Here is a 115343-nt window from a genome sequence, read left to right as displayed (position 1 = left end):
CGATCGAACAATTCCCCGTAATCCCTCAGTCGAAATAATTGCCCCAGACGACCAACGAACGAGGGTCTACGAACGGGTCGGAATGGGAAGCGTCATTAGGCTTCGCGGCATGACGAGGCTTGTGGACAACACTCTGCTCTTGCGTTGCCGCGTCAGCTCCAGCCCCAGGTGTGTCCGGTTGTGCGTTCGATGCATACGGATTGGCGGCATCGTTGGCATAGTACGGACGGCCTGGCAGCTGACGAGTATGGGCCTGAACGTCGTGACGCCAGCGACGGGCCTGACGCGAGCGCTGGACCTCGGTAATGTCGCCATCGGAATCGGCCGCAAAAATACTGGAACCGCGCGGACGTTCGAGACGCCTCACCTCGCGCCGCAACTGGCGGTTCTCTTCCTGCAGGTCGAGAATCCGCGAGATGCCAGCGAGGTTGATGCCATCTTCCTGGCTCATCCGCTGGGCTTCGGCGAGCTTGTGTACGTCACGCAGGGAGTAGCGGCGCGCGCCGCCTTCCGTACGCTGCGGAACGATCAAGCCCTGACGGTCGTATTGACGTAGTGTTTGGGGATGGATGTTTGCCAAATTCGCAGCACGACCCACGCTGAAAACCGGCAGGTCGATATCGAAACCGACGTCGTCGGCACCGTCCAAATCCGCCCGCTGCTCGACCAGCGCAACCGCGCACAGTCCGTACAGCGCCTGTACCTCACGAGAAATTCGAGCCATCATTCACCTCCGCTCGTCATTGTCTGTCACTTTATTCATAACGTATTGCATTGACCCCTTTATCTGTCAACGTAATACATATTGCCTATCTTACCTAAAACTGCTTGATTGGCCTATTCGCAAAGTTCTTACCCGATTGCAAATAGACCAATCAACTCACACGATTCACTCGCGCTCTTTGGCAACCTCGTCGACGAACTCGCCGGAATTCTTGTCGAATTCCTTGGCATCGTGCTTCTGCGCCATGCTGGGCCTGCTCGGCACGCGAATCTCAACACGTCCGACCAAGTCACCATCACGACCAGGAACACCCTTGCCGCCAACACGGACCTCGGCTCCACTCGACGTGCCGGCCGGCACGCGGAACGTGACCTCATTACCGTCGAAGTCGAGTGCCTTGACGCGCGCGCCCGCAACGGCCTCACCGATGGTGACCGGCAGCGGCATCACGATGTTGTTGCCATCGAGACTGAACTTCGTGTCGTTCTTCACGTGGATCTGCAGGTACATATCGCCTGCACGACCGCCGTTGGAACCAAGCTTGCCCTTGCCGGGAAGCCGAATCTTCTGCCCGTCCTTCACGCCGGCGGGGATGTGGGTCTTGAACTTGCGCCCGCCTGCCTTGAGCGAAACGGTCGCGCCCTTCACGGCCTGACGGAACGTCAGCGTGATCTTCGAGTTACGGTCCTCGCCACGCACAGGCTCCTGCGGTTCACGGTAGGTGCTCGACCCGCCGCCGAAACCGGAACCATAGGGAGAACCTGAGCCCGCACCTGCGTAGCCACCGGCGCCTTGGCCAGCCGCATTGCCGAACATCGAGAAGATGTCGTTCAGGTTGGTCGGACCGCCGCCGGAGGTCGAGAAGCGAACCCCGCTGGGGCCACCCGCACCGCCACCGAACATCGAACCGAAGATGTCGGAGAAGTCGGAGGCTCCCCCGCCGAACCCGCCTTGTCCGGAACCGCCGGCGAACCTCGCGCCGCCGCCCGCGAACTGGCGAATCGCGTCGTACTTGCGGCGCTGATCCTCGTTGTTGAGCACATCGTAGGCCTCCGAGATGTCCTTGAACTTCTCCTCGGCCTCTTTGGTCTTGTTGAGATCGGGATGGTACTTACGCGCGAGCTTGCGGTAAGCCTTGGTGATCTCTGCGCTCGTCGCGTCCTTGGAGACGCCGAGCACCTTGTAAAAATCTTTATCTAGCCATTCATTCTCAGCCATATCACTGCCCTCCTTCTCGGGCTAAGCCAATACATTCCCTGCAACGACTTTACAAACGATAAGTGCGACCCTCCGGCTACGCGGGGAATCGCACTCTACGTATTACGTCATTGCGGAAACCCGCTAGGCCTTCGGGGAAGCCACCACCACACGAGCGGCTCGGATCACCCGGTCGCCGATGCGATAGCCCGCCTCTACGACGGTGTCCACAGTCTCTTCGGTCGCGTTGGCATCTGGTTTGTGAAGTATCGCCTCGTGCTTGGTCGGATCGAAGGTTTCGCCCTTCTTGCCGAACTTCTCCACGCCGAACTTCTCGAACGCCTTGTCGATCTTGTTGGCCACAGCAGCGAACGAATCGTCGAGGTCGCTGTGCTCACGGATACGGTCGATGTCATCGAGAGCCGGGAGCAACGCCGTGAGCACATCGATGATGCCGTGCTGGCGGAAGATCTCCTGCTCTTTCTTCGCGCGGTTGCGGAAGTTGACGAACTCGGCACGCTCACGCTGGAGCGCATCAAGATAGTCCGCGGCTTCCTTTTTCGCCTGACCGAGCGGTGTCAGCGTATTCTCGCCGTCCTTGCCATCGGCAGCATCAGTAGCACCGGCCTTGTCTGCGTCGCCGGTTGCCTTGTCGCTGTTGGTATTAGCGACGGCAGCTGCAGCACCAGTAGCGTTGGCTTGACTATTGTCAGCACCAGCCTGGCCAGCATTCGTTTGCGCGGAACCGTTGCCTGCGTTCACATTCGTATTGTCGTTGTTGTTGGCGTCTGTTGCGGCGGCACCCTGTGGGTTCTGCTTCGCCTCGTCGTCGGCCTTGTTATTCGACTGTTCGGAGCTCATTGTTTCACCCGCCTTTTCGCCGGTTGCGCCGGCGTTAGTCTGCTCGGGTTCGGCAGAATCAGCCCCATCGGGGGACCCGCAGAATCCTGCACCCGGCGCATTGAACCCAGCCATGGAGTTGAGCCATGCGTCGTCGGGATCCGGCAGATCCTTCAGATAGTCGTCCTTATCGAACCCGGACATAATTACTTGTTGTCCTTCTTATCGTCATCGTCGTCAACGACTTCGGCGTCAACCACGTCGTCGTCATCGGACGAGGACGAGCTGGAGCCTGCGCCTGCCGCGCCGGCAGCACCGGCACCCGCGGCGCCAGCAGCACCTTCGGCACCCTGCTGCGCATAAAGCGCCTGACCGATCTTCTGCGAGGAAGTGGTCAGCTTCTCCTGGGCGGACTTAATCTTGTCGATGTCGTCGCCCTTCAGGGCTTCCTTCAAGTCGTTGACATCACCCGTGACTTCCTTGACGACATCATCGGAGAGCTTGTCCTTGTTGTCATTGACCATCTTCTCCATCTGATAGGCGAAGGATTCGGCGGTGTTGCGGGTCTCGGCGTCTTCCTTACGCTTCTTGTCGTCGGCCTCGTGAGCTTCGGCTTCCTTGACCATGCGATCGATCTCGTCCTTCGGCAGAGCGGATCCGCCGGTGATGGTCATGGACTGTTCCTTGCCGGTGCCCTTGTCCTTGGCGGAAACGTGCACAATGCCGTTCGCGTCGATGTCGAAGGTGACCTCGATCTGCGGGACGCCACGCGGAGCCGGAGCGATGCCGGTCAGTTCGAAGGTGCCCAGCGGCTTGTTGTCGCGGGCGAACTCACGCTCACCCTGATAGACCTGAATCAACACGGAAGGCTGGTTGTCTTCAGCGGTCGAGAAGACCTCGCTGCGCTTGGTCGGGATAGCGGTGTTGCGGTCGATGAGCTTGGTCATGATGCCGCCCTTGGTCTCGATACCGAGGGAAAGCGGGGTGACGTCGATGAGCAAGACATCCTTACGGTCGCCCTTGATGACGCCGGACTGCACCGCGGCGCCGATCGCCACAACCTCATCCGGGTTGACGGACTGGTTCGCGGCCTTGCCACCGGTGAGTTCCTTGACGAGCTCCTTGACGGCCGGCATACGGGTCGAGCCGCCGACGAGGACCACGTGGTCGATCTGCGAAACCGAGATGTTCGCGTCGTGCAGCACGTTGTTGAACGGCGTGCGGCAACGGCCGAGCAGATCGGAAGTCATTTCCTCGAAGTGGGCGCGAGTCAGCGTCTCGTCGAGGTGGACAGGCGTTCCGTCAGGGGTCATGGCCAGATACTGCATCGAGATGTTGGTCTCGGTGGAGCTGGAGAGCTCCTTCTTGGCCTGTTCCGCGGCTTCCTTCAAGCGCTGCAGAGCGATCTTGTCCTTGGACAGATCGACGCCGTACTTGTTCTTGACTTCGCTGACGAGCCAATCGATGATCTTCTGATCCCAATCGTCGCCGCCGAGCTTGTTGTCGCCGTTCGTGGCCTGCACCTGAATGGTGGAGAAGCCGTCGTCGTCCTTGCCGATCTCCAGCAGGGACACATCGAAGGTGCCGCCGCCGAGGTCGAAGACCAGGATGCGTTCGTCTTCCTTGCCCTTTTCAAGGCCATAAGCCAGTGCCGCAGCCGTCGGCTCGTTGATGATACGCAGCACGTTCAAGCCTGCAATCTTGCCGGCGTCCTTGGTCGCCTGACGCTGTGCGTCGTTGAAGTATGCAGGGCAGGTGATGACCGCGTCGGTCACCGGCTCGCCCAGGTACGCCTCGGCGTCCCTCTTCAACTTCATCAAAATCTGTGCGGAAATCTCCTGCGGAGTCCACTTCTTGCCGTCGATATCCACCGACCAGTCAGTGCCCATGTGGCGCTTGACCGAGCTGATGGTGCGGTCGACGTTGGTCACGGCCTGACGCTTGGCGACCTCGCCGACGAGAATCTCGCCGGACTTGCTGAACGCAACCACCGACGGGGTGGTGCGAGCGCCCTCGGCGTTCACGATGACCGTGGGTTCGCCGCCTTCGAGCGTTGCGATGCAAGAGTTTGTGGTACCCAAATCAATACCTACTGCACGTCCCATATTCGTTTCTCCTTATTCGTTACGTTTCACATCTGTTCGCTCGGGTCCGGAAGCCGTGCCGAGACTTTCGTTTCTCGTTCGCGGTCCGCATCCAGGTTCGCACCTGATTGATGTTCCAAAACCTGAGCCTACTTCACTCAACTTTGTATTGTCAAATTATATTCCCGAATTTCCGAAAAAACTTGAGTCTTTTTGGCTCAAGTTTTTGGAATTAGGGATTTATTCGTCATGAAACGTTGGAATCCCAAGGATTTAACATATAAATCAAGAAAAGAAAAAATAACAGAAATCTGAAACACTCGCTGAGACCGCAAATCCCAAATCTGATTTGGCCTGGAAGTATCGGATACTTTATATTGAAGTCTGCAAGGCCCTCCTGAAAGTCATTCATGCGAAAAATCATGAAACTCCGGGGTCAATCTCATACGTAAAAACACGATATACATTGAAATCTGCTATAGGGGCAAAACTAGAGTTTAATAAACAAAGCTGCGTCTTATCTATCAAGATGGTAGCCTTGCGCGTTAAAGACTATTTTCCAAAATAAGTTATTGTATAAGCCTATACAAACGATATGTCCTCCAGCTCTAGTCTTTATTCCTTTGTTGTTTGAAAAGACCACGTTGCGGACAAATTCGTTCATCCATGAGTTGAGTAAAGTAACTAAACGTAATCCAACCAGCAATCACATTGAGAACCATCTTGGAGACTTCGTGATCATTGCCTTCCACGCTTACAAGTGCAGCTACGCTAAAGGCAAGAACAAGAATTATTGGAGCGTAATAAAAAGTGCGCACAAACCAATTTTCGACGAATTTTTCTGAAGTTTTGCCGAGATTAAGTATCTTCCAAATACCTCTTTCGTTCTGACTGGAATGGCATACATCCGTGTAGAATAATAACAAAACGAGTAGTTCTACTGCATCAGCAACAATAGCTATAGCGATAAACGGCGCGGATTTTGCAATCTGCGCTACCTCTCGGTGGTGCTCTATCGGACCTAAAATCGATGTAGAATCCTCAAAAGAATATTTCGTCGCCCATATAGTGAATAAAACAGCTCCAAGTATAACTGAGGCAACGGAATGGAAAATTAGTACAAAATCAGTAAACCATTTACGCCGTTGCCAAGACCTACAAGCACAATAAAGCGGTACTCCAATAAAAAACAAAACGAGGGCCAAGGAAATCAAAAGTGAAACGTACGGCTTTAGCCCAATAACCATACTCTTAGCCACTTCATAACTTATCCAGATTAAAATCATAACCAGGATAATGGTTTTAACGATCTGCCAAACACATTCTGCATAGTGCTTTCCCTTCCAGTTTTCTCTCAGCTCAGAAACCCATTTAAGGTTGCTCATTTTCATATTCATACATCAAATTTTAACTGCTAATAAATATGAACAAATCAGAAGTACACATCCAGCTAAATGTAAGCGCTATTCCGACATTTATAATCTCATGAAAACTGAGACTTAAATCGTCCAAAACATTTGAGTTTATAAGTATATATGCATTATCCCGTGTCTTTTCATATCCACTTATTTTTATATCAAACTGACACCTCGCACGAAGCACCGATTGGCACATCCTGCTTGCCCAAAGTCATATTTGTCAACGGGCCTTTTGGCAAGGCATCCGGAAGCACAACGCCGTTGGGCTGCGTGCGAAGATAGGCGATAAAACTATCAATCGTCGCGTCGCCGTTCTCCCACTCACCCTTATCGGACAAGTCAGCAGCGCCCTTTGGCACCAACTCGACCTGGGTAAAGGAAATGGGAACGATGCTATTCCCGGATTTTACAAAGACATTAGCATTACCGCCGGTAGCGCGGACTCGTTCAAGCAAGAAATAAAGGTTCTCCGCACCGAGGGCAGTCACTATCGGGCATTCGCCGTGCACGTCACGGACCGGCATGAGCTCATCGAAAAGACCTTCAGCCATATAGTCGTCAAAAAGCATGTCGAATTCGTTCAACGCATCATAATATTTGTAGACATTACGCTTCTGCACACTCTCGTACTGTCCGCTCAACGACTGCCGTAATATGGCGTTCATCCCAATCACCTCCAGTTGTTTTCGTCGCGGAAGCACACAGCCATACACGCAATTCAAGTAATCAATCGCCACCGCAACGTTCAAAAGCTACCCAATAATCTTTCTACGTTGAAAATAAACCCCACAAATCCCGCAGGATTGTGAGGAAATATAATTTAAATTTCTCTTACCCAAGACATTATTGTCAAACCGAAAAATATGGGTTATAGGCCAAAACCAAGTCCAGAAATATTGCCTTTGTAACTTTGAATTCTAAAAAACGAACAGCAGTAATGTTATTTTTATAAATCAGAAACTGAAACTTGTTCAAACATAATGCTATCGCTTAAACCATTGCAATATATAATGTTTAGTTTACGAACCATACGATTTTCATAAACGCTATTTATCAATTTGCATAAGTTCTATTAGTCAATCTGCATAAGTTTTCTTGTTAGCTGTAACAAGTCAGACGAGCTACATCCAGGCAATATCGTTGAAAATCAGGATGCCCGCATAAAGAACAAGGACGATAACCGAAGCGATTTTGGGAAGAATGTCATTGCAGTGAGTGCGGTCGATTTTTTGACCGGTCGAATACTGCACGAGCTCGCGGAACGTCTTCACATCGACGTTCTTCTCTAATTTTCCGAGATGCTCCGAAGCGGCGAACCCCAACAACCCAGTCCAACATCCTAAAGAACCAAGCCATCCTATCGGGCTCTCGCCATTGCCATGAGTCAAAATCGCGAAAGCAGAATACGTAACTACCGATATGCCGATCAAGACCCAAGACACCGCAAACCAAAGAAGCATTTGCTCGCGGTTGCGTTTGATTTCGTTGTTCATCTCTTCGACGTCTCCTTTGACCAGTTCGTCCAGTGTGATGCCGAAAAGTTTGGCCAGCAGCAAGAGATTTTGGACGTCGGGATAGGTACGGCCGTTCTCCCAATTCGAAACCGTCTGACGGGAGACGAAGATCTTGCTTGCGAGGTCGTCCTGCGACAAGCTCATAGCCTCACGATGCTCACGAATCTGACCACCCAACCGCATCTGCACCGCCATCGTCGCGCCCTTCCGTTTTCCTGTCCTACAAACCCTTTGCTGACATGCGCTCATTCAAGAGTACTTCAAATCGCTCCTGCTTCTTGCAATATCGAACGAATAATCTTGCTTGAGCTGCCGACAACCGTTCCGGCAATTTCAACGTAACTCAACACGTCCAAACACTCCAAGCCAGAACACGAAAATCCTCTGCAAAAAGTCTTTGACATGGCGGAATTCCAACGATTTCAAGATACCCTTCTTACAAGCAGTCGTCGCCAACCGACAGATTGCATAATCTCAAACCGTCAATTTACATAAAACGAAACCGACAACTTACATAAGCCCAAGTTGACAATTTACATAATTTGAATTTTACAATCTGCATAATCTGAATTTTACAACCATCATAACTTCTACTGATAGATTTACATAACACGAAATGACTGATTATCCTAAAATCAAACGCCGAATCAGCATCATTCCTATCAGACTTCCAGCAACCCGAGCTCATTCCTACTAGAAATCACGAAATACTAGTTTACAATTTACATAATTTGAATTTTACAACTTGCATAAATTCAATTTTACAACTATCATAAAATTTAATAATTATTCTGTCGAGTTACGGAAATGGATATACCATGCTCATCCCCCGCGAATTGACCCCACACGCCAAACAGATGGCGACATGGTTCCCGATAGTTTCCGTCATGGGGCCGCGCCAGAGCGGCAAATCGACCATGCTGCAATCGGCATTTCCAGACTTCACTTATCTCAACCTCGAAAACTCGGAACTTAGAAGCCTCGCCAACAATGATCCCACTGGATTCATGCACAGCCAACCTGTTCACTCGTTCATCGACGAAGCACAGTATGCGCCCGGACTGTTCCCTGAAATACAGGTCGTCGCGGACGAACGCCATGAGATGGGACAATACGCCATATCGGGATCACAAAATTTCCTGCTCAACAAAAATATCAAGGAATCGCTGGCGGGAAGAGTAGGGATTCTTGAATTACTGCCATTGAGCTACCACGAAGTGTCACACTCAATCCCGGATTTCCCCGTTGACCGATTCATGTTTCGAGGAGGATATCCACATATCTATGAAGCCGATATTCCCGAACATATTTATTTTCGCAGTTACCTTGATACCTATCTTCAACGCGACATCTCAGACCTGCTTGAAATCCGGAATTATCGAAGCTTTGAGAATTTCCTCCGCTTATGCGCTCAAAATTCAGGAGAGTTGCTCAATACCTCAAAATTAGCTCGCGATACGGAACTCAGCCGGCCAACAATCAATAGCTGGCTGACCACGTTATCGGCCAGCTATATCGTGTTCCTGTTATCACCTTATTTCTCGAACCCGCGCAAACGACTTACCAAAACGCCAAAACTTTATTTCTATGACACGGGTTTGCTGTGTTATCTGCTCGGCATCCGCAGCGTCGACGAACTGCTCCGACATCCGAAGCGCGGAGCCGTGTTTGAGAACCTCATCATCGAGGAGACGCTCAAACGCGGATTCAACGCCAACAGCGAATCCCGGCTCTATTTCTACCGTGATTCCAACGGCGTGGAAGTCGATCTGATGGACATGACCAACTCCCTTTCGCCTCAACTCATCGAAATCAAGTCCGGCATCACGCCACGCGACGACTTCTTCCGTCACCTGAAAACCGTCGGCCGCGACCTCGATATCCCCATCGAGCAACGACAAGTCGTCTATCGCGGCAAGTCAAGTTTCCGCACCCCTAATGGGCGCTTCGTATCAGCTAAGGATTATCTGCTGAAATAAAACCGCCATTTACCAGATACGCAATCAGGCCATACCACCAGCGGCAAAGCAAGTCATGGCATCATCGGTATTCATATCGAACGGGATCTTCTTCTGTGGGTCGCCTGTGCCGTTCATTGCGTCCTTGAGTTTCTTGGCAGTGAATTTACCATCAGCAATTTTGTGCCTGTGCAGGCAGTGAACCGTGGCCTCATAATCGTCGGCAAGCAATTCCGGATTCGATTGCTGCGTGACATAGAGATATTCGATGTTCTTGCTCACGCCTTCTGCACACTGGCTATCGACCTTCTGCATCTTCTCCGATTCAGCCGCATCCTTTGGCACCGGATCAGTGCCATCGTTAATATAAAAACCGCCAGGCCCCATGTGCTCAAGCGTTTTCCAACCTTTGGCGGCCAGACATGAAGTCTCTTTAGTATGCGCAGCTTGGTAATCCTCGCTACTAATCTTGCCGTTTTCCTTCGCGCGAGTGAGCACTTCACGCTCATAATTGCTCAAAGACTTTTTGGCGAGATACTGGTCAAATAGCGCCGTGAGATTCGGTGCCAACTTCTTGTCACTAGCTTGATTACCGACTTGTGATTGTGCGGAGCCTGAATCTGGCTGCCCTTGCGCATCGTGTTTCCATGGGGCGGAGCACGCGGTCAGCGACGCAAGAAGACCGACGCACGACAGAGCGGCCAGCAGACGGCGGGATGCGCTTTTGCGATGATTTTTTATTTTCCTACCGCTACAATCAGCGGATTCATTTTTCTCCGACAGATTTCGATGCAGGGAATCGAACAACACTGTTTTCCACATCAGCAATCGCCTCCTCAGTGAGTCATTATTCAGTGACAGATACAACACCATTACGTCGTATTGATTATATCCGAAAGTAATGTCTGATAATTCTGTAAAAAATATTAGACAAACTTTAGAAGATAACGAGCAGCCAGCTCACACTAATCCATAATTATCAAAAGCAACCATGGAAATTCGTACAGCATCCTTTGATAACTATGGGTTTGCGCGAGCTGATTTTTACAACAACACGAAAAAGCCCCGCCAAAAACTTTGGCAGGGCTGGATTTCAGGAAGTTCGAGACGCAGACAGTTACGTTAGACAGCCAACCGGCCCGAACAACTCACCGCACTCAGTGCTCGAGCGTGGTGGAGAGTTCCTTTTGACGCACGAAGAAGAAGACGATCACGGCGAGGATCATGAACGGCACCATCCACAGGAAGATGGGCAGCAGGGCGCTGTTGTAGGCGTCGATGATCGGGGTGCGCAGCATGCCGGGCAGTGCGTTGACGCCGCTCGGGGTGAGGCTGCTGGCGCTCAGATGCATGGCACCGTTCATCGCGGCCGTACCCCTGTGGCCCATCACCGCACCGCTGGAAGCCATCTGCGACATCACGGCGGCCAGATTGTCGTGCACGAAACCGGTCAGACGCGAGGTGAAGATGCTGCCGACGACGGCCGAGCCAATGGTGGCACCGACCTGCTTGAAGTAGTTGAACGAAGCGGTGGCGGTGCCGACGATCGAGGTGGGGAACGCATCCTGGACGATAAGTGTCAGGATCTGCTGGCCCAGGCCCAGGCCGATGCCGAAGACCATCGTGTAGACGCAGAGCAGCCAGACCGGCGAATCGGCCTTCAGGGTGGAGGTCAGCGCGAGGCCGACGGCCATGATGGTGGTGCCGACGATCGGGTAGATCTTGTATTTGCCGGTCTTGGAGACAAGGTTGCCGGAGATGATCGAGGTGACGAGCACGGAGGCCATCATCGGCACCATCAAGAGACCCGCCTGGGTCGCGGTGACGCCGGTGGTCATCTGGATATAGGTCGGCAGGTAGCTCAGCACGCCGAACATGGCGACGCCGATGAGCAGAGCGCCGATGGTGGCAACGTCGAAGTTGGAGTTGCGGAAGAGGGTCATAGGCATGACCGGTTCCTTGACCTTGAGTTCGACGAAGACGAACAGGGCGATCAGCACGGCGAGAGCCACGATGACTTCGGCCCAGTTCCAGGTGTGGGGCTTGCTTGCGTTGGTGCAGACCAGCACGATGATGACGGTGATGGCGGCAATCAGCGCCATGCCGAAGTAATCGATGTGGGAACGGTTTTCCTTGCTCGGCTTGGGCAGGTGCAGGAAAACGGTCACAGCCGCGAGCGCCAAGATGCTCAGCGGGATGTTCATCCAGAAGGCCCAACGCCAGCCCGGGCCGGAGGTGAGCCAGCCGCCGATCAGCGGGCCGGCCACGGAGGAGACGGCGAAGACGGCGCCCATGACGCCCATGTACTTGCCGCGTTCGCGGGCAGGCACGACGTCGGCGATGGCCGACTGGGAGAGGATCATCAGACCGCCGCCGCCAAGGCCCTGAATGACACGGGCGGTGACCAGCAGGTTCATGTTGCCGGCCAGCGCGCCGACAATAGAGCCGGACATGAACAGCACGATAGCGATCAGTAGCAGAGGTTTACGGCCAAAGATATCGCTGATGCGTCCGTAGACCGGCATCATGACGGTCATCGCCAGCGCGTAGCCGGTGACGACCCAGGTCATACGGTCGACGCCGCCGAGATCGCCGACGATGGTCGGCATGGCGGTGGAGAGAACGGTCTGGCTCAGCGAGGACATGAGCATGGTGACCATCAGGCCGATGAAGACGAACATGACGTCGCGCTTCGACGGGCCTTGGTGCCGCGTGCGCATGGTTTCGGACGCAGCGTCTGTTGCTTCAATAGCAGTCGTTGACATAGCACTCCTTCACAAATTGGTTGGGTTGGCCGTCTCTTTCCGATCCATTCATTACACGAGACATAAAAAAGCCGGTGTCGCGCAACGCGAACGAATCGCCATTGACACGACACCGGCCAGAGATTTCACGACGGCCGGAATTTCTTTTCCGTAGCAGACTATCGGCTGGAAATTCAGGGTGCAAGCTCGTTTAATGTGATGATTGCCATACGACATTTATTAGTGATTCCAATTACATTTGTTGCATTTTATTAGTTAATGCCTTATATACGCCCAATATCAACGAAACTGAACAGTGTTAGGTAATACAATTATGACTATCGGTTGTTCTGGCAGCGAATTGTTCGCGCTCACCGTTACCTCAAAGCGAAACGTCAGGAATCAGCCTGCAGCATAGAACCGAACAATTCATCTGATATCCGGATACTAATTTCGTAAATTTTTGCGACGATTATTATATAAAATGTCTTTAAAATTCTTGGCATCGTGGACTCAACTAATATAGAAAGCCACCAGCGGACGAAACACCTTTGCTCGAGTAACAAGGAAAAAGCCGAGGTAAAAGATGGATGTAAAACTTGCGGCACCTTCCCGCAATCGAATCATTCGACTCGACCTATAGGAAGATGCCGCAAGCTACTTTATCCGTATTATTCGCGCAATATCTTGCGCATCACCGAACGAATCTGCGCCGCAAGGTGACCGCAGCCGCGAGCGCAAGGGACAGAATGCCAGCCATCGCGACAACGGCAATCATGGCGCTGACATCCGCTCCCGTTTCGCTCAGGCTCGCACCATTAGTACCTGCGACGCCCTTGCCCGCACCGGAGCCCATTACCGACGACCCTCCGGGCAGTCGCGATACGGAACCGGAACCTCCGGAAGGCGGCACGGGAGTTTGCCCGCTGCCGGACTGTGACTGCTCATAGTCGCGTAGCGATTGCACGCTGATGCGAAGCAGACCGGACAACCCCGGAACCTGCTGGCTCGTGGCCGTTACCTCATATTCGGCGGTTTCGGCGTTGGCGGGAATGGTCAGCGTCCCGGATTGGTCGATGGTCGGCTCGCCCGGCGACGGCGTCTCGTCCTGCGTCGAAACCGATTCCGAAGCCGGAGCCACGCCAACACGCGTCAGCGACCAGTGCACAGCCTTAGTCCAATCATCGGCCTGAGTATATGGTGCTTTCCCGGTCACATTCAGCGCAATCCGCACCGAAGCCTGCTTGCCGGCGACAATCGGCCCGGAAGAACCAGCTGGCAACGCCAGCTTGATATTCGCCGGAATCGGATGCGTGCGCACCTCCTGCCGAGGCTTAAGGCCCTCGGGGTTCGAGACGCCAAGCGGCAGCATCAGCGAACCCGGGAAATGATAGGTTCCGGGTGCGCTCTGGTCGGTGTAGTTGCTCGGGTCATCGTCCCAGCCGGGGATGGTGAGTGTGACCTGCCCGCCGCTGGCAAGATGCGCGACGATGGTACCCGGCATGCCCAGCTGTTCGCGGCTCAGCCCCACCGGCTTGTCGAGCGTAGGCAGCGGGTCGAGCGAGGTGATGGCGTCGGACTTGACATGAATCGTCGCAGCCACCGGCCTGCCAATCTGCGGCACATCCGCGCTGACCGTGAAATCGCCGTCGGTGGTGAAACTACCGGCATCAAACGTCGGCCATGTCACGGGCACGTCCATATTCCTGCCGTCGGAATAGGCGACGTGCACCTTGTCCGGCAGCGTCGGCACCTGGCCGGGTTTGATGCTGGCTTCGACCGGAGTGACCGAGGAAATATAGGAGTCGGAGAGGAGCAGCTTCGGCGCCAGTGCGTCGGCGGTCATGGTGAAACCACTCATGGAGGCAGGCAGCCTGAACGTCCCGACCGCATGGTCGATGAACGCCTGCCGTGCTCCCTGCGTAGAGAAAGCCTCGAACCCGGCGTTGTCGCGGTTGAAGTTGGCGGTATTGCTCATGGGTATATCCACCAAGAAGCTCACCGGCTTCATCGAGCCAAGGCCTCGCAGATACTGCGTCACATCGATGTCCAACGCGTATTGGTTGTCGATGATCTCGCCGTTGGTCACCGCCCGGCTGCCCGCCGGCTTAAGCGTGCCGTAAGTAGGGATATTTTCGCCGGAACCCAACGGCTGATGGTTGGCCGCAGTGACGTCGGCATTGCCGGGGCCGTTGTTCCACGTCACGGTGTTCGCATCCCAGCTCGTGTCGGTGGCGTAGGCATCCACACGGAATGCGGTGTTGCGCAGCTGCTCATCCGGCGTCGCGCCGGCACTGTTGTTGATGTTGAACTGGTTGACGTACACCCGCAGCTTCGCGTTCTTGATCTCGTCCGGCCTGCCCGCGTAGGCGGACGGATCGAACTTGACATAGAATCGCCGGTTGTAGTTGGGCGAAGCGGAATTCTTCAATCGCAGGATCAGGTTGTTCGAATAATTCATACCGAACGGCGACTTGGGGTCGCTGGACACCGTTCCACTGCCGGTTTGCGCTCCCATAGCAGTGTCTGCGCTGCCACGTTGCACGGTGGCATCGGCCGTGTCGGTGAATGAACGTTGCACATTGGCACCGGCTCCCAGCTCTCCGGTCACCGTCACCGTGGCCTTCGCTTTGACGGCGGTAATCCCGTCAATCGCGCCGGAAACCGTAATGGTACCAGCGTTCTTATAGTCGTCCTGCTTGATGTAATCCCACTTGACCGCATGGCTTTCCGTGCGCTGCGTGGTGCTGCCATCGACCGTTTCCTTGACGGTGACATCGATGGACTGCGGCAGCGTCGGATAAACTCCGGCCGGCGTGGTCACATTGACGGCCTGGGGTGTGTAATCCGTGCGGATCTCATGGTCCGAGACCTGGTGGGCACCGATGTCGATGGCGCGGTTGAGCGTGCTGTCGCCGAAGAGATCCTCGCTCGGCGTACCTTCCTGCTTTTGGCCTTTGGCCACGGCGGGGCTGTCAGCTGCGATCTTGAACAGGGACGCGCGCTGGCGCAAGCGCTCCTTCGGGTTGCCCCACGGCAGGCTGGTTGCCGGGTTGTCGAGCACCGAGTTGATCTGGCCGTCCAGCTCTCCTACGCCATTGGCCGTCGTTTCGATGGCGAGCTTCGGGTCGGCGAAAACATTGCCCGCGGCCTGCAGACCGGCCTTGGTGGTTCCGCTGGCCGCGCTGGCAATGCTGTCAGTCGAGAAGAGGTTATGGTTCAGATAGGATGCGGCGTTGTCGTGCAACCTATGTTCCGTGGGAGCGCTGCCGTCCGGCGGATAGTTCGAAAGGAACTTGACCTTACCCGTGCCTGCCTTGGCCACCACGTTGTTGTTGAAATGAGCGATGACGCCGCTGTTGTCGCTGCTATTGCCTTCGCCGAACAGGGATGTGGTCACGCCGTCGCCGACGTAGAACGTATTGTTGTAGATGTCGGGCATGGCGGCGCCGTCATCCTGAATCCAGTAATGGAAGAGGCTCTGTTCCTTGTAGGTGTAGGGATAACCACCTGCACCCGGTCCGTCGGCATTCGTGCCGGCGTTGCCGCCGCCGTCGTTGGCCGAGATGTTGTAGCGCACCGTCGAATTGGCCTGGTCGCTCATCAGCAGCATGAATCCGCCGCCGTTGCCGTGGCTGTAATTGTATTGGTAAGTCACGTTGCTCGACTGCATATCGATGTCGAACGCCTCGCCGTCGTTGTAGCCGTATTTGTTGCCGTAGACCTCGTTGTATTGTGCGAGCACATTATGGCTGGCCATCACCCACAGCGCCGCATAATTTTGCGTACCGTAGTCGGCCGCGCAGGCGTGAACGACAACGTTGCCTTCAATCAGGCCGTTGTCGCCGACCTCAGACATCACGATGGCATCGCCAGCGACGTCTTCAAGATAGTTGTTCTTGATCGTCACGTCGGTAAAGAGCTTCGGGTAGGAACCGGTATCGCTTTCGGCCTTGGTGCGCAGGCCTTCGAGACCGACACGTTGGACAATGTTGTTCTGCATGGTCAGATGGCTGAAACCGGTGTCGGCCACACGGTTGGCGCTGTTGACGGCATTGCCATCAGGGTTGACCCAGTAGCCGAGTGCGATGATGCCGCCAGCGTGCTTGAGCTTCATCGGCAGCCCGTCATGCTGCGCCTTGAGATAGTACTCGGATTGCACGTCGTGCACGTAATCGTTCTCCACGGTCACACCGTTGAGGTTGCGGTTAAGACCGTAGCCCAGCAGCAGAATGCCCGCACGCTGCTTGTCTCCGGGCTTCTTGTAGCCGTTCGGATTGGTCAGTTCGGGCGTATTGGTCACCTCGAGATTGCGGATAGACCAGTATTCCTGATTGGTCAGCTGCACGGCTCCGGAAATGTAGCGCTTGAAGGTGCCCAGAACATTCTCGGTCCCGTTGCCGTTGATCACCGGCCGCTTCGCGGCGGTATAGGTGGCTGCACCACTTTCGTTGCGAGTATAAAGATCGATAACGATGGGCTTACCGCTCGCACCATTGCCTTTGGGCATGAGCGTCTGACCGTTCCACGTGCTGCCAGATTCCAGGAGGATGTGGTCGCCCGGCGCATAGGTTTGCGCCGATACCTTGCTGAGGTTCTTCCATGCGTGGTCGGCACTCTTGCCGTCGTTGGCGTCATTGCCATTGGCGCTGTCGACATAATAGGTCATGCCGTCGGCGGACGGGCCTGCCGAAACGAACGTGGAACCGCTTCCGCGCGTGCTGACACCTTGCGATGACAGGGTTTTCGCTGAAGCGCTTTTACCTTTGCCTTCGTTCGCGGGCGTTGCCATCGCCATCGACGGACTTACCAGCACCATCGAAAGCAATGTGGCCGCCGCGGCAACAACCGCCACCAGCTTCCCTTTTCTGCGACGTATCTTTTCGGGCCCATAGTTATCAGTATTTCGTATCACTCTCATAAACCACCTCATTCGTCGGTTCACGACCTCGGCCACTTCGCCAAAATCATAAAGAGCGTAATTTACGCTTCCGATAATTATAATCGAAATACGATAACCCCGACAGGCTTTGCCGTTATTTGCCGCCATCGGTCAATCACTGGAACGAAGACGACAATGATGACTCAAAATCAGCGCAATGCGCACGGCTGGTTTGGCAAAGTTAGATGAATACGAACGCCCGATTACGAATACAAAAAGCCCTGCCAAAATCTCTGGCAGGGCGGATTTCCGACGATTACAAAATAATGAAACCGTAATTGTGCAAAGGCTACTCGACCTGATCACGCTTGGCGGCGCGGGCGACCCAGATCGAGGCGATGAGGCCGATAGTTAGCAGGACAATGGCGGCGACCAGTGTCCACTGGCTGGCGCGGGTGAAGGCCGAGGTCATTGCGTCGACCACCTGCGGGCCGAGAGCGCCGAGCTTGCCGTGGGCGCCTTGGGCACGAATGCCGACGATAGCCGAGCCTGCCGAAGCGTCGAGCGAGGTAGTAAGGCCCGAAACCAACTGCGAAGGCAGGCCGCGCACGTTTTGAAGCGAGGCAGGTGCAATATTGGTGACCATCACGGAAAGCACCAAGCCGGCCAGTGCTGCACCGATGCCGGTACCGAGCTGACGGATGGTCGATTGCGTCGCGGAGCCTTCTCCCGACTGGGCGACGGGCACTTCGGAAAGCACGAGACTGGTGAGCTGGGCGGCGGCGAAACCGAGACCGACACCGTACATGACGAACGGCACGAGCATCCAAGCCACCGACAGGCCCGGCCGCATCATCGCCATAAGGATGACAACGCTCAGAATCTCAATAACCAGGCCGAACTGCACGGTATGCGGGGCGCCGATTTTCGCGGTGACCGGGCGCGCGAGACCGCCGGAGACTATGGCACCGAGACCCATGGTCGCCAGCAGTGCGCCGGTCGGAATCATATTGAGGCCGCGCACATTAATAAGGTAGAGCGGCAAGACGAACATGATGACGAATTCGCCGGCCTGAATGGCTCCGGCGGCAATGTTGCCCATGGCAAAGGTCGGGATGCGGAACAACGTCAAATCGAGCATCACCGGACGCGAGCGGCGGGCGCGGCTGTTTTCGGTGTAAATGAAGAGCACAAAGAAAACGATGCCGAGCACAATACAAATCGGGATGACCGAAACCGGCCAGCTCGCGCCCCATTTGAAGCCGAAAATGCCGAAGTCACCCTTGGGTTTGAGCCAGCCGTAGGTCTGGCCTTCGATCAGGCCGAAGAGCAGGAACGCGGAACCCAACGCGGAAAGCACGATGCCCAACGGGTCGAAGCCGTCGGGCTTGGCAGCCAAGTTGGCGGCGTCTGCCGCGGCGAGCTTCTGCGCGGCAGCACCCAGTGCCTTGGCTCCGGCCTTGCCACCTGTCTTCGGCACGAAGAAGATGGCGGAGACGAAGACGATGATGCCGATCGGCAGGTTCACCAGGAAGATCCAGCGCCAGCCGATGGTCTGGGTGAAGAGACCTCCAAGGAACGGACCGATGGCCGCGGCCGCACTCATCACCGAACCCCATACACCGAACGCGATAGCGCGGTTCTTGCCACGGAACGAAGCGGAAACGATAGAAAGCGTCGACGGCATCGCCAACGCCCCACCGACGGCCTGCACCGCACGGGCGCTCAACAGCAGCGTGGCACCGTTGGAGGAGGCGGCGAGAACGGAACCGGCGACGAAAACGACCACGCCTACCTGCAGGGTCAGCTTGCGGCCTTTGAGATCGCCGAGCTTGCCGAACGGCAGCAGCAAGGCGGCCAAAATGATGTTGTAGAGTGAGGTGACCCACTGCGCGTCAGTCAGGTTGAGGCCGATCTCGCGGATCATCACCGGGATGGAAACGTTGACGATGGAGCTGTCGAGGACGATCATCGCGAGCGCGAGCGCCAAAACCCACAGTGCGTTCCACGGCGGCTTCACAGCGGAATCCGTTTCTTTGTGCCCTTGGACGACTTGGCCGTTTTGTTGTTGAACCATCGGTAATCTTTCGTAGTGACGGCAACACGCATCAAGCCCTTATAAGGCAAACCGTCAATAAATGCATATTTTCGCGACAGCTGGTCGCAAACTTCAGAGACTATACGCCACAATCGTAAGACACGCAAATCCGCGCGACCGTCAGATTAAAATTTCCGCAAAAGGCGAAGGATTGTAAAAGTCAGAAACAATAAAAATTATCACAGTTGCCGATAAACCACGAAATGGCCCATATTATGGGCGAGAACGCACGCGGCACAATTCCGGAAGTCTACACAATGGGCAGGAACGGAATATGGGCAGGCAGTGCAGATAATATGGTATATACGAGTAACCGATAACCGTGCCGCGAAACACGAGAGGGACGATATGCCACGCATCAATGAGGCCAATCTTGAGGAACATCGCCGTCACACGATGAACGCGCTGCTCGATTCGGCGGAAAAGATCATGCGCGAGCAAGGCGGCGAAGCACTCACCCCCGCCAATGTCAGCAAAGGTGCCGGCATCGCACGCAACTCAATCTATCGTTACGTCAAGGATATGAAGGACCTGCGCCGCCAACTGATGGCGCGGCACATGCCGCAGTGGGTCGAGGCGCTCGAAAAGGGCCTGGGCGGGGTCACCGATCCGGCGGAAATCATCGTGCAGTGGGTCAAGATCAATCTCGAACAGTCCATTCTGCAGGGCCACGATTGGATGACGCAGATACCGCTGAGCGACGCGCAGAGCTATCGCGACGACAAAGGCCTTTGGCCGAAGGCTGGCAACGGGGCCAACGGCAATAATAAGGACGATAACAGCAGTAACAACAAGGGCGACAACGAACGGACGCCGAACGACCAGCCGCTCGAACCGACACAACCGAGTCTGCACGAACGTATCAATGCCCCCATCGTCAGGGCCTGGGGCCAGCTGAGCCCGCAAAATCCGCAAGTCGGTATCGCGGTGACTGAAGGACTCGTCTCCAGCGGGATGAAGTTGCTGAGCGGAAAAGAGCAGACCGAGGAACTGCGAGCCGCCGAAATCAGCGACATCGAACGCGCCATCCGCGCCATCGTCAAGGAATTGCGCGAAGACCAGTAACACCTCGCAAGCTTCAGCGATTACCTAGATACTACGTAGATTTTTACGCGTCAATAATTACATAACTATTCCCTAGACCTTCAGGCTGCGGCATACCCGTTTCCGGAAACCGGAATCAACACATCAGACCATTCTCGCTATCGCGCCAATTTCTTATGAGCACAGTTGCACATCCACATTAGGGCCATGTTGGATTCAATGTTAATCACAAAAGATAATTATCATTATTCTATAGTATTATTGAGTCGTTTATACATGGAGATGAACCAATGCCATATTCCGATACGATTCGCAGCAGAATCGCTGGCCTCGACCGCAGGGGGGCCGAACTCAGCGCCGAGCGGGCAAGAATGCAACGCAGACTTGCAGGCCTGAGGGAACTTCATGCCCATGTAGCCGATCAATTCAGGGAATTCGAAAGCCAACATGCCAGCCGGCAACTCGCGTTACAGAACCTCGGGCAATCGATGCTGGAAAGCCGATCCGTGCAACGCTACCTAGACATGATGAACGCCCAAATGAACAACGGAAACCACGCAAACGCCGTGGATGCCTTCAAGCAATCATTGCACCGGCTCGAGATACAAATCGAAGAGGCCGAAGAACAGATACGGGATTACGGAAATGCCATGAACAACGTCGCGGAAGAGCGCCAATACCAGCAGCGACAACTCAATAGAGTCGTCGCCGAAGAACAATGGGAACAGCAACAAGAGCGCCTCCACGAAGAAGCACGGAGAAGGGGGAATGGTAATGAGCAGCGATCCGAATCTGATTATCAGTGACGAATACACCAACGAAGTCGGCAACACATGCCGGGGCTACGGAAACACCCTCGACGATGCCATGAAAAGCTATCTGTCGTTACTCGATCAGGTCACTTCCGAAGCGATTCCTTCCGGGGCGCAACACGACGCTTTGGTCGCTTTTACGAACGTCGTAAAACAACTTTACGGCGGAAAAACCGGCACGCTTGAAGAGACATCAAGCACATTGCAAACGACTTGCGAGGATTTCATCGCGCAAGTGGACTCCGATGACCAATTCCGGTCTTTGAATGGGGCATGATATGGCAGAAATAAATGTCAATAAAAAGAAACTTGACAAACTTATCAAGCAAATAAGGGACCTCAGCACCGACGAATTCGGTGCAGGCGAGGTGATGGGAACCACTGATATGCAGGGTGCGCAAGGCGCTTCGATGACTGCCTTGCATCAGACCGAGGAAGAATACCCCGCGATTGCGGCCTCGATGCGAACCTTGTTCAGCAACACTGCGGACTTTCTGGAACAAGCCGGCAAACTGATGGAATTCAACGACATGCTATCAGCCCAGCAATTTAACGCCTAGCTCCCCGACAAGGCAACGAACGAAAGGGCAACGATGCAAGAACTCAGAGATTTCACGGATCACACCAAGCAGCAGTTTCTCCAATGGGCCAAGGAAGCTGAACCGACAAACGACTGGGAACGATTCTGGGACCCAATCAAAAACGGATACATCGCCAGCGAACTTTCCCAGCAAGAAACAACCAATCTACAGGTGGGCACCGAACTCGCATCAGGTTACGAACGCGACGTCATCGACATGAACAATATGTCCATTCAGCAGGTCAACCAGATCTGGGATAAGGTCAACGATGACGCCAGCAAGGCATTGTCGCAATTCGTTGCCACCCGGAGCGACCTTGAAGGATTCCTGCAGCAACTCAACGTACTGGCAGACACCATGTCCAACGGGGCAGGAAGCGGAACACTCGACATCAACTACATCAATGGCGGTCTCAGCGCAAGCATCGCTTCTTATAACAAGCTCGATAAAATTTACAAGGATATTGAGGGCAAGGGGCTGACCGAGGCTGAGGCAGCGAAAAACCCTGACGTGATGGCCGAAGTGCTGAAGACCATGGGTGCCAACATCATCCAACTGGAGCCTGAGCTCGCGGCAAACGGAAAATTCGAAGTCGGTCTCGGGCCCGGACTCGTGATGACCCTGTCGCTATCGACCGAAAGCCAACACCGGGGCGGGCTGAAAATCACCATTCCGGATTCCGTTATCAAGGGCGAAAGAACCGAGCTGAGGGACCTCATCTCTTTCGACCCAGAGGGGCTTGTTGTGAGCGCCGAGGGACAACCCGTCAATAACCCGCACCTGAAGGACCAAGGGTACAGCGATTGGGAAGGAGGGCAACCGATTCCCGATCTAAAAGGTGGCTTCACACAAACTTGGACTCGTGAACATGATGGCAAAACACAAAAATACTCAAGAGCCTACAACATACCAGAAAATTCCCTTGAAATATCTACTGGAGTCTCCCAACACGTAGAGGGAGGCTCTATTTCCACCGACCTAGCACTTAAATCCACGAGAGATTCCCATTGGCCCCCCTTTCGTCAGCCCGAACCGGTCAGAGACCCAATCAGAGTACCCGAGCTGCATTGGCCTGATTGGAAACGGGAACCTACGCGCGAGCCGGTACCCGGTCGCGCGCCGGAACCGTCTCCAGCCCCAATCCCAATTCCTCCCCTAATCCCCGCATTCTGAAAGAACCTACGAATGGCACAATCTCAGTTACGACAGAAAACCAGCCTGCGGACAGCAACCACACTGCTGCTCGCCGTCCTCATTATGCTCTTCGCCACCGCATGCGGGGCCCACACGCAGCAAGCCAGCAAGCCAACGCAGCCCAAGACCGAAAAAATCGTATACCCCGCCCAATTCATCCATGCTTTCGTCTTTAGCGACGGCATACGAGGATCTCGCAAAGCAGCCAAGCAATTTAAAGACTCGGGCGATTTCACCGATGCATATGCCAGAAAAAACGGAGACGTCGTCGTCATCGCCACCGAGAAACAACGACAAAAACGAATCAATGATTACGACGCCAGAATCACACAAGGAGAAAACGACTTCCAAAAAGGCGGAAAAGACTACAAATGCCAAATTAACGAAGACGGCAAAACCATGACCGTATGGACCGACAAGCACCTCACCCCCGACCCCAGCTTCGGTATTTTTGCACTGGTACCAGCCGCCTACGGAGGTAAGTACTACCTGGAACGTCATACCGGCGCGTGGGATATGGCCATCACCATACGCAACTGCCACACCAACCAGCAAGTCGGCCAATTCAACGCCTCACAAGGCTTCACCCTCAACCCCGCCACCTTCGGCGACTAACACGGGAAACTTTTGCGGAACGGATGAACATTTTCAAGTAAGGAGCAAAGATGAAAGAAGAGAGCGTTTTCGACGGAGCAGTAACGCTTACGATTCCCGATAGCTACGAACGTTGGAACGGGGACACGCAGCAATCTGGCGAAACCGCAGAAAACGCGGTGCAGCAGACCGGCGCCGACGACGACCCATACAATGCCCAGTTCATCCAGAACCTCGCGCCGAATGGCTTGTTCAAGGCACGCACCGACACATACGTCACCGGAACGAAAAGCGAAAATCCTTGGCAACCCGACAAACTCAGCGAGCGCCTTAACGACTATTACCAAACCGTCGTACGCAGCCTGCCGATGGTGCGCAATGCCGAAATCGGAACCCACCCCGCCCCGTACGGCGAGGAAACACAGGAAATCGGCATGCTCCACTACACGTTCGCGACCCCGACCTGCGACTGGTTCGCCTGCACAGTCCTGCTGCCCGTCGCCTCCAACGAAGCCACAATCACCATGCTGTGCACGCTCGACCACGCCGTCTTAGGAGCCATGGAATTCATGTCCATCGCCGACTCGATCACGCTCAACCAGCTTTCGCCGGCGCAAGAATAACGGTTATCTCGATACTTATAATCAACCAATCTGGAATCCGGGAAAACGGCAATTTATCCACCGAAATATCCAGATTTTTCCACATCAATCCACTTGTCTATTTTCTCTTGCCAGCGTGTATTGTGAAATAAAACACACTATACGTAATACGTAATTTGCGCCCTTATTCCGACACCCCTTGTGCCATCTGCCTTTAGAAGCCATAAGCACTATATCTAGTGGTTGGTAAACCGACACGCTACTAGAAGTTGGGGTTCAGTTTGGAACTACAACCATGTAACCTGAGTTCTTGAAAGCTTACAAGACATCGATTCGGAGGTTACGATGACCGTTACCGTTTTCACCAAACCACGCTGCCCACAGTGCGAGGCGACCAAGCGCCAGCTTACGCGAGCCAACATCGCGTTCGAAGCGGTGGATCTGACTGAAAACCCCTCCACTCTCGAACAGCTCACGCAGGCCGGCTTCCGCCAGGCGCCCGTCGTCATCACGCCCGACGCCTCCTGGAGCGGTTACCGTCCGGACCTCATCAAGCAGCTTGCGACCAACGCCGTCAAGACTTCTGCTGACGCCAAGGCTTCGCAGTCCGTTCTCGCCTGACCTGACGATGAACCAGACGAAGCAAACCAACCAGACGAATCTCGGAGAGAAGGCGACGATGGCGAACGCGAATATCGATAACGCCACCACCACAGGTGCCGAGCCGTACGACGACGAGTGCGTGACACCAAGCGAGCCAGAGGCAAAAGCTAAAGGCGAGCACATCGGCGCCGTGGTCTACTTCTCCTCGGTTTCCAACAACACCGCACGCTTCATCGAAAGCTGCGGTTTCCCCGACGAGGGCATCAACGTCTACCGCATCCCGCTGCGTCCGAAAGAGGCGCCGTTGCAGGTGCGCGAACCATACGTGCTCATCGTACCGACCTACGGCGGCGGCAACATCGCCAAAGCGCTGCTCCCTCAGATTCGCAAATTCCTGAACGGACACAAGAACCGCAGCTTCATCCGCGGCGTCATTTCCTCGGGCAATAGGAACTTCGCCACTGCGTTTTGTGCGGCGGGCGACATTATTTCCAAGAAGTGCCACGTCCCGTTCATGTATAATTTCGAACTCTTGGGCACGCCGGACGACCAACGCCAGGTGCGCGAAGGCGTAAGGGACTTCTTTCTCGAGGCCCGTCAGAATGATGCGAAACATCGTTCGTTATGAATTTTACGCACACCCAAAAGGGGGTATTTAAAAACCGTTCGGCGGAATTCCGCCCTTTTTATTTTAAATGCCCCGCTTTGGGTGTGTACCTTTTAATCATCACCAGCAAATTCCTGAAAGGAACCAACAAATGGCTCTCAACGACACAGCGCTGAGCATGGATAACACCGTCGAAGACACCGGTTTCGACCCGGAGCACGACTACCATTCGCTCAACGCGATGCTCAACCTCTACGACGAGGACGGCAAGATCCAGTTCGACAAGGACAAGGAGGCCGAGCGCGCCTACATCAATGGCCACGTCGCGGAGAACACGATGAAGTTCGGCTCCACCGCCGAACGCATCAAGTACTTGGAAGACAACCTCTACTACGAAAAGGCCGTTTTCGACCAGTACACCCCCGAGTTCCTGGATTCCTTCTACAAGCATGTCGAGGACTTCGGCTTCGAGTTCGAGACCTTCCTCGGCGCCTTCAAGTTCTACCGTTCCTACGCTCTGAAGACCTTCGACGGTAAGCAGTACCTCGAGGACTTCCCGCAGCGCAGCGCCGCCGTGGCGCTCGAGCTGGCGGCCGGCGACGAAAAGCTCGCCGTCAAGTACGTCGACGAAATTCTCTCCGGTCGCTTCCAGCCCGCGACCCCGACCTTCCTCAACTTGGGCAAGGCACAGCGCGGCGAGCCCGTCTCCTGCTTCCTCGTGCGCATCGAGGACAACATGGAGTCCATCTCCCGCGGCATCAACTCCGCCCTGCAGCTGAGCAAGCGCGGCGGCGGCGTGGCACTGCTGCTCACCAACCTGCGTGAGCAGGGCGCACCAATCAAGCACATCGAGCACCAGTCCAGCGGCGTCGTACCGGTGATGAAGCTCCTTGAGGACTCGTTCTCCTACGCCAACCAGCTCGGCGCACGCCAGGGCGCAGGTGCCGTCTACTTGAACGCTCACCACCCCGACATCCTCCGCTTCCTCGACACCAAGCGCGAGAACGCCGACGAGAAGACCCGTATCAAGTCGCTGTCCCTCGGCGTCGTCATCCCCGACATCACCTTCGAGCTGGCCAAGCGCAAGGAGAAGATGGCCCTCTTCTCCCCCTACGACGTCGAGCGCGTCTACGGCAAGCCGTTCGCCGACATCTCGGTGACTGAGAAGTACGACGAGATGCTGCACGATGACCGCATCCACAAGACCTACATCGATGCCCGTGAGTTCTTCATGACCCTCGGCGAGGTGCAGTTCGAGTCCGGCTACCCCTACATCCTCTTCGAGGACACCGTCAATCGCGCCAACCCGATCGACGGCCGCGTCACGATGTCGAACCTCTGCTCCGAGATTCTGCAGGTGCAGGAGCCCTCCACCTACAACGCCGACCTGAGCTACGACCACGTCGGTAAGGACATCTCCTGCAACCTCGGCTCCCTGAACATCGCGAAGGCGATGGACGGCGGCCTGGCCGATCCGGTGGAGACTGCAATCCGCGCGCTGACTTCCGTCTCCGAGCAGACCCACATCGATTCCGTGCCGTCCATCAAGCGCGGCAACGAAGAGGGCCACTCCATCGGTCTGGGCCAGATGAACCTCCACGGCTTCCTTGCCCGCGAGCACATGTATTATGGCTCGGAAGAAGCGCTGGACTTCACCGACATGTACTTCATGACCGTGGCCTACCACGCCTACAAGGCCTCGCACAAGCTGGCCGTCGAGCGCGGCCACGCCTTCGCGACCTTCGACACCTCCGATTACGCCAAGCCGGCCGGCCAGGGCAACTACTTCGACAAGTACACCGACGGCCGCCGTTCCCTCGAGCCGAAGACCCAAACGGTCAAAGATCTCTTCGAGCGCTTCGGCATCCACATCCCCACCGTCTCCGACTGGGAGACGCTACGCGACGAGATCCTGAAGGACGGCATTTACAACGAGTACCTGCAGGCCGTGCCGCCGACCGGTTCGATCTCCTACATCAACCACTCCACCTCCTCCATCCACCCGATCGCCTCGAAGATCGAGATCCGTAAGGAAGGCAAGGTCGGCCGCGTCTACTACCCGGCGCCGTACATGACCAACGACAACCTCGAGTACTTCCAGGACGCCTACGAGATCGGCTGGAAGAAGATCGTGGACACCTACGCCGAGGCCACCCAGCACGTCGATCAGGGCCTTTCGCTGACCCTCTTCTTCCCCGCCGGCGTCACCACGCGTGAGCTCAACAAGGCGCAAATCTACGCCTGGCGCAAGGGCATCAAGACCCTCTACTACATCCGCATCCGCCAGCAGGCGCTTGAGGGCACCGAGGTCGAGGGCTGTGTCAGCTGCATGCTGTAAATTCAGCGCTCAAGCCTCGAGCTGAAAATCGATAGTGCCCGCCAGATATCCGTTGATACTGGCGGGCACTTGCATAAGTCACCTCACACGGGATTAAGCGGCTGTGCAATACTGATAAGTAATCACATACTTTACAAAGGAATATTTATGACTTTCACCGCGATGAACTGGAATCTTGACGGCGCAGACGCCGATACAAGCCGCGATGCCTTCAACACCATGACCACGCAACTCTGGACGCCCGAACAGGTTTCACTGGCGGATGACGCCCAAGACATTCATAGGCTCAGCTGCTCCGAACGGACTGCACTGAGCCGGATTTTCGCAGGACTTTCCGTTGTCGAATCCTTGCAGGCCAGCAACGCGACCAAAGCTTTGAGCAGCGATGCCGAGCGGGATAATGCCGGAATCAGTCAGGCGGTTTTGACTGCCATCGCATTCGCCGAGTCGATGCACACGAAAGCCTATTCGGCGCTGATCGCTGCACTCGGTTCCGACGAAGCAAACGACACGCGCAATGCCGACACCAACCTGTCTGCAAATTCAACGGATTCAAATACTTCCGCCAATATCGACAAGGCCAATGAATCAGCACAATCACCATTTGCCTGGGCACAGCAGAACGAATCGATGCAGGAAAAACTGCGGCTGCTCAACGACGTGTACGCTGCTGTTTTCAATGTCTCGGGTATCACCGTCTCTGACGCGGCCAATCAATCAGGCCAGAACGCAGATACGTCTACAAATTTGTCAAGTATCACTTCACCGACCGAAATCGCCGCCTCAAACGCTTCTAATTCTGATTCCGAGACAAGCAGCTTTCCCGACCTCGGTGCGCTGAAGCGGCTCGTGGCGGCGGTGCTTGCACAAGCACTGCTAGTGGAATCCGGTTTCTACCTGCCGATGTGGCTTTCCAGCCGCGGAACGATGACGAAATCCGCCGATATCATTCGCCTGATCAATCGCGATATCGTCACTTCCAGCTCGTACCTCGGTTCCGTCTACCAGCAAAAGCTCGAACAGCTCGACGACGAAACCCGCGAAACCATGCGCCAGTATGTCTACGACCTTGCCAACAACCTCTATTTCGCCGAAGAGGATTACAACTATACGCTGCCTTACGCCAACCTCGGCCTTGACGATGACATCGAAAAGTTCCTGAGCTACAACGCCAACAAAGCCCTCTCATACTTGGGATACCCGGCCCTGTTCCCCACCGAGATCAGCCAGCCGAACCCGGCCGTCATCGACGAGCTCAACGATATGGAATCGCTGGCGTCGGCTCTCAAACCCGCCAGCCTGTTCGGCGGCTCCGGCATCAATTTCACCTCAGCCAATTCCGCGAGCGCAACCGCCGGAACTTCGGCATCCTCGCCCGCAACTTCAACCGGCGCGACCGCCGCCAACAAGGCCGAGGAAACCAGCGACGACGACTGGGATTTCTGATTGGCTGAAATAGACGCATCAAAACGTCAAATCCGGTTAAGTCGGTTAGTCGTTCACTCCATCAGCCAATCGACGGCATTGACAATCTCGATGCCGTCAACAGCTCCAAGCCCAACGGTGTCATACGTTAGGACCATTCGCCTCAAACCTTCGTTGGCGGCTTGAGGCATAAGCTGCTGCAGCGGAGCCAACTCTCGCTGACGGGTCTTTTCATCCAGCATGGTGGCGGTGACCTGAATCGCCAGTTTCGTCTCGCCTTTCGTTGCGATGAAATCGACCTCGATAGTGCCGATTTTGCCGACACGGACATGGAAGCCCCTGGTCCTCAACTCGTTATAGACCAAGTTTTCCAGCGCGAAGCCGAAATCTCCAGCCGGAAAATCCAATAGCATATTGCGAATGCCCAGATCAGCGGGATAATATTTATCGCCACCTTGCAGATAGGCCCCACCCTTCAAATCGTAGCGTTGAGCCCGCGAGAACAAAAACGCATCCACCAGACCCTGCACGTAACGCTCGACTGTGCCACCAGCCGTCTTACGATGGGCACTGGCCAGCCGATGCTCGATGTTCGTGATGGCCACGCTCGAACCGGTGGTATCGGCAAGAAAACGCGCGACGTCGCCGAACACTGCCATATTCCGGATCTGAACATGTTGCGCGACGTCCTTGACCACCACGGTGTTGTATATCCCCGAAAGCATCGTTTCGGCCAGCTGCCGGTCATCGCCTTGATCCACAACTGGCGGCAATCCCCCAAATCGCAGATAACGTTCGAGTCCAAGCCGGCGGTCGGAAAGACCGGCATAATCCATGAACTCCTTGAATGAAAGCGGATAAACATTGATCTCCTCATAACGCCCGGAAAGTAGCGTAGCCAGTTGTGAGGAAAGCAGGTAGGCATTCGATCCGGTCAGGTAAATATCCACGTCGGCATCCACACGCAGCGCGTTGATGGCACGTTCCCAATGCTCCACCAGCTGCACTTCGTCGAGCAGCACATAGTAATGGCCAGATTCATTCATGCGTTTATGCAACCACACCGTCAAGCTGCGATAATCAGTCACGTCGAAAAACTCGGAGGACTCGAAATTCGCCATCACGATATGGTTTCGCGGGGTCCCTTTTTCCTGCAAGTATCTTGCGAGCAGGATAAGCAGACTCGATTTCCCGCAGCGGCGCATGCCGGAGACGACCTTGATGGCACCATTATCAAGAAATTTGACCAAAGTAGCGAGATAATCCGGGCGCGGTTTCAGCTCCAACGATGCACTGTCAAGCAGAGCAGCCTTGCCGACTTTGCTCCCCAATACTTCGGTATCGTTGTCCTTGATATTTTTATCTCGCATCATCACAACGCCAACTTTTCTACTTATACTATGAAAAGTATATCAAATAATCAAACTTTTCATAGTATAACTGGAAAAGTTATAAACACAGCGAACTTTTCTCCGCATAAAGACAATGCTTACCCTCATCGGAACACCTTGGGGCTTCCTTTCCTCGAAACCTTCTCTAATCTGGGTTATCATCGAATAAAGGAAATTTATAGGTACGGAACCACTTTCGGAAAGGTTGAACCATGGCTGATCGACTTGACATTTCGAATCTGCGCGAAACCAACCAGATCGAGGCCAAACTCGCGAAACACGGGCTTCCGCATAGCATTTGGGAGACCTATTCCTCCTTCGCCAACAGCGAGGGCGGGAAAATCCTGCTGGGCGTCGCCGAAGACAAAGCAACCCGCAAACTGTCCGTCTCCGGCGTGGCCGACACCGAAAAACTCATCAGGGACTTCTGGAACACCCTCAACGACCGAACGAAAGTCAACATCAATATTCTCACCGACGAGGACATAAGCGTCCAGTCCGAAGACGGCAAGGATATCATCGTCATCAACGTTCCTGCAGCCCGGCGTGAGAACAAGCCCGTTTATCTCGGCCCCAATCCGCTCACCGGCGCCTACCGCCGTAACGCCGACGGCGACTACCATTGCACGGCCGACGAAAGCCGGGCCATGCTGCGCGACAGCAGCCTCACGCCTCTCGACCGTAAAATCGTCGACGAAGTGGGCCTCGAGGCCATCAGTAAAGACACACTCGATACCTACCGCAAGAACCTTGCGTTCCGCCGACCCGATCACCCGTGGAACAACCTTCCGGACAAGGATTTCCTCCTAAAACTCAACGCCGTGGATTTCGCGAAGGACGCCACATTGCACCCAACCCGCGCCGGCCTGCTGATGTTCTGCGACAATCAGGCGATTACGCGGGAATTCCCTGACTATTTCCTCGACTATCACGAAAAACTCGGACAGAACCGATGGGACGACCGCATCATTTCGACCGAGGGGACATGGAGCGGCAACCTGTACGACTTCTGGCTGAAGGTCACCACAAAACTCATCGCCACCATTCCACATCCCTTCCGGCTCGCCCCGAACATGCAACGAATCGATGAAGGCCCGATGGACAAGGCTGTGCGCGAGGCCCTGACCAACACCCTCGTCCACGCGGATTACTACGGACGGCGCGGAACTGTTGTTATACGCAAGCTCGACTGCCTCGAATTCACCAACCCCGGCGGGCTCAGACTCACCAAAGACGAAGTATTGCAAGGCGGCATATCCGACTCGCGTAATCCCACACTGCTTGCCATGTTCAACCTCGTAGGTGGAGGCGAACGCATGGGCAGCGGCTTCGATGTCATGCGCCAGGGCGCAGCCGACATCGGCGCCGAAGAGCCCACCCTCACCACGACCCAGTCGTTCCCGAACCGCACGACGTTAAACGTGCCGATAAAGAACGTTAAAAAAAGGACAACAAGTAGCCAGACACCGACCAAGCCGCCAACGCATTCAACGTTTTCGGATGGCGAAAACCGTGTACTCTCGCTACTAACAAAATCAAAACAGCCAATGAAAACAAGCGAAATCGCGCAGAAGCTCGGCATAAGCGTTTCATGGGCTAGTAAACAGTTGAAGTCCCTTAACGCAAAAGGTATGGTCAACCGCGATGGCACCACACGGGGTACACACTATACCGTTCGTAAGTAAGTAACTAAGCTAGCCACTGAGTACGAGGCCCGCCATTTTTATTTGGCGGGCCTCGTACTATCTCGTACTATCTCGTACTATCTCGTACTATCTCGTACTATCTCGTACTATCTCGTACTATCTCGTACTATCTCGTACTATCTCGTACTATCTCGTACTATCTCGTACTATCTCGTACTATCTCGTACTATCTCGTACTATCTCGTACTATCTCGTACTATCTCGTACTATCTCGTACTATCTCGTACTATCTCGTACTATCTCGTACTATCTCGTACTATCTCGTACTATCTCGTACTATCTCGTACTATCTCGCGTATTTTCCCGCGTATTCGCGTACATTCACGTAAACTTTTTGCGTTATCTCGCGTTATCTCGCGTTATCTCGTACAATTCTGCCGGACTAATCATCCTTGACAAAACGAACCTTCACGCGCGACCGGACCACTTCGGGTTGATGCTCATCGTTTGGAAACGCTGCTGCATCACGGCGTTGTTGAAATGCTCGCCGAAGAAACGGGCAACGGGGGAAGTCTGCGGCAAGCCGGCAATGCGGCCGTACCAGCAATCGAACGCCATCAGTGTGACCGCAATGTCGATGAGCATGAACACCAGCGCGACGGCGGTCAGCGCGTAACGCCACTTCCACGGGATGAGATTGATGAATTTCAGCAGACGCGGCAACAGCTCACGCAACCAAATCAGGCCTGCCAACCCCCAGAAAACCATGTATTTGCCACAAGTCTTCCCGCCGAAAAGCGGCAGCCAGTCGTTCGAATAATTCCACGCTATGATGCCAAACGCAATCTGCATAAACCATGCCACGAACGCTTCAAAGCAACCACCGATAATCGCGCTGGCGAAGAAAATCAGGATGGCGTTGGCGTGCCAAAGCCGGTTCAGGCACATCGTCAGCACCACAACGCCGAAGCCATAAATCGGCGAGAACGGGCCCCAAATCAGCCCTGCGCGGTCCTGCCACTCGTTGAAGAATATAAGGTGATAGATTTCCTCGACAATCAGCCCGCCGACGCAACCGACCACAAAAAGCCAGAACACGTTGAAAACGTTGAGCTCGACGTAGCCTTTACCGCTCGGATCGCGGCCGAGCATCCCGGCGCCTTTGGCCTCGATGTATTCGTCGTGCTCGTCCATCCGCTTGAGTTTGCGCTGCACTGCACGTTCGCCGATCAGCGCCGGGTCGAGCGCAATGGCGAGCGCCACGAGAATCGCAATCTGAATCAGGGAGAGCCCGACGCCAAGCCCGAGCCCCTGCAATGCCAACGAAAGCATGCCCTGAGCCACGGTCACCGCCATCAGTACGTACGCCCATCGCGCCGCATGCTTGCGCATGTCACGCAACAACGTGACGCCGAAAACAATCAATGTCGCGGCGTTGACGAACGAAACAACCGTCTGCGCACAAGTAAGCAAAAATGTCAGGTCAAGAAGATCGGGGCGAAGCCGGCCGGTCAAAAAATTGTGGATGCCGTCGAGAATCGCGTAACCGACATACGGCACGCCGACGAGTCCCACGAACAGGACCAGAACGCCGTAAATGCGGCCGATGATAGTGAGATGCCGAGAGGCATGATTCGCAAGATTACGGGAAGCATCACCAACGTCTTGCGCGGCCCGGGCGGCTGAATGTGCCACTGCGTCAGCGGCTGAGCTCGCGGCCTTACCGAGCGCGTTCGCCGACGATTTTGCAGAGCCGAGTGAAGCCTCGCCAAGCTTTTCATCCAGCGATTTCGAATTTTCGTCATTAAGACCATGAGGAGCAGTCTCCATAACCCACTCCCCTTCATCCAGCATCTTCAGCAATCTTTTTAAGGGTACCAAGCGCGATGGCTGGGTTCAAATCCTGAGTCAAAGAAGTTGTATAAATTCATCAATCTATTATCGTTTGTCTTATAAAGCCGATACGTTGGCATTGGGGATATTTCATATATCACACCGAAGATGGCGTGACGTCATCGCGCATAAGAAAACATGCGATCATTGGAATTGCAAACTACGCGAATAAACGAAAATCAAAAATCAAAATTAGACACCTGCATATGATTAACCGACTATCCGAATAACCGATTACCAGGAACTATCAAATGAAGACACGAAACGTAATAGCCACTGCGGCCACTTCCCTGGCCACTCTCGCCCTTGCCATAGTGCCACAAACCGCAATGGCCGGCGAGCATCAGCCATCATCCGAGAGCACCGAGCAGACACCAACCGCTCAAGCCTACTGCGATGCCAGCAAACGCTCGTTTGGCACCGATGCTTACTGGCAATTGAGTTCGGATTGCTCACAACTGCATCTTGGCAGCAGATATGATCGTATCGGCACCTTGCCCAACACCCGCCCGTGGTATTCCGTGAGGTATTCGATCAAGTCGGTGACGGTGGATACGCCGCTCAAGGCCCACGTCGACTCCTCCCAGATGTTTTATGACATGCCGTATCTGACCAGCATCGATTTAACGGGCTTGGACACCAGCGACGCTACCAACATGAGGTATATGTTCTACAAGAACCCCTCGCTCGGCAGCATAACCTTTGGCGATAAATTCGACACCAGCAATGTGACCGATATGAGCTATATGTTTACGTCGGATTCTACGCTTCAAAACCTTGATTTAGGGCAAAAATTCGACACGACAAACGTCACGAACATGAATCATATGTTCGGTGGAATGAAAAGTTTGAAGTCCATCAACATGGGTTCCTCGTTCTCGACAGCCAATGTCTTCACCATGGCTTCGATGTTCCAAGGCGACTCCTCGCTGACGCGTCTCGACCTTTCCGGCTTTGATACCGCCAAAATCAGCGGCGACGACAGGATCGACAATATGTTCGATGGATGCACGAGCCTGCGCTTTGTCCGTGTCGGCGCAAACGCGACTTTCAGAAATGCCGCCAACACGCCTTCCGCAAGTTGGAAGAGTCAGGACGGTAATTGGACAGGCGATCCAGCGCTTGGATTCGGGCAGGATTCGCCGAGTACCACTTGGTACGGAAGACCAGAGGTTTCGGTAGGTTTCAACGCTAACGGTGCGCAAGGCGCTGCTCCAGCGACCATGACACGCGACGCCTGGCCAGACGCGCCAGCCGAATTCGAGATGCCTGGTCAAGGTGAGATGAGTAAGAAGGACCACACGTTGGCCGGTTGGGCGCACACCGACGACGCTGCGGAACCCCATTATCAAACCGGTTCCGTTCTCACTTTGGACAATGACGACGACGCCGACAATGACATCACGATGCACGCGATCTGGCAGCGCAGCAATCTCGGAGACGGAACAGAACCCGGCGAAGGCAGCGAAGGCGAAACAGAACCGGGCGAAGGTGAAGAAAGCGACGCCGACGCCGGCGAGACCGACACGGAAGAAGGCGAAATCGAGCCAGAAGACGAGGAAACGGAACCAATCGTCGCCGGACCCGTGTTACCTGGCACCCCCGGCCACCCGTCCCTGACCAAACCGGAACACGTTCCATCGCTCGCAGCTTTCGGGCAAGACTCAGAAAATGCCGCTTCCGCAGAGCTGGAGGCAGTCAACGGACAGCACGACGAACTTGCGCGCACCGGTTCATCGGCCCTGAACCTCGCCATCGCCGCCGTCACCATGGCACTCACCGCTCTGTCCATAATCTTGCGCCGGTTCTCGCCCGGCTGTAAAACAATGTAAATAAAATCATCCCAATCGAATACTCGCCCACCACACGGCGGGAATAGAGTCATCACAGCTCCATTCCCGTCGTTTCCATGTTTTTTGCCTCGCAGGCCGAGGAGACGTCACCCAGCCCAGCAAAACCAGCAAATATATTCGCTTTGAACAGAAGATTTAGGGTTTCAAATAGGGTGATACAACGGGGATAATAGTAAATACAAGCGGGAACCGACAGGTTGAGTCGACTGTTTCCATTGCATCCGACAATTCAGTCACTTGAAGGAGCTCCATGAGCAATGTGATGGCTATCGTGCGACGTGATATCGTGCGGCTGCTGAGCGTACCGGCGGCGTGGGTCGTCCTCTTCGGTCTCGTCTTCATCCCGCCGCTTTACGCGTGGTTCAATATTGCAGGTTTCTGGAATCCGTATGGCAACACCAACGGCATCGAAGTGATCGTCGTCAACAATGACCGCGGCACCGATGCGAAACCCATCGGCAAGATGAATATGGGCGACCAAATCGTGCGCCAGCTCAAGGGCAACAGCCAACTGGGCTGGAAATTCGCCGACCAGCACGAGGCCATGCAGCGCGTGGAATCGGGGGAAAGTTACGCTGCCATTATCATCCCGAAGAATTTCAGCGACCGCGTGACCGGGGTCATCGAGGGGCACAGCACACGTCCGACGCTGGAATATTACGTCAACGAAAAGGCGAACGCACTGGCAAGCCGCATAACCGATACCGGCGCTTCCACCGTCGACAGCCAGGTCAACGAGACGTTCGTTTCCACGGTGAGCAAGGTCGTTTCCGGCGTCGTCAACAAAACCGATACCGACATCAACGCCAAAGCCGATACCGCCACGGCCGACACCCTCGCCGACCTTAACAAAGCACAACAATCCGTCGCCGACATCCGCAACGACATCACCGATCTCACCGCGACTCTCAACGGCATTCCCGACAAGACCAAAGAGGCTCGGAGCACGCTCGATAAAACGCAAAAGGCCGGAGCACAGACATCAAAACAGCTCGGCAACGCCTCATCCGCGATTACGAACACGCAAAACACCCTCAACGACTTCACCAACAGCGCCGGCAGCAGCCTCGACCAAAGTTCGAACCTGCTTTCTCAAGCCAGTTCTCAATCGAACGTCGCCATCAATTCCATCGCAGCAGGACTCACGAAAGCCAACGGCGACGTGGGATCGGCGCTTTCCTCGGCCCAGCAGATCAATACCGACACCGGAAGCCTTATCAGCCGCTTGGAAGCAGCGGGGGTGCCCGGCAGTTCCAGCGCCATCGCCGATCTCAAAGCGCAGAACCAGCGTCTCGGGGATTCGATTACGGCCTTGAACGACCTTAATTCCAGCAAGAACCTCGGTTCGACGGTCTCCAGCACCGTTTCTGCGGCCAACGGCATCAACACTTCCACGCAATCGGCTTTGAGCAACGCCGCAAACGCACGGAAATCCATCACCTCCGGAGCGTTGCCACAGCTTAACAACGGTCTGAACGGCCTTTCGACGGTCGCCGCAACATCTTCAGCCAACGTCGCTTCGCAAGGCTCCTTGATTACGCAATCCACGCTCGTGCTGGACCAGCTCGACCAAGCCGCTGCCGCTGCGGCCAAAGCGCTCGTCGGCACCGACAAAGGCTTGGCGAACCTGCAAGGCCATCTATCGACGCTTACCACCGACATCGCCGCACTTTCCAGCTCGTCAGCGCTCGGCAGCTCGGGTATTTTGGCAAAATCCGTAGGCAACGACGGCAAGCTGGACGCCGCCAAAATCGCTGATTTCATGCTCTCACCCACCGTCCTCGACACGAAAGTGGTCTATCCGGTGAGCACGTACGGTTCCGGCATGGCACCGTTGTTCACGAACCTGACGCTGTGGGTCGGCGCGTTCATGCTGGTCGTCTTGATGAAGCTGGAAGTCGACGACGACGGACTGGAGAACGAACCGACACCAGGTCAGCGCTACTGGGGACGCTGGATTCTCTTCGCTATGATCGCCTCAATACAGGCCGTAGTCACCGTACTCGGTGAGCTCATCATCGGCGTGCAATGTCACAACGTACCGATTTTCATCATTACCGCAATGCTTGCTTCGATGGTTTACGTCAGCATCACCTACGCACTTTCGGCCTCGTTCCTGCACGTCGGCAAGGCGCTGTGCGTGGCGCTGGTCATCATTCAGATTCCGGGTTCGTCTGGTATGTACCCCATCGAAATGATGCCGAAATTCTTCCGCGACCTGTATCCCTACTTCCCGTTCACCTACTCCATCAACGCGTTGCGTGAAACCATCGCGGGCTTCTATCACGCCGAATGGTTCGTCAACATGGGTCGTTTGATGATTTTCGCGATTTTGTTCTTTATTTTGGGGCTTGTGGTCAAGCCGCACATGGGCAACCTGCAGCAGCTAGTCGACCGCCAGCTCAAGGCCAGCGACATCATCACCAGCGAACCTGCGTTGCACAAAACCCACGAATACCCGATTTCGCAAGCCTTGAGCATGTTGGCCGATAAAGAGGAATACCGCGCCGGCATCGAGGAACGCGCCCGGAAATTCGCTTTGCTGTACCCGAAACTGATGCGCGGTGCGCTGGCTTTCGGCATCGCCATTCCGGCTGCCATGGCCATCACCTTCTCGCTGACCACCGGCACCAAGGTCATCGCGCTGGCGGCATGGGTCATCTGGTTCCTGGTCACCATCGTTTTCCTGGTCGGTGTCGAGTCGATTCGTGACAGTCTTGCCCGGCAGGTACGCCTCGGCAATCTCGAGGACGATGCCGTGCGCACGCTGCTATACGAACGTCAGCGGCCACGCAAGAAAGCAAAAATCAAGACACCATTATCTGGAAATAACATGGAAGGAGGCGACCAGCGATGAGGACTATATGGAAACTGTTCACCGGTGACGTACGACGTATCACCAGTAATATCATCTCAATCATCATCCTCATGGGCTTGGTCGTCATTCCTGCGCTGTTCACCTGGTTCAACGTCACCGCGAGCTGGGACCCGTTCGGCAACACGAAAAACCTCAAATTCGCCGTAGCGAGCGTCGATGAAGGCTATTCGAGCGACCTCATGCCGGTGAAAGTGAAGCTCGGCGACCAAGTCATCGGCCAGCTGCGCGCCAACAGCCAGCTCGACTGGACCTTCACCACTAAAGACAAGGCCATCGAGGGGACCAAAGCCGGCACTTACTACGCGGCTGTCATCATCCCCAAGGATTTCAGCCGCAACATGATGACCTTCTTCTCCTCCGACGCCAAGCACGCCACGCTCGAGTACTATACCAACGAAAAGAAGAATGCCGTCGCCCCGAAGGTCACCGGCCAAGGCGCGGACCAGATCTCCAAAGAAGTCAATGAGATGTTCGCGAAGACCATCACGAGCACTGCCCTGAGCGTGGCGAACGGCCTTTCCAAACAGCTCGATTCCTCCAATGCCCGCGACCGCCTGACCACCTTCAACGGCAATATCAATGATTTGGCCAGTCAGCTCAACGATTCCGCGACGAACGTTGAAGCCTACGCCAGTCTCATCGACATCTCCCAAACCTTGCTTTCCAGCTCGTCGGCGTTGCTCAACAACGCTTCCAACGATACCGGCAAATCATTGAAACAGCTCAACAAAGCGGGAGGTAGCGTCAAGGACGTTTCGGGCGCACTCAACACCGCGACTTCCACGCTTTCTCAGGCACTGAACGCCAGCTCGGCCAGCAACGGGGCCATCGGCACGGATATCGGCAACGCTTTCGACAGCGCCGGCAAATCCTCCGCCGACGTTTCGGCGACAATCCGCAAACAGGCGGGGCTTATCGGCGATCAAGCGGCACAATATCAGAAAATCCGGGATACACTGGCAGGATTGCCTGCAACACCAACCGACACGCTTGCCACTCTCGACAATATCATCGCCCAACAGAAGGCTCTGCAAACCGCTTTGAACACTTCGGCCAACGACCTTGATGCGAAAACCGGCAATGCAACGCAGCAACGCGAGCAAATCGTCAGCCTCGCCAATCAATCAAAAACGACCATCGACGGGCTCAGCACCAATCTTTCGGCGACGTTGAAACCGCAGATTGCAAGCATCACTTCATCGCTTTCGTCCGTTTCCGGAAGCCTCAGCACCGGGACCACCGACCTCAACAACAGCGTGACATCGCTCAACGCCACCGCCAACCAAGTCAACAACAAACTCAAGCAGGCACACACGACGCTCAACGACACGTCGTCCACGCTTTCCGACGCCAGTGGCAAGCTGACCACCTTCAGCCAGCAACTGACCGAGGCACTCAACAGCGGTGACATGGCCAAGGTCAAAAAGCTGCTTTCCGGCGACCCCGACAAACTCGCTGCCACTCTCGCTGCGCCGGTCGCGCTTAAACGCAACGCTGTCTTCCCCGTCGAAAATTTCGGCACCTCGCTGACCCCGTTCTACACATTCATTCCGCTTTGGGTCGGCTCACTTTTGATTGCACTGACCATCAAAACCGACGTTTCACGTGAAACACGGCGTAAGCTTGGCGAGGCTAGTTCCGGCTCAGGCTGGAGTTGGCTACGCAAGCTTCGCCGCCAAAAGAGCAACAAACTTGCAGGCAACGGCAAACTCACTGGCACCGTTACCGCCTCAATGAATCACATAGGCACAGAACCGTATCGTACAGCCGACACCGCAGCACTTGCCACCACCGGCAATAACGATTTACCCGACCAAGCCTCGACGACAAACACAGATGACTTAAGAGAAGCAGACACGCTGGTTCTCGACAATCCAATAAATACCGATAACGAAGCCACGCAACGTATCGATACCGCCAGTGCGAGCGTTAAAGACGTTAAAGACAAAACTTCAGCAGCCTCCACCTCACCAAACGATGAATCCGTCTCGATTGACGATGCCGGTCGTCTTTTCGACGAGCCAAAACCTTACCAGCTCTTCCTCGGCCGTTTCGGCATCTTCGCCTTCATCTCGCTGCTGCAAAGCACCTTCTCCTGCGCCGGCACGCTGCTTTTCCTGCGCGTCCACGCGGTCCATCCGATGCTGTTCATGCTCGCCGGCTGGGTTTCCGGTTTGGTCTACGCGTTCGTGATTTACACGCTCGTGACCTGCTTCGGCACCATCGGCAAGGCACTGACGGTTATCGTTCTGGTGATGCAGATTTCCGGTTCTTCCGGCACCTACCCACTGCAGGTACTGCCGAAATTCGTCCAGGTCATCAACCCGTTCCTGCCGGCCACCCACTCCATCCAAGCCGCCCGCGCCGCCATCGCCGGCATCTACCAGAACGATTTCTGGATTCAGATGGGCATTGTCCTCATCTATGCTGCGGTCATGCTCGTCATCGGCCTCATCATGCCCAAGCCCTCGAAATTCAACACCTGGTTCTCCGGCCAAATGGAACGCACCAAGCTGATCTAGGAGTAAATTCGCTGGTAAAGGTTCATGTAAGCACGTCCAAGTGATGACATGAAAAAGCACGTGAATCATAAAAAGCACACGAATCGCGATTATCCGAAATCAATAGTTGCGATTCGTGTGCTTTTAGCATTAACTGTTTCTGCCGGTTATCCTTGGACTTTGGCGGCTTTCGTCGGGTTGGCGAACGAAATCGGAGTATCGCCTTGCTGGGCGCCCTCGACCTGGGCACCGGTGGAGGCAGGTTTGCCGCCCATCGCCTCGTAGGCCTCCCGGGCCTTGTCATCGTTCCACTGCTCGCCGACCAAGACGCCGTGGTTGAGCATGATCTCGCGCTGTGCGCACGAGGCGACCAGCGCATCGTGCGTCACCACGATGATGGTGGTTCCTTGCTCGTGCAGCTCGCGGAAGAGGTCGAGCACGATCTTCTCGTTCTTCTCGTCCAGATTGCCTGTGGGCTCGTCGGCCAAAATGAGCTTGGGATGGTTGATGAGCGCGCGAGCGATGCACACACGTTGCTGCTCGCCGCCGGAAAGCTCGCTCGGCAAGTGCTTTGCACGGTCTTTCAGCCCGACGTGATCGAGCGCCTCAAGCGCCTCCTTCTCATCGACCACGGAATGGTAGTACTGCGCCACCATCACGTTTTCGACAGCGGTGAGATGCGGCACCAAATAGAACTTCTGGAAGACCAAGCCGATAACGTTCTTGCGTACATCGGCCAGCTGAGTCGCATTCAAATCGTTGAGCTCACGGCCTTCAAGCGTCACCGAGCCCTTGGATGGCGAATCCATGCAGCCGATAATATTCATCAGCGTGGTTTTGCCGGAGCCGGATGAGCCGACGACCGCGAGCCACTGCCCCGCCGGCACGGTGAGACTGAGGTCGTCCACCGCGTGAAGGTCGCCGTAGATCTTCGAAATATGATCAAGTTCGAGCAGCATAGCCACTCCTTTCACTCATTACTAAAATTTGTTTCGCGATGCAGGTAAACGGACTCTGCCGCTCCTCAACATTCCGTTTACCGGCACCCATATCAGTGTTCATATCTGACTTGTTCGTTCCAGCGCTCATATTCTCTCATTCCTCCTGCAACACAACTGCCGGATCGATTCGCACCGCGTTGCGCACCGGCGGCAGCGATGCAAGCACCGCGACCAGCATGCTGACCAGCACAGAGGCGAGCGCCAACGGCCAGTTGAGGGAGAGTTTCTGCCCGAAAACGGAAGCGCTGAGCGCATAAGCAAGCACATAGCCGATAGCCGTACCGAGCAATCCACCAATCAGCCCATAAAGTGCCGCTTCAACGGTGAATTCCACAGCGATGTTTCGTGAAGAGGCACCAAGCGCCTTGCGCAAGCCGATTTCATTGCGACGCTGGGAGACGATGGACGAAATCGTAGTTCCCACGCCGACGAGCGTCAGCACGAGCACAACAACCGTGACGATCCAGAAGAGCGTTTGCAGCATCGTGATGATGCGAACGTTGGACGAGGTAATTTTCGTGACCTTCTGCGCCTTGGCGTTCAGCGAGGCCTTCTTGTTGACGCTGCTGACGAGACTGTTCAGACCCGCATCGGATGCGTCGACGGAGAATTCAACAACATCCGCACCGCGTTCGAAACCGGTAAGTTTGTCGACGTCGAGGTTGTTGGCGTAAACCATATCGTCCTCGCTGCCGCCGGTATCGACGATGCCGTCCACTCGGAATTCCATCCCGCCCGCGTTGGGAGCGGTAGGCTTCCACTCGGCCAGCTGAACGGAACCGGAATGAGTGTCCGCGTTCCCCCCAGTCGTTCCTGTCAAGCCGTATCCTGCTGACTCAACGGCAACGGAGTAATTCCGCGCCTGTTCGGAACTAGTAGTTTCCAGCGATTTCCATTCCGCAAGATTGACGGAACCGGGGTCAGAAGCAGACATCTTCATGCCTGGCATATCCCCCATACCGTGAGTGCCCATATGAGACATATCCATATCAGGCATATCCGGCGTTTTGGCCTCCGACGAGATACCGTCCAACGCCTTGCCAAGCTTATCCTTCACCGTCGCGTCAGCCATGCCTTGCTGAATATTATCGGCATGCGACGAATCGGACATCTTCATGCCTTTCATATTCGACATGTCATGACCCGAAGAATTGCCCTCAGTTGAGCTCGAAGAGCTAGAACCCGAACCACTAGTGTTGCTTCCACTACTGGTACCGCCATTCCCAGAGCCGCTCGAACCTGAGCTTTCACTTCCCGCACCGGAGCTGCTGGAAGCACCAGTCCCGTCAGTCGCCGCTGCCACGCTTTTACCGGGGCTGTATTTGATGGTGATAACCGAGCCGATTTTGGCGTCGAGCTTCGTCGCCGCGTCGCGTCCAAGCATCACCCCGCCGCTCGACGGCCACTTGCCCTCGACGCTCCAGTGATGATTCAGCGCTTTCACATCGTGCGGATCGATACCCGCCACAACGAACGGCAGCGAATTGATGCGCGTGTTCTCGTACCGATAGGCGGCAGAACGCTCGGAACCGACATTTTTGACGGTCGAGTTCAGCGCTGCGACGGTTTTCTGGTCAAACCCGGAATCCGCAACATTCGTGGTTTTGGAACTGTCAACGGCTTTCCCACCGACAGTCCGCTGCGTCGGAGCGACAATGAGATTGGCGCCATAAGCCCGCATCTCCTCGTTCATCTGCTGCGGCACCGCCACGCAGATGGCGGCCAGGCAGAACAGCGTTGCCGCGCCTACCAACGAGGCGACCACGGCCATCATCGCCCGCGAGCGCCGACGGAAGACCGCACTGAACAGCATACGGAAGAACATCTGTCGATTTGTCATTGAATGTTTACCTTCCATGCAGCACCTCCGCCGGACGCAGGTGCAGAATCGAACGAATCGAGGAGAACGAAGCAATCAGAATGGTCACGGCCAGCAACACGAACACCAGCACGAACACCATCGGTCGCATCACTACCCCCGAACCGAAAACGACATGTCCGATGACCTGCGCGAGCAGCGAGCCCAACCCCGCGCCGACCAATCCGCCGATGAGTGAAATCACCGCCGTTTCGGTAAGCATCAGCCTTGAAACCGCACCATCCGTGGCACCGATGGCCTTGAGCAGCGCCAGTTCCGAACCACGTTCGCCTATGGAAGACGCCATCAAATTGGCCACGGCGATGGCCGCCGCAATCAAACTCAGCGCAGTCATCAGTATCATCACAGCCTGTGTCTTGTGCAGCACGTCGCCCTGCAGCGCCGCCACCTGCCGCACCTGCTTGGCCACAGCCCCCGGCATAACTTCTTCAATCTGATAGGCTATCGAAGACGGATAAGCCGTGCAGTACCAGGTCTCCCACTCCTCCTGACTCAGCGCCGCCGGGTCCTTTTCGGCCTTACGAGCCAAATCATTTTCTGGGGTCGTGAGCGCCTTGACCTCGATTTTGTCGATGGAATCCGGCAAATCGGCAAGTCGTTGCGCCGACCACGAAGGAATATAGAGACCGTTGGCATCGTTGTCACCAGAATCGAAAATCCCGACAATCCGCACACGCTGGCTGCGGTGCTGCCCGTCGGCCGTCGCTTTGGAAATCGTCACAGTTTGTCCGACTTTGGTATGGGTAGCGTTTGCCAAGTCCTTGCCCATCATGCCCTGAACCGCACCATCAGCACTCTGAGAATTCGGTTTGTCCATATCATTCTGAGCATTCTTGGAATCGGCGTTGGCAGTTTGCTTCCCGCCGTTACCACCCATGTCCATATTCATGCTCATGTCCATGGCGCTTCCCGATTGCCCATTCATTTGACCGCTATCGGTTTTGTTGCCGTCAGCCGTCGCCACGACCTTGCCTGTTCCCGAAGCTCCGGCTCCGTCTTTGGCCCAAGTTCCGTCGACCTTCCACCACGAACGCATGCCCTTGACTCCGGCCACCACACTCTCACCTGTCGCCAGCGGCACTTTCTTGTTGAACCACGTTCCCGTCACCGGCACATTGCGTCCGTCGATCGTGGCGTTCACATTGAGTTCCGGCGCAAAATCGGTGATGTTGAACGCCCAGAACGTCGTTTTGATGCTGGGCACATCTGATTCCTTGAGGAACGAGGTCGGGTCCGCGGTTTCGGCGCCGTTGCCCGCGTCGGCAGTATTGTACAAATCCGACACCACCGCATCGGCCTTGGGCTTGACGACGATATTCGAGCCATAAGTGGACAGCTCGGCGTTGAGTTTGTCGCCAACATCGAAGACAACGCCAAGCATCGCCACGCAGATTGTGGCCGACAGACACACTGTCACCGCGATCAGCAATCGCCGCTTGAGCTGCCGCGAAAACGAGCGGAACACCATTCGTAATAGGAACATTGTTAGCCTCTATTCCTTATTCCTTGAAGTGGCTCGACAGTACGTCGAGGTCGGAGGCGTGGATGGTGATCTTGCCGTGCGAGGCCTCGTAGGGGAACGGTATCGGGTTGCACCCGCCCTTGAAGCCGATGGTCGCCACGTTCATCTCCACACCACAGCGTTTGCAAATAATCTTGCCGTCCTTTTCGTAGTAGCCGGCATCTCCGCATGTCATACACGCGTCAAGTCCGACGCCATAGGAGCCGCCATTCTTCTTGATAATGATGAAGCGCATCACCGTGCCATCTTTGGCCTTGTACTGGAAGCGGTGCAGATGGCCGTCATCCACCTTGTTGAAGGCGATGGTCGCGATGCCGTTATGCTGTGAATACCCTTCCGGCGGCGAAAGCGTCGGCTGCTCATGCACCTTGGCAACGCCCGCGGTCAATGCAAACGTCACCACAATCATGGCAATCAAGCTCCAAGCACCAGTCGCTTTCGCACGCCTCCGGAACGCTTTGCGCTCGCGGACCACGGCGTCGTTCGGCCCGGTGAGCGGCTTGCGGAAGCCGGCCACAATCGAGGCAATAACAGGAATAATAAAAACCAGTACCGAGGCGATGACCATTTTCATATCGTTGTTCGCCGCGAGAATCAGCACGTTAAATGCGGTGCCATCGAATTCGACAAACATCATCGACATCAGCAGCGAGCACAACTGCGTCAGATGTCGAGCCAGCAAGATCAGCAGCATCAGCATCGAAGCTGCCAAGAAACTGCCACGCACTGCGGTCGTGCGCATGGTACGGAAAATCGCCGCTACCACGACGGCCGTGGCGATGCCAAGCGCAAAGCCGAGCGCACGCAGCAGCATCTTGGACGTAAACGGAGATTCGCCGGTCTCCACAAAACTGGTCAGCCGCATGAACACATCCTGCGAGGCGAAGAACGTAGTCAAGGCAATGCCGATCGCCGAAATCGCGTTGGCCACATGCAGCCGAATCGAATGCTCATGCCAGTCGCGCACGAGCCCCTTCGAACAGGCCATAATCGCGAGTATCAACACATCGCAGACCACGCACCCAATGAGCACCGGCAGGTTGACGCCGGAACGCCGATCGACAATGACCAGCACGCGCAGCACCGTAAAAATCAACGCCGCAGCGATGCCGACAATCAACCCGTAAAGCCGCCATTGCCGGCTGATTGGTCTATCGCGCCCTTCGCCAACCCTGAGCAGTACGCTCAGTATCATCACCAACAGCGCCGGCGCCACCATCCCCGGCAGCGCCCCCACAAATTCCTCAAGCATCCGCACTCCCTACTTAACTGACAATTCCTCATGACGCTGTGGTCTGTGGGGCATACTTGCTTCGACACCCTCCAGGCCGGTAGGCCAAGCTTTATGTCTCAGCAAGCATGCCCCACAGACCACAGCTCAACCAATAACTCACTGACCGAAAGTGCCGAAACAATCGAAACAACAAAAATAAAAGGAAAAATCGAATCACGTCCAGCCAAGCATCACGCAAGTTCGAAAACTTCCTAACCAAGCGAAAACTATTTTTATCCGCTCCAGTCGCTTTGCATCATGGTGAATGCTTCTCTCGAAGCGAGTCATATCCGTTGAGTGGTGGAGGAGGGAATATGTTTGCTGAGGAGTAAAGCTCGGCCTACCGGCCTGGAGGGTTCCGAAGCAAATATATTCCCTCCTCCACCACGTCAGTCACGTTCTCGTTTAACGTTTTTCACCACTGATGCACGACGTAATTCCAGTCGAACGTGGCCACAATCGGCTTGGTCCAGAAGCGGCCCTTAACGCCAGTATCCGGGTCGACGTGCAGCGTCCAGCCATTGGTTTCGGGGCTGTAGATGGTGTAGGTGAGCTTGTACTGACCGGCCTTGTCAAGCTTGATGTTGGCACCGTAGTGCGGGCCATCGTCGGCGTTCATCTCCATGAACGTGCCATCCTGCTTGTTGTTCGGGTCGTTCTTGTCCTGGATCTGATACTTGACGGTGAGCTTCGGGATGAAGTCGCCGGTGCCGTAGCCGAGGTTGTTGTCCTTGAGCGCGTGGATGTCGGCCTCGAGGTGGAGATTCGATTCGGCCGCGGAAAGACCCATTCCCTGCGGATACATGTCGACCGGCTGGAAGTAGACGGTCGCGATGTTGAGCGGGAAGATCTGCTGGTCGTGCCCGATCGGAATCTCCTCGAACTTGGCGCCATTGCTGTTGGCCTTTTTATCCGACTTCTGCGAGGACGACGAGCTGGACTTGCCCTTGTCGCCGGAAGCGGAACCCGAGTCGTTCGATCCGCACGCTGCGAGTGAAAATGCGAGCGCCCCTGCGACCACGGCGGCCAGCAGGCCGGTCAGTTTGTTCTTCTTCATTGTTTTCTCCTGTTTATTTTGGAATATTTATCATTACGTTTCATTTGATTTCAAGCCCCAGTAAACGGCGGTGGTAACTATAACCATCCTGGTGTCAACAACTTTGAACCGAGCTCGAAATAGATTCAGCAGAGACTTGAACCATAGACATCAAGCGAAACCAAAAGTCCTGCAATGTGGAACCAAAAGTCCTGCAATGTGGACTTCATGTACAATCCGCTTATCACCTTGCCGAAGAATACGTTTCCCGAATCGCTGTTTCGGAAACTTTTATGCGGGCGTTTCTATCGAGCCAGCGGTTTTCGTCATATTCACCGCCTTCCCATCGCACTCGGCGGCTTCGGAAATCACGGGTCGCACGCCACCCGCTAAGTGGCGAGGAATGGCCTTTTCATTTTTCATTTTGCAACTGCCTCCTTGGAATCAGAAGGTTGAGCAGCCTTTACCGTCTTTTCGCGATGCTTGCGAATACCGAAAACGACGAACAAGCCAACAATCACCACGGCCGCGATAATCTGCGCGACGATCGTTTCGGTGTACGGGTAGAGCCCAAGCCATTCGTTGGTCGGCATACTCGCCAGGTACGTTCCGTTGATGGCATCGCCTTCAATCAGTGAGTGCACACCGCCGCCGGCAAACGTGACAGCCAAAACGGCAAGCAACGCCGAAGTAATAAGGAAGAACGGATGAAGCGGAATGTGTACGGAAGTGTATCGAATCAGCACGAAGACGATAATCAGCACAACCGCGGCCGCCAAACCGCCAATCCACATGCCCTTCGAATCCTTCGTCATCGAATAGACGCTCTGATAGAACATCACCGTCTCGGCGCCTTCGCGGAAGACGGCCAAGAAACTCAGCATCGCAAGCGAGACAACGCCCGCAAACGTCAGCGAATCCGCTGTGGCCACGCCCGAAACGGCCTTTTTCGTCTTATCGCCGATATAGCTTTGCCATGCTTCAACGTCTGATTTCGAGAGCATCCAGTTGCTGGTGTAGATGAGCATGCACATCGCGATCAGCGCAACCACGCCCTCCATGATCTCCTGCTGCGGCCCGTTGCCGTTGAAGAACACCGCGAACAGCACCGCCATCAGCCCCGAGCCAATAAGCCCGACAATAACGCCGAGATAAATCCAACGCACGAGTTTCTTGTTGTCGCTCTTGAGCATGTAGGCGATGATGGCCGCAACCACCAACAGCGCCTCAAGTCCCTCACGCACCAGAATCAGGAACGACTGCCCAATTGAGCTGGTGGCGAATTTCGCGGCACTATTGACCTGATCTTCGGCCCCGCCATCAAGTTTTTTCGCGTCGACATTGAGGTTGGCCCTGAGCTCGTCCGCCTGCTTCTTGATGCCTGCCGGCGCATCGCCGCGCACCATGGCCTTGCGCAGCTCCTTGAAGCAACTTTCCATATAGGAGACGCGGGAACCGGAAATCGCGTTCATCACGTTCTTTTCGAAACCGAGCTTTTCGTAGTACTGGTAATAGGCCTCGTTGACCTTGTCGGCACCCCTTTCGCCATCCCCGGCTTTCGCGGCGGCAACACCTTGATCGATGACCTTGCCCATCTGCCCCGCGACCTCAAGCCACGTGCGGTTCCCCAAGCCAACGAACTTGGTTTTCTTGTTCTTCTGCAGCACCTTGCGCTGCTCCTTGACCGTCTGCTCGATCTGAGCCGCATAGGCCTTGGGCTTGGCAAGGTTCGGACTAGCGTCGAGCTGTGCTGCAGCGGTATCGAGTTCGTTGGAAAGTGTAGAAATCTGCGCGGCCAAATCGGCCCCATGCCCGTCGCTATACGTCAGTTGCTGCACGGACTGGAACTGGCTCATCTCGCCTTGCTGACGATCCGCACCAAGCGTTTCCTGAACAGCCCTGCTGAAATTGGAAGCTGTGTATCTGGTCGAAACCGCGCTCATCTGCGAGGCGGCCGTAGTCCTGTCCCCCGAAACATACGTGCTGCTGACCTGCGCAAGCCCCTTGCCCAAATCCTTGGCGACCCCGCTCCAGGTATCATCTTCCGCAGTAACGGTATCCGCCGTAGCCCGCACCGAATACCCTTGATTCCCAGCGATTACCTGACCCCGCGATGCGTTAGCATCCGCAGTAACCGCGTCCACTACAGGACGTATCAAATAGCCTTGATTTCCAACGGTTACTTGAGTCTGCGACACTTCGCCTTCCGTTACTTGTCCACTGAATTGTGCCCGTCTCTCGACCGAATTCGCAGCATTCATCGTTACTGCCATATCAGCAGCAGACCTCGTTTGCGAAACGAAATTCCCTATGCTTGAATGATTCCATACCGGCGTATTGTTTCGGGAAATACCAGCAGTTACCGCTGGACCGGCAGACTGTGATTGATATTGGTTCGATACTTCCTCATCGGAGTACGAACGTTCTCCAGTTGTCTGATTACCTTGTACCAGCTGATTTACTTCGGCTTGGCTATCCGAATCATAAGAAACATTCAAACTTACAGCATTTAAAGATTTACCATCTGCCCTGATTGCAGAGCCCTGCGGCACCAATAACGACGCAATCATCGTAACTACCGCCAACAATGGCAGCAATGCCATGAATTTGGTCAGCCTTGTCTTCGCACGCATCGGCGCTCCGCTTCACTCTATTACGCGACACTATTGTGCCGTCGTGTCTCCAAATAGGATAAAGGAAAACAACAAAGAAAAAAAGACTTGTTTTTAAAATTTTTTTATGGTATTTAAGGCCGAAATTTCAACGTTTTGTGACATTCTATCCAATTTATGAACTCAATTGATTCATAAACGCTGATTACATATTTCTTATCGACAGTCGAAGATATATACCTAACCACCTTCAAACTTGGCATCTCGGCTTTCTCGACATCAATGAATGATATCCATGTCAGGTTTGCGAACGGACGAATCTTCGGCAGACATAAAATAGCAACTGTTCATACTCAAAATATTGATTGATGACTTACGAATTTGAATTTGGAATACGATGAACGAGGCGAGATGGCACATATCAGCGACGAGATGATAGATTCCGACCTGCGAAGCACCGGGAGGATAATCCGGCGCGTTTTGCCGTACTTCACTCCAACATCGATTCGTTGGGCGAATCGCGCAACAGGCCTGCTGAATGGCGTCAACTATACGCATTTGCATTATGAACAGCGACATCTGCACAGACCGGACGGAAGTAACCTCCGTGTCTGTATCTACCGGCCAAAAGCCGATCATGCCAGCAAACACGCCAATGCAGATGCATTCCCCGAACCGGTTCCCGGAATCCTGTGGATTCACGGCGGCGGATTCGCCCTTGAATCCCCTGAACTTGAAGCCTTTTATTTTGGAAAGATAGTGGACGCTACCAATGCCGTTCTCGTCGCTCCTGATTACCGCAAATCCACCGAAGCGCCATATCCTGCGGCTCTTGAAGATTGCTATTGGACTTTGCTCTGGCTAAAAGATCACGCCGAGCAGCTGGGTGTACGCCCAGACCAGTTGATTGTCGCAGGAGCCAGTGCAGGCGGCAATCTTACGGCTGCAGTCAGTCTTTTGGCACGGGACCGAAAGGACGTCAATATCGCGTTTCAGGTACCGATTTGCCCGATGTTGGATGATAGAGAGACCCCGAGCTCGTGCGACAACGATGCTCCTGTCTGGAACACCGCTTCAAACCGTCTGTGCTGGAATATGTATCTGAGTAATCGAAGAGTCACCGGCAATGTACCGGCGTATGCCGCACCAGCCAGGGCTCGAGATTTAAGCAGGCTTCCTCCAACCCTGAGTTATGTAGGCGATATCGAGCCGTTCCACGATGAAACGGTCACCTATATGAATCGCCTGGCCACAGCCGGTGTAGAGACGAGATTCCGCGTCTTCCCCGGTGCGTTCCATGTCTTCGACGCGCTTGTCCCGCATGCCACGGTCTCTGAAGACGCAACGGCATTCTTGTTAGATGGCTTTGGATACGGAACCAGAAATTTCTTCGCCGCTCAAGGTTGAGATTTTAGGAGTGATGCAGGTATCCGGGCCGGGCGCCGGCCCCGCCTTAAAGCCGGTGTCCCGGCAAGACCTGGCCGCAGCGTCGTTCCCGACGGCCACGGCTAAAGACACCTTTTAAGGCTTGCCCCTGGATCCGGATGCCGGAAGCGCCGGGGCCCGACGCCCCCGTGCGTGGTTTCCCGCGGGCGCGGGGCCCCGCCTCCGGGCGGGACCGTGTGCGCGGGCCGCGGCGGCCGCGCAAAACCCCGAATTCGTGTCTCGGCCCGTGGCCCCGTATCGACGGTGTTGCGGCGGTGTCCCCGGGCATGCGAAGGACCCCATGGGAGCCGTGAGGCTCGACCATGGGGTCCTTGCGAAGTGTGGTGCGGCGGCGGGCTACTCTCCCACACCCTGTCGGGTGCAGTACCATCGCCGTGCCAGGCCTTAGCTTCCGGGTTCGGAATGGGACCGGGCGTCTCCCCTGGGCTATGGCCGCCGCAAATCTTATATTATGCACGGAACACGAAGGAACCGCGGGAATGTGGCGGCTCGGGAACCGGAAAGCGGACGCGATGTCGGATGCATTGAATCGAGTTGTGAACACCAAGCGCTAGTGCTGCCTGAATGTTTGTTCGCAGAAGGAAGCCAGACCCCACCGCTAGGGTTGGGGTTGTGTGATTGCCTTTCGGCCGTTAGTACCGGTCGGCTCCGCCCCTCGCGGGGCTTCCACGTCCGGCCTATCAACCAGGTGTTCTGACCTGGGGCCTACAGAGGCTCGAAGCCTCAAGGAATACTGATCTCGGAGCAGGCTTCCCGCTTAGATGCTTTCAGCGGTTATCCCTTCCGAACGTAGCCAACCGGCCGTGCCGCTGGCGCGACAACCGGCATACCAGAGGTTCGTCCACCCAGGTCCTCTCGTACTATGGGCAGGTCTCCTCAATATTCCAACGAGCGCAGAGGATAGAGACCAAACTGTCTCACGACGTTCTGAACCCAGCTCGCGTGCCGCTTTAATCGGCGAACGGCCGAACCCTTGGGACCTGCTACAGCCCCAGGATGCGACGAGCCGACATCGAGGTGCCAAACCATCCCGTCGATATGGACTCTTGGGAATGATCAGCCTGTTATCCCCGGGGTACCTTTTATCCGTTGAGCGATGCCGCGCCCGTGCGCCGGCACCGGATCACTATCTCCGACTTTCGTCCCTGCTCGACCCGTCAGTCTCACAGTCAAGCCCGCTTGTGCGATTGCACTCAACACCCGATTGCCAACCGGGCTGAGCGGACCTTTGAGCGCCTCCGTTATCCTTTGGGAGGCAACCGCCCCAGTTAAACTACCCGCCAGGCACTGTCCCTGACACGGATCACGTGTCGAGGTTAGACATCAAATGGAGACAGAGCGGTATTTCACCTTGCGGCTCCACGACGGCTGGCGCCGTCGCTTCGAAGCCTCCCGCCTATGCTACACAGTTTCCACCTAATGACAATACCAAGGTATAGTAAAGGTCCCGGGGTCTTTTCGTCCTTCTGCGCTTAACGAGCATCTTTACTCGTACTGCAATTTCGCCGAGCTCCTGGTCGAGACAGTGGGGAAGTCGTTACGCCATTCGTGCAGGTCGGAACTTACCCGACAAGGAATTTCGCTACCTTAGGATGGTTATAGTTACCACCGCCGTTTACCGGGGCTTGAATTCACCGCTGCCCCCGGACGAACCGGGATGACGGATCCTCTTAACCTTCCGGCACCGGGCAGGCGTCAGTGCATATACAGCGGCTTGCGCCTTCGCATGCACCTGTGTTTTTGGTAAACAGTCGCTACCCCCTGGTCTGTGCCACCCCCGAGGCTCCCCGCGCAAGGCGGTTCACCCCAGGGGGTCTCCCTTATACCGAAGGCACGGGAGTGATTTGCCGAGTTCCTTGACCAGGATTCGCTCGATCGCTTTGGTATTCTCTACCTGACCACCTGTGTCGGTTTGCGGTACGGGCGCCGCAGCACCTCGCGCCGAAGCTTTTCTCGGCAACGGAAACCACCGGATTCGGCCCCAACGGGCCCCACCATCGCGCCTCGCCCCATATGCGCCCCGGATTTGCCTGGGGTGCGGGCTGCACGCTTGGCCACGGACTACCACCGCCGCGGCCGGCTCTTCCATTGCGTCACTCCTGCGCTGGCCTACCGGAAGGTCTGTCCCAACCACCACACGTCCGGCACCCCGAAGGGAGCCATCGATGCGGCGGGAGGTTAGTACCCGACTTTCGGCCCGGACGGTCCTGCGCCGGTACGGGAATATCGACCCGTTCGTCCATTCGACTACGCCTGTCGGCCTCGCCTTAGGACCCGACTCACCCGGGGACGATGAACGTGGCCCCGGAACCCTTGGTCATCCAGCGGACGGGATCCTCACCCGTCTCTCGCTACTCATGTCTGCATTCTCGCTCCCACACGGTCCACGGCTCGCTTACGCGGCCGCTTCACCCCGTACGGGACGCTCTCCTACCCAGCAGCAAAAGCTGCTGCCGCGTCTTCGGTGGCGTGCTTGAGCCCCGCTACATTGTCGGCGCGGAACCACTAGACCAGTGAGCTGTTACGCACTCTTTCAAGGGTGGCTGCTTCTGAGCCAACCTCCTGGCTGTCTATGCGACTCCACATCCTTTCCCACTTAGCACGCGCTTCGGGACCTTAGACGACGATCTGGGCTGTTTCCCTTTCGACGACGGAGCTTATCCCCCGCCGACTCACTGCCGCGCTATAGCGCCACGGGTATTCGGAGTTTGGTTGCCCTCGGTACGCGACACGCGCCCTCAGGCATCCAGTAGCTCTACCCCCCGGGCGAACCACACGACGCTGCACCTAAATGCATTTCGGAGAGAACCAGCTATCACGGAATTTGATTGGCCTTTCACCCCTAGCCCCAAGTCATCCCCCCAGTTTTCAACCTAGGTGGGTCCGGTCCTCCACGCGGTCTTACCCGCGCTTCAACCTGCTCAGGGCTAGATCATCCCGCTTCGGGTCCAGGACAAGCGACTCAAACGCCTTTTGAGACTCGCCTTCGCTACGGCTCCCCCACGACGGGTTAGCCTCGCCACCTGCCACTGACTCGCAGACTCATTTTTCGATAGGCACGCCGTCACCCCTCAAGGAGGCTCCGACGGTTCGTAGGCGCACGGTTTCAGAAACTATTTCATTCCCCTCCCGGGGTGCTTTTCACCTTTCCCTCACGGTACTCGTTCGCTATCGGTCAGACAGTCATATCTAGGCTTACCCCACGGTCGGGGCGGATTCACACGGGATTCCACGAGTCCCGTGCTACTTGGGAACCTGGATCGGAAGGCAGCGCGCGACCGGCTACGGGGCCATCACCCTCTACGGCCGGGAATTCAATCCCGTTCGCCTAGCACGCCGCTTTATGACTTCCGCCGGACGCTCCAGCATCCGGGCACCAGGCCCCACAACACCCGCCGCGCAACGCCTGGAGGCTATCACACGCGGCCGGTTTGGCCTGATCCGCTTTCGCTCGCCACTACTCACGGAATATCCTTTCCTGCAGGTACTGAGATGTTTCACTTCCCTGCGTACCCCCCCGCACGAATGCGGTGCCGGCCCATACGGCCGGCGGGTCCCCCCATTCGGAAATCCTCGGATCAAAGCCCTGTCGGCGGCTCCCCGAGGCCTATCGCGGCCCCACACGTCCTTCATCGGTACTGTCTGCCAAGGCATCCACCATACGCCCTTACCAGCAACACACACCCATACAGGCTGCATGCCGCAAGGACCTTCTGCGAAAAACTCTGGACAACACATCATCACACTATGAATGATCACAAAACGATCGACCAAATCCCCAGATTCAAAAGAATCGGAGACCGGTCTAAAAAATTGCATCTAACAAAGCAAGAATCATATCTTGCTCGCGTCCACTATCCAGTTCTCAAGCCACCACGCACATCCGGATCAAGCGCCCCGTCCGGGGCCGCCGTCAGCGGAAGGCATCGAATCGCACCGTCACAAGGACGGGGTGGCGATCCGGGAGCCCAAAAGCATGCCCACACCACTGATATGCAAAGCCGTCATCCTTGATCTTTTCCACACCAGCAGGACCACACCAGGGAACATCCCCGGCAGGCCCGACACCGGACGCCGAACAGCGTCCTGAATTCTCCGTAGAAAGGAGGTGATCCAGCCGCACCTTCCGGTACGGCTACCTTGTTACGACTTAGTCCCAATCACGAGCCTCACCTTAGACGGCTCCGCCCCACAAGGGGTTCGGACACCGGCTTCGGGTGCTGCCCACTTTCATGACTTGACGGGCGGTGTGTACAAGGCCCGGGAACGCATTCACCGCGGCGTTGCTGATCCGCGATTACTAGCGACTCCGCCTTCATGGAGTCGGGTTGCAGACTCCCAATCCGAACTGAGACCGGTTTTGAGGGATCCGCTCCATGTCGCCATGTCGCATCCCGTTGTACCGGCCATTGTAGCATGCGTGAAGCCCTGGACGTAAGGGGCATGATGATCTGACGTCATCCCCACCTTCCTCCGAGTTGACCCCGGCGGTCCCTTGTGAGTTCCCGGCATAACCCGCTGGCAACACAAGGCGAGGGTTGCGCTCGTTGCGGGACTTAACCCAACATCTCACGACACGAGCTGACGACGACCATGCACCACCTGTGAACCGGCCCCGAAGGGAAGCGCCGTCTCCGACGCGATCCGGAACATGTCAAGCCCAGGTAAGGTTCTTCGCGTTGCATCGAATTAATCCGCATGCTCCGCCGCTTGTGCGGGCCCCCGTCAATTTCTTTGAGTTTTAGCCTTGCGGCCGTACTCCCCAGGCGGGATGCTTAACGCGTTAGCTCCGACGCGGAACCCGTGGAATGGGCCCCACATCCAGCATCCACCGTTTACGGCGTGGACTACCAGGGTATCTAATCCTGTTCGCTCCCCACGCTTTCGCTCCTCAGCGTCAGTAACAGCCCAGAGACCTGCCTTCGCCATTGGTGTTCTTCCCGATATCTACACATTCCACCGTTACACCGGGAATTCCAGTCTCCCCTACTGCACTCAAGCCCGCCCGTATCCGGCGCAGACCCATCGTTAAGCGATGGGCTTTCACACCAGACGCGACGAACCGCCTACGAGCTCTTTACGCCCAATAAATCCGGATAACGCTTGCGCCCTACGTATTACCGCGGCTGCTGGCACGTAGTTAGCCGGCGCTTATTCGAAGGGTACACTCACTCTCGCTTGCTCCCCAACAAAAGCGGTTTACAACCCGAAGGCCTTCATCCCGCACGCGGCGTCGCTGCATCAGGGTTCCCCCCCATTGTGCAATATTCCCCACTGCTGCCTCCCGTAGGAGTCTGGGCCGTATCTCAGTCCCAATGAGGCCGGTCGCCCTCTCAGGCCGGCTACCCGTCAAAGCCTTGGTGGGCCGTTGCCCCGCCAACAAGCTGATAGGACGCGACCCCATCCCATGTCGGTAACCCTTTCCCGCGATCACATGCGATCACGCGGAACACCCGGCATTACCACCCGTTTCCAGGAGCTATTCCGGAACATGGGGCAGGTTGGTCACGCATTACTCTCCCGTTCGCCACTCTCACCACGGTGCAAGCACCATGGATCCCGTTCGACTTGCATGTGTTAAGCACGCCGCCAGCGTTCATCCTGAGCCAGAATCGAACCCTCCACAAAAAATGCGAAGAGAACCAAACAAATGACTCTCATAAATAATAATCGACGGAACCATTCCATAAGGGGGAATGGTCCACACTAAAAACCTCGACGCCATTCAAGCCCCCTCGGGCACCCCGCAAAAAAGCAGGGCCGACGCCAAACTGGCAATCAAAAAAGCTTTACATATAAAAAGTAGTACAGACACACTCTTGAGTTCTCAAACCACCACCACACCAACAACTTCAATCAATCTCGAAGATTTGTTGTCGCCGTCAGGCAGCAAGTAGATAACTTACACGAGGTTGCCCCCGAGCGCAAGTCCTATTCGAACAAAAGGTCAAAATTCGGTGAAATTTCAACGTTCCTTCGGCGTGTTGAAATTACGGGTATTAACCATTTCAAGCCTGTTTGCCGCGTATATAATTCCGAAAAATAAACAGAAAATATCCCAAGTTATTCATCATCGGCGTGTCACTTTAACAAAGACACGAAACCAGTCATCGTCATTTATGGGTACAGCAGCCATAATCAACATCAGCAAAGTTTTGATATTCAATAGCCTGGGCATCTAAGCCAGTGACCATCAAAACCGATAATGGACATTATGTTCGTTTGTTTCTGATGCTTCTGATTCGAAAGCAACCGTTGCTTTCACTAATCGTTGCTAATAAGCCTGGCAGCATGAAATGGCTAATGCCATTACAGAAATATAAAGTTATGTGAGTAGCTTTCGGAGTTTCGAACGGAGAGAATTTGTTACTCGCTGAGATAGAGCTGCGTCTAACTCGCCTGCATTCTTACAGCCGAATCAGAATAAGACCGCAGATTTTATTCGTAATGACTCCAAGCCGCATATATCGTTACTGTCTGCGTATCGTCATCGATATCGTAAACAACACGATGTTGGCTGTTAATCCGTCGGGAATACAATCTCCTGCTAACGGGCTGTAGCTTTTCGAATGATTGAGTCGGCTGGTAAGGATCAGACTTCAGATCTGCGACTACCTGCATGAATGATTGCTGAAGATGTGAACGCTTAAGTTTTTTAAGATCGGACTTGGCCGAGTTCTTGATTACAACGTGGTACGTCACAGCGTATCCCAATCGATATCATCGATATCCGTGGTTCCGCTGTCATCAGCGCGACGTTTTTCAGCCGTTGCAAGAGCGCCCGTGTTCTCCAGATAGAGGGTTTCCATGATCGAGTTCCAATCTGCACGATTGACCACCACTGCTTCCTCGTCCTTGTTGCCTCTTGCTGGAGAAATCACTACTGGTTTACGCTGGACATTGACATCCTTGAGAATCTGGTACAGGTTCTTCCTTGCCGCCGTAGGTGTATAAGTATCCATCTTTGCCGCCCTACTAAAGTCTCGTTATTATTAACGTACGTTATGCGGGTACGTTTAATGATGAGTGTAGCATATGCTGTTCCACTCATGGGGTTTTAAAGCAGGCTTGCCCCTGGATCCGGATGCCGGAAGCGCCGGGGCCCGACGCCCCCGTGCGTGGTTTCCCGCGGGCGCGGGGCCCCGCCTCCGGGCGGGACCGTGTGCGCGGGCCGCGGCGGCCGCGCAAAACCCCGAATTCGTGTCTCGGCCCGTGGCCCCGTATCGACGGTGTTGCGGCGGTGTCCCCGGGCATGCGAAGGACCCCATGGGAGCCGTGAGGCTCGACCATGGGGTCCTTGCGAAGTGTGGTGCGGCGGCGGGCTACTCTCCCACACCCTGTCGGGTGCAGTACCATCGCCGTGCCAGGCCTTAGCTTCCGGGTTCGGAATGGGACCGGGCGTCTCCCCTGGGCTATGGCCGCCGCAAATCTTATATTATGCACGGAACACGAAGGAACCGCGGGAATGTGGCGGCTCGGGAACCGGAAAGCGGACGCGATGTCGGATGCATTGAATCGAGTTGTGAACACCAAGCGCTAGTGCTGCCTGAATGTTTGTTCGCAGAAGGATGCCTCACGGACCCCACCGCTAGGGTTGGGGTTGTGTGATTGCCTTTCGGCCGTTAGTACCGGTCGGCTCCGCCCCTCGCGGGGCTTCCACGTCCGGCCTATCAACCAGGTGTTCTGACCTGGGGCCTACAGAGGCTCGAAGCCTCAAGGAATACTGATCTCGGAGCAGGCTTCCCGCTTAGATGCTTTCAGCGGTTATCCCTTCCGAACGTAGCCAACCGGCCGTGCCGCTGGCGCGACAACCGGCATACCAGAGGTTCGTCCACCCAGGTCCTCTCGTACTATGGGCAGGTCTCCTCAATATTCCAACGAGCGCAGAGGATAGAGACCAAACTGTCTCACGACGTTCTGAACCCAGCTCGCGTGCCGCTTTAATCGGCGAACGGCCGAACCCTTGGGACCTGCTACAGCCCCAGGATGCGACGAGCCGACATCGAGGTGCCAAACCATCCCGTCGATATGGACTCTTGGGAATGATCAGCCTGTTATCCCCGGGGTACCTTTTATCCGTTGAGCGATGCCGCGCCCGTGCGCCGGCACCGGATCACTATCTCCGACTTTCGTCCCTGCTCGACCCGTCAGTCTCACAGTCAAGCCCGCTTGTGCGATTGCACTCAACACCCGATTGCCAACCGGGCTGAGCGGACCTTTGAGCGCCTCCGTTATCCTTTGGGAGGCAACCGCCCCAGTTAAACTACCCGCCAGGCACTGTCCCTGACACGGATCACGTGTCGAGGTTAGACATCAAATGGAGACAGAGCGGTATTTCACCTTGCGGCTCCACGACGGCTGGCGCCGTCGCTTCGAAGCCTCCCGCCTATGCTACACAGTTTCCACCTAATGACAATACCAAGGTATAGTAAAGGTCCCGGGGTCTTTTCGTCCTTCTGCGCTTAACGAGCATCTTTACTCGTACTGCAATTTCGCCGAGCTCCTGGTCGAGACAGTGGGGAAGTCGTTACGCCATTCGTGCAGGTCGGAACTTACCCGACAAGGAATTTCGCTACCTTAGGATGGTTATAGTTACCACCGCCGTTTACCGGGGCTTGAATTCACCGCTGCCCCCGGACGAACCGGGATGACGGATCCTCTTAACCTTCCGGCACCGGGCAGGCGTCAGTGCATATACAGCGGCTTGCGCCTTCGCATGCACCTGTGTTTTTGGTAAACAGTCGCTACCCCCTGGTCTGTGCCACCCCCCGAGGCTCCCCGCGCAAGGCGGTTCACCCCAGGGGGTCTCCCTTATACCGAAGGCACGGGAGTGATTTGCCGAGTTCCTTGACCAGGATTCGCTCGATCGCTTTGGTATTCTCTACCTGACCACCTGTGTCGGTTTGCGGTACGGGCGCCGCAGCACCTCGCGCCGAAGCTTTTCTCGGCAACGGAAACCACCGGATTCGGCCCCAACGGGCCCCACCATCGCGCCTCGCCCCATATGCGCCCCGGATTTGCCTGGGGTGCGGGCTGCACGCTTGGCCACGGACTACCACCGCCGCGGCCGGCTCTTCCATTGCGTCACTCCTGCGCTGGCCTACCGGAAGGTCTGTCCCAACCACCACACGTCCGGCACCCCGAAGGGAGCCATCGATGCGGCGGGAGGTTAGTACCCGACTTTCGGCCCGGACGGTCCTGCGCCGGTACGGGAATATCGACCCGTTCGTCCATTCGACTACGCCTGTCGGCCTCGCCTTAGGACCCGACTCACCCGGGGACGATGAACGTGGCCCCGGAACCCTTGGTCATCCAGCGGACGGGATCCTCACCCGTCTCTCGCTACTCATGTCTGCATTCTCGCTCCCACACGGTCCACGGCTCGCTTACGCGGCCGCTTCACCCCGTACGGGACGCTCTCCTACCCAGCAGCAAAAGCTGCTGCCGCGTCTTCGGTGGCGTGCTTGAGCCCCGCTACATTGTCGGCGCGGAACCACTAGACCAGTGAGCTGTTACGCACTCTTTCAAGGGTGGCTGCTTCTGAGCCAACCTCCTGGCTGTCTATGCGACTCCACATCCTTTCCCACTTAGCACGCGCTTCGGGACCTTAGACGACGATCTGGGCTGTTTCCCTTTCGACGACGGAGCTTATCCCCCGCCGACTCACTGCCGCGCTATAGCGCCACGGGTATTCGGAGTTTGGTTGCCCTCGGTACGCGACACGCGCCCTCAGGCATCCAGTAGCTCTACCCCCCGGGCGAACCACACGACGCTGCACCTAAATGCATTTCGGAGAGAACCAGCTATCACGGAATTTGATTGGCCTTTCACCCCTAGCCCCAAGTCATCCCCCCAGTTTTCAACCTAGGTGGGTCCGGTCCTCCACGCGGTCTTACCCGCGCTTCAACCTGCTCAGGGCTAGATCATCCCGCTTCGGGTCCAGGACAAGCGACTCAAACGCCTTTTGAGACTCGCCTTCGCTACGGCTCCCCCACGACGGGTTAGCCTCGCCACCTGCCACTGACTCGCAGACTCATTTTTCGATAGGCACGCCGTCACCCCTCAAGGAGGCTCCGACGGTTCGTAGGCGCACGGTTTCAGAAACTATTTCATTCCCCTCCCGGGGTGCTTTTCACCTTTCCCTCACGGTACTCGTTCGCTATCGGTCAGACAGTCATATCTAGGCTTACCCCACGGTCGGGGCGGATTCACACGGGATTCCACGAGTCCCGTGCTACTTGGGAACCTGGATCGGAAGGCAGCGCGCGACCGGCTACGGGGCCATCACCCTCTACGGCCGGGAATTCAATCCCGTTCGCCTAGCACGCCGCTTTATGACTTCCGCCGGACGCTCCAGCATCCGGGCACCAGGCCCCACAACACCCGCCGCGCAACGCCTGGAGGCTATCACACGCGGCCGGTTTGGCCTGATCCGCTTTCGCTCGCCACTACTCACGGAATATCCTTTCCTGCAGGTACTGAGATGTTTCACTTCCCTGCGTACCCCCCGCACGAATGCGGTGCCGGCCCATACGGCCGGCGGGTCCCCCCATTCGGAAATCCTCGGATCAAAGCCCTGTCGGCGGCTCCCCGAGGCCTATCGCGGCCCCACACGTCCTTCATCGGTACTGTCTGCCAAGGCATCCACCATACGCCCTTACCAGCAACACACACCCATACAGGCTGCATGCCGCAAGGACCTTCTGCGAAAAACTCTGGACAACACATCATCACACTATGAATGATCACAAAACGATCGACCAAATCCCCAGATTCAAAAGAATCGGAGACCGGTCTAAAAAATTGCATCTAACAAAGCAAGAATCATATCTTGCTCGCGTCCACTATCCAGTTCTCAAGCCACCACGCACATCCGGATCAAGCGCCCCGTCCGGGGCCGCCGTCAGCGGAAGGCATCGAATCGCACCGTCACAAGGACGGGGTGGCGATCCGGGAGCCCAAAAGCATGCCCACACCACTGATATGCAAAGCCGTCATCCTTGATCTTTTCCACACCAGCAGGACCACACCAGGGAACATCCCCGGCAGGCCCGACACCGGACGCCGAACAGCGTCCTGAATTCTCCGTAGAAAGGAGGTGATCCAGCCGCACCTTCCGGTACGGCTACCTTGTTACGACTTAGTCCCAATCACGAGCCTCACCTTAGACGGCTCCGCCCCACAAGGGGTTCGGACACCGGCTTCGGGTGCTGCCCACTTTCATGACTTGACGGGCGGTGTGTACAAGGCCCGGGAACGCATTCACCGCGGCGTTGCTGATCCGCGATTACTAGCGACTCCGCCTTCATGGAGTCGGGTTGCAGACTCCAATCCGAACTGAGACCGGTTTTGAGGGATCCGCTCCATGTCGCCATGTCGCATCCCGTTGTACCGGCCATTGTAGCATGCGTGAAGCCCTGGACGTAAGGGGCATGATGATCTGACGTCATCCCCACCTTCCTCCGAGTTGACCCCGGCGGTCCCTTGTGAGTTCCCGGCATAACCCGCTGGCAACACAAGGCGAGGGTTGCGCTCGTTGCGGGACTTAACCCAACATCTCACGACACGAGCTGACGACGACCATGCACCACCTGTGAACCGGCCCCGAAGGGAAGCGCCGTCTCCGACGCGATCCGGAACATGTCAAGCCCAGGTAAGGTTCTTCGCGTTGCATCGAATTAATCCGCATGCTCCGCCGCTTGTGCGGGCCCCCGTCAATTTCTTTGAGTTTTAGCCTTGCGGCCGTACTCCCCAGGCGGGATGCTTAACGCGTTAGCTCCGACGCGGAACCCGTGGAATGGGCCCCACATCCAGCATCCACCGTTTACGGCGTGGACTACCAGGGTATCTAATCCTGTTCGCTCCCCACGCTTTCGCTCCTCAGCGTCAGTAACAGCCCAGAGACCTGCCTTCGCCATTGGTGTTCTTCCCGATATCTACACATTCCACCGTTACACCGGGAATTCCAGTCTCCCCTACTGCACTCAAGCCCGCCCGTATCCGGCGCAGACCCATCGTTAAGCGATGGGCTTTCACACCAGACGCGACGAACCGCCTACGAGCTCTTTACGCCCAATAAATCCGGATAACGCTTGCGCCCTACGTATTACCGCGGCTGCTGGCACGTAGTTAGCCGGCGCTTATTCGAAGGGTACACTCACTCTCGCTTGCTCCCCAACAAAAGCGGTTTACAACCCGAAGGCCTTCATCCCGCACGCGGCGTCGCTGCATCAGGGTTCCCCCCATTGTGCAATATTCCCCACTGCTGCCTCCCGTAGGAGTCTGGGCCGTATCTCAGTCCCAATGAGGCCGGTCGCCCTCTCAGGCCGGCTACCCGTCAAAGCCTTGGTGGGCCGTTGCCCCGCCAACAAGCTGATAGGACGCGACCCCATCCCATGTCGGTAACCCTTTCCCGCGATCACATGCGATCACGCGGAACACCCGGCATTACCACCCGTTTCCAGGAGCTATTCCGGAACATGGGGCAGGTTGGTCACGCATTACTCTCCCGTTCGCCACTCTCACCACGGTGCAAGCACCATGGATCCCGTTCGACTTGCATGTGTTAAGCACGCCGCCAGCGTTCATCCTGAGCCAGAATCGAACCCTCCACAAAAAATGCGAAGAGAACCAAACAAATGACTCTCATAAATAATAATCGACGGAACCATTCCATAAGGGGGAATGGTCCACACTAAAAACCTCGACGCCATTCAAGCCCCCTCGGGCACCCCGCAAAAAAGCAGGGCCGACGCCAAACTGGCAATCAAAAAAGCTTTACATATAAAAAGTAGTACAGACACACTCTTGAGTTCTCAAACCACCACCACACCAACAAACAATCTCAACTCTTAGAGGAGAAGTTGCCGTGTTGAGCAGCAAGAGATAAATATACGCGACAACCCGATATTGCGCAAGTCGAAGGGCGCAAAAACCTTAAGAACCGTTGCAATGATGCGGTTCTCTCGGCGTGTCACTAAAGGCGTTACTACACCTTTACGCGTTATTCTAGCTCGGAAATACAAGGAATCAAATCGATGTAATTCATTTTCTTCGGCGTGTCAGCAGCTACATGCTCTGAGCCATCTAATAATGCCGTTTAGGTTGATGGTATTCCTGTTTGAATAATGAGATGGAACGATCCTAGCCCCTTGCGACAGCGCTTCGAATTCGGACTTGGTCTTCATTCCTTTTGATTTCGGAATGTTTCAAGCGCTAAATCAGCGCAATCAATTTATTAAGGGCTATACGATAGGACTGGAATTCAAGCGGCTACAGAGAATAAACGGCAAAGATTGAAGAAAACAGGGCCTTCCTCGGCCCATTCACCCGCTGAATGTTGCTTCTGACTACAATAATATATATGACTAAAAAAATTGCAGTATTGACTGGTGCCGGTATCTCGACTTCGGCGGGAATCCCGGACTTCCGCGGGCCGGACGGAGTGTGGACCAAGCACCCGGACCAGATGAGCGTTTACGACATTGATGCGTTTATGCGCGACAAGAAGGCACGCGAGTATTCCTGGGCCTGGCAGAAGGCGTCGCCGGTGTGGAACGCTCAGCCGGGCGAGGCGCACAAGGCGCTCGTTAAGCTGGAAAAAGCAGGACTACTGACGCTCTTGGCGACGCAGAACTTCGATGCTCTGCACGAGAAAGCTGGGAATTCGAGCGATTTGATTGTCAATCTGCACGGAACCATCGGGACCTCGCACTGCATGAAGTGCCATGCGGAATACAAGACGGCCGACATCATGAACAATCTTGACAACGAACCAGATCCGCATTGCCACCGCAAGCTGCCGTATAGCGGGAACATGCCCTGCAACGGGCTTATCAAAACCGACGTGGTATATTTCGGCGAAATGCTGCCCGAGGGCGCGATGGAAAAGTCGATGGCGCGTGTGGCCAAGGCCGACGAATTCTGGGTGATCGGGTCGACGCTCGAAGTCTTCCCCGCCGCCTCGCTCGCACCGACCGCCGTGCAGGGCGGAGTGCCGATGACCATTATGAATATGGGACGCACGCAATATGACAACATCGCCACGCGGCTCATTCATGATGACATCGCCAAGGCATTGCCGGAACTGGTGGACGAGACCATCGCCGAGGCCGAAAAATAGGAATCGCGAGGCTAAAACCAAATCCACAGCAAAACGAATAGGTCGGATGGAGTTTCGTAACGAAATTTGTCCATGAAACATCGTCAACGTTCAGCACGAACCGACAATGAAACCATCGCCGATGCCAAGAAACAGAAGGGATATACCAATGAACACTAAAGATGAATTCTACCGGATTCTGGCACAACAAACAGAAATGGCATTGGCGACTTCAGTCGGCAACATTCCCGACGTGAGAATCGTCAATTTTTATTTCGATCCTGCTGACAATATCCTTTACTTTGCGACTTTCAAAGGCAATAACAAGGTCAAGGAAATTGAGACGAATGCCCATGTCGCTTTTACGACCATTCCTCATGGCGGCAACGAGCATGTGAAAGCACAGGGAGTTGCTCGCCCAAGCAGGAAAGGCATCGATGAAATCGCCGACCGATTCGTCGCCAAAATTCCAGCTTACGCGAACACTTTGCGCGCGGCCGACGGGAACCTGCTGTTGTATGAAATCAGCTTTACCACTGCAACCGTGACCAAAGACCTTAGCAATATCGATACTTTTACTATCGGATAAAAATCACTATCGCTAAATGACACTAATACATGGTCAGACGGATTCGCAGACATCCGAGTCCGCATAAGAGAATCACAATATAACCAACAAATAGGTAATAAGGATGTGGGTTTGCTGCGGCATTAGACTGCAGCAAACCCACATCCTTTTATGAAAATTCTCTATTTAATAGACGCGCTTCGGGTCGAAACCAGCGTCTTTCAGGGCCTTGAGGACCTGGGCGATGTGGTCGGGGCCGTTGGTTTCGACGGTGACGCCAAGGGAGACCGAGTTCGTGTAGTGGCCGGAAGCCTTGAACTGATCGTGGTTGAGCTCGATGACGTTCGCGCGGGCGTCGGCCAGAACTTGTGCGACCTTGACCAGCTGGCCCGGGGTATCGGGGAGTTCGACCTCGAAATTCATGATGCGGCCGCGGGCGATCATGCCCTTTTGAATAACCGCACCGATGGTGACGGTGTCGATGTTGCCGCCGGAGATAATCGGAACGATGACGTGCTTTCCTTTGGCTGCGGAGAAAACCCGCGAGCGCAGGCTCAGGTGCTCGAGCGCGGCGAGTGAAACGGCACCGGCGGCCTCGACCACGAGCTTGTGCTTCTCCATCATCAAAAGGATCATCTCGTTGATGTCGCGCTCGGAAACGGTGACCAGATCATCGAGGTATTCATTCAAAATCGCGAACGTGAGATCGCCGGGATGGCCGACCGCAACGCCTTCGGCGGAGGTGACCACCTTGTCGGCGGGAACGACCGTGCCGGCCGCGAACGAATTCTTGAAAGCAGGCGAACCCTCCGGAATCGCGCCGATGACGCGGACTTCAGGTTTGAAAGTCTTGATAGCAAGCGCCACGCCGGAACCCAGCCCGCCGCCGCCCAGCGGAACCACGACATCGGTGACGTTCGGGACGTCTTCAAGAATCTCGAGACCGATGGTGCCTTGGCCGCAGAGCACCTCGTAATCGTCGAACGGAGGCACGTAAATCATGCCCTCGCGCTCAGAAAGCTCGGAAGCATATGCGGCGGCATCGTCGAAAAGGTTGCCGTGCAACACCACGTTGGCGCCGTATGATTTGGTCGCATCGACCTTGAGCGGCGGAGTAATTTCGGGCATCACGATGGTCGCTTTGGCACCACGCTCGCGGGCCGCATAGGCGACACCTTGCGCATGGTTGCCAGCGGAAGCGGTGACGATACCACGTGCCAGCTCCTCGTCAGAGAGCGAGGCAATCTTGTTGTATGCACCGCGAATCTTGAAGGAACCTGTAACCTGAAGGTTCTCCGGCTTCAGGAGAATCTCGTGGCCTGTAGCCTCCGAGAGCACAGGCGAAGGAATGATACGTGTATGGCGCGCGGTACCTTTCAGTCTTTCGGCGGCCTTCTTCAACTCGGCCGCGTGATCGTGCTGCAATGCTTTGACAACGTCTGCTTGTTTCATACCGAAATTGTACGGCCGCATGAAGCGGCGGCCGATGCGATGTCCCAGAATGCGAATGCGGGTCCACAAGTTTTCGAACTAGATCGCAAACTCTGCATCACGCATTATCGTCCACTTTTCAACCACTCGCGTATTTCCCCCCACCCAATCAATATCATCAAGAATCATGCTGCCGCTTTCCTAATCTTGGCCGAGACAAGGAAATGCCTATCACAATCTTATGAGACCGTAATAGGCATTTGCACTGAAAAATTATCTGGATTATTTAGATGCTTTCTTGGTCTTGGAAGCAGACTTGGCCTTGGCAGAAGTCTTCGACTTGGAGGCTCGCTTGGCCTTGGACTTGGACTTCGGCTTGTCCTTTGGAACAGGACCGGTGCCGGCGGCGACGGCCTCGGACTCGGCGACCAAGTAGCCCAGCAAGCGGCCCGTGTCGGTCGGGGTGGCGATGCGCGAACGGGCGTTGGTATCTCCGGCTCCGACCTTAATAGTCCATGCGGCGGAAGGCATGGCAGGCTTCTTGACCGACTTCGAGGCACCGGATTCAGCACCCGACCCGTCAACCGTGGCGGTCGCCTCCGTGGAATCGACCATTTTGACCACACCGGCGTTATCGACATCGTGCGTATCGGCCTTATCACGGGCGGAAGCGCAACCGGAAACCGAAGCAAACATCGTTTCGTCAGTAGTATCGTCGCCCAGCGCAAGCACGAAATCGTAGCGGCCGCTTTCCAGCAACGGCTTCACGGCCTCGCCCTTGCTGACATTGGCCGGGCAAACCTCGATGACCTTGGCGTTGCGCATGACCATCAGACCATACTGCGGGCAGACTTTCTGCAGCTCGTCGACCAAACGCTCACGCTGCTCCTGAGCAAGCTTCTGATCGCTCATACGATAATGCCATGCCAAATCCGTGGACTTGTATTCGATGAACGACTGCGGAACGCGGGAGACGGACTTGTTCATAATGGTCTCGATGATCGGACGCCATTCGTCAGGGTCAGGAAGACCGTCGGCACGCCGCCAGTAACGCTTCGGGGCAATAGTCCTGCCATCCGCATTTTTGGCGGTAGTTCCCTCAATCGGCTTGGTGTGCCAAGCACCATGCTCGGCAATCAAACCAATCGGCAGGCAACCGAACCACTCGTCCATCGTCTCGCGGGTGCGGCCGGAAACCAGATACAAATCCACATCGGGAATGGAACCGACCTCACGCAGCAAATCAAGCAACCGATGAGTCGGCTTGGCACGGCCGGGCGTACGGACGATCTGGGTCAGCGTGCCGTCGTAATCGCACAGCACCAGCTTGCGCTTTGACTGACCCCACTCGTGGACCAAATGATCTCGCTGAACGCTTTGCAAGCGACGGTCGGCCATGCGCGGGTCGCTGACCTGGCGCAGCGTGCTCAGGAACTCGGCGCTCCACAGGCCGGCGGTGCGATACTTGAGCCTGGCCTGCATAGCCGCGTTGCGACGTTTGGCTTCATCAGAACCAATTTCCAAGGCCGAATGCAAAGCCTCGCAGACCGCCTCTGTGTCGTAAGGATTGACGATAAACGCGTCCGTCAGCTCGCGGGCGGCGCCACACTCGTCGGAAAGCACCAGTGCGCCGTCACGGCCATCGCGAGCGGCAAGGTATTCCTTGGCGACCAAATTCATGCCGTCGCGAAGCGGCGTGACCAGCGCGACATCGCCGGCAGTGTAGATACCGCAAACGGGCTTGATGGGCAGAGAACGGGTGATGTAATGAATAGGAGTCCAGGAAAGCAGCGAATATTTGCCATTGATCTCGCCGACCAGCTGGTCGACCTGATCTTTGAGCTTGCGGTAGGTTTCGACGTCCTCACGCGTGGGGGTGGCCAAAAGGTAATACGTGACGTGGCCGACCCACTCCGGGTAACGGCTCAGCATCAGGTCAAAAGCGCGCAGACGCTCCGGAAGACCCTTCGTGTAATCGAGGCGATCGACGGAAACGACCACCTTGTTGTCTTCAGTGCCGCGTTTGGCCGCAGCGGACTGGGCCAGCTCGACTTCGGGCAGCTCGTCGCCGGTATGGGCACTCCACCAGTTTTCCTCCTGGTCGCTGGCCTCGGCCGCAGCTTCGGATTCTGCGGTAAGGGAGGTGCTCACGCGCCTGGTGCGCTTGCCGCTGACGGCCTCGATGCCGTGGCGCATGGCCTGCGCGAGACTGGAGTGGGCGTTGCGGCGGTAGAGACCGTAATCGATGCCGATGGGGAAGGCGTCGACGGTGACGAAACGTTGCGAAGTACCTTGCCCGACAGGAATGCGGCCGTCCTTATCGACCTCGAGGCCCAGAAGAGCACGAACCGAGGCAAGGAAGTTCACGCAGAAATCTTCGGTGTGGAAGCCTAGCAAATCCGCGCCCATCAGGCCTTCGAGCAGGTCTTTGCCGTTCGGAAGCTGATGGAAGATCTCGGGGCTTGGGAATGGAATGTGAAGGAACCAGCCGATCTTGAGCTTCGGGAAGCGGGAACGCAGCATGGCCGGCAGCAGCATAAGGTGATAATCCTGAATCCATACGGTGTCATCGGGATTGACGAACTCGATAATGGCGTCAGCGAATTTCTGGTTGACCTCTTGGTAGACCTTCCACGTGGACGAATCGAACGTGGCCTCGTGCGCAAAATCGTGGAACAACGGCCAAAGCGTATCGTTGGCATAACCGGCGTAGTATCCGTCAATTTCCCTTTGGGTCAGGAAAATCGGGATGCAACGACGACTCTTGAATTCCTCGCTGACCTTTTTGATTTCATCTTTCGGGCACGTCTCGGGATCGATACTGCTCCAGCCGACCCAAAGGCAATCGTTGTGGGACTTGTGGTACGGGCCGATTGCCGTGGCAAGACCACCGATGCTTTGCTTCATTGCGTAAGTGCCGTCCGGCTTGGCATGCAGTGAAACCGGAAGCCTATTGGATACGATAATCAAACGTGCCATAAATACTCCTTCGTCGCTGGAACCGTTGTATGCGAAACGCAAATTCGGGCTCGCCTTTACACAGGCATTGTCTATATATGTATTCTAGCTCACAAACGCCATACGCGAGAGCCGTTTGTATAAAGGCGGAACGGTGAGAATATTTAACTAGATATTTTATAAAGAGATACCCAATTGAATAATTTGGGAAATTTTGACTTCCGCCGGGTTTGTTCATTACTAGATTGGCCGACTCAGCGTACGTAACAAAACGGAAAATTCACCGAAGCCGACGGCGAATACAAGACACGGGTATGGGCTACGATATGCGAGATAACCCAGAGGAGGACACATGTGCGGAATAGTTGCTTTCTGCGATAAAAGCGTGCTCGATAAGGACTTGACAATCCAATCGATGATGAAGATGATTCAGCATCGCGGGCCCAACGTCAAAGGCAGCGGATACTACACGAACGACCAGGTGGCCATGGGATTCCGGCGTTTGAGCGTCATCGACCTCAAGGGCGGCAAGCAGCCGATCTTCAACGAGGACGAATCCATCCTCATCACCTTCAACGGCGAGATCTACAACTACAAGAGCCTGCGCAAAGAACTGCTGGCGGCCGGGCACACTTTCCGCACCGAAGCCGACACCGAAGTACTGCTGCACGGCTACGAGGAGTGGGGCATGGAAGGCTTGCTCGGCCGAGTGCGCGGCATGTTCGCCTTCCTCATCTGGGACGACAACAAAAAGGCCATGTTCGGCGCTCGCGACTTCTTCGGCATCAAGCCGCTTTACTACTACCACGAAGACGGCACGTTCATCATCGGCTCGGAGATCAAGTCGTTCCTCGTGCATCCGAACTTCAAGAAGGAACTCAACGAGAAGGCCGTAAAGCCGTTCCTGATGAACCAGTACAACGACCTCAAAGAGACGTTCTTCAAGGGCGTTTACCGCTTTCCGGCCGGCCATTGGTTCGAATATAAGGACGACAAGCTCGACATTCACGAATATTGGGACGCACACTACGACATCGATTACCAGCGCAGCGACGAAGAGACCATCGACGAAATCGACAAGACCGTCGAGGAATCCGTCGAAGCACATCATATCGCCGACGTGCCAGTGGGGGCTTTCCTTTCCGAAGGCGTGGATTCCAGCTATGTGACCACTATTTTGAAGCCTGAAGAGGTGTTCAGTATCAACTTCGACGAAGGTCCGTTCGACGAGGCCAGCGTGGCCAAGCAACTCGCGGAGCACGAGGGCCTGCATTTCAACCAGACCAGCGTGAAGGGTGACGAGGCGTTCCGAGACTTCGCCGAGATGCAATATCACTTGGACGAACCGGACGCGAACCCTTCCGTGATTCCGCTGTGGTATCTCTGCAGGCTCGCGCGCAAGAAAGTGACCGTCGTGCTTTCCGGTGAAGGCGCAGACGAACTGTTCGCCGGCTATATCAATTACGGTGTGCATACCAAGAACAAGACGATTCGTGCCATCGCGGCCGATATCCACAAGCTGCCCGACGGTATGCGACGCGGTATCGCCGGCGCCATCAAGAAAATGCCGGACTTCCCGGGCAAGACCCAGCTCTATACCCAGGCCGCCAAGCCACGCGACTATTACAACGGCCAAGCGTGGGTCTACGACATGGACCAGCCTTCGATCTTCACTTCGTCGCAGGCCAACGACGTTTTGCAGCCGGAATATCGGAACAACTTGACCGTCAACGGCATCTATCAGGAGGATTTCGACAAGGTCGCCGATGCCGAAGAAGTCAAGCAGATGCAATATATCGATCTGCACCACTTCATGTTGAGCGACATCCTACAGAAGGCCGACAAGATCTCGATGGCTCATTCGCTCGAGCTGCGCGTGCCGTATCTCGACCGCGAGGTGGCCGAGCTCGCCAACACCATCCCCTCCTCGAAGCTGCTGAATAGCCACGATTCCAAGGACATCTTCCGCAAGGCCGCCGCAAGGCATCTGCCGAAGGATTGGGCTAAGCGCCCCAAGCTCGGCTTCCCGGTGCCAATCAAAAGCTGGCTGCGCGAGGAGAAGTACTGCTCCCAAGTGCGGGCGCTGTTCTCGGAGGATTGGGTTGCTCAGTTCTTCGAGCAGGACCGAATTCTGACGCTCTTGCAGGATAACTTCGACGGCAAAGTGGACGCACGTCGCCAAATCTGGAACATCTTCACGTTCCTGACCTGGTACAAACTCTTCTTCGTCGATTTCGAGGAAACTCGCGAGCGCTACGAACATTTGCAGCCGGACGTGCAGGAATTCATGGATGAAGGCGTACTCGTATAGCAGCCTGTATAGCAACTGACATAGTTGGTATGAATGGCCTGGCTGCTGCATAGTTCGCGGAGCCGTTCCCAACGAAATTTCCCACATACTTAACGGGTATGTGGGAAATTTTTATTTTCGAATTATCATTGCCTCATAACAGCGCGCATGCCATTCGGCACGGCACGCAAATGTGAAGGATGGATATGAGCGAACAGGCAAAGGACGCGCAAGCGACGAAAACAGAAGTCGATGAAGAAACCCCTGTTACGCGCGGGCCGGTGGAGCAAATCATCATCATGATTGTGGTCGGGCTGATCGCCGGTTTCTTCTCGGGACTGTTCGGCATCGGAGGCGGTTCAATTATCGTGCCGGCTTTGGTATGGCTCGGCATGACCCAGCGGCACGCGGCGGCAACCTCGCTCGCGGCGATTATCCCGCTTTCGATTTCCGGCGTGATTTCCTACGCAATGAGCGGGCATGTCGACTGGATCGCGGCACTGCTGATGGTGGTCGGCACCATTATCGGCTCTCAAATCGGCAGCTGGCTGCTTTCACGGCTTTCCGAAGTGTTCCTGCGCTGGTTCTTCGTCGCATTTCTGGCGTTTGTCGTGGTCAGCCAGCTCATTCTGACGCCTTCCCGCAACTCGAGCATTCACCTGACCGTCATCAAGGGCATTCTGCTCGTGCTGCTCGGCATCCTCATCGGCATGCTTTCGGCGCTGCTTGGTATCGGCGGCGGGGCCGTCACCGTGCCGGCGCTTTCGCTGCTGTTCGGCGCGAGCGACCTGATCGCGCGCGGCACCTCGCTGCTGGCCATGTTCCCCAGTGCCATCACCGGCACCATCGCCAATTGGAAACGCGGGCTGGTACACCTCAAGAACGGCCTCATCATTGGCATTGCAGCGGCTTGCGGCACACCGCTGGGGGCTTGGGTCGCTGCGTTCGTTTCGGCAAAAGTGGGCTCGTACCTGCTCGCAGCCTATCTCTTCATCATTCTGCTGCGTTCCGCTTGGACGGCTTTGAAGATCACGCCCGGCATCGGACCGAAGCTGCCGAATAAGTAATCAACAGTCAACGTTTGACAGCAAAGAACTTGGCCAGCAAATCCGCACATTCTGGCTCACGTACTCCTCCAATGACTTCGGGGCGAGCGCCGACATGTGGATCGCGCGGAATGTCCCAAACCGAACCGCACGCGCCAAGTTTCGCGTCCCACGCGCCGAACACGATGCGGCCGATGTGGGTCTGCAGCGCCGCACCGGCACACATCGGACACGGCTCAAGCGTGACCACCAGTGTACAATCGGCGAGATTCCAAGCATTCTTACGAGATTGCGCCGCATCGCGCATCGCCATTACCTCGGCATGAGCAAGCGGGTCACCGTCGACCTCGCGTCGGTTGCGGCCGCGGCCGATAATCCTGCCGTCAGCGTCGAGCACGAGAGCCCCCACCGGGACTTCGCCCGCGTCCGTGGCCTCTCGCGCCAGATCCAGCGCCTCACCCATCGCATAATGCATACTCGCAGTGTCCATGTTTCCAGTCTAAAAGCTGTCCGCAAAGCTTGAGGCATAATGTCGAAATAACGATTCGATATAGTGAATATAGATAGTGTCCGAAATCTTTGAAATCTCCGAACCAACAAGCAAAACGCAACGAAGCCTACAAGAAAGGAATTGATAATCCGTGGCAATTTTCGAGCTGATCCTCTGCATCCTGGGGGCCGTCGTGCTCTCATCGTTCATCAGCCGGTTCATTCCGCGAATATCGACCCCGCTCGTCCAAATTGCACTGGGCGTGGCCCTCGCCTTCCTCCCTGCGTTCCCGCACGTCAAGCTTGACCCGGAACTGTTCATGGTGCTGTTCATCGCGCCCCTGCTCTACGTCGAAGCGCACGAAATCGACAAGCGGATGCTCTTCAAAACGTTGAAATTCTCGCTGCCCATGGCGATTGGCCTGGCGTTGGGAACCATGGCCGTGGTCGGATTTATGCTGCACGCCGTATGGCCCGTTATTCCTCTGGCGGCGGCGTTCGCGTTGGGTGCGGCGCTCGGGCCGACCGACGCGGTGGCCGTGTCCTCACTTTCCAGCGAAGCCTCGTTTACCAAGGAACAATCCGGCATACTGACCGGCGAATCGCTGTTCAACGACGCTTCCGGCGTCATCGGCTTCCAGTTCTCGATTCTGGCTGCGGTCACCGGCTCCTTCTCGATGGCCAGCGCCACCAAGGATTTCCTGCTCTCGTTCTTCGGTGGCATCATTGTCGGTATCCTGGCGGGCTTCCTCGCCAACTGGATCTTTACGCTGGCACGCCAACTGGGCTGGGAAACGATGACCACCAGGATTCTGATGGAATTGTTCCTGCCGTTCCTCGTCTTCTTGGGTGCTGAAGAGCTGCACATTTCCGGCATTCTCGCCGTGGTCACGTTCGGCCTGACCGTCCATTTCGACCGCAACGGCACCGGCAGGCCCAACGTCGCCCGCACCAATATCGTCTCAAACAGCGTGTGGACCGTGCTTTCGTTCGTCTTGAACGGCACCGTGTTCATCCTGCTCGGCATGCAGCTGCCGGATGCGATGCTCGCGAGCTGGAACGACCACAATGTCAGCAATACTGCACTGGTCAGCATTATTTTGCTGGTTACGCTCGTTGCCATCGCCATTCGTTTCCTGTGGGTCTGGCTTATCGCGGCACCCACGCGCGACCCCGAAACCGGTAAACGTATTACTTTGAAGCGACGTTCTTTGCGCGACGCCGCAGTGATGACATTCGGTGGGCCGAAAGGCACCATCACTCTCGCGTTGATGTTCACCATCCCTTATTCCGTCGCATCCGGCGATGCCTTCCCGATGCGCAACGAACTCATTTTCATCGCTTCCGGGGTTATCGTTTTGACGTTGCTGCTGGCCAATTTCATGCTGCCTCTGCTCGCGCCGGCCAAGGACGATGCCAAGGAATCCGAAAAACTTACAGAAATCACCATCGAAGAGCTCACGCGTACCATACAAGAGCTTTCGGACCGCGTCACCGACGACAACCGCCGCGTCATTCTGCCAGTTATCGATTCCTACAACAACCGCATCACCCGTCTGCGCCAGCGCATCAGCAGCTTCAACGTCGAGGAATTCGAAACGCTGCAGATCGACGCGTTGCACTGGGAGAAAGACTATGTGCGTCAACGTCTCGAGGACACGCAGGCCGACACCCAGATGAACGAGCACAACCGGCAGCTACAAATCGAAGCATGCGAACGCATGCTCGACCAAATCATGAACACGTTGCGGCATACCGCCGATAAGAAGACGCACCATCGCGCGGTTTCGCAAATCCGCGGGCGCGTACATGCGCTGAGGCGCCAGATTACAACGCTCGCACGTCGAGCCAATAACAAGTTCCGCCGTACCGCGCCGATGCTCAATGAGAATGAAATTTACTATTATCTGCGAGCCACGCAAATCGACGCCATCGACCATGTCATCAACCGGCTTTATGAGGAAATGCGCGGCGACACCTACAAGTCCGAATACTGCACACTGCTGCTACGCGACTACCAGCGTGCACGGGCCGAGCTACGAAGTCGGAAGGACGTCGCAGCCGCAGCGAAGGCCGCTCCGCAAATTGACGAGATCAAGCACGAAAGCTACTCCATCGAACTCGGCGTGATTCAGGACATGCTCGATTCCGGGGAGATTACGCGTAATCAGGCGAAACATCTGCGCAGGAACGTGTATGTGATGCAGGTCGACGCGGAAGCTGAATTGTAAATAGGGTATCTGATTCCCCAGCTGCGCTCATTTCAACTGTAAATAGGAATTTAAGCATAAAAAACGGGCAAAATTGCGCTTAAATTCCTCATGGAACCGTTCGAACGCATTTTAAGCATAAAAATCGCGCGAAAACGTGCTTAAATTCCTAATAGGCGATTAACGGCTCAGCACACAGTAAGCCAATGCCAAGGCGGAACTCTAATCAGACGACGCCGGACGAGATGTTGTTGAGGAGAAGCCATTGGGTGAGGTCAGTGAACTCCGCCGGGCTCACGGCATGGTCGAGCTGGTGATAGTTCTTCACCGTCAGCCACGTATGCTCCTCAAGCCAAGCAGTCGCACCAAAAATCTCGTACTTCGGCAGCACGTTGTCGCGATCGCCGTAACCGTAGAAAACCGGCTTTTCCATATCCGCAAGCCGATCGTCTGCCGGAGCCGTGCCGGGCACCTGACCTGGTGCCACAAAGCCGGAAAGTGCAGCGACCGCGCGGTAACGCTCGGGATGCACCCGCAAAAGATGAATCGCGAGCGCCGCACCCTGCGAGAACCCAATCGGCACCAGCTCGCGGTCAGGGTCGATATGATCGCCGACCCAGTTGTCGACCGCAGTGGCCGCCGCAAAAATGTCTCTGTCCAAGTCCTCACCAGTAGGCACACCGTCATGGAACCAGCTATACGCGCCGGAACCGCTGCCGAACTCCCCCGGCCCCTCGGCCTGCAACACCAGCGGCGCACGCAACGAAACGTAATCATTGCCGGGGGCGACGTAGCGCATCATCTGCGCCAGATCCTGCTCATTAGAACCCCAGCCGTGCAAACACAGGAACATGGGCCGCGTTGGACGCGCCTTGCCGCCACCTCGGGAATAGACCACGTGGGAAATCTCCATCGGCTCACCAAAGCGGCCGGGAATGGCGTCGGATTCGCGGCCAATCAGGCCGTTCCCGTTGTTCCCGCTATTTTCCCCGTTCGGATCGCTTGGTTCGCCGGAATGTTCGCTGTTCACTGCTTCGTCGCTCATAGACACCATGATAAGCGGCAGGCTTCACCGCGGCCGAAAATGTTCACTGGCAGATTCGAGATAGCCACATGGAATAAAACTATTCGCCGGAATCGCCGGAGCCAAGTTCCTCCAGCTTGCCGCCCCACTGCTGCTGTAAGGCTTTCATCGCGTCGGTCTTGCCGGCGGCCATCCACAGGCCGCTACTCAGCACGCGTAAATCCTTCTCGTCCACTTTGCTGCCGGCATATTGGCTGATGAGGTTAGGCGCCTGCGAGCGCACCATGTCGCCGTCCATCGAGGCCGCGGCCTTCGTCTGGAAGGTGATGAACGCAACCTGTGTCGAACCGCAGAACGACGCGGCTGAAGCACCCGGAAGCTCGCTGGAAAGGTCGATATCCATCCATCCGCTTGAACACGTTCCGGCGACCTGTTCGATGCCCTGCTTCATTTGGTTGGCATCGCCTTCCGGGGCCTTGGTCTTGCCTTGAACCGTCGTGGTCGTTGCGGTTCCATTTGCTGGGCTCGTATTGTGCTTAAGCGTTTTGAGCGATATCAGCAGCACTGCGACAATCAAAATGACAACGACGATAACAACGATCGCGCTGATAACGAAGGACTTGTGACGCCGGGCTTTACGCTGCGACTCGGGATTCTGACGTCGCAATTCGTTGACATTGTATTCGTGGGCATTGCCGGAGTGGGAACCATTGCGGGCCTGAGGGCGCGGAACACTGACCTGATTGCTGCGCTGGTCGGAATCCTCTTTCATAATGCTTTGTCCCGTCTGCCCGAATCCGTATGTAATCCGTATGCGATATTTGCAATCCACGACTGAAAAACGAGCCTGTGAAATCAACCGCCTTCCGAAATGAACCGTCGGTTTTAAGTCTACCTCGCACGAGACCAACATGCCGCACACTCGATATCCCGCGCAGAACGCGTAGAACCCGTAAGAAAAGAGAAACCCCGGTGCTAGAACGCACCGGGGAAGAGAAGAGAGAAGAAGAAAGGGTTCAGTTATCGGAAAATCCAAATTTCAAGATCACCGGTCAGCTCTTGCTGACAACTCTTATATAACTACACAATCCTTGGCGCAAGAATCGGATTAGCTGAAAATTACCTGAAAATTGCGACTATTTTGCCTATTTTTAGGTTTTAATGGCCGATTTCGAGGAAAAATGCCGCGTCCTGCGCCATTCGCAGGCATCAGACCGCCGCAACGTCTACACTGATAGCAGAACACGCAATTGCCGCGCTGGCTGGACGCAAATTTTCGCAACCGCGTCATACCGAACGCCGGCAGGAACCCGACATTTGGAGGAACCTATGCTGCTGTCCGATCGCGACATCCTCGCCGCCCAGGCCGACGGACATATCTCACTGGATCCATGGACGCCCGAAATGGTGCAACCCGCCTCGATCGACGTGCGGCTTGACCGGTATTTCAGGCTTTTCAATAATCACGCGTACACTTACGTCGATCCGGCAGAGAATCAAGGCGACCTGACCGAGCAGTTCGAGGTGGGGCCGGACGAACCGTGGATCATGCACCCCGGTGAATTCGCGCTGGCCTCCACGTGGGAATACGTCAAGCTTGACGGCACCATGGCCGCGCGTCTTGAGGGTAAAAGCTCGCTCGGGCGTCTCGGCATTCTCACCCATTCCACCGCCGGTTTCATCGACCCAGGCTTCGAAGGCCACATTACGCTCGAACTTTCGAACGTCAGCACGCTGCCGGTGAAGCTCTGGCCGGGCATGAAAATCGGGCAGATGTGCTTCTTCGAGCTGAGCTCTCCCGCAGCGCACCCGTACGGTTCGACCGGCGTCGGCTCGCACTATCAGGGCCAGCGCGGCCCCACTCCGTCGCGCTCGTACGTCAACTTCTACAAGGCCGAAATCGAGGACTGAAGTCGGATACGGCAATGCTCGCCGTTCCGCCACCCCTTGCTATCATCATCGCGCTAACCAGTGAGAAAAGCACCAAAATCGCCGCATAACAGTGCTTTTCTCACTGGAATCAGCATTCACTGAGGCGAAAAGCACCTTTTCAGGGCATTTTTAGTGCTTTTCTCACGGATTGTCCTCGGCATGAAAGGTTGGCGCGGGGTGCTGGGACAATTGGGAGTATGGCTAACAAGAAGGGCCCGGTCAAAGGATCGGGCGGAAAACATCGTAACGCGCTGAGAGGCCGGGGGCCGACGCCCAAGGCTGAGGACCGCGTCTATCACAAGGCATATCGCGCGAAACAGCAGAATGAGAAGCGCCGCTTCGCCGATCCACGACTGGCGGCACGTCGTCGCGCGGCAAGATACACTTCCGATTCCGACGATCTAGTGGTCGGCCGCAACGCGGTGCTGGAGGCGCTGCGAGTTGGCGTGCCAAGCACACAGCTATACATCGCCAATCGCATCGAGCACGACGACCGTACCCGCGAAATCGTGAAACTCGCCGGCATGCAGGGACTCAACCTACTCGAGGCTGACCGGCTAGAGATGGATCGGATCGCCCACTCGCGCAACCATCAAGGCATCATTCTTAAGGTGCAGCCCTACCAGTACCACACGCTGGCGGAGCTGGCTGATCGTGCAGATAAGAAGTCGCATGCGATGGAAGAGGCCGATTCACAAAGCGCCCGTATCAACGCCCGTCCGCTCTTTATCGCGCTTGATGGGGTCACCGACCCGCAGAACCTCGGTGCTGTCATCCGTTCGGCGGCGGCGTTCGGCGCCAACGGTGTCATTTTGCCGGAACGACGCTCGGCTTCAGTCAATGCCGCGGCTTGGAAGGTTTCGGCCGGAGCTGCCGCCCACCTGCCCGTCGCCCGCGTGGTCAACCTGACTAAAGCCATCGAAGCGCTCAAGGAACGTGGCTACTACGTGGTCGGACTTGACGGCGGTGGCGACGCCATCGTCGGCGAAAGCGGCTTCGAGACCGACCCGTTGGTCGTCGTGCTGGGTTCGGAAGGCAAGGGCCTGAGCCGCCTGGTGCGCGAGGCCTGCGATTCCATCGCCGGCATCCCGATTTCCAGCGAAGTCGAGTCACTCAACGCCTCCGTGGCGGCCGGCATCAGCCTTTATGCCGTCGCCTGTGCCCGCAGCAAAGCCGGAGAAAAGGCCGATAATGCCGAATAACTGGCAGGAATGACCTCTATCGGATTGACAACATAATCCGCATATGAAAAATCTCCCATGAAACAATTCCAATGGGAGATTTTTCATATCTCAATCTAGAAATTTTCAATGGCTCCAAACAGCGGCATCTTGATCGTATTCTGCTGGATCATAGCCATCGTCGTCATCGTCAGCGCCGAAGCCGTTGCTAGTGTCGCGATCGGTGTCGGTTTCGTCAACATTATTCGCCGCTGAATCCGCATTTTTCGCAGCCGTATCGACCTGCAAGTGAGGACCGGCGCCGGCGCTCGTTTTACGAGTAGCAATCGTGGCCGAGTCAGGTTGAGTGGGCCAGATATCTTCGGGAACGTCCGAATCGGTGTCGAGATTGAAATCGTTACCAGTGGTTTGCGTAACACCAAGATTGCCCAATCCGTCACCTAAATTGGCATAATCGCCGCGACCGATGCTGTCGACGTCGTCGTTGTCAGCAGCCACGGTGTCGGCAGCATTGGCATTTTCTTCGTCCGATTCTTCACCTGGAACCTCGTCATAGGTCGAACTGTCGTCGACCACACCTGAATCCGCATCGGCGTTGATTTCGGCGAGCGCCTTCGAATCGATATTGTATTGGGGCAGATTGTGCTTGATATAATCGCTCGCGGCGACAGCCGTGGACACGTCGTGCCCAGCCTTTTCGGCCATAAACCAACGGTTCTGCAAAACCTCGTGGAAGAACTGCGCCGGCTCGATCTTGGAACGGTACTCCTTGGGAATCATGCGCACGACCGGCTCGAATACCTCACGCATCCAGTCGGTCGCCACGATTTCCAGCTCCTCGCCGTCACGCCAAGTCGAGGCGCGGTAGGCGTCCAAATCGTTCAAAAGACGGCGTGCCTGGTTCTCCTGCACATCAAGGCCCGTAAGCCGCAGCAGCTTGCGAGAAGCATAACCGGCGTCGACCACGCGCGGCCGCACCAGCACGCGCTTGCCGTCGTCGGCGGTTTTGACTTCGAGCTCGTCGACGTCGAAGCCCAAGTCATTAAGCTTGTTGACACGCTTCTCAATCTTCCACATCTCGTCGGGGCTGAAGTCCTCCTGATTGGTCAGCGCACCCCACAGCGAATCGTAGCGCTCGATGAGTCGGTTGCCGACCTCGACCTCATCGACCTCGTCGGGCAACAGCTTGCCGGAACTCAGATCCATCAGCTCGCCGATGATATTGGTACGGGCCAAATCCATGTCGTAGTTGCGCTGGCCCTCGGTAAGGGTTGTGTAGAGCGCACCGGTTTCCGCGTCGACCAGGAACGCCGAGAACGCGTCGGCATCGCGCAGGAAGAGGACGTTGGAAAGCGAGACATCGCCCCAATAGAAGCCGGAAAGATGCAGGCGCACCATGAGCACGGCGAGTGCGTCAATCAAACGATCGGCGGTGTCCGGCCGCAAATTGCCGGCGAAGAGCGCGCGGTAGGGCAGCGAGAATTTGAGCTGCTTGGTCACCAGAATAGATTCCAACGGTTCGCCTTCGCGTGTGTGCCGGCCGGTAACCACGGCAATCGGCGTGACGGTTGGCAGCTCAAGCTTCTGCAGACGGCGCAGCAGCTCGTATTCGTGCGCGGCCACACGGCTGGTAATCTCCTTCATCGCGTAGATCTCGTCGCCAACGTGCACGAAACGCACGACGTGTCGGGAGATGCCTCGCGGCAAGTTCGCCAGCAATTCCTTGGGCCAGGTTGCGAGCGGTTTCTCCCACGGCAGGGTGAACATTTTCGGGTTCGAGCTCGCGGCAGTGATCTGCAGAGCGTGCGGCTCGGCGACATCCTCATCGCTAGCCTCCGCAGCCGTCACCGACGTCGCCTTCAACGCTCGCGGGTCCATTTGCATTCCTTGCATCCCACCACTTATTTCCATACTTCTCAATCTACCGCCCGCGTGGGATAGTTCACCCTTCAGCCACTGATAATGTGCGGTGCACAGACCTGCATCAGAGATAGCAGCGGGTTTACGACGCTTAAACCCGTCACTTATGTCGCAAATCGACCACCAACAACCACTAGCAGCAGATTCACGACGCTAAACCCTGCATTAGCGTCACGAACCACCTACCAACAACCACTAGCAGCAGATTCACGACGCTTATCTCACAATGAGCGTTGCGAATCCGCCGGCATCCCGATATCTCGGAGCCAAATCCAGCCTAGGGACACGAAACGAGGCCCACACATGAATGTACAGGCCTCGTTCAATCGATGTAAAACGCTGAAAAGCAATCAGTTCAGGCGCAGCTCGGTGGCCGGGGAGAACAGGTGCATCTTGGACGGATCGATCTTGATCTTGACGGTGTCGCCGACCTTCGGCAGCTGGCGCGGGTTCACACGAATCGTGGTCAGCTTGTTCTGGTCGGACATCGTGGCGGTGGACTCGGCTGCGGAACCATCGGTGACGATGTCGCCGTAGATGTAGCCGTCGGAGCCGAGATCCTCGACGTTCGCGACCTTCAGCGCGAAGGCGTTCGGATCATCAGCCGTGGCAAGCGAAGCATCCTCAGGACGGAAGCCGACGACGATGCGGCCCTTGTCTTCCGGAGTCAGCTTGGCGACGGCGTCCTTGTCGAGTTCGATGGTATCGCTGCCGATCTTCGCCCTGCCGTCAACGACCGGGTGGGTGTTGATGTTCATGGAAGGCGAGCCGATGAAGCCTGCGACGAAGACGTTCTGCGGCTTGTCATAAAGATCGGTAGGAGCGCCGACCTGCTGGAGGATGCCCAGCTTGATGACGGCGATGCGGTCGCCCATCGTCAGAGCCTCGGTCTGATCGTGGGTGACGTAAAGGGTGGTGACGCCGAGCTGACGCTGCAGAGCGGCAATCTGCGTACGGGTCTGCACACGGAGCTTTGCATCCAAGTTGGAAAGCGGCTCATCCATCAGGAAGACCTTAGGCTTACGAACGATTGCGCGGCCCATGGCGACACGCTGACGCTGACCACCGGAAAGCGCCTTCGGCTTGCGGTCGAGGAATTCGGTCAGATCGAGGACCTTGGCGGCCTCTTCGACGCGCTGACGAATCTCAGCCTTCGGAACGCCGGCGATCTTCAGGGCGAAGCCCATGTTGTCGGCAACGGTCATGTGTGGATACAGTGCGTAGTTCTGGAAGACCATGGCGATATCGCGGTCTTTCGGCTGCATCGTGGTGACGTCCTTATCGCCAATGAAAATCTTGCCCTTGTTGACTTCCTCGAGGCCCGCGAGCATACGCAGGGTCGTTGACTTGCCGCAGCCAGAAGGGCCGACGAGCACGAGGAATTCACCATCTTTGATGTCAAGTGAGAGATCGGATACCGAGGGCTCCGTATTGCCCGGGTAGATACGAGTGACATGGTCAAATACGACTTTTGCCATAATTAATATTCCTTTCATCGGCAGGTACGTGCCGAACGATCCGTAGTGAAGGGGTTTTGCATCCACCCGCGAGCCAACTTCGGCAAGCGAACTTCCGCACTTTTCATTCCATTATGAGTGGAGCCTTCCGGGGTTCCTCCCCCTTGAGCTCAAGGCCCACTATACACGGTCGGTAGCAAAATATCGCAACAACACACCTAAAAACGCACATGCTTGACGCAGAATTGCAACCGCCACTTGACATGGCCGCGAAATCACGAAGAATAGCGACAAAAACAGCATAAAAGCGGGATTATTTTTATGCTGTCAATGAAAAGTCAACACGTTATTCTTTTTTAATAATTTTTTTTAAAAATTTTTAGAAAATGTTTGACGTAAACTTTTGACAGTGTTTTTACACTACACTTTTCAAAAAATTTACTTAATTTTATTACCCATATATCATTGATATATTTTTCGTAACACAAGTAACAGTAAGACTATCTATCAGTTGGGTTATACGATTATTATCGCGACACATATCGCCATCAGGAAAATGTCGTAAACATGATTTAACGCAATGCACGTCAACGTCAAACGTAATCACTATTTTTGAGGTCTTACTTTTTTTACGTTATTATCAGAAAATAAGAACATGACAAAAACAAATACACAAAGCAAGCAAATCAACTGGCTGCGCAGAATCACCCACGACGATTCCATCAACAGCATCGCTAGGCGCACCCACATCCCATACGCGACGCTTTACAAGCGCTTCCAGTGCGACGAACTGACGACCAACGAGATCATCACCATCGCCCGCAGCTACAGCATCAACCCGATTAACGCTTTGGTGGACACCGGAGTGCTGAGCACCGACGAAGCTTCCGGCGTGCGCGGCAGCAACTCGCTGAGGCTGTGCAGCATCGAATCCCTCGCGGAGGAAATCGTGCGTCGCAGTAGCGAAGGCGCCGCAGCACCGCTCAACAGCGTCAGCGTCGCCTGAAAGAAAGCCCGGAACTCCCGATACTTAAGCCACGCCAATCTCTAGCGAACGTCGCCCGAAAAAGACGAAGTGGCCCAGAAACGGCAAACCGTCTTGACGAGAACATAGCTTCGACGGGAAGGGACCAAAAGTCTCCACACCGGAGCTTCGCCGTTTCAACGAAGAAATGATCCCGAAAAGACGAACGGCTCCGACGAAAAGAAAACCGAAAACCTCCCGCTGAAACGGCTCCTTATATATAAGGAATCTCCCTATATAAGGAGCCGTTCCGTCTCTTCAGTCCTTGGCGTGCAGCACCTTGAGCATGTTGACCCTCGCGACGCTTGCCGCCACATAGAAAGCCAAGAGGAATGTAACCGTCGCAATCAGCAGTATCGGGAACACGAATTGTCCAACGGTAAGGCGCGGGTTGAACATCATCGTTTCCGGCGCGATCATGTCAATGATGCGTCGATGCAGCAGGATGCCGACCCCCGCGCCCAGCACGATGCCGATGAGTGTCAGCGCAAGGGTTCCGCGGTAGACATACATCGTGGCCTCGCGATTGTAATACCCAAGAACCTTGATGGTGCCAAGCTCCCGTCTGCGTTCCGAAATATCAAGATTGTTCAGGTTATAAAGAATGACGATGCAAAGCAGCACCGAGATCACAATCAACGCCTTCATCAACAGGTTCAGCGCGCGCAGGAGCATATCCGTCTGATTGAGGAGCAGCGAATTCTGCGCAACCTGCGTGATGCCATCGAGCGCCATGAACCTGGCCGCCTCGTGCTTGCCATTGGCGGGACTGCGGTCTTTCAGACTGACCATGTCGGCATTCGGCAAGTAATCCTGATGGAATATTTTCTCGTATGATTGGGCATTCATGAAGACGAAATGCCCGAAATACATCTCGCATATCCCGCTGACAGGAACCACGCGGTTATGCCCGGCAGAATCCTGAATCGTGATGTTGTCGCCGACCTTGACATTGTTGAGGTCCGCAAGCCTCTCGGAAATCACGGCACCATAATTATCCAGATTGAGGTGGCGGCCGCTGGCTCTCTCATGAAGGTCGACGTAACCGTTAAACGACGCGGAATTTTTGGATGCGATAACCGTCAAACTTTGTTTGTTACGGTGCGGGCCGGCATCCATAGTGCTTTTCTCATAGCGAATCGGAGCGTACCGCTTGACGTCACTGCTTTGCAATTCCTCGGATATCTGCTTTTCCTGGGCTTTCGGGACGCGGTCGTTATGTGCCGCGATGAGATCATATTGTATGACATTACCGTATTGCAGACCATTGATTGAATCAACCGAACGCAGCACCCCGACACCGGCCACCAGCATGGCGACCGCACCGGCCACACCGATTATCGTGGTGATGGTACGGGTCTTATAACGGAAAATGTTGCGCAAGGTAATCTTGTTCTTGAAATTAAGCTTGTCCCAGAACCACCCGACCTTCTCCAAAGCGATGGAAGCCCCTCCTTTCGGAGGTTTTGGCGCGAGCAGTGCGCTCGTTTTTTCCTTGAGCTGTCGATGGGCCGCAATGTAAGCGGGCAGCACAGTGGCCGCGAACGCAAGGACAAGCGCGACCAAAGTGGCCACCACCCCGACCTGCAGATGCGCCGGCGGCACGTCGAAACCGAGACGATACGCGGAATAGATGATTCTCGGCATCAGCAGCTGCCCGCCCACGGCACCGGCGATGCCACCGACCAAGCCCGCGACGAAACCGTAGACGACGAACTTCTTCATCACATCCCAGTCGGAATAGCCGAACGCCTTGAGCGTGCCAGCACCCACTCGCTCCTCGTCGACGAAACGCGTCATGGAGGTAAAGGTCAGCAGCGCGGCAATCAGATACATAAATATTGGGAAGATGCTGCCAATCGAATCGGTGATTGTCGAAATAGAATCATAAGTGACATATCCGGAAGCTGCAGGAGCATCACGCCTTGAATATATGGAGTACGTGGGCAGGGCGGAAGTCGGGTCGCTCGGAACCGTGGAGTCGGAAGCAAAACCGGATTTGGAACCGTGCGCGAGGTCGGTCGCAGAACCTGAAGCGGAACCTGCGTAAGGCGGAGCGAGCGAAGGCAGAGAGAGGCCACCATCGGAATCCTCAAGCGAATCAGAGAGCAGATCCTTTTCCTGCCGGGCCTTCTTGTCGTAATCACTGGAAACATGGTTCGTCATATCATCGAGAGCCTTGCAGCGCAGTCTTGCGATATTGTAGGGCGTCGAAGCGAAGGATTGCGGAACGACCACGCCATAGCCGTCAAGCGAGCCCGAGCCCGAATCCGAAAGACCTCGATTGACGCTACCGATGATTTCCACGGAATCGACGACACCGGTCACTTTGAATTCGTCGCTCCTGAGCATCATTTCGCCGTCCACGCCGGGTTTCTCGAGGAAGGTGATGGTGGAACCTACCGGGTGCTTTTGGGCTTCCTTGGCATCGATGGCGATTTCACCGGCACGTTTTGGCATGGAACCGCTGCGCAAGGAGTAGGTGGAGATGCTTGGTGTCGTCGAGAGGATGCGTATGCTTTCGTCGCGTTGGTTGACTGCAACATCCTTAAAGAAGCCATATTCGACTTTGCTGACGCCGGGAGTATGTTTTATCGCTCTCATCTGGGAATAGTCGAGACCAGTTTTGCTCATCACCGTAAGATCGGCAAGCTGATGCTGCTCGAAATACTGGTCGGCCGTGCTGCGCATTTCCGGCCCAGTGACATTGAGACCGACGAGGACAAACGAACCGAGCGCGACCATACAGACAATCGCGATGAAGCGGCCCAGTGACTTGCCCAGCGAGCGGCGGGTGTCCCTGCAGAGCATGCGGTGCGACATCTTGTGCGCGCCGCTGAATTGGAGATCTTCCCAGCTCTGCGAATGGCGTCTGAAGACGGGGGCCTTGGTTGCGGACCCACTTCCGCCGCTGGATTGCGATGCGGAAGAAGGAACGGCACCGAGCTCTGAGGAGGAATGGGAGCGCCGGGAGAACCGCGAGACGCGCTTGGGGCGAGGCAGCGGAACCACGCCGCCGGCGATTTCACCGCCGCTTGAGGCCCATGGATCGTATTCCGCCCACGTATGCGAGGCGCGCACCGGCGGCAGCTCGGGCTGCGGCTGGGATTGGAGCGCTTGCGGCTGTGACAATTGCTGGGTTTGGGCTGGCTGCTGCGGTTGGGTTTGATCGGACTGCTGCGTTTGCGACAACTGCCGGGACTGGGTTTGGGCTGGCTGCAGGGGTTGAATCTGCGACGATTGCTGAGACTGCTCCGGCTGAGGCTGTACCTGCTCCGGTTGTGGCTCTGCTTGCGGCAATTGCTGAGGCTGGCCAGAGAGGGACGATAGCAGAGTCCGGTCAGACAGCAAAGTTTGATCAGACAGCTCAGCCTGCTCCGGTTGAGTCTGAACCTGTTCCGCCTGCGGCTCTACCTGCGGCAATTGCCGGGTTTCGCCTGGCTGCTGAGGCTGAGCCTGTTGATCTTGATTGGATTGCTGAGCTTGCGTTTGCGGCGACTGCTGAGTTTGACCGGATTGCTGAACCTGCTGCGGCTGAGGCAGCGGCATGGCTTGCGGGGCCTCGAAATGAGGAAGACCATGGCGAGGCTTAGGCAGCGGAACCGAATCGGCCGTCCCGCCACCGGCAACCTCACCACCGGTAGATGCCCACGGGTCGTATTCTGCCCACGTATGCGTGGCATGAACCTGTTGCAATGCCGGCTGTGCGACATCTTGCTGAGGCTGCTCAAGCTCTTCCGTCATCTCTTCCAGCCCCGACGACGGCTCCTGCTCTTGCGCCTGCTCCAGCTGACTCTGCTCCGTTTGCTCAGAGTCACTAACCTGTGGCTGCACCTCTGCGGCTTGCTCAGGCTGCGTAGACTCCTGAGCCTTTGGGCTTTCCTCCGGCTGCCTCTTCTCCTGTGCCGATACTGGTTGTGGTTTTTGCGGTTCCTGCTTCGACTGCTGCTTCTGCGCTACCTCTTGCTGTTCTGGCAACTCCTGCTTCTGTTGCGGCTGCACTTCCTCCGCTTGCTGAGGCTGCGTAGACTCCTGCTCTTTCGGGGTTTCCCGAGGCAGCTGCTTCTGTGGAGCCGCTTGATGCTGCGGCTTTTGGACTTTCGGGCTTTCCTCCGACTGCTGCTTCTGCTGCACTGGCGCCTGCTGCGCCTTTTGCGACTTCTGCTGCTTCGATGCCTTTTTCTCAGATGTCTTTTGCGATTTTTGCGACTTCGCCTGCACGGTTTGCAGAGATTGCCCGGGCTGCTGTGGTTTCTTGCCTTTTTGCTTTTTCCGCGACTGCTGGTTCCGTTCCGACACCGGCAGCGGTTTTGCTTCCTTTTCTCCCTGCGACTTCTGGGTCTGTGAAGACTCCTGCTTCTGAGGCTGAACCTGCTCGGCTTCCGGAGATTCCTCAGACTGCGGCTTTGGCGATTGCTCAGGCTGAATCTGCTTAGTCCCCTGAAGTTCCTTACGTGGCTGTGGCTTCTGACTCTTCGGACTTTCTTGCGGCTGCTGTTTTTGCTCCTGTTTTTCGAGTTTTTGAGGCTGCTGTTGCGGCTGAACCTTCGCGATTTGCTCAGGCTGCCTAGACTCCTGCTCTTGTTGCAACGGTTGCTGCTGCGACGACTCCGGCTTGTGCACAGGCACCGGTTGCTTTTCAACCTGCTCGGCTGGCTGAGGTTGCTGCAACTTTTGCGGCTGTGCGTGATGCTCCCACTTCGCAGTTTGCTGAGATTTCCTTAGCTGTTGCTGCTGAGGAGGCTGGGGCTGAATTTGCTCAGACTGCTGCGGCTGAACCTGCGCAATTTGCCAAGGCTGCGCAGGTTGTTGCTGCGGTCCATTCGGCTTCTGCTGCTGCAGTGACTTCCGTGCCAATGCCTGCTGCGACTGGACCTGAGCCACTTGCTTGGGCTGAACAGGCTTCTGCTGCTGCAGCGGCTTTTGTACGGACGACCGTTGTTGCAGAATTTCTGAGATTTCCTGAGGCTTCCCGAGCTCTTCCAACCATTGCTTCTGCGACACCTTCGGCTTGTTCGGCTGCGCCGGTGTGGATTCCTGCTGCTGTCTAGACTTCGTCGGCTGCTGTTGCGACTGAACCTGCGCGGCTTGCGTGGGCCGCTGCGGCTGCCCGAATTGTTGCTCTCGCTGCAGGCGCTGTGCCCGGTGCTCCTGCTGCGCTTTTCGAGCGCGTTGCTCCTGCTGTTGCTGCTCCAGCGCATGCCGCAGCGAAATCCTTACATTGTATTGTTCGGTTGTTTCCGTTTTCTTCCTGCTGCCATCGGGTTGACGCAGATCAACCGTCCATTCCGAGGGCTGTGAATCACCATTCTCCAAGAATGGAACAACATCCGTTTTCGGTTGCGCGGGCTTTTCAACCGTTCGCGATTTCGGTGGAAAGATGATGGTTTCCGAAAAATCTTGATCCGGCCCGCCAGTAGGTTCAGCTTTAGCGGGCAAATTGAGAATGGCCGGAGCCGCTTGAGATTCGGCTTTAGGCTGGATTGGTGTAGCTGGCTTCGTAGGCCCAACCGGTTTCCCGTACTCGGCTGGATTCCCGAGTACGATCTGCTTCGTAGACTCAACTGACTTCCCAGATGCAGACAGCCTGCTAGATTCAACCGGCTTATTCGGCACGGCTGGCTTCTCAGATATGACTGGCTTCCTAGATTCAGCCTGCTTATTCGGCTCAGCCGGTTTCTCCGGTACGGCTGGTTGCTCGGGTTGAGCCGACTTTTCCGGTACAGACGGCTTATTGGGCTCTACAGACTTCTTAATTTCAAGGGACTTCTTGGTCTCAGAAGACTTCTTAACCTCGACAAACTTCTTCGCTTCAGGCGACGGTTTAGATGCTACCTGCTTTTCAGAAGCTAGCTGCCTTTTTGCCTCAGCCGCCTTTGAAGATTCAGTTGACTTATTGGCCGCAACCGGCTTCTTAGACTTTGGCGACTTCTCAGATACAGACGGCTCATCGTGTTCAACAGCCTTTTCGGCCACGACAGATTTCCGGTCCTTAGCCACTTTATTCGACCCAGCCGGTCTCCTCGTTGTAGCCGACTTCTTAGGCTCAGCCGACTTCTCAACTACAGTCGGTTTTTCGGTATCAACCGACTTCTTAGATACGGTTGGCTTTCCAGATTTGACCGACTTCTTCGGCGCAGCCTTCTTCTCAGATACGACTGGCCTCTTAGATTCAGCCTTCTTATTCGCAGCTGACCTCTTAGCGGCAACCCGTTTCTTAGATTCACCCGGGTTCTCGGGCGTAATCGGCTTTCTGGACTCAGTCGGCTTCTTCGGCGCAGGCTGCTTCCTAAGCTCAGTTACCTTATTGGGCGCAGACGATTTCTTAATAGCAGTTGACTTCTTAGACCTAGCTGACTTTCTGAACTCAACCGGATTCTCAGGCGCGGCCGATTTCCTTACCCAAACCGGCTTCTTGAGCCTGGCCGCATTTTTAGGCACAGCCAGCTTCTTAGGTGCAGCCGACCTTTTAGCTGCAACTGCTTTCTTCGACGCGGACGATTCCTCAGCTACGGCTTGCTTCCTCGGCTCGGCTGCCTTCTTTGGCTGAGTTGACTGCTTAATTCCAACCGGCTTCTCTGATGTAGCCGGCTTCTCAGGCTTAGCCGCAACTCGCTTCGGGTCAGTCTTCTTCTTGGGCGTGGCAGAGGCCCTATGCACAACCGGTTTCACATCCCAGACCAGCTTCGTCGTCTCGGGCGCAATGTTTTCCTCAGCTCCGGCCGACTTTCTGGCTTTAGCCGCGCTATTCTTCTCAATCTCGGCTAGTTTCTTGGCCTCGGCCATCTTCTTCGATTTTTTACCCTTGGACGAATGTTTCTTCTTGTTCTTTGTGCTGGAAACAGGATTCTGGTAAACGTCTTTATGAGAATTTTTAGATTTCACAATCACCACTCCAGCTGGTCAATATCGCACGGATCTGGATTTCGTCTGACACCAGTGACGCGGGCATCGTGCATGCTGACGACGCGGTCGGCCATGGGGGCGAGCGCCGAATTATGAGTCACGATGACCACGGTTGCGCCATGCTTGCGACTCATGTTCTGCAGGATATGCAGCACCTGCTTACCCGTTTTGTAGTCGAGAGCCCCGGTCGGTTCGTCGCATAGAAGGATTTTTGGCCTTTTCGCAACGGCACGCGCGATGGCAACCCGCTGCTGTTCGCCGCCAGAAAGTTGGGAAGGGAAGTTGTTGCAACGATCACCGAGCCCGACGCTGTCCAGCACTTGCTTGGAATCGTAAGCATATGGAACGATGTCGGAGGCGATTTCAACGTTTTCCTGCGCGGTCAGATTGGGGACCAAGTTATAGAACTGGAAAACAAAGCCGACGTCGAGGCGGCGGTATTCGGTGAGTTCCTTGGTACTGTATTTGGCGATGTTTTCGCCGTCAATAATCACGTCGCCTTCATCGCAGCCGTCCATGCCGCCGATGACGTTGAGCAACGTCGATTTCCCGGTGCCGGAGGCTCCGATAATCACGACCAGCTCACCTTGAAGGATAGAAAAACTAACATCGTTATTCGCTACTACACTTCCAGCACCACTATTATATCGTTTGACTTCATGAATTACATCGATATAACCCATTCCGCTCTCTCCTCAAAAACCGAACACGTATCCAATCTTTACGATAAATATTATCATTATATAATGAATAACGGCTTTTTTAATTAGGTGATTATCGCATCTTGTTATTATAAATTGTAAATATAAACAAAAGAGTTTAAATATCATATAAATGCAATGAGTTCTACCGTATTTATTACGACAACGATGCAAACGCTCAAGACATCATCCGTTTCTACGGACTGTCAAAGCTTACCAAGTTGACGATGCAGCAAACCCGAACACCTCCACACCCACCACAACACAGCGAACATTCATTTGATGCACGGTTAAAGCAAACGTTTGATAATTGTAAGATTCAGCAATAACTTTGCACCACAATGTTAATTTACGAAAAAAATAAATTAATTCTGCTTTAGCCGAAACTTGTTATAAGTCACAATCCGTTTAATTCTGCATTTTACTTATACTGCTTCCACATGGCTCCAACGTCGCGAATCCAAGCGACAGAGGGGTTCAGGTACCCATAAAAGCGCAAAATATCAGGAATACGAGGCGAAAGGCAAGCGAAGGCGCGACGAAAATCCCATCTACCGTTGTAATTAATTTATAGTAATATTTAACCTTTTGTAACGTTTGCGTATGACATTTCTCTCTTTCACATCAAACGTTTCAGTTTTGCTGATTACTTTTTCAGGTAAAGCATCGCATAATAAGTACATGAACGAAAATACGAGTAACAACCCAATCGAATGGCTCAAGCGCATCACGCATAACGATTCCATTAATAAAATCTCTCGCTTGAGCGGGATTCCCTATACGACCCTTTACAAGCGCTTTCAATCGAATATGCTGACCACCGACGAGATCATCGCGATCGCCCGCGGTTACCACATCAACCCCGTGGAGGCGCTGGTCCAGAACCACGTCATCGACACGGACGAGGCCACCGACGTGCGCGGCAACAACGCGCTGCGGCTCAGCAGCATCAGTGACATCGCCAAGGAAATCGTGCGCCGCAACGACTTCACCAGCGGCCTGGCCGCCATCAAAAAAGCCGAAGAATCAAAGGCCGACGAAAATGGCGAAGCGAATCCGGAAGACAAGGACTAAAATTTAAGTCCGAAAATCGAAGAGCATGTAAGCGGGGCTGCGCACGTCACGGCTCCGCTTACATGTCGATAAGCAGGCAGAATTCAACTTCGGGGAACACGTTAGGCTCCGTTCAACCGTCGACATCAATAGGCAGAGGCAGGATTGAAAGCCATGCCATTGCCGCGCAATCGTCATCAGGTGAGTAAAACCTGGAGGCCTGGTGTCACCATCCGAGCAACCTGTGAAATCCAGCTAAATTGCAACGGTTAAACATTAATAAGGGCAAAAGCACTATTTTTGTATTAGACAAAAAGCATTGATTACGCTAATAACTTAATCTATACGGTTATGAACGTTTTATTTAATTTTTTTTAAAAAATTTAATTAAACGGTTGATGTTTGACGAATAAATAAATAGTCATCTTTTTGTTGACTCTTTGCAGGATACGAAACCTTCGCTTTCGTCTTATTATAGTCCAAAACCACCGCAATTTCAACGTTTTATTGCAATATTAGACAAAACAATTTTCTTGATAAACAGTCTGTATAAATATCATCAAATAAAAATATTCTCAATAATATCAAACGTTTTACGAAATTTTATTCCTTACATTTTCTTGCGAATTATCGGAAAATAAAAACATGGAAAAAATTCGACATAATCATATTGAATGGCTACGAGAAATCACCCACGACGATTCTATCAACCGAATCTCACAGCTGGCAGGCATCCCTTATGCCACTCTTTACAAACGCTTCAAGTCAAACGAACTGGCGACCGACGAAATCATCGCCATCGCTCGCAGCTACGGCATCAACCCCGTTGATGCGTTGGTGAAAACCGGTCTCATCAGCAACGAAGAGGCTTCGGGCGTGCGTGGGGACAACGCCCTTCGCCTTTGCAACATCGAATCGATCGCGGAGGAAATCGTCCGCCGCGACGCCGAAAAAACGCAGCTGACCGACAACGACAAGAACGCTCAGTCCTCCACGACAAAGGCTGCCTGAACATTAGGTTCAAAGACTTCGTACCATACGGGTTGACGACAATCAAGTCGCCAGCCCGTTTTTTATATGCCTTCCGACGGGCCGGAAGGCATGTCTTAGATAGTCTTAGATAGCCTCTCACTCAGCCATGAGGCTGAGTTTCCGGCGGAATCACCGACTTGTAGGGCTTGCCCTTGAACTCCTTGGCATAAGCATCCTTCGCGGCCTGCAGAAGCTCAGGGTCGGTGAGAGCATCGTAGGCGGTCAGGGCAATGGTCTTGGCGGCTTGTACAAGTCCCTTGTGCGCCACGCTGGACTGGCCGTTGGCTACCCACTGCCACGAATGCGCGGGCGTACCCAGCGGCTCGAAACCGCCGTAGTACTGCGCGGTCGGGGTGCACCAACTCACATCGCCGACGTCCGTGGACGCCTGGCCCTTGGTGTCAGTGGTGTAAATCAGCGGGAACTTCGGCAATGCCATGCTGGAATGGGCGATTTTGTTGACCTCCTCATCGCTCAACGACGGGTTCGCAGCCTTCAGACGCTCGGCGAGCGGACCTTCATAACCCTTGGGGTTGTTGGCCTGGATCTTGCTCTCGAACTCGAGCTCTTCATCGGTGAGTTGCAGCGGGCCGACCAGGTCGAGGTTTCTGTCCATGTCCTCGCTGAGCGGGTGGTTCGGTACGTAGTTGGCGCAGGCGGAATCGAAGTCGATCTTGAGCTCGGTTTCCGTCATCATCGCGGCACCCTTGGCGATCTTGACCACGCGGTCGTAGATGGGCTTGGCTTGCTCAAGATACGGGGCGCGCACGAAGAAGTAGAGCGTGGCCGTGGGATGCACGACGTTCGCGGACTTGCCGCCGGCGTCAAGGTAAGCGTAATGGATACGCGCGGCGTCGATGATATGCTCGCGCAGGAACTGTACGCCCACCGTCATCAGCGTGGCGGCGTCGAGCGCGTCTCGGCCCTGCTCGGGAGCGGCCGCAGCGTGCGCGGCGAGGCCCTTGAAGCTGAAGTTGGCCTGCATCACCGCAAGGCCCGAACCGCCGGCGACAGCCGTGGTGTCGGAAGGGTGCCAAGTAAAGGCCGCATCCACATCGTCGAAAACGCCGTCGCGCGCCATGAACGCCTTGCCATAACCGCTCTCCTCGGCCGGGCAGCCGAAAAGCTTTAGTGTACCTTTGAGATTTTTCTCCTCCATCAGCGTCTTCAGCGCGACGGCTGCGCCCAAAGCGCCGGTGCCGAGCACATTGTGACCGCAACCTTGCCCGGGCGCACCCTCGACCACGGGTTTACGATTCGGGTTGCCGGCCTCCTGACTCAGGTTGTCGAGCGCATCGTATTCGGCGGTGATGCCGATGACCGGCTTGCCCGTTCCGTACGTGGCGATGTAGGCGTAATCCATGCCGGCCACGCCTTTTTGGATGTCAAAGCCCTCGCGTTCAAGTACTTTATAATGCTGTTCGACAGATTTCGGCACGGTGAAACGTGTCTCGGGCGTCTCCCAAATCCTGTCCGAAGCCTCGATGAACTCGCCTTTCTTCTCGTCGACGATGTCCATGATCCGCTGTTTGTTGCCGTCGATATCGGCGGCATTGCGGGTATTGCCGTTATTGTCAACTGCCATAACACACTTCCTTTCGGGACGTTTCCTTCTTTATACTCCCATCAAGCCGAGGCCACCTAACTGCGTCCATCTAGTCGCGTTCGCTAAGTTACGTCTATCAAGTTACGTTCTCCTGGCCGCGTCCGCTTAGTTAGGTTCGCTCAGTCACGTTCTAGGTTCACCCAACCACATCCGCGTTCACCCAGGTACTCTGGCTCAGCTCCCTAGCCAAAGCCCGGAACGTATAAAGCCGGCCGACAAGCTGACGGAAATGGCTTATCAATACCAAATCCGCAGACCTGTCGGCCGACCTTTAATGGTGAAACTGTCGTTACAGACGAGCGAGCTGGTTGCTAGGCACGCTTGCGATCGACGAGTTTGATGGCGGCACCGGCGACTGCGAACAGCGCCATGATACCGGCCACGATGGAAACATTGGCACCAGTTGTTGCCAGGCCGGCCTTCTTACCGGCAGCACCAGCGGCACCATTGGTTTTGGCAACGTTGCGAACCAGAGCGGACTGGGCGTCCTCAAGCTCCACGTAGTTGAAGGTGTAGTCGTCTTCAACACCGTCACGCAGCAGCTGAGATTGCGGCTGCGCTTCCGGATTGAGGGCATCCTTGGCATCCTTCAAGGCCTCAGCGAAGACCTTCCAGGAAGCGGCGGTGTAATCGCCCTGCTTGAGAGTTTCGGCCTGCGCGACCAACTTGGTCAAATCGGTCTTGGTCTTGGGGGTGGTGGGGATATCCGCACCGGTCTTTTCGCCGGCGATCGGGGTCCTGAGATCGGCGAGGTCTTCGCTCAAAAGGCCTTCAATGGCACTGACATCATCTTTCGTGGCGTTGGCATCGGCAACGACGTCCTTGGCCCAGGGCAAATCGATGGTGACAAGATACCAAGAGAACTCGCTATAGTCGGAGGGCTTCAACGAGGAGGCCTTAGCGATATCAGCCTTGAGCGCGGCGATGCTGATCAGAGCGTCGGCTTTCGCATTAAGAGCGGTGGCTTCGGCGTCGAACGCAGCCTGGGTGTTGTCAGTATCGAGCATGGCCTTGGCCTTGGCGAGCTCAGCGGCGAACGCTGCCCAAGGAGAAGCGGCAGTGAAATCGTCCTGCTTGTAATCCTTCACCTTGTCATAGGCGCTGCGCAGTCCGGCTTTCTTGTCGGGAGTAGGAGCGGGAGCAGGGCTTGGTGACGGGGATGGAGACGGAGCCGGGGCAGGGGGAGTTGGAAGCAAGTTCTGATCAATGTTGTAAGTATCTGCGTACAACCGGTCATACGCCCTAGTGATCTGATATTGATCACCGTCTGCCATTAAGATCCAACTTACATAGGTTCTGGATTGATCAAACCGAGTCCACTGATTTTCCGTGGCAGAGGGGTAGCTGGAGCGTGCGACGTTCTTTATTTTATTGTAAAAAGACTGAAGGGATGCCATATTCTGCAGAGGAGCGTCTGCTCTAATTTCACCAGCCTTGGGAGCCTGCAAGATACCAAGATCCATGTCCAACTTCATTGAGCTGGTCGTTTGATCAATATCCTGCTGGCTCATAGCTCCATCTGCATTTTGATTACCGTCTTTAGAAGCATCCAATTTGGCTTCAGCCTTAATGATATCGCTCAAAAGCCATGTCCACGACTCCTGGGTGTATTGGCTCAAATTACCGGCCGTATTACGTATTCCGACTGCTCTGTCATGCTGAGCCTGCAAAGCTGTGCGATTATAATTTGCCTGTGCCGAAACCACCGGAGTGGAGCCCGGGGCCGGAGTCTCGCCTGCCGACGCGAAACCAACACCTGCGAACAGGGTGCAAGCCGCCGCAAACGACGCAACAATCACCATCTTCTTCGTCTTCTTCATATCAACCTCCATTGGAAAATACCATACGTCAATCTTTTTACTCTTAATTAAAATTCGTGTCCACTTTTGTCTATAAACGGTACAATATCGCCTTTAAACGGCGAGAAATTAACTCCGAAAGTGTATGGCAAACCATTGCCATACAAATTTCCACGAATAAATTTATATCAATTTTCTCACACCGAAATTTCTCGCTGACACCAAAAACGCCTGCATACATATGAGATAATGAGATAGAAATAGCTTTTTTAACTATTTATTGTAAATGCAAAACAAATTATGGGTTCGTAACGACAATCTATCGAACTCTGCGGCAAACCTGCCAAATTATGCTATAGAGAAATTATGGGGTAAAACCTTAAGTGAAAGGCGGCGACGATGCACAACATCAGAATCGGAGTAGTGGAGGACGAACCCGCCGCCTGCCAGAAAGTCCTCGACTACCTTAACCGTTACCAGAGCGAAAACGGCGAAAACTTCACCGTCTCCGTTTTCGACGACGGCGTGAAAATCGTGGAAAACTATCGGCCGATTTACGACATCCTGTTGCTCGACATCGAAATGAAAGAGATGGACGGCATGGAAGCGGCGCGGCGCATCCGCAAAATCGACAGCAGCGTCGTAATCGTCTTCATCACCAACGCCTCGCAATATGCCATCAACGGTTACGAGGTACAGGCGCTCTCCTACCTCTTGAAACCCGTGCCATACTTCGCGTTCTGCCAGGAGATCAAACGCTGCATCGAGGCAGTGCGGCGGCAGAGTGACGATTCCATGCTTTTCGAGGTCGGGTCGCAGCGCACGCGCGTCGAGCTCAAATCCATCGTCTATATCGAATCAATTCGTCATACAATTATCATCCATACGCTCGATGGCAAACTTTCCATTACCTCGACGCTGAAAGAGCTCGAAACGCAACTGGACGGGCACGATTTCTTCCGTTCGAACTCGTGCTATCTGGTCAACCTGCGGCACGTCACCGGTATCGAAGACCAGGACTGCATTATGAGCAACGGCGAGCGTCTGCGCATCAGCCGCCCACGCAAGAAGGCGTTCGTCGCCGCGCTGGCCGGCTACATCAACGGCGGCTTGCAGTGAACATGCTGGTTACCGCGCACCTTCCCGACGCTACTGTGCGAAACATGCACTATAGCGCTTCCAAAGTGCACTTTTATGGCACCAACGCAAGAAACATGCACCTTGCACCCGCCGAAATGCACTTTTCCGACATCAACGTGCGAAACGTGCATCCCACGACCGCCAACTCGCACTTTTGCACCAACGCAAGAAACGTACAACTTAGCTTGCTCAAAGTGCACTTTTACGACGCTACTGCCAGAAATATGCAACTTAGCCTGCCCAAAACGCACTTTCTCAACGCCACTGCCAGAAACATGCACAATAGCACGGGTAAAACGCACTTTTGTGGCGCTAACGCAAGGAATATGGAACCGGAACGCAAGTTTGGAATCACAATCCAGAGCCACAGGGGAGGCGACAGATGAACACCATCACCAACGCGCTGCCCAACATCCCGCGGCTCTACACCGGCATCTGCGAATGGCTGGCCTGCGTGGTCTACCTGCTGGTCATCTACCGGCGGGCGCCGAAATGGCGGAGCGTGCTCGTGGCCGCGATCGGGCTGCCGGCGATTATCGGAATCCAATATTTTGACGGGGCGATGAGCCTTGATTTCTGGATTCTGGGTATGCTGCTCGCAGTGGCGGGAATGTACCTTATCATCTTTCTCGGTGCGCAAACGACGCCGCGCGAGGGCCTTTACGTCACCGCCCGCGCGTTCGTGCTTGCAGAACTCGTGGCGTCGCTGCACTGGCAAATCGCCACGTTCATCGGTTTCAACAAGCATAACCGTTCCAACGCGCCCGTTTGGGGGCTCGACCTACCCACCGCTACTTTGGCTACGATCATCTATCTGATTGGCTTTGGCCTGGCTTGGATCATCGAACGCCATAATTTCGAGCGGGACAGACCTGTGAATCCAAGCCGCACTGCGGTGGCAGGTTCCATCATCATCACCATCGTCACGTTTGCGATGAGCAACCTGAGTTTCGTCTCGACCAATACGCCTTTCTCCGGATCGGTCGGGCAGGAAATCTTCTATATTCGCACGCTCGTCGATTTGTGCGGCTACGCCATTCTCGGCGCACAGCAGGAGCAAGCGAGGGCTGCGCAGGCCAACCTTGAAATTGCTTCCATCGACGCAAAGCTGGAAAGCGAGCACCAAGAATACCTGCAATCCAAGGAAAACATCGAATCGCTCGGGCGGATTGCACACGATCTGAAGCACCAGATCACCGCTTTGCGGGCCGAGGTCGACCCCAAGCACGTGGCCGCCGGCTTCGAGCATCTTGAGGCGTCGGTCAAGGAATACAGCGCTCAGGAGCACACCGGCAATTCCGTGCTCGATGTTATTCTCACTTCGAAGCTGAAGACCTGCGCGCAGCAAGGTATCACATTGACTACTGTCGCGGACGGCAAGCTTTTGGGCAATATGAGCTCGATGGATATCGCCACGCTTTTCGGCAACGCACTCGACAACGCCATCGAGGCCGCCTCGAAAGTCACGGAACCGGAGCGGCGGCTCATCAAACTCGCGCTGTACGAACACGGGCAATTTACGGTCATTCGTGTCGAAAACTATTACGAATCGGCTTTGCAGACGGACGACCAGGGCGACCTACGCACCACCAAATCCGACCAGCGCGCCCACGGCTACGGCGTGAAATCAATCAAGCATATCGCCGGCCTCTACCACGGCAACGTCACTATCAAAACCCACAACCACTGGTTCACCCTGACCGTGCTGTTGCCGCGGTGAAATCCGGAATACAGAAAAGCCAGTCAAGAATAAGCGAAGTTGGCAATCAAACTTCTATAGGTAACCCCAAAATCCGCCTTCTAGCTACGAAACGAACATACACGTCATTCGTAAAGACATTCTTACCTTCGGTGATATACTGTAAACAGAAAAATTGTTTACAGCTTTTATAAAGGAGAAGAAATGCATCTACTGCATGTTGCTGTAAGCGGTTCAGAACCTTACAACAATAAAACGCTCGATCTCGATTTCTTCGCGGAAGACCAGGTGCGCTCTTACGGACCAGCTTCCGGAATCACCAGACTGGGCGGAGAATCCAGCACAGCTTATTCCCAAAACGTTGTCGCACTTACCGGCGTCAACGCAACTGGCAAGACCACAGCACTTCGCCTTTTAAGTTTTGTCATCTCTGCATTGACGGACAATATTGCTCTTTTCCAGCAAATCCACCCATTGCCGACTTGCGACGATTCTTTGCACATAGAAACCATATTCGAGGCAAATGGAGTGTTCTATCTGCACGAGGCAGAGCTAATCCAAATACGCAATGTCGATGAGAGCACACACGAAGGAAGCGCAAGATTTGCTTTTATTTCTGAAACTCTGTCACGATTCAACAAGAAACAGCCTTCGCGAAAGCAACTCAAAGATTTCAAAGCTTTCACCAAAGCAGCAACTGTGATCCGCATTCGAAAACCAAAACCAAAAAAAGGTGTAAAACGCGATAAAGATATTGACGAGAACGCTTATCTACCAGATTCAGTGCTTCCTTATTTATCACCATATATGAGCATCATCACCAATATTGCACAAGGCGGCAGCCCAAGGGTAACTCAACTTACGCCCAGTCCGGTTCCTCAGCATCCCGATATTTTCATGCCCGCAACCCTCGACGAGCATAATCCGATAGCAACCATCGCCGACCCCATCCTTCATGTCTTGGATGACAGCATAGACTACTACCGCTTCGATAAGGAGGACCAGCAAGTTCACATCCGTTTCGCCGGAGAATTGGACGAGCGTATCATGCCTCGCGAGGCGGCACATATCATACTGTCTTCCGGTACCGAACGCGGCTCAAGAATGATTTCCAACGCCCTCTCGGTGTTGCAAAATGGCGGATATCTCTTAGTTGATGAAATCGAAAACAGCATCAACAAAGAACTGGTCCACATGATTATCAATCTGTTTATCTCCAGAAAGACCAATCCGCACGGCGCCGGCCTGGTTTTCACCACCCACTATCCCGAACTACTCGACCTGCTCAACCGGAAAGACAACATCTACTTCTTGCGGCGCAGCACCCAGAATGGTAACAAAGTTGACGCGGTGAAATACTCTTCGGCGGTCAAGCGCGGCGAACTTAAACGTAGCGAAGTGTTCACCTCGAACTTCATTGGCGGCACCGCCCCTAAGGCCAAAAACCTCAAGGCCATACGTGATTACGTCGCGTCTGCCGTCAACGAACCTTTACCAACTCGTCCATCTCAAGAGACGGGAGAAAGACATGAAAAGCCGACAAAATGAGCTTGCGGACCTTATCGGTAACTCTCATGTTCTGTTCTCTTGCGAAGGTCTCGCCGAATCAGTTATCGTCACCACGCTGGTGGAACAAGATCTGACATTTCTTGACACCGGCAACATCATCACCGACCCATTAACTGATGCCTACTATACCTTGGAACGCAAAGGTTCCAGCATAGCTCAGCAATACCTCAATCAGGATTATGGCAGCGATGTCTTTGTGCTTTGCGTGCAGGATCAGGTCGAGCACAAGCTCAGCTTAGGTCCGACGCGACGCAACGGCCCATCTAAAGACCCTAGAACCCAACCTGCGCACCAATCAATCGCGCTGAACCTCACCACTCATCCCGAAATCGAGATGTTGGTGATTTGCCGCGAAGGAGCCGCCGATCAATATGAACATTGGAAACAAAGCCAACGGGGCAAGAAGCAAAATAAATTGAAACCCAGCCTATTCTGCAAAGAAGAGCTTGGAATGGGAGACGTAAAAAGACCCAAATTCCTTAATGATTATTGGGGCAATGGCGACAATCTGGTGCAAGCACTGAGGGAGTATCAACGCATTACCAACGCAAAGAAGCAACGTACCGACTTCATGCTCGCTGATTTACTGAAATAACTCCTTTGAACCGAGTGAATTAAAGCTTTGTAATTTGAAACTAACCGAAGACTGCGTTCACTAATTTATGCTGAAGGTTATAGATCAACGCAAAAGGCCGTTCCGCCGGACATGTATCCGACGAAACGGCCTTAATAACCCATCTTTACCATTTACTTATGCATTTCGAGGACTTTCCACGCCATGCACAAATTGGAACGAAGACAGAAAATCCGCTCAAATGCGCCTGCGCAGCAAGTTCAGCGAGCCAGCGGCTGCAAGAGCAGCGAACATCACCAGCGCCACAACGGCAACGTTGGAACCGGTATTCGCAAGCTTTCCGCCCTTGGCCTTGGTGCCATTGTTATTGCCAGCGGCCTGTAGAGACTTGGCCCCAGTGTTGGTTCCTTCAGCGGATCCGGAGTTGACAGTCTTCTTAAGACCGCCTTCCGCCGCTCTCAAGCTAATATCCAAAGCCTTGTAATCAGCTGTGGACTGCAAACCAGCCTTTGCCGCAGAACGCGCCTCATCAAAGACTTTCCAAGATTCTGCTGTGTAATCTGCCTGGTTGAAATGACCAGCATACGCGCCGTTCACATCATCCTGCAAGATCTGCTTCCAGCGAGCAGGGGTATATTCAAGATTGTCGAGGGCCTTCTGAATAGCCTGCGCATCGGCATCGAGAGTCGCCTGGGTAACACCGGGAGCCGCCAAATCAGCGCGACCCTTCGTGACTGCAGCATCATAGACAGCCAGCGTCTCCGAGGTGAATTCATCCCTCAAAAGATGAGGTGCATTATTGATATACATCTGCAGAATATAAGTATCCACTGCAATAGCGGTCTTAAGAACGTTCGTAAGAGTAGCAGCCTCATTATTGAGGTCTGCAGCGGTTGCGCTCTGATTGTTGTAGATGCCCTGCGCTGAAGTCAGTTCAGCTTCAACGCCTGAACTTCCCCAATTCAAGTAGTAATCCGCATGTGATTTCGCTGTATTCACCTGATTGATAACCGCTTGCAGCGCAGCCCTGGCCTGATCAGTCTCGGCGTCCTGAGCAGACGGAATCGGAGCGGCCTCTTCAAGCCCCTGACTCGCTGGTTGCTTCGCGTTGCCTTCGGCAGCGGGAGCGACTTGCGAGGTGATCGGAGCCGAGGGAGCGGTCTGCGTCTGCGTCTCGTCCGCGTTCGCAATACTTGCGCTTGACAACAGCACGCAAGCAGACACAAACGCTGCGATTCCAGCAACTTTTATTCCTTGATACATTATTGAATGCCTTTCTTTTCTCGCCTCATTGCGTGATGTCTATAAATCTCTTATCGCGTGATAGACTTTATTGCCGTACAACAGTTCTTTCTAATTGCACAAAACAGAATGCATAAGTATTTTATCATACAATTAGAGAATCATTGGTGTATTCCAAAAATGCAGACATAAGGCATTCGCAATTACAAAATCAACTGATAGACCATCAACAGTTGACGAGATTCCGTTAATTATAATTTTCCATCAACCAGCCTTTGACTTGCCATTAAATATCAAAAAATCAAAGCCTGCGATACACTCGCTGACGACTTTTGGACTTGCCAATGGGTTCCACCTTTTGCTCCTGAATCAGCCTGCGAAGTTCGCGACGAACCGTTTCCACCGATTTGCCCGTCTGGTTTGCTAGCTCGCGGGCGGATATGACGTCATTTTCTGGTATCAGAGTCAATAATTGACTGTCATTACGAATTTGACGTTTTACGGCAGACGAAACCGAAGTATCGTGCGGTTCCGAGTCAGATTCGGAATCTATCGGAAATCTATTAAAGTAATCCTCAAGATCCTCCTCGCTTATTTGCCCTTGCACATCATCTACAGATAATCGCTGAGTTGCCGACTTAGATAACCGATGAGTCGGCACATGAGACATTCTTCGATGAGTTGCCATGTGCCTAATCACGATATCTTGGCGCCAAAATATGACCTTGAACCAATCCGCGGAGGCCTTGAACTCCAGTTTCAGCCCTTTGCTCTTCTTCGCCTCCCGCTTCACCAAAGGTATTCCCGTCCCTTGGCCCTCTACGGTTGTTCCATCCTCACGAGAAAGCGGAACATCCTGCATCAATTGAATCAGCGCGGTGTTGCGGCACTTCGACTGACCATCATCAAGGTTTGCGAGCGTTTTACCACCCCAGAGACCACCTGGATTGGTAACTTCCAAACGGTCATAAAACACATCCACGCTCACGGGAGCGCCTACGAACATCGAGTGATACTCGCGGTGGACCACGGCGTTGGCAATAACCTCGCGCAAAGCCTCACGCGGAATCTCCAACTCTTCGCGACGCGCGACGCCTTCTACGACAGAAGTCTTGCGTAGGTTGCGTGCCACAGCCTCGACGGCCTCATCAATCATTTCCGGCAACGGACCTTCGCACCGCTCTCGGTCAATAAAGCGAACCTTATCATCTTGAGACTTTCCGGTACCCGGATGAACGGCCACATCGATGATGAGACGGGGAAAGAACTGCTGAGGATATTCACCAGCAACCAGCAAACCAGCAAGCCGGATGCCACCTTTTTTATCCGTGATATTAAGTCTCGCCAATTGTTCCTGACGCGTGTTCGCGCCTCTCAGAGCTTTGGAACTTTTCCGCGCATCCAGTATCCGTTGGATTCCTCGCTTGCTCAGGTCTGCAACATTTGCCTCACGGACTATTTGCATATCAGCATCGCTCGGACGCAGTGCATTCTGCAGCTCATAGATTTCGGCGCCAGAAAGCCTGATGTCTTTGTCATCAACGCGTTTGTAGCTGCCGGAACCTACACCTTTAGCCGTGACATAGCAGGGCTTCTGATCGATGGTGTTCTCGTGGATGAGGATTTTCAAAATCTGTTGATTCTCCAACGTTTCCCGAGACAACTCATACACGGGAGGATGAGTCAACCTCGCGCCGTTCACGCCGCCGTCGCCAATACCCTCAATGAATTGGTCTCGAACTTTATTCAGAGAAAAACCAACCGCCGGCTTAAAGCCGCTTTCTTCATCGACTCCAAGCAGCAGAACGCCTCCGGCTGTGTTCGCAAATGCGCTTACAGACTCCCACACACTCGCGCTCAAGCCATGACCGCAGGCTTTCGCTTCGATATCACCATCATCGGTATGCTGGCGGCGCAGACGGTCAATCATCGTCTGCAACGGTTCATCGATCACAGCCATAATCGGCTCCTTGTCGGTTGTTCACACGGTCATCATAAGAGTATCACGGTCACATCCACACGGTCAAATGACTGTGTGCTTTTGACTGTGACGACGCCTGTGTGGTTAACGAAGAACCAACTCCGCCATTAGTCGATGAAGCTTAACTCATAACATTTTGAGAGCTTCAGGGAATGCTATCGGTATATTTCAATACGTTCTATGCCCACCCACACGGTCATTCTCAAAATCACACAGTCAAATTTACACGGTCATTTGACTGTGTGATAATGACCGTCATTTAGACGGGCTAATGAACGTGACATTACCCATCAAAGGCCATAACGGAATACAGAGATAGCAAAAAGTCGGCCGATAGGTTAGCGGAATTGGTTGAATTGCGCCAATCTCGCTTCCCTATCGACCGACCTTTTGGTTTCACTACAATAACGCCGTAGGTAACGACGCAAGCATTGAAGGTAACGACGGCATCTCATCAGCGCCTGCACAGTGCAGTTACCGGGCTGAGTCCGACACCGACGACGACCTACGTTACTTATTTACTACTTTTCGGCTTTGTCGCCCTTCTTTGCCGGGGCAATCCACCACTTTAAGAGCGGGTAGCTGATGATGACGGCCAGAAGAGTGTTGACCACGGAAGCGAGGGTGGAGGAAACGGCATCATTCCAGCCGAAGCCCTTGCAGAGTGTGGTGATGTAGCCCGGCAGCAGCAGGCCGCAGACCACGATGATGATGGCCAGAATCGCATACTTCCATGCGGCGGACTTGAAGCTCGCGTCAGACTTGAAGACCCATTTCATCTGCACCACGAAGTTGACGGCCTGTGCGCAGATTTCCGCGATGAGGAAGGTGAGGAAGCCGCCGAGGCCGTTGGTGCTGGGCTTCGAGTAGTTGAAGATCAGGAAGCTGAACGGCTGGGTCAGGTGCATGGCGTGCACGAACAGCGCGGTCAGAATCCACACGGCCACGAAACGCGTAATGGTCGAAATATTCGAAAGCACGTTGAACTTGATGAATTCCCACAGGTTCGGGTACTTGTTGATCAGACGCTTGCAGGCGGCAATGAAGCCTTTACCTTCGACCTGCTGGGCGCTTTCGTTGTTGTTGGTGTCACTCATTTGTTTTCAAGCTCCTTCGCTACGCGTTTGTTGGCGGAAATATTACGGAAATAACCGGCGATGAACGAACCGGCGCCACGGAAGGTGTGGCCGTTCGCGATCTTGACGACAGCCTGGACCATCGCAGAATCGATCATGCCCTGCGTCATCTTGCACATCGCGCGAGGCGGCATGTTCAGGATGAAGAGAATATTGAGATCGGGTTGGCCGGTCTTTTGGCGGACTTTGGCCTCTTTTTTGGCCAGTACCTTGGCAACGGTACGCGCGACGAAACCGCGCGAGTCCTTCCACGAGGAGATCGGGTCGTTCTCGCCGAAGACGACGGTCTTGCCGGGGGCAATGACGCCGTGGCCGAAGAGGGCCGTCATCTCGTTGTCAGTGACATCCTTGACCTGACCTTTGAGATAGTGGCCGAGCACCGGGTTCGGCGGGCACAAATCGATGTCACCCTGAATCATTTGCTTAGTCGAAAGCGGCAGATTCTCAACGCTGTCGCCAACCAAGATCTCGCGTTCGCCGGTTTCGGTCTTCCACGTGCCGGGCACGACATCATAGTGACGGAACGTATAGCGGTCGAATGGAATGGTGACCGCCTTGGTCTCTTGCGGACCGAGGAAGACCTTCTTGAAGCCCTTGAGTTCACGGTCCGGACGCATCGCGCCGCCTTGCGGGCCACGAACATACATCTGAGCGACCGTGGCACCTGGGATGTCTGAATTATTCGTGATGGCAAAAGTCACGCCATTCTCGTCACTGGTCAAATCGGAATACGTGAACGTGCTGTAGCTCAAGCCGTAGCCGAACGGGAAGCGCACAGGCACTCCGGCGGTTTCGTAGTAACGATAGCCGACAAACGGGCCTTCGCGGTAGATGGCATCGCGGCCGATGGCCGGGTACCAACCGGAGCTGGGAACGTCTTCATACTTGATCGGCCAAGTCTCGGCGAGATGGCCGGAAGGATTGACCTCGCCAGTGAGCACGCGAGCCGTGGCCGAAGCGCCGGCCTGGCCGGAAAGACCGATATAGAGGAGTGCGGAAACGTCGTCAAACCAAGGCAGCTCGACGGGGGAGCCGGCCACGAGCACGACGACCACGGGCTTGCCGGTGGCCACCAGCGCCTTCACTAGGTCGTTCTGACCTTCGGGAATCGCCATCGTGGAACGATCAAGACCTTCGGATTCACTGCGTTCGTCAAGGCCGACGACGGCGACGACCACATCGGTGGTGTCGGAGGCAGCCAACGCGACGGCGTCCTCGACCAGGACGTTGTTCTTGCCACCATGACGCTCATAGCCCTGCTGGTAACCGGCGACTTCGACGCCATCGATTTTCTTCAGCTGATCAAGCAGGTTCTCCTCGTCGGTCGCGTTGACCTTGGAGGAACCAGAACCTTGATATCGTGCGGTTTCAGCCATATCGCCGACGACGGCCACACGAGTACCGGACTTCAACGGAAGAACCGGGGCGATCTTACCGTCCGCGCTGCCGTTCTTGAGCAATACGCTGGTATTTTCGGCGACGTGACGGGCAACGTTATGGTGATCTTTGGCCACGTCATCGGCCATCAGATCGTCGCGGCCCACGCCCTCGAAATGCGTGCGCTGGGCGAGCTTGGCGACCTCGCGGGCACGGACGTTGATATCAGCCTCGGCCAGCGTGCCAGCCTGTACCGCACCGACCAGCTCACGCACGGAAGTGTAGCCGGGAGACGGCATTTCAAGCGAGCCACCGGCCTTCACCGCGGCGACGGCGGAATCGGAACCGCCCCAGTCGGAGATGACCGTGCCGTCGAAGCCCCACTCCTGACGCAGGATTTCGGTCAAGAGATGCTTGTTTTCATGAGCATAGGTGCCGTTGATCTGGTTGTAAGAGGTCATGATGGCCCAAGGACGCGCCTCGCGAATCATGATTTCGAAACCGGTCAGGTAGAGCTCGCGCAGCGTGCGTTCGTCGACTACGGAATTGGAAGCCTGACGACGCAGCTCCTGGCTGTTGACCGCAAAATGCTTCGGGCAGGAGGCAACGCCGTTGCTCTGAATGCCTTTGACCAAGCCTGCGGCCATGCGCCCGGCGACCTGCGGGTCTTCGGAATAGTACTCGAAATTACGACCGCACAGCGGGTTGCGCTTGATATTCATACCCGGCCCGAGCAACACGTTGACGCCGAGATCGTGCGCCTCGCGCCCGAGTGCCTTGCCCATTTCCGCAGCGAGCGTCGGATCCCATGAATTGGCCACGGTTCCAGCGGTGGGGAAGCAGGTAGCGGGCTTGGAAGCGCCAATGCCCAGATGGTCGCCCGCTCCAAGCTGTCGACGCACGCCGTGGGGACCATCGCTCATCACGAAGCTGGGGATGCCAGCCCGTTCATTGCCGCGCGAATCCCATTCGGAGCCACCGGAAAGCATCGCTGCCTTCTCTGTAACGCTAAGTTCCTCGAGTTCCATGGTCCTCCTTATATTAAATCCTGCCGTTTTCACCGTCTCATCGTTTCGTCACGCAAGCCCGGCTTGAACGCTAGTTGGCACATATATGCGGCGCTGCACAGCTTGTGCCACCTCGCATACAATCCACCAATAGCAAGTCTATTTAACCAATAATTTTCAAAGCCCAGACCGCCGAAAGCCTAAGCTGTCATTTCTTTCGCACGATTGGCGTGCACATAATTACGCCGCCGCGCGAACCTTCATATATCCGTATATTCGCCTTATATTCCTTATATATTCGCTTCATATCCTCGCTGCTATATAAAGAAAACGAAGAGGGTGGTGAAGCCCCGTCGCAACTATTACGACGAGGCTTCACCTGAGCGATTCCGCGTTATGATTTAGTATTACATTTTCGTATCAACGGAACCGCTTAGAGGTCACTTTTCGTCAGAGATCGCGGCATCAGCCGAATCACTGGTGACGGAGACCTTGGCCTCGTTGCGACGACGGAGGTAACGACGAATCGCAACGATTTCAAGACCGACGAAAAGCACCGCGACAATGGCCCAGACGACGTACATAGCCGTCTTCCAGACCGGGGTAGCAGTCTTCGGCTCACCATTCTGATACTCCCAGCTATTCGCCACGGAGTAGAGGATGTTCTTCGAAGCCTGACGCATCGCAATCACGGAAGTTGCGGACTTGTCGGTGATGTGGTTGGTCACCTTGGTGGTGGCGAGCATGGTGTCGCCGCCATTGCGGATGATCTGGTCAGCGTTCTGATAGCCATAGACGCCGAAGTAATCGGTCACCACGAAGCCGTGGAAGCCCCACTCGTCGCGCAGCACAGAGTTGAGCAGTGCGCTGTTGGCGCCCGCATAGGTGGGTCCGATGTAGTTGAAGGAGCTCATCGCGGCGGTGGTGCCACCGGTCTTGACGCCCATCTCGAACGGCTTCAGGTAAATCTCACGGATCGACTGCTCGTTGGCCCAGGTGCACAGCATGTTGGTGCGGTTGGTTTCCTGGTCGTTGAGCGCGAACTGCTTCATGAAGGCATAGACGCCCTTGGACTGTGCGCCTTGAATCTGGCTGGAAGCCAGAGCGCCAGCGAGCTCGCCGTCTTCGGAGAAGTACTCGAAGTTACGGCCAGAGAACGGGCTGCGGTGCGTATCCATGCCCGGGGCGTACCAGCCGTCCACGTGCATGTCGTGCGCCATGTCGCCGATCATCTTGCCGAATTCCTTGTTGAGGTCCTTGTTCCAGGAGCAGGCGAAGGAAACTTCGGCCGGGAAGCCGATGGAGCCGACCTTGGTGAAGTTGTTGTTGAGGGCGGCGGGGCCATCGGCGTCGGTGGTCTTGATCTTGCCGATCGAATCCACCGCAGGAGTGCCGTAACCGCCGTTGGCGATCAGGCTGTCCATGTCGTTGAAGGTGAGTTCGTCGAGCAGCTTGTTCCACTCGGGATCGTTGTAGGACTTGCCACGCAGAGACGCCAGACGCACGTTGTTCTTCGCACCCGTGGTCGGCATCTTGTCGCCGGACTTGTTGTGGTCAGCGGGCTTGTAGTTGCCGTTGTTGACGAACTCGGACTTCACCTTGTCGCTCATCGCGAAGTTGGTCGGGGCGGCGGTGGCCGTCTGATAGTTCGCGAAGTGATCCTTGCGGGAAAGATAGGTGACGTCACCGGCAGCGTTGTCGAACTGGTTGGTGGCGGCGGTCTTGTCGCCCGCGTGAGTCTTGGACTTGTTATAGGTGATGGTGGACGGAATGTTGACCGTCTGATGGTCGATCGCCGTGTGCGCGTCGGAGTTGATGGAGATGTCGTAATCGCCCTTCTCCAGCACATAGGACTTGGCGGTCTTGGAATCGTAGGAAGCCATGTCGTCGTCCTTGAAGGAGATCTTCACGGTCTGCGATTCGCCGGGCTTCAGGAGCTTGGTCTTGCCGAGCGCCACGAGGTTGGTGGAGGCCTTCTCGATGCCGCCATTGGTGTACGGCGGGTCGAAGTAGGACTCGACGACGTCCTTGCCGGCCTTGTCGCCGGTGTTCTTGACGGTGACGTCGAAGGAAATCTTGCCGTCGGCGTGGTCGATCTTGCCCATCTTCTGGCTGAACTTGGTGTAGCTCATGCCGTAGCCGAACGGGAACTGAACGACGTCGTTGTAGTTGATGAGGCCTTCCTTGGCGGCGGTCTCATAGAACTTGTAGCCCAGGTAGATGCCTTCGGTGTAGTTGACGAACGTCGGCTTGATGGTCTGCAGCTTGCCGGTGAAGTCCGGAACCTTCTGGATGAACTGGTCGACGTTGTTGTACTGGAAATCGCCGTAATTGTTGACGTTCACGGACTTGTGAAGGTCGCGCAGGAAGGTATCCGAGGTCTTGCCCGAAGGGTTGACGGCACCGGAAAGCACCTTGCCGAGAGCGGTGAAGCCGGTCTGGCCGGCAGGCGGGCACCACAGCACGGACTTGATCTGCGGGTAATCCTTCAGGAAGCTGAACTGGAACGCGTTGCCGCCGTTGTAGACGAGGGTGACGTTCTGGAAGTTCTTGGTGACCGCATCGAGCATGTCCTTCTCGGACTGGTCGAGCTCGAGGAAGGACTGACCGTCCTTGAAGTCCTCATAATCCTTGGAATTGTTGTTATAAGGAACGCCCTTGGCCTTCATATTGCTGGGCAGGTCGTTGCCTTCGCCACCCTGGCGGGCCAGGACCACGACGGCCTGGTCGGAGAAGCTCTTGGCCTGGCTCATCATGTCGGCCGGATACTGCTTGATCGGGGTCTCGGGCAAATCCCATTCAGGAGCGAACATCACCTTGGGCTGCGGGCGGTTCTTGGCGTACTTGACGTACATATCGCTCAGCTTGGTGTTGGTCTGAAGACCGGCGTTCTTCATGCCTTCGAGGATGGAAACGGTCTTGTACTGCGTGTTCATAGCGCCTGAACCGGAGCCCGAATAGATCGGGTTGGTGGAGGCCCAGCCGAAAACGTTGACCTTCTTGCTGCTCAACGGCAGGTTGGAGTCGTTGTTCTGCAGCATGGTGATGCCTTCGCTCTGCACCTCTTCGGCGAGCTTGTTGGCGCGGCTGATGGTGTCCTGCGAAAGTACGTATTTCTTGGAAGTCACGTTGTTGAGCAGCGTGGACATCGGGCCGGTGAGCATCATCGAAACCGCGGCGACGATGGCGACCAGCACCACCAGCCACGTCTCGCTATGCACGAGCTTGCGCGTGCCGGTATTTTGCACCGTCTTCTTGTTGACGGCGACGCTGATGATAATGGCCAGAATCAGCAAGACACCGATGACTACCAGGTAGGGCACCAGCGACTTGATGACGTTGACGACATCAGCCATGTTGATCTGCAACATGAGAAGTCCTCTCTTTATGTTTCACATATCATGAATGCATATGACCACTGCGTCTCATTTGACGTAACAGCCACATCTACTCGCTCAACTTCGAACAAAGCCATGCGACGATGCTACATTCACACAGTTTTATTGTGTAATGGCAATCTTGAATTCTCAACGATATGGCTCAGCCTGTCATTTTCCACGCACGTTTTGCAGCTATCCCGCGCGAGTCCGTCGCCGCCGTCAGAAACATGCACTTTATGTCGACTAAGTTGCACTTTTCGCACGCTACCGTCAGAAACATGCACTTTACCACTCCTTAAGCGCACTTTTCGCACGCTACCGCACAAAACATGCACTCTGCCCCAGTCAAGTTGCACTTTCTAGACAGTAACGCCGGAAACATGCTCTTTGAATGCGCTAAATTGCACTTTTGGGCGAAGCTCCAGATAACGATACTGTGGATAAGTCATCTCGAAAAACTCAAACCTGTGGATAAACCATCCGCGACACGCCCGAGATTGTGGATAACCCCAAGCATCCGACCACACTACCCCGCTCGGCTTGCCTCGCCAAGCATTCGCCGTCTAGCGTCGATACCATGAGACGCAATCCGGAAATCGAGCGAATAGCCGACGATGCTGAGCAACATCAGCGCTACTTCTTTGGGAAAACGGCAAACCAGAAGAGAGCCATGCGCAAACGCTGGGTTGCCGATGAATATGTGCGCCTATGCCCGAATGTCTACACAAAAAACGAGTATTATCAAACGCTCAACCCGCAGGAACGTGCGATGCACCTGATACGTACGTTGTCCGTGAAATATCCTGAAAAAGTGTTCGGCGCAATGAGTGCCGCACTGGTATTGGAACTTGAATGCCCTTGGCGTCGGGATGTCCTAGAGCGCGCACAAATCGCGACGGAACAATCGGCACCAAAACATACCCAAGGAATGATCGACAACATATACGTACATCCACTAACATTCATCGTTCATAACGGAATCCGCATCACCTCTCCGGAACGGACGTTGGTGGATTGCGCCCTGCGATATCCTTTTACGCAGTCTTTGGGAATGTTCGATTCAGCATTACGTGCCGGAATAGTAGGCAAACAAGACATAGACGAAACTTGTTCCAACGTGCATAGAGACTGTTCATCGGTACGGAAACTTTTACGGGACGCAGACGAGAAAAGCGAGAACGGTGGCGAATCATTGTGCCGCGCAGTAATTCTTGAAGCCGGATTTGTGCGGCCAGAGCTCCAACACGAATTCCGAGATCCCGCAAATCCGAGGCACACTTTCCGAACCGACTTTTTATGGGTATGCGACCGCAAAGCTGT

71 protein-coding genes, 6 rRNA genes and 2 pseudogenes (1 of these 79 cut by a window edge) are annotated in these 115343 nt (G+C 55.1%); 36 read left to right on the top strand and 43 right to left on the bottom strand.

The genetic code is table 11. The annotated features are described in order from the left end of the window. Window positions 1–226: 226 nt before the first annotated feature. From OZX72_RS00805 to OZX72_RS00775, 7 genes and pseudogenes are all read right to left on the bottom strand, one after another. Window positions 227–724, bottom strand: a pseudogene (locus tag OZX72_RS00805) (MerR family transcriptional regulator); the annotation flags it as partial. Between the two features lie 165 nt (window positions 725–889). Continuing rightward, on the bottom strand, window positions 890–1942 hold the full coding sequence (locus tag OZX72_RS00800) for a DnaJ C-terminal domain-containing protein (RefSeq protein WP_277158575.1): 1053 nt from the start codon (window positions 1940–1942) through the stop codon (window positions 890–892). A 123-nt stretch (window positions 1943–2065) separates the two neighbouring features. Then, window positions 2066–2782, bottom strand: coding sequence for a nucleotide exchange factor GrpE (gene grpE, locus OZX72_RS00795; RefSeq protein ID WP_277159315.1), 717 nt, complete (start codon window positions 2780–2782; stop codon window positions 2066–2068). A gap of 185 nt (window positions 2783–2967) precedes the next feature. Continuing rightward, window positions 2968–4866, bottom strand: coding sequence for a molecular chaperone DnaK (gene dnaK / locus OZX72_RS00790; protein ID WP_277158574.1), 1899 nt, complete (start codon window positions 4864–4866; stop codon window positions 2968–2970). 587 nt (window positions 4867–5453) lie between these two features. Beyond that, window positions 5454–6242 carry a hypothetical protein gene (locus OZX72_RS00785; RefSeq protein WP_277158573.1) on the bottom strand — a complete coding sequence of 263 codons (789 nt, stop codon included), beginning with the start codon at window positions 6240–6242 and terminating at the stop codon, window positions 5454–5456. A gap of 179 nt (window positions 6243–6421) precedes the next feature. Then, complete coding sequence (locus OZX72_RS00780; RefSeq protein WP_277158572.1) at window positions 6422–7012, bottom strand: hypothetical protein; 591 nt, start codon at window positions 7010–7012, stop codon at window positions 6422–6424. Window positions 7013–7384: 372 nt separating this feature from the next. Next, entirely contained in the window at window positions 7385–7972 is a 588-nt protein-coding gene (locus OZX72_RS00775) for a helix-turn-helix transcriptional regulator (RefSeq protein WP_277158571.1), read from the bottom strand. Between the two features lie 662 nt (window positions 7973–8634). On the opposite strand from OZX72_RS00775, the gene OZX72_RS00770 reads away from it, so the two are divergent. Then, window positions 8635–9756: an ATP-binding protein gene (locus OZX72_RS00770; RefSeq protein WP_277158570.1), complete on the top strand. Its 1122-nt coding sequence runs from the start codon at window positions 8635–8637 to the stop codon at window positions 9754–9756. 24 nt (window positions 9757–9780) lie between these two features. Here the strand turns inward: OZX72_RS00770 and OZX72_RS00765 are convergent, their stop codons facing one another. The 4 genes from OZX72_RS00765 to OZX72_RS00750 form a co-directional block, all read right to left on the bottom strand. Beyond that, complete coding sequence (locus tag OZX72_RS00765; RefSeq protein WP_277158569.1) at window positions 9781–10557, bottom strand: hypothetical protein; 777 nt, start codon at window positions 10555–10557, stop codon at window positions 9781–9783. 335 nt (window positions 10558–10892) lie between these two features. Next, a complete protein-coding gene (locus OZX72_RS00760; RefSeq protein WP_277158568.1) occupies window positions 10893–12500 on the bottom strand; it encodes an MDR family MFS transporter in 1608 nt (535 codons plus the stop codon). Between the two features lie 673 nt (window positions 12501–13173). Further along, window positions 13174–17400 (bottom strand): Ig-like domain-containing protein, encoded by a 4227-nt coding sequence (locus OZX72_RS00755; RefSeq protein WP_277158567.1) that lies wholly within the window; start codon window positions 17398–17400, stop codon window positions 13174–13176. A 310-nt stretch (window positions 17401–17710) separates the two neighbouring features. Continuing rightward, complete coding sequence (locus tag OZX72_RS00750; protein ID WP_277158566.1) at window positions 17711–19438, bottom strand: MFS transporter; 1728 nt, start codon at window positions 19436–19438, stop codon at window positions 17711–17713. A 369-nt stretch (window positions 19439–19807) separates the two neighbouring features. On the opposite strand from OZX72_RS00750, the gene OZX72_RS00745 reads away from it, so the two are divergent. The 11 genes from OZX72_RS00745 (at window position 19808) to OZX72_RS00695 (ending at window position 29280) form a co-directional block, all read left to right on the top strand. Further along, complete coding sequence (locus OZX72_RS00745) at window positions 19808–20524, top strand: TetR/AcrR family transcriptional regulator (RefSeq protein ID WP_277158565.1); 717 nt, start codon at window positions 19808–19810, stop codon at window positions 20522–20524. A gap of 269 nt (window positions 20525–20793) precedes the next feature. Continuing rightward, window positions 20794–21309 (top strand): hypothetical protein, encoded by a 516-nt coding sequence (locus OZX72_RS00740; protein ID WP_277158564.1) that lies wholly within the window; start codon window positions 20794–20796, stop codon window positions 21307–21309. Then, window positions 21278–21592, top strand: coding sequence for a hypothetical protein (locus tag OZX72_RS00735; RefSeq protein WP_277158563.1), 315 nt, complete (start codon window positions 21278–21280; stop codon window positions 21590–21592). Before OZX72_RS00740 ends, OZX72_RS00735 begins: the two co-directional genes overlap by 32 nt. 1 nt (window position 21593) lies before the next feature. Next, window positions 21594–21875, top strand: coding sequence for a hypothetical protein (locus tag OZX72_RS00730; RefSeq protein WP_277158562.1), 282 nt, complete (start codon window positions 21594–21596; stop codon window positions 21873–21875). A gap of 33 nt (window positions 21876–21908) precedes the next feature. Then, complete coding sequence (locus tag OZX72_RS00725) at window positions 21909–23069, top strand: hypothetical protein (protein WP_277158561.1); 1161 nt, start codon at window positions 21909–21911, stop codon at window positions 23067–23069. 12 nt (window positions 23070–23081) lie between these two features. Next, window positions 23082–23705 carry a hypothetical protein gene (locus OZX72_RS00720; protein WP_277158560.1) on the top strand — a complete coding sequence of 208 codons (624 nt, stop codon included), beginning with the start codon at window positions 23082–23084 and terminating at the stop codon, window positions 23703–23705. A gap of 50 nt (window positions 23706–23755) precedes the next feature. Continuing rightward, the gene (locus tag OZX72_RS00715; RefSeq protein WP_277158559.1) at window positions 23756–24307 is read left to right on the top strand and encodes a hypothetical protein; all 552 of its coding nucleotides are present in this window, start codon (window positions 23756–23758) and stop codon (window positions 24305–24307) included. A 324-nt stretch (window positions 24308–24631) separates the two neighbouring features. After that, window positions 24632–24907, top strand: coding sequence for a glutaredoxin-like protein NrdH (gene nrdH, locus OZX72_RS00710; protein ID WP_277158558.1), 276 nt, complete (start codon window positions 24632–24634; stop codon window positions 24905–24907). A gap of 58 nt (window positions 24908–24965) precedes the next feature. Further along, complete coding sequence (nrdI, locus tag OZX72_RS00705) at window positions 24966–25517, top strand: class Ib ribonucleoside-diphosphate reductase assembly flavoprotein NrdI (RefSeq protein WP_277159314.1); 552 nt, start codon at window positions 24966–24968, stop codon at window positions 25515–25517. A gap of 157 nt (window positions 25518–25674) precedes the next feature. Further along, window positions 25675–27834 carry a class 1b ribonucleoside-diphosphate reductase subunit alpha gene (gene nrdE / locus OZX72_RS00700; RefSeq protein ID WP_277159313.1) on the top strand — a complete coding sequence of 720 codons (2160 nt, stop codon included), beginning with the start codon at window positions 25675–25677 and terminating at the stop codon, window positions 27832–27834. 147 nt (window positions 27835–27981) lie between these two features. After that, window positions 27982–29280 (top strand): ribonucleotide-diphosphate reductase subunit beta, encoded by a 1299-nt coding sequence (locus OZX72_RS00695; protein WP_277158557.1) that lies wholly within the window; start codon window positions 27982–27984, stop codon window positions 29278–29280. Between the two features lie 53 nt (window positions 29281–29333). Here the strand turns inward: OZX72_RS00695 and OZX72_RS00690 are convergent, their stop codons facing one another. Next, window positions 29334–30632 (bottom strand): ATP-binding protein, encoded by a 1299-nt coding sequence (locus tag OZX72_RS00690; RefSeq protein WP_277158556.1) that lies wholly within the window; start codon window positions 30630–30632, stop codon window positions 29334–29336. Window positions 30633–30862: 230 nt separating this feature from the next. Between OZX72_RS00690 and OZX72_RS00685 the strand changes: the two genes are divergently transcribed. Continuing rightward, window positions 30863–32335, top strand: a complete 1473-nt coding sequence (locus OZX72_RS00685; protein ID WP_277158555.1) for an RNA-binding domain-containing protein — start codon at window positions 30863–30865, stop codon at window positions 32333–32335. 429 nt (window positions 32336–32764) lie between these two features. Here OZX72_RS00685 and OZX72_RS00680 read toward each other — a convergent pair whose 3' ends face one another. Beyond that, complete coding sequence (locus OZX72_RS00680; RefSeq protein WP_277158554.1) at window positions 32765–34150, bottom strand: putative ABC transporter permease; 1386 nt, start codon at window positions 34148–34150, stop codon at window positions 32765–32767. 290 nt (window positions 34151–34440) lie between these two features. On the opposite strand from OZX72_RS00680, the gene OZX72_RS00675 reads away from it, so the two are divergent. The 3 genes from OZX72_RS00675 to OZX72_RS00665 all read left to right on the top strand — a co-directional run bounded on the left by OZX72_RS00675 (window position 34441) and on the right by OZX72_RS00665 (window position 41442). Further along, window positions 34441–36021, top strand: a complete 1581-nt coding sequence (locus OZX72_RS00675; protein WP_277158553.1) for a BspA family leucine-rich repeat surface protein — start codon at window positions 34441–34443, stop codon at window positions 36019–36021. Between the two features lie 271 nt (window positions 36022–36292). Beyond that, window positions 36293–38899 (top strand): YhgE/Pip domain-containing protein, encoded by a 2607-nt coding sequence (locus tag OZX72_RS00670; RefSeq protein ID WP_277158552.1) that lies wholly within the window; start codon window positions 36293–36295, stop codon window positions 38897–38899. Further along, window positions 38896–41442: a YhgE/Pip domain-containing protein gene (locus tag OZX72_RS00665; protein WP_277158551.1), complete on the top strand. Its 2547-nt coding sequence runs from the start codon at window positions 38896–38898 to the stop codon at window positions 41440–41442. Before OZX72_RS00670 ends, OZX72_RS00665 begins: the two co-directional genes overlap by 4 nt. A 146-nt stretch (window positions 41443–41588) precedes the next feature. On the opposite strand, the gene OZX72_RS00660 is transcribed toward OZX72_RS00665, so the two are convergent. The 7 genes from OZX72_RS00660 to OZX72_RS00630 form a co-directional block, all read right to left on the bottom strand. Next, window positions 41589–42380, bottom strand: a complete 792-nt coding sequence (locus OZX72_RS00660) for an ABC transporter ATP-binding protein (protein ID WP_277158550.1) — start codon at window positions 42378–42380, stop codon at window positions 41589–41591. Between the two features lie 136 nt (window positions 42381–42516). Continuing rightward, window positions 42517–44262: an FtsX-like permease family protein gene (locus OZX72_RS00655; RefSeq protein WP_277158549.1), complete on the bottom strand. Its 1746-nt coding sequence runs from the start codon at window positions 44260–44262 to the stop codon at window positions 42517–42519. Between the two features lie 7 nt (window positions 44263–44269). Then, complete coding sequence (locus tag OZX72_RS00650) at window positions 44270–45784, bottom strand: FtsX-like permease family protein (protein ID WP_277158548.1); 1515 nt, start codon at window positions 45782–45784, stop codon at window positions 44270–44272. A gap of 16 nt (window positions 45785–45800) precedes the next feature. After that, on the bottom strand, window positions 45801–47075 hold the full coding sequence (locus OZX72_RS00645) for a Fe-S-containing protein (RefSeq protein WP_277158547.1): 1275 nt from the start codon (window positions 47073–47075) through the stop codon (window positions 45801–45803). Between the two features lie 436 nt (window positions 47076–47511). Next, window positions 47512–48153 carry an iron transporter gene (locus OZX72_RS00640; protein WP_277158546.1) on the bottom strand — a complete coding sequence of 214 codons (642 nt, stop codon included), beginning with the start codon at window positions 48151–48153 and terminating at the stop codon, window positions 47512–47514. A gap of 270 nt (window positions 48154–48423) precedes the next feature. Continuing rightward, entirely contained in the window at window positions 48424–48555 is a 132-nt protein-coding gene (locus tag OZX72_RS00635) for a hypothetical protein (protein ID WP_277158545.1), read from the bottom strand. After that, window positions 48552–50405 carry an FTR1 family protein gene (locus OZX72_RS00630; protein ID WP_277158544.1) on the bottom strand — a complete coding sequence of 618 codons (1854 nt, stop codon included), beginning with the start codon at window positions 50403–50405 and terminating at the stop codon, window positions 48552–48554. Before OZX72_RS00630 ends, OZX72_RS00635 begins: the two co-directional genes overlap by 4 nt. A gap of 750 nt (window positions 50406–51155) precedes the next feature. On the opposite strand from OZX72_RS00630, the gene OZX72_RS00625 reads away from it, so the two are divergent. Further along, window positions 51156–52151 (top strand): alpha/beta hydrolase, encoded by a 996-nt coding sequence (locus OZX72_RS00625; protein WP_277158543.1) that lies wholly within the window; start codon window positions 51156–51158, stop codon window positions 52149–52151. Window positions 52152–52513: 362 nt separating this feature from the next. Here the strand turns inward: OZX72_RS00625 and rrf (OZX72_RS00620) are convergent. Both rrf (OZX72_RS00620) and OZX72_RS00615 read right to left on the bottom strand, forming a co-directional pair. Next, window positions 52514–52630, bottom strand: a 5S ribosomal RNA gene (gene rrf / locus OZX72_RS00620). A 171-nt stretch (window positions 52631–52801) separates the two neighbouring features. Further along, window positions 52802–55871, bottom strand: a 23S ribosomal RNA gene (locus OZX72_RS00615). 160 nt (window positions 55872–56031) lie between these two features. On the opposite strand from OZX72_RS00615, the gene OZX72_RS00610 reads away from it, so the two are divergent. Next, window positions 56032–56280, top strand: coding sequence for a hypothetical protein (locus OZX72_RS00610; RefSeq protein ID WP_277158539.1), 249 nt, complete (start codon window positions 56032–56034; stop codon window positions 56278–56280). A gap of 11 nt (window positions 56281–56291) precedes the next feature. On the opposite strand, the gene OZX72_RS00605 is transcribed toward OZX72_RS00610, so the two are convergent. After that, window positions 56292–57818, bottom strand: a 16S ribosomal RNA gene (locus tag OZX72_RS00605). A 68-nt stretch (window positions 57819–57886) separates the two neighbouring features. On the opposite strand from OZX72_RS00605, the gene OZX72_RS00600 reads away from it, so the two are divergent. Continuing rightward, window positions 57887–58087: a hypothetical protein gene (locus OZX72_RS00600; RefSeq protein ID WP_277158542.1), complete on the top strand. Its 201-nt coding sequence runs from the start codon at window positions 57887–57889 to the stop codon at window positions 58085–58087. Between the two features lie 801 nt (window positions 58088–58888). On the opposite strand, the gene OZX72_RS00590 is transcribed toward OZX72_RS00600, so the two are convergent. The 3 genes from OZX72_RS00590 to OZX72_RS00580 all read right to left on the bottom strand — a co-directional run bounded on the left by OZX72_RS00590 (window position 58889) and on the right by OZX72_RS00580 (window position 62861). Next, a complete protein-coding gene (locus tag OZX72_RS00590; RefSeq protein ID WP_277158540.1) occupies window positions 58889–59152 on the bottom strand; it encodes a type II toxin-antitoxin system Phd/YefM family antitoxin in 264 nt (87 codons plus the stop codon). Between the two features lie 347 nt (window positions 59153–59499). Then, window positions 59500–59616 (bottom strand): 5S ribosomal RNA (gene rrf, locus OZX72_RS00585). A gap of 175 nt (window positions 59617–59791) precedes the next feature. Continuing rightward, window positions 59792–62861: ribosomal RNA gene (locus OZX72_RS00580) — 23S ribosomal RNA — on the bottom strand. Window positions 62862–63021: 160 nt separating this feature from the next. Between OZX72_RS00580 and OZX72_RS00575 the strand changes: the two genes are divergently transcribed. Beyond that, the gene (locus OZX72_RS00575) at window positions 63022–63270 is read left to right on the top strand and encodes a hypothetical protein (protein ID WP_277158539.1); all 249 of its coding nucleotides are present in this window, start codon (window positions 63022–63024) and stop codon (window positions 63268–63270) included. Window positions 63271–63281: 11 nt separating this feature from the next. Here OZX72_RS00575 and OZX72_RS00570 read toward each other — a convergent pair. Continuing rightward, window positions 63282–64806, bottom strand: a 16S ribosomal RNA gene (locus OZX72_RS00570). Together the 16S, 23S and 5S rRNA genes form the textbook arrangement of a ribosomal RNA operon. Window positions 64807–65553: 747 nt before the next feature. Here OZX72_RS00570 and OZX72_RS00565 point away from each other — a divergent pair. Continuing rightward, window positions 65554–66312: a Sir2 family NAD-dependent protein deacetylase gene (locus tag OZX72_RS00565; protein ID WP_277158538.1), complete on the top strand. Its 759-nt coding sequence runs from the start codon at window positions 65554–65556 to the stop codon at window positions 66310–66312. 148 nt (window positions 66313–66460) lie between these two features. After that, window positions 66461–66880 (top strand): pyridoxamine 5'-phosphate oxidase family protein, encoded by a 420-nt coding sequence (locus OZX72_RS00560; protein ID WP_277158537.1) that lies wholly within the window; start codon window positions 66461–66463, stop codon window positions 66878–66880. A 165-nt stretch (window positions 66881–67045) separates the two neighbouring features. On the opposite strand, the gene ilvA is transcribed toward OZX72_RS00560, so the two are convergent. Together ilvA and otsB are read right to left on the bottom strand one after the other, a co-directional pair. Beyond that, complete coding sequence (gene ilvA, locus OZX72_RS00555) at window positions 67046–68311, bottom strand: threonine ammonia-lyase (protein ID WP_277158536.1); 1266 nt, start codon at window positions 68309–68311, stop codon at window positions 67046–67048. A gap of 261 nt (window positions 68312–68572) precedes the next feature. Continuing rightward, window positions 68573–71269, bottom strand: coding sequence for a trehalose-phosphatase (gene otsB / locus OZX72_RS00550; RefSeq protein WP_277158535.1), 2697 nt, complete (start codon window positions 71267–71269; stop codon window positions 68573–68575). Window positions 71270–71600: 331 nt separating this feature from the next. On the opposite strand from otsB, the gene asnB reads away from it, so the two are divergent. Beyond that, on the top strand, window positions 71601–73559 hold the full coding sequence (asnB, locus tag OZX72_RS00545) for an asparagine synthase (glutamine-hydrolyzing) (RefSeq protein ID WP_277158534.1): 1959 nt from the start codon (window positions 71601–71603) through the stop codon (window positions 73557–73559). Between the two features lie 278 nt (window positions 73560–73837). Next, a complete protein-coding gene (locus OZX72_RS00540) occupies window positions 73838–74605 on the top strand; it encodes a sulfite exporter TauE/SafE family protein (protein WP_277159436.1) in 768 nt (255 codons plus the stop codon). Between the two features lie 7 nt (window positions 74606–74612). Here OZX72_RS00540 and OZX72_RS00535 read toward each other — a convergent pair whose 3' ends face one another. Continuing rightward, a complete protein-coding gene (locus tag OZX72_RS00535) occupies window positions 74613–75059 on the bottom strand; it encodes a nucleoside deaminase (protein WP_277159435.1) in 447 nt (148 codons plus the stop codon). A gap of 166 nt (window positions 75060–75225) precedes the next feature. Between OZX72_RS00535 and OZX72_RS00530 the strand changes: the two genes are divergently transcribed. Further along, a complete protein-coding gene (locus OZX72_RS00530) occupies window positions 75226–77304 on the top strand; it encodes a Na+/H+ antiporter (protein WP_277158533.1) in 2079 nt (692 codons plus the stop codon). Between the two features lie 205 nt (window positions 77305–77509). On the opposite strand, the gene OZX72_RS00525 is transcribed toward OZX72_RS00530, so the two are convergent. Together OZX72_RS00525 and OZX72_RS00520 are read right to left on the bottom strand one after the other, a co-directional pair. Continuing rightward, on the bottom strand, window positions 77510–78328 hold the full coding sequence (locus OZX72_RS00525; RefSeq protein ID WP_277158532.1) for an alpha/beta hydrolase-fold protein: 819 nt from the start codon (window positions 78326–78328) through the stop codon (window positions 77510–77512). 79 nt (window positions 78329–78407) lie between these two features. Next, a complete protein-coding gene (locus OZX72_RS00520; RefSeq protein WP_277158531.1) occupies window positions 78408–79079 on the bottom strand; it encodes a hypothetical protein in 672 nt (223 codons plus the stop codon). A 557-nt stretch (window positions 79080–79636) separates the two neighbouring features. Between OZX72_RS00520 and dcd the strand changes: the two genes are divergently transcribed. Both dcd and rlmB read left to right on the top strand, forming a co-directional pair. Then, window positions 79637–80218, top strand: coding sequence for a dCTP deaminase (dcd, locus tag OZX72_RS00515; RefSeq protein ID WP_277158530.1), 582 nt, complete (start codon window positions 79637–79639; stop codon window positions 80216–80218). Window positions 80219–80436: 218 nt separating this feature from the next. Next, a complete protein-coding gene (rlmB, locus tag OZX72_RS00510) occupies window positions 80437–81441 on the top strand; it encodes a 23S rRNA (guanosine(2251)-2'-O)-methyltransferase RlmB (RefSeq protein ID WP_277158529.1) in 1005 nt (334 codons plus the stop codon). 525 nt (window positions 81442–81966) lie between these two features. Here rlmB and OZX72_RS00505 read toward each other — a convergent pair. Beyond that, window positions 81967–83331 (bottom strand): annotated as a pseudogene (locus tag OZX72_RS00505) (DUF4032 domain-containing protein); the annotation flags it as partial. Window positions 83332–83690: 359 nt separating this feature from the next. Continuing rightward, window positions 83691–84818, bottom strand: a complete 1128-nt coding sequence (ugpC, locus tag OZX72_RS00500) for a sn-glycerol-3-phosphate ABC transporter ATP-binding protein UgpC (protein ID WP_277158528.1) — start codon at window positions 84816–84818, stop codon at window positions 83691–83693. 634 nt (window positions 84819–85452) lie between these two features. On the opposite strand from ugpC, the gene OZX72_RS00495 reads away from it, so the two are divergent. Continuing rightward, on the top strand, window positions 85453–85803 hold the full coding sequence (locus OZX72_RS00495; protein WP_277158527.1) for a hypothetical protein: 351 nt from the start codon (window positions 85453–85455) through the stop codon (window positions 85801–85803). Window positions 85804–86079: 276 nt separating this feature from the next. Here the strand turns inward: OZX72_RS00495 and OZX72_RS00490 are convergent, their stop codons facing one another. Further along, window positions 86080–91137 carry an FtsX-like permease family protein gene (locus OZX72_RS00490; RefSeq protein ID WP_277158526.1) on the bottom strand — a complete coding sequence of 1686 codons (5058 nt, stop codon included), beginning with the start codon at window positions 91135–91137 and terminating at the stop codon, window positions 86080–86082. Between the two features lie 454 nt (window positions 91138–91591). Between OZX72_RS00490 and OZX72_RS00485 the strand changes: the two genes are divergently transcribed. After that, on the top strand, window positions 91592–92371 hold the full coding sequence (locus OZX72_RS00485; RefSeq protein WP_277158525.1) for a hypothetical protein: 780 nt from the start codon (window positions 91592–91594) through the stop codon (window positions 92369–92371). Window positions 92372–92708: 337 nt separating this feature from the next. Here the strand turns inward: OZX72_RS00485 and OZX72_RS00480 are convergent, their stop codons facing one another. Then, a complete protein-coding gene (locus OZX72_RS00480) occupies window positions 92709–93410 on the bottom strand; it encodes an ABC transporter ATP-binding protein (protein ID WP_277158524.1) in 702 nt (233 codons plus the stop codon). Window positions 93411–94109: 699 nt separating this feature from the next. On the opposite strand from OZX72_RS00480, the gene OZX72_RS00475 reads away from it, so the two are divergent. Continuing rightward, on the top strand, window positions 94110–94502 hold the full coding sequence (locus OZX72_RS00475; protein WP_277158523.1) for a hypothetical protein: 393 nt from the start codon (window positions 94110–94112) through the stop codon (window positions 94500–94502). Window positions 94503–95126: 624 nt separating this feature from the next. Continuing rightward, entirely contained in the window at window positions 95127–95492 is a 366-nt protein-coding gene (locus OZX72_RS00470; RefSeq protein ID WP_277158522.1) for a hypothetical protein, read from the top strand. 121 nt (window positions 95493–95613) lie between these two features. Here the strand turns inward: OZX72_RS00470 and OZX72_RS00465 are convergent, their stop codons facing one another. Further along, complete coding sequence (locus tag OZX72_RS00465) at window positions 95614–97098, bottom strand: amidohydrolase (protein WP_277158521.1); 1485 nt, start codon at window positions 97096–97098, stop codon at window positions 95614–95616. Between the two features lie 332 nt (window positions 97099–97430). Further along, window positions 97431–98939, bottom strand: coding sequence for a hypothetical protein (locus OZX72_RS00460; protein WP_277158520.1), 1509 nt, complete (start codon window positions 98937–98939; stop codon window positions 97431–97433). A gap of 378 nt (window positions 98940–99317) precedes the next feature. On the opposite strand from OZX72_RS00460, the gene OZX72_RS00455 reads away from it, so the two are divergent. The 4 genes from OZX72_RS00455 to OZX72_RS00440 all read left to right on the top strand — a co-directional run bounded on the left by OZX72_RS00455 (window position 99318) and on the right by OZX72_RS00440 (window position 103921). Next, window positions 99318–100037 carry a LytTR family DNA-binding domain-containing protein gene (locus OZX72_RS00455; RefSeq protein WP_277158519.1) on the top strand — a complete coding sequence of 240 codons (720 nt, stop codon included), beginning with the start codon at window positions 99318–99320 and terminating at the stop codon, window positions 100035–100037. Window positions 100038–100440: 403 nt separating this feature from the next. Further along, window positions 100441–101778, top strand: coding sequence for a sensor histidine kinase (locus OZX72_RS00450; protein ID WP_277158518.1), 1338 nt, complete (start codon window positions 100441–100443; stop codon window positions 101776–101778). 183 nt (window positions 101779–101961) lie between these two features. Next, window positions 101962–103305 (top strand): ATP-binding protein, encoded by a 1344-nt coding sequence (locus OZX72_RS00445; protein WP_277158517.1) that lies wholly within the window; start codon window positions 101962–101964, stop codon window positions 103303–103305. Continuing rightward, window positions 103286–103921 carry a hypothetical protein gene (locus tag OZX72_RS00440; RefSeq protein ID WP_277158516.1) on the top strand — a complete coding sequence of 212 codons (636 nt, stop codon included), beginning with the start codon at window positions 103286–103288 and terminating at the stop codon, window positions 103919–103921. Before OZX72_RS00445 ends, OZX72_RS00440 begins: the two co-directional genes overlap by 20 nt. 216 nt (window positions 103922–104137) lie before the next feature. Here OZX72_RS00440 and OZX72_RS00435 read toward each other — a convergent pair whose 3' ends face one another. From OZX72_RS00435 to OZX72_RS00415, 5 genes are all read right to left on the bottom strand, one after another. After that, complete coding sequence (locus tag OZX72_RS00435) at window positions 104138–105106, bottom strand: hypothetical protein (RefSeq protein ID WP_277158515.1); 969 nt, start codon at window positions 105104–105106, stop codon at window positions 104138–104140. Window positions 105107–105443: 337 nt separating this feature from the next. Then, complete coding sequence (locus OZX72_RS00430) at window positions 105444–107102, bottom strand: ATP-binding protein (RefSeq protein ID WP_277158514.1); 1659 nt, start codon at window positions 107100–107102, stop codon at window positions 105444–105446. Between the two features lie 542 nt (window positions 107103–107644). Beyond that, the gene (locus tag OZX72_RS00425) at window positions 107645–108220 is read right to left on the bottom strand and encodes a GtrA family protein (protein WP_277158513.1); all 576 of its coding nucleotides are present in this window, start codon (window positions 108218–108220) and stop codon (window positions 107645–107647) included. Beyond that, complete coding sequence (locus OZX72_RS00420; protein WP_277158512.1) at window positions 108217–110664, bottom strand: glycoside hydrolase family 3 C-terminal domain-containing protein; 2448 nt, start codon at window positions 110662–110664, stop codon at window positions 108217–108219. Before OZX72_RS00420 ends, OZX72_RS00425 begins: the two co-directional genes overlap by 4 nt. Before the next feature lie 419 nt (window positions 110665–111083). Continuing rightward, entirely contained in the window at window positions 111084–114014 is a 2931-nt protein-coding gene (locus OZX72_RS00415) for a glycoside hydrolase family 3 protein (protein WP_277158511.1), read from the bottom strand. A 586-nt stretch (window positions 114015–114600) separates the two neighbouring features. Between OZX72_RS00415 and OZX72_RS00410 the strand changes: the two genes are divergently transcribed. Then, window positions 114601–115343: the 5' portion of a hypothetical protein gene (locus OZX72_RS00410; protein ID WP_277158510.1), read on the top strand. It continues 220 nt past the right edge of the window; 743 of the gene's 963 nt are visible here — the first part of the coding sequence; it begins with the start codon at window positions 114601–114603; the stop codon falls past the right edge of the window.

The organism is Bifidobacterium sp. ESL0769, from assembly GCF_029395495.1.
Lineage (GTDB): Bacteria > Actinomycetota > Actinomycetes > Actinomycetales > Bifidobacteriaceae > Bifidobacterium.
This window is presented reverse-complemented; position numbering and strand designations above follow the sequence as displayed.

Excerpts from the sequence above, each read along its gene's own strand:
- OZX72_RS00800 (WP_277158575.1), bottom strand. The coding sequence starts at position 1,942 with ATGGCTGAGAATGAATGGCTAGATAAAGATTTTTACAAGGTGCTCGGC.
- grpE (WP_277159315.1), bottom strand. The coding sequence starts at position 2,782 with ATGAGCTCCGAACAGTCGAATAACAAGGCCGACGACGAGGCGAAGCAG.
- dnaK (WP_277158574.1), bottom strand. The coding sequence starts at position 4,866 with ATGGGACGTGCAGTAGGTATTGATTTGGGTACCACAAACTCTTGCATC.
- OZX72_RS00785 (WP_277158573.1), bottom strand. The coding sequence starts at position 6,242 with ATGAATATGAAAATGAGCAACCTTAAATGGGTTTCTGAGCTGAGAGAA.
- OZX72_RS00775 (WP_277158571.1), bottom strand. The coding sequence starts at position 7,972 with ATGGCGGTGCAGATGCGGTTGGGTGGTCAGATTCGTGAGCATCGTGAG.
- OZX72_RS00770 (WP_277158570.1), top strand. The coding sequence starts at position 8,635 with ATGGCGACATGGTTCCCGATAGTTTCCGTCATGGGGCCGCGCCAGAGC.
- OZX72_RS00765 (WP_277158569.1), bottom strand. The coding sequence starts at position 10,557 with ATGTGGAAAACAGTGTTGTTCGATTCCCTGCATCGAAATCTGTCGGAG.
- OZX72_RS00760 (WP_277158568.1), bottom strand. The coding sequence starts at position 12,500 with ATGTCAACGACTGCTATTGAAGCAACAGACGCTGCGTCCGAAACCATG.
- OZX72_RS00755 (WP_277158567.1), bottom strand. The coding sequence starts at position 17,400 with ATGAGAGTGATACGAAATACTGATAACTATGGGCCCGAAAAGATACGT.
- OZX72_RS00750 (WP_277158566.1), bottom strand. The coding sequence starts at position 19,438 with ATGGTTCAACAACAAAACGGCCAAGTCGTCCAAGGGCACAAAGAAACG.
- OZX72_RS00745 (WP_277158565.1), top strand. The coding sequence starts at position 19,808 with ATGCCACGCATCAATGAGGCCAATCTTGAGGAACATCGCCGTCACACG.
- OZX72_RS00740 (WP_277158564.1), top strand. The coding sequence starts at position 20,794 with ATGCCATATTCCGATACGATTCGCAGCAGAATCGCTGGCCTCGACCGC.
- OZX72_RS00735 (WP_277158563.1), top strand. The coding sequence starts at position 21,278 with ATGAGCAGCGATCCGAATCTGATTATCAGTGACGAATACACCAACGAA.
- OZX72_RS00730 (WP_277158562.1), top strand. The coding sequence starts at position 21,594 with ATGGCAGAAATAAATGTCAATAAAAAGAAACTTGACAAACTTATCAAG.
- OZX72_RS00725 (WP_277158561.1), top strand. The coding sequence starts at position 21,909 with ATGCAAGAACTCAGAGATTTCACGGATCACACCAAGCAGCAGTTTCTC.
- OZX72_RS00720 (WP_277158560.1), top strand. The coding sequence starts at position 23,082 with ATGGCACAATCTCAGTTACGACAGAAAACCAGCCTGCGGACAGCAACC.
- OZX72_RS00715 (WP_277158559.1), top strand. The coding sequence starts at position 23,756 with ATGAAAGAAGAGAGCGTTTTCGACGGAGCAGTAACGCTTACGATTCCC.
- nrdH (WP_277158558.1), top strand. The coding sequence starts at position 24,632 with ATGACCGTTACCGTTTTCACCAAACCACGCTGCCCACAGTGCGAGGCG.
- nrdI (WP_277159314.1), top strand. The coding sequence starts at position 24,966 with ATGGCGAACGCGAATATCGATAACGCCACCACCACAGGTGCCGAGCCG.
- nrdE (WP_277159313.1), top strand. The coding sequence starts at position 25,675 with ATGGATAACACCGTCGAAGACACCGGTTTCGACCCGGAGCACGACTAC.
- OZX72_RS00695 (WP_277158557.1), top strand. The coding sequence starts at position 27,982 with ATGACTTTCACCGCGATGAACTGGAATCTTGACGGCGCAGACGCCGAT.
- OZX72_RS00690 (WP_277158556.1), bottom strand. The coding sequence starts at position 30,632 with ATGATGCGAGATAAAAATATCAAGGACAACGATACCGAAGTATTGGGG.
- OZX72_RS00685 (WP_277158555.1), top strand. The coding sequence starts at position 30,863 with ATGGCTGATCGACTTGACATTTCGAATCTGCGCGAAACCAACCAGATC.
- OZX72_RS00680 (WP_277158554.1), bottom strand. The coding sequence starts at position 34,150 with ATGCTGGATGAAGGGGAGTGGGTTATGGAGACTGCTCCTCATGGTCTT.
- OZX72_RS00675 (WP_277158553.1), top strand. The coding sequence starts at position 34,441 with ATGAAGACACGAAACGTAATAGCCACTGCGGCCACTTCCCTGGCCACT.
- OZX72_RS00670 (WP_277158552.1), top strand. The coding sequence starts at position 36,293 with ATGAGCAATGTGATGGCTATCGTGCGACGTGATATCGTGCGGCTGCTG.
- OZX72_RS00665 (WP_277158551.1), top strand. The coding sequence starts at position 38,896 with ATGAGGACTATATGGAAACTGTTCACCGGTGACGTACGACGTATCACC.
- OZX72_RS00660 (WP_277158550.1), bottom strand. The coding sequence starts at position 42,380 with ATGCTGCTCGAACTTGATCATATTTCGAAGATCTACGGCGACCTTCAC.
- OZX72_RS00655 (WP_277158549.1), bottom strand. The coding sequence starts at position 44,262 with ATGACAAATCGACAGATGTTCTTCCGTATGCTGTTCAGTGCGGTCTTC.
- OZX72_RS00650 (WP_277158548.1), bottom strand. The coding sequence starts at position 45,784 with ATGTTCCTATTACGAATGGTGTTCCGCTCGTTTTCGCGGCAGCTCAAG.
- OZX72_RS00645 (WP_277158547.1), bottom strand. The coding sequence starts at position 47,075 with ATGCTTGAGGAATTTGTGGGGGCGCTGCCGGGGATGGTGGCGCCGGCG.
- OZX72_RS00640 (WP_277158546.1), bottom strand. The coding sequence starts at position 48,153 with ATGAAGAAGAACAAACTGACCGGCCTGCTGGCCGCCGTGGTCGCAGGG.
- OZX72_RS00635 (WP_277158545.1), bottom strand. The coding sequence starts at position 48,555 with ATGAAAAATGAAAAGGCCATTCCTCGCCACTTAGCGGGTGGCGTGCGA.
- OZX72_RS00630 (WP_277158544.1), bottom strand. The coding sequence starts at position 50,405 with ATGGCAGTAACGATGAATGCTGCGAATTCGGTCGAGAGACGGGCACAA.
- OZX72_RS00625 (WP_277158543.1), top strand. The coding sequence starts at position 51,156 with ATGGCACATATCAGCGACGAGATGATAGATTCCGACCTGCGAAGCACC.
- OZX72_RS00600 (WP_277158542.1), top strand. The coding sequence starts at position 57,887 with ATGGTCCACACTAAAAACCTCGACGCCATTCAAGCCCCCTCGGGCACC.
- OZX72_RS00590 (WP_277158540.1), bottom strand. The coding sequence starts at position 59,152 with ATGGATACTTATACACCTACGGCGGCAAGGAAGAACCTGTACCAGATT.
- OZX72_RS00565 (WP_277158538.1), top strand. The coding sequence starts at position 65,554 with ATGACTAAAAAAATTGCAGTATTGACTGGTGCCGGTATCTCGACTTCG.
- OZX72_RS00560 (WP_277158537.1), top strand. The coding sequence starts at position 66,461 with ATGAACACTAAAGATGAATTCTACCGGATTCTGGCACAACAAACAGAA.
- ilvA (WP_277158536.1), bottom strand. The coding sequence starts at position 68,311 with ATGAAACAAGCAGACGTTGTCAAAGCATTGCAGCACGATCACGCGGCC.
- otsB (WP_277158535.1), bottom strand. The coding sequence starts at position 71,269 with ATGGCACGTTTGATTATCGTATCCAATAGGCTTCCGGTTTCACTGCAT.
- asnB (WP_277158534.1), top strand. The coding sequence starts at position 71,601 with ATGTGCGGAATAGTTGCTTTCTGCGATAAAAGCGTGCTCGATAAGGAC.
- OZX72_RS00540 (WP_277159436.1), top strand. The coding sequence starts at position 73,838 with ATGATTGTGGTCGGGCTGATCGCCGGTTTCTTCTCGGGACTGTTCGGC.
- OZX72_RS00535 (WP_277159435.1), bottom strand. The coding sequence starts at position 75,059 with ATGCATTATGCGATGGGTGAGGCGCTGGATCTGGCGCGAGAGGCCACG.
- OZX72_RS00525 (WP_277158532.1), bottom strand. The coding sequence starts at position 78,328 with ATGAGCGACGAAGCAGTGAACAGCGAACATTCCGGCGAACCAAGCGAT.
- OZX72_RS00520 (WP_277158531.1), bottom strand. The coding sequence starts at position 79,079 with ATGAAAGAGGATTCCGACCAGCGCAGCAATCAGGTCAGTGTTCCGCGC.
- dcd (WP_277158530.1), top strand. The coding sequence starts at position 79,637 with ATGCTGCTGTCCGATCGCGACATCCTCGCCGCCCAGGCCGACGGACAT.
- rlmB (WP_277158529.1), top strand. The coding sequence starts at position 80,437 with ATGGCTAACAAGAAGGGCCCGGTCAAAGGATCGGGCGGAAAACATCGT.
- ugpC (WP_277158528.1), bottom strand. The coding sequence starts at position 84,818 with ATGGCAAAAGTCGTATTTGACCATGTCACTCGTATCTACCCGGGCAAT.
- OZX72_RS00495 (WP_277158527.1), top strand. The coding sequence starts at position 85,453 with ATGACAAAAACAAATACACAAAGCAAGCAAATCAACTGGCTGCGCAGA.
- OZX72_RS00480 (WP_277158524.1), bottom strand. The coding sequence starts at position 93,410 with ATGGGTTATATCGATGTAATTCATGAAGTCAAACGATATAATAGTGGT.
- OZX72_RS00475 (WP_277158523.1), top strand. The coding sequence starts at position 94,110 with ATGAACGAAAATACGAGTAACAACCCAATCGAATGGCTCAAGCGCATC.
- OZX72_RS00470 (WP_277158522.1), top strand. The coding sequence starts at position 95,127 with ATGGAAAAAATTCGACATAATCATATTGAATGGCTACGAGAAATCACC.
- OZX72_RS00465 (WP_277158521.1), bottom strand. The coding sequence starts at position 97,098 with ATGGCAGTTGACAATAACGGCAATACCCGCAATGCCGCCGATATCGAC.
- OZX72_RS00460 (WP_277158520.1), bottom strand. The coding sequence starts at position 98,939 with ATGAAGAAGACGAAGAAGATGGTGATTGTTGCGTCGTTTGCGGCGGCT.
- OZX72_RS00455 (WP_277158519.1), top strand. The coding sequence starts at position 99,318 with ATGCACAACATCAGAATCGGAGTAGTGGAGGACGAACCCGCCGCCTGC.
- OZX72_RS00450 (WP_277158518.1), top strand. The coding sequence starts at position 100,441 with ATGAACACCATCACCAACGCGCTGCCCAACATCCCGCGGCTCTACACC.
- OZX72_RS00445 (WP_277158517.1), top strand. The coding sequence starts at position 101,962 with ATGCATCTACTGCATGTTGCTGTAAGCGGTTCAGAACCTTACAACAAT.
- OZX72_RS00440 (WP_277158516.1), top strand. The coding sequence starts at position 103,286 with ATGAAAAGCCGACAAAATGAGCTTGCGGACCTTATCGGTAACTCTCAT.
- OZX72_RS00430 (WP_277158514.1), bottom strand. The coding sequence starts at position 107,102 with ATGGCTGTGATCGATGAACCGTTGCAGACGATGATTGACCGTCTGCGC.
- OZX72_RS00425 (WP_277158513.1), bottom strand. The coding sequence starts at position 108,220 with ATGAGTGACACCAACAACAACGAAAGCGCCCAGCAGGTCGAAGGTAAA.
- OZX72_RS00420 (WP_277158512.1), bottom strand. The coding sequence starts at position 110,664 with ATGGAACTCGAGGAACTTAGCGTTACAGAGAAGGCAGCGATGCTTTCC.
- OZX72_RS00415 (WP_277158511.1), bottom strand. The coding sequence starts at position 114,014 with ATGTTGCAGATCAACATGGCTGATGTCGTCAACGTCATCAAGTCGCTG.